Here is a 102,245-nt window from a genome sequence, read left to right as displayed (position 1 = left end):
GACTGTAGAAAAAAACTCCTCCTCTGTTCAGTACAGCAATATATATACGGATACAGACCTTAGATACGATCTAATAGGAGATAAGGTTAAGGAGAACATAGTAATAAACAAGCCCCAGCAAAACGTGTCCTACAGCTTTAATTTGAATGCTAAAAACCTTATACCACAGCTTCAGAAGGATAACAGCATAATTTTTTATGACGACAAGGACAGTAAAAAAGCAGTATTTCAGATGCAGGCACCTAATATGTATGATGCAAAAGAAAGCCAAAGCGATGCTGTGAAGGTAAGCCTAGATAAAACGAAAAATGGTTACAATCTTACAGTGACTCCAGACAGCGACTGGCTAAGCAGCAGTGACAGGGTATATCCTGTAACAATAGATCCTCCAGTAGAGACTAATATTGATAGAGCAAAAATACAGGATACCTTTGTAAGCTCTATAGACACTGAAAATAAAGCAAACAATATATTGCTATATGCAGGTTTTTATAATAATCTTGGAATACACCGCAGCTATGTTAAATTTGACTTGCCTCAGCTAAGTTCATCGGATATGGTAATTAATGCTCAATTATCTTTAAATTGTTATGAACTATTTAATGGTGGAGGACAAGTAAACGTACATAAGGTACTGAGCGATTGGAACACAACGAATATAACTTGGGCTAACCAACCTGGATATAACTCAAGGATAGAAGATTATAATACACCAGTTGCAGGCCAATGGAGTGATTTTGATATAACCTCTATAGCAAAAGAGTGGTACAATAGCGGAAACAATTTTGGACTAATGCTTAAGGCTGACAATGAAAACAGCGGAGATGCAGCTTTCAGGTCAGCAGATACCACTGATGCAAATGCAAGACCAAGAGCCTATATAGATTATGTAAGCAATACTGGACTTGAAAGCTATTGGACCTATCACAGCCAAGATGTAGGAAGAGCAGGGACAGGATATGTAAATGATTATAATGGAAACTTGGTTTTTACTGAAACGGATTTGGCACTATCCGGCAGCAGAGCTCCTGTAGGTATAAACCATGTCTATAGCAGCAATGACAAAGACTTTAATATAGGCTATGGAGATGGCTGGAGATTAAATTATAGCCAAAGATTTGAATATAGCACCATAGGAGGAGTTCCCTACTACGTATATACGGATGATGATGGAACTAGACATTACTTCAAATACGATGCATCCTCCAATGAAATTAAGGATGAGTTAAATTTAGGCTTAACTCTAATAAAGGAAGGCAACAGCACCTATACTATAAAGGATAAAAACAATAATGCAGTTAATTTCTGGGGAGTAGGAGATATAAGGTACATTGTAGATAAGGATGGAAATGCAGTAAACTTTTATTATGGGAATGCTTCCAATGGAACCAGGATACTTACCTCACTAGTAGATGGAGGAGGAAGAACCACAAGTCTTGATTATAACGCTGTGGGCGGTCTTTTGGGAATAACAGATCCTGCAGGCAGAAGAACCTCCTATCAATACACTAACGGAAAGCTTACCAGCATAAATTATCCTGATGGAAAGGCTACTACCTATCAATATGATGGCAATGGAAATCTAGTTAATGCTATAAATAACGATGGAATAAGAATGAGCTATGAATACTATGCTGCACCTGCCTATAGAGTAAAAAAGGTAATAGAAAGCAGTATTAGAGATGGTAAGCTAGGTGAAGAATTAAATTTATCCTATGGAAACAATAAAACCTCCTTTACAGATTCAAAGGGAAAAACAGAGGTTTATGAATTTGATGACAGCGGAAAAACCGTGGATATACAAGATTCTTCGGGAAATGCAGAATACTACAAATATGATGATAACAATAAAACTAAGCTTGGGGAAGAATCAAAGCTGCAAGGAAGTGTAAACAATCTATTATTAAATCAAGGAATAGAATATGATAGAAACTGGTTAAATTCCAGCGATGGGGGTCAAGGAAGCACTAGCTTAACCGCAGAAGATAAGTATGAAGGAGATAGAAGTATAAAAATAGCAAAAACAGATAATGTATTAAGACATTATGTGCAGCAAATAGTAACAATTCAGCCAGGAAAGACTTATACTGCTTCTGCCTATATTAAAACAGTGAATGTAAGCAATCAGAATATTGATGGGGGAGCTTATCTTGCAGCCTTCTGCCAAGATAAGAATGGAAGCTTCATTGGGGCAAAGACAGAAAGCATAACAGGAAGCAATGACTGGAAAAGAGTGGAGGTTACCTTTAACGTTCCGCAGGATACTGCCAGCAGACAAATAGTGATAAGAGCTGCGCTGCAATATGAAACAGGTACAGCATATTTTGATGATTTCCAGCTAGAGGAAGGAACTATAGCAAACAGGTTTAATATGGTAGAAAACGGTGACTTCTCTGGTACTTCAGGAATACCTTTTGGTTGGACAGCAGAAGGAAATTGTAATGCAGCAGATACTATAGTTGCTGAAGGCTCGCCCCTGCACCCTAAAAACTTTGATACCAGTGTATTTAGAATAGTTGGAGATGCAGTTACTTCAAAGAGAATAGCTCAAAGCATAGACATTAAAGGAAATGCAGGAGATTCATATGTGTTAAGCGGCTGGGCAAAGGGTGAATCTGTACCGTTAAGCAACGAAAAAAATAGATATTTTGCTGTACATATAGCCTTTTTGAATCAAGGTACTCCTGTTCAATTCGATGTAGTGCCCTTTAATGAGGATTGCTCCGATTGGCAGTATGCATCAAAGGCTGTAGTAGCAAAAGCAGCCTATACCAGCGTAAAGGTTTATGTTATATATTATAACAATGCTAATAGTGCATATTTTGATGGAATACAGCTATATAAAGAAAACTTTAGTCAAAGCTATCAGTATGACGCTAAAGGAAATGTAATATCTACGGTAGATTTAGCAAAGCAAAACTCAAAATTTGATTATGACACTAATAATAATCTTATAAAAGCTACAGATGCAAAAGGAAATGAATTTAAGTATACCTATGATGGAAATCATAATCTTATAACAGCAACTTCTGCGCAAAATGTAGTATACTCCTTTACCTATGACAAATATGGAAATCCTCTGACCTCAAAGGTAGGAGACAGCAGCTTATTTATACAAGCCTCTGCCAGCTATACTGCCAGCGGAAACTATATAAGCTCTATGACAGACAGCTTAGGAAATACTATAAATTATGGTTATGATGAAAACAAAGGCACACTGAATACCGAGACAGATCCAAAGGGGAAGACAACCACTTATACCTATGATGGAATGGATAGGTTAATAGGTACCTCTAAAACAGCAGATGGAGTAGCAGTTTCTAACCAATACAGCTACAAGGATGATAAGATAGACAGCATAGGACATAACGGCTTTTCCTATAATTTTGCCTATGACTCCTTAGGGAATAATACAGGAGTTTCCGTAGGAAATCAAAATCTTATAACAAACAGCTACGAGGACAGAACAGGAAAGCTATTAAGTTCCAGCTATGGAAATGGACAGAGCATTAATAACCAATATGATGATTTAGATAGAGTAATAGCAAGAGGCTATAACGGAGCTACACGATATACCTATAGCTATGACAGCGCAGGAAATCTAGGCTACAAGGAAGATTTGGCTAATGGAAAGAAGTATAGATATGTGTATGACAATGCAGATAGACTTACAGAAGTAAATGATGGAGAAGGAGATTCCCTAACCTATGGGTATGATAACAATAATAATACAAATAGTGTAATAGATAAGATTAAAAATATAAACTATGTTACAAAATATGCCTTTGATAAGGATAATAGATTAACAGAAGTTGATATGAATTCAGGGGCAAAGGTTTTAAAAACCTATGACAGCATAGGAAGAATCTCAAATAGCAGCATAAGCACAGGCCAAACAAGCTATAATGTGGGCTATGCATACAAAGCTGGAGCAGCAGGCTCTAGTTCCACAAAATTAAAGACTATAACCAATAATGGAAGCAGCCTAGACTATGACTATGATGCCAATGGAAATATAGTAAGCATAGTTCAAAACGGCAAAACCATAAGCTACAGCTACAACGAGCTAAACGAGCTTATAAGAGAAGACAATGGAGTGCTGAATAAGAGCATAACCTACAGCTACGATGCAGGTGGAAATATACAGACAAAGACCGAGTATGCTTATACCACAGGAAGCTTAGGAACAGCCACAGCCACTCACAGCTATACTTATGGAAACAGCAACTGGAAGGATGAGCTTACAGCCTATGATGGAAAGGCAATAACCTATGACGCTATCGGAAATCCGTTAACCTATGCAGGCTACAGCTACAGCTGGGAGCAGGGAAGACAACTATCAGGCATCACAGGCAATGGCTTAACTGCAAGCTATAAGTATGATGACAGTGGCATAAGAACTCAAAAGACAGTAAATGGAGTAACCACAAACTACCACTTAGTTGGCAGCGATGTAACTTATGAAGACAACGGTACGGATAAAATATATTATACTTATGACAGTGCAGGAAAGCTTGTATCCATGAACCTAAATGGTGTAGAATACTACTATATAAGAAATGGACAAAGTGACATAATTGGACTATTTGATAAGACAGGAGCACAGGTAGTAAGCTATACCTATGATACATGGGGAAAGCTAGTGTCCATAGATGGAAGTCTTAAGGATACAGTAGGAGTGAAGAATCCATATAGGTACAGGGGATATAGATATGATACAGAGACTGGTTTGTACTACTTGCAATCAAGATATTACAATCCTGATTGGGGAAGATTTATAAATGCGGATGCTATAGCAGGAAGCTTAGGAGAGTTACTAGGACATAATCTGTTTGCTTATTGTAAAAATAGTCCTGTGAATGGATATGATGCAGATGGATTCAGAATGGTTATGGACCCAGATAGTAGCGTTGGGGTATATAATTATAATAATTGGGCGGCTCAGCAGGCGAGGATAGCAGCGGCACAAAAAGATAATAATGGCGGATCAAAGGAAACTAAAATTGATGATAAACCTGTTTTTGTAGGTAGAAAGATAGTGACCAATTATGGTTATGGAGTTAGTAAGTCCGAAACAAAAATGTACTTTGATAGCAAGTCAGCTGCTGAATTATATCTTTATAAATTAAATGCTGGTGCTAGCTATGATAATGGCAAGGATGCTATTATAGGAGCTATCCTTGATAAGAGTAAGGGACTTATTACAAAAGAAATATCACATAGTAATTATATTTTTACACTTTTCGGTGCAGAGATGACGCTAGTTGACCAAGCTAACAAATCTATGTTCTTTAAAACTATTAACCAAATTAATAGTGCCAATTCACAACTAATTTGTTTAACAGAAACCCATATAGATAATGCTGGCGATAATGGTTTTGACTATACTGGGAATTACTATATAGTTGGTACTTATTAATAACTTGATTTTTACTTATAAAGTTGAAAATGAAAAAGTAATATTAAGGGAGTGGATGTATGAAAAAGATACAAATTAAATCCATATTAGGTATAAACATAATATTTTCCTTTGCTCTTTTAAGTTCATGTGCAGATTTTTTGTATAAATTTAATAGTGTTATTATTTTCGTTTCGAATTCTAGCGGAATAGAAGATATTAAAAATAATGTTTATTCTTTGATAATTGTAACGAAAGATGATACATACAATATTATAAATATACCACTTATTATGACAACATTTATATTATTATTTAATGTATGTGCCTATGTAACTAATTACTTTAAAAACAGAACTGATTCTTGAATATAAATATTTATTAAAGTCAAGAATATAAAAACAAAGCTTAAGGTTATAAAAATTACTGAAAAGTATATTGTAGCTAACTAAAAAATTAATAAAAAGTATTATTTAGAGAATTTAGTAATTTAAGTAATTACTAATAAAAGAAATTTACTGCATAATTAGAATTAGGTAGTAAAATAAAAAAATAGATTCCACCACGCTCAAAATATGGTGGAATTTTTTATTGTCATTAATTGAGGATATTATAGGAGAGATTATAATTACGGGAAATATAAAAATCAAAATGATTAAGGAATCAAGCATACTCTATAGAAACCGAAGGGTAAATTCACCTAATGATGCATATGAGCTTGTGAAGGAGTTTTTAGAAGGCACTGACAGGGAACAGCTTATAGTATGTTCCTTGGATACAAAGAATCAGCCAACCACAATTAATGTTGTCAGCATAGGCACTTTTAATAGTTCTTTAGTTCATCCAAGGGAGCTATTCAAGCCAGTAATCTTAAGCGATGCAGCTTCCATCATAGTAAGCCATTTCAATCCAAGCGGAGACCATTCCACTTCTTCAGAGGATATTAATATTACAAACAGAATAAAAGAATGCGGAAAGCTATTAGGCATTGATTTACTAGACCACATTATCATTGGTGATGATAGGTATATAAGCCTAAAAGAAAAAGGTGTTGTATAAAATAAATAAAAAAAATATGGGGTTTTCCCATACTTTGAAAGGTGGCTAATATTTATGTTTAAAGGTATTAAATATGTGACAAATGGTATTACGGAAGCAGTTCCAGAGTTCTTGCAAAATTTTCTGTGGTATACAATAGAAATTATGGAGGTGAAAGAAAAAGATTATTTACAAGTATTTGAGTTACCTGGGATTACTCAAGACGGAATTAAAAAGCAAAAGATTATACATTTTCAAGAAAAACAGCTATGATGCCAATGGAAATATAGTAAGCATAGTTCAAAACGGCAAAACCATAGGCTACAGTTACAACTAGCTTATAAGGGAAGACAATGGAGTGGTGAATAAGAGCATAACCTACAGTTATGATGCAGGTGGAAATATACAGACAAAGACCGAGTATGCTTATACCACAGGAAGCTTAGGAACAGCCACAGCCACTCACAGCTATACTTATGGAAACAGCAACTGGAAGGATGAGCTTACAGCCTATGATGGAAAGGCAATAACCTATGACGCTATCGGAAATCCGTTAACCTATGCAGGCTACAGCTACAGCTGGGAGCAGGGAAGACAACTATCAGGCATCACAGGCAATGGCTTAACTGCAAGCTATAAGTATGATGACAGTGGCATAAGAACTCAAAAGACAGTAAATGGAGTAACCACAAACTACCACTTAGTTGGCAGCGATGTAACTTATGAAGACAACGGTACGGATAAAATATATTATACTTATGACAGTCATGGAAGTCTTGTATCTATGAATCTAAATGGTGTAGAATACTACTATATAAGAAATGGACAAAGTGACATAATTGGACTATTTGATAAGACAGGAGCACAGGTAGTAAGCTACACTTACGATACTTGGGGAAAATTAGTATCCATAGATGGAAGCCTTAAGGATTCAGTAGGAGTGAAGAATCCATATAGGTACAGAGGCTATAGATATGATACAGAGACAGGCTTATACTATTTGCAGAGTAGATACTACAATCCTGATTGGGGAAGGTTTATAAATGCGGATGCTATAGCAGGAAGTGTTGGGGAGTTACTTGGACATAATCTGTTTGATTATTGTAAAAACAATCCTGCAAGTGGAAAAGATCCTGATGGCTTTAGAATGGTTGGTTCAGAACCAGATGAATGTGCTGGCAGTGGAAGTGGAATTGCTGTATCAGCAGCCGCAACAGGAGCTTATTCTGGACCTAGCCAAAATGATTATAAATCAGGTAGTGGAGATACTGTCGTAGGAAAAATAATACACACAAATGTTCCACTTACAACTACATGGACTCAGTGGAATGAAAAAGCAAAAAGCAATGGAGTTAGTCATTCTACAAGAAGACAAGTGCTGAGAAGCGAATTCAATAGTCAAAAGACAGTACCTGTGCCTATAAATGGAATGAGAGGACCACTAGCAAGTTATGGTAGCCGTATCGGAATAATAACAACAATAGTCTATCTTCAATCTTTACATAAAAATTATTCTGATTATAAAAATTCTGGTATGGTCACAGTATATACAGCAGATGGGATAGATACAATTTCAATCTTTGGAGGAGCAGCTGCAATTGCATTTATACCAGAAGAAACACCAATATTAATCGCTGGAGGACTTGCCATAGGGACATCATGGGCTGTAGGCTCAATAGCTGGCGAGATAAAAAAGCTAATATTTGGTAAATAAAATTAGGAGGCAAATATATGAGAGTTCATAAAAAAAATACAGTTATAACAGTATTATTTATTACTGGAGTTATTTTATACTCAATGTTTGGGAATATAATACCAGATATACTTAATTATATAGTTATTGGATTAGTGCCGCTAGCTTTTATATGGGTATTTAAAAGATATGGTGGATTGCCTAAAAAGGGATATAAACTTGCTTTATCAGGATTTTCATGTTTTGCATTAAGTATATATCTTACTATAATAGCTGGTATAATTGAAAGCAAATACCCATATATATATAATAAATATAGAGTTACCATGGGTATAATAATACTTATTCCGTTCGTAGGTACGGCTACATTATTAACAATTCATAGGATAATTTATTATGACAATAAAAATAATAGATTGTAGTAAATTTAATATAAAAAATTAACTAAAAATCCCATCATATGCTTTGTGATGGGATTTTTAGTTGTTATTAAATAAATATGTTGAAAATTTTAGTTATACAAGTATAAAAATCAAAACATGGAGGAATAGAAATGATTAAATATGATTATAGTACTAAAAAAGAAGGTAAAAACAGTGCTTCTAAGGAGCATAGAATCAATAATGTTTCTAAAAATCTAAGTAGTAAAAGAGTTGATATAGTATCCATAAAAATGATTAAGGAATCAAGCATATGCTATAGAAACCGAAGGGTAAATTCACCTAATGATGCATATGAGCTTGTTAAGGAGTTTTTAGAAGGCTCTGACAGGGAACAGCTTATAGTATGCTCCTTAGATACAAAGAATCAGCCAACAACAATTAACGTTGTTAGCGTAGGCACGCTTAACAGTTCTTTAGTGCATCCGAGGGAGCTATTCAAGCCAGTAATCCTAATGCAGCTTCCATCATAGTAAGCCATAATCATCCAAGCGGAGACCTTCTCCTTCCTCAGAGGATATTAATATTACAAACAGAATAAAAGAATGTGGAAAGCTATTGGGCATTGATTTACTAGACCATATTATTATTGGTGATGATAGGTATATCAGCCTAAAAGAAAAAGGTGTTGTATAAAATAAATAAAAAAAATATGGGGTTTTCCCATACTTTGAAAGGTGGATAATATTTATGTTTAAAGGTATTAAATATGTGACAAAGGGCATTACAGAAGCAGTTCCAGAGTTCCTACAAAATTTTCTATGGTATACAATAGAAATTATGGAGGTGAAAGAAAAAGACTATTTACAAGTATTTGAATTATCTGAGATTACTCAAGATGGAGTTAAAAAGCAAAAGATTATACATTTTCAAGAAAAACAGCTATGATGCCAATGGAAATATAGTAAGCATAGTTCAAAACGGCAAAACCATAGGCTACAGTTACAACTAGCTTATAAGGGAAGACAATGGAGTGGTGAATAAGAGCATAACCTACAGTTATGATGCAGGTGGAAATATACAGACAAAGACCGAGTATGCTTATACCACAGGAAGCTTAGGAACAGCCACAGCCACTCACAGCTATACTTATGGAAACAGCAACTGGAAGGATGAGCTTACAGCCTATGATGGAAAGGCAATAACCTATGACGCTATCGGAAATCCGTTAACCTATGCAGGCTACAGCTACAGCTGGGAGCAGGGAAGACAGCTTTCAGGCATCACAGGCAATGGCTTAACTGCAAGCTATAAGTATGATGACAGCGGCATAAGAACCCAGAAGACAGTAAATGGAGTAACCACAAACTACCACTTAGTAGGCAGTGATGTAACTTATGAAGACAACGGTACGGATAAAATATATCATACTTATGACAGTGCAGGTACTCTTGTATCCATGAATCTAAATGGTGTAGAATACTACTATATAAGAAATGGACAAGGAGACATCATAGGACTCTTTGACAAGGCAGGAGCTACAGTTGCTTCCTATACCTACGATACCTGGGGAAAGCTTATATCAATAAAAGATGGCAGTGGAGCTGATATAACAAACAATACAGCAAGTGTAGGCTATAAGAATCCATATAGATACAGAGGCTACAGATACGATACTGAAACAGGCTTATACTATTTGCAGAGTAGATACTACAATTCTGATTGGGGAAGATTTATAAATGCGGATGGAGATATAGGAGTTCAAGGAAATTTGCTATCTCATAACTTATTTGCATATTGCAAGAATAATCCTGCAAATGGTGTGGACTCAGAAGGATTTAGTGCGCTTAGTGTTTTTGGATGGATTATTGATGCTGGTGAAGCTGTTATAGGTGATATTAATCCTTTTTCACTTGGAATACAAATAGGTAATGAATTTTTTCCGATGGACAGCTACTCAACAGCAAGTGATGATACTTTAGGAAATGGAATTGTTGGAGGAGCTCAAATAGGCGGAGGCGTTGATATTGCAGCTAATATTTATTTTGCATCAGCAGGAAGGTCAGGTAGTAGTGGTGGTAATTCAGGTGGAAATTCCAATAATAGCAGTGGTAAATATCCTAAAGATAAGAAATCAAAGAAAGCTGTTATTAAAACTGCAAGGTTTAAAAATGAAGGAGAAGCCAGAGCTGTTGCAAGAACAAAAGTAGGCAAAAATCCTGTAAAGACTGAAGATTATAAGCTTAGAAGTATTAATGGAAAAAGTCAGTATCGAGCTAAGCCAAGTGACATTTTAGGAGAACATGGCGAGGGACCGCATATTCATTTAGAAAGATTAAATCCTGATACAGGTGAAGTAGAAGAAAACTGGCACTTTTATTGGGACAATGGAAGGTGATAATAATGAAAAGATATATTGAAACAAATGGGAGAATAAGGTTAACAGGTTTTGAATCCGATGATTGGGAAGTACTTATTAGAATTGAAAAAGAAGATTTGATTACATTTTTTATGGAGTTACAACTTCTAGAATTTAATCATGCAGAATGCTTTACGACAAAATCTTTAGTAACAGGTAAAAATATTAATTTTATGTTGGTGGATATGGATGAGGAAACAAGAGTAGAACTAATAAATGATAGAATAAAGGTTAAGCTGTCACATAATGATATAGGCTACATTTCTTCATTCTTACTTGAATATTATAGAGATTCTTATGCACCAGCAAGTCATATTCATATTGATGTGGATAATAATTCAAATATTGGTAAGTCTGGAACTATAACGATAGAAGTTTCAGAATATGCACCACCAATGTCAGGGGAAGAGGCTAAAAAGATATTAGGTATTGAATAAATGTAAGAAGCATCTGCTGCTATTTGTTGCAAGAGTATATCAATGCTTAACTGTCATTATGATGTTTTGAATTGATAAGCATTTTAGCCGTAGGTAGAATATAAGTATATAGAATTTAGACTGTCACTTGTTATAATATAAACATTAAAATTAAATAGCTTTTGTTTGAGAGAAAGCCTAATAAAACTTTTTATTAATAGCCAACGGGGAAACCTGTTGGCTAATTTTTTATGATAAAATCATAGATTAAGAATTCATAAATTATGGAGGAATCAAAATGATTAAATACGATTATAGAATCAAGAATACTTCTAAAAATTTAGGTAGCAAAAGAGTTGATATAGTATCTATAAAAATGATTAAGGAATCAAGCATGTTTTATCGAAACCGAAGCAATGCAGCTTCCATCATAGAAAGCCATATCATACAAGCGGAGACACTTCTCCTTCCATAGAGCGTGTATTCAATTCGAAAGCAAGCTTGTCAATTATAAAAAGTCTAAAAAGAATTTATTTTTTAGCATAAACAAGGATTTAAGTCCTGACTATAAAACTATAAAACTAGATAAGAATATAAATAGCTGTACTAAATTTAAATAGTAGCAGCAAGAAAAACAGCTATGATGCAGGTGGGAATATACAGACAAAGACCGAGTATGCTTATACCACAGGAAGCTTAGGAATAGCCACATCCACTCACAGCTATACTTATGGAAACAGCAACTGGAAGGATGAACTTACAGCCTATGATGGAAATGCAATAACCTATGACGCTATCGGAAATCCGTTAACCTATGCAGGCTACAGCTACAGCTGGGAGCAGGGAAGACAACTATCAGGCATCACAGGCAATGGCTTAACTGCAAGCTATAAGTATGATGACAGTGGCATAAGAACTCAAAAGACAGTAAATGGAGTAACCACAAACTACCACTTAGTTGGCAGCGATGTAACTTATGAAGACAACGGTACGGATAAAATATATTATACTTATGACAGTGCAGGAAAGCTTGTATCCATGAATCTAAATGGTGTAGAATACTACTATATAAGAAATGGACAAAGCGACATCATAGGACTCTTCGACAAGACAGGAGCACAGGTGGTAAGTTATACTTACGATACCTGGGGAAAATTAGTATCTATAGATGGAAGTCTTAAAGATACTGTAGGGATAAAGAATCCATATAGATACAGAGGATACAGATACGATACAGAGACAGGCTTATACTATTTACAATCAAGATACTATAATCCTGATTGGGGAAGATTTATAAATGCAGATGCTATAGCAGGAATAAAAGGAGAACTTCTTAGTCACAATGCATTTATATATTGTGAAAATAATCCTATAAGTTTCTACGATCATACCGGATATATGATGGAATGCTTGGATGATGGATATGGAATGGGTGGATTAGGTTCGGTTGGAGGAATAGAATTAGCAGAATCAATTGCTTCTGAAATAAGAACAACTTCAAGTATCAGCAAGTCAGAAGAAAATACAGCTGTGAAGATAAGCAAAAGTACAGAAGATATTAAACCAAATCAAATACATCATTTTTTAACTAACAAAAGCAAGGTGTATACTCCAAAGTTCAACAAAGTTATTAGCAAATATAGCTTAAAATTAAATGAAGCTTGGAATAAAGTATCATTACCACACCAAGGAAGGCATGCATATGATTACCATGAATATATGTTTGAAAAGGTAAAAGAATTTGATAGTATAGCTAATGGAGATAAAGACATTTTTATCGAATTATTTGGAGACTTAAAACAAGAAATAACAAATAATCCTGATATGCTGTATAAAAAGTATTGGAGGAAACCATAATGAAATACTACAAAATAATAGATTCTGATGAATATATAAATCCACAACAAATGATATGTTATACTGATGAAGATTTTGAAAGAAAGTTTAATTTAAAGCAATATGATGTAAATCAAGGAAGAATATTAGGAGGCTGTAGTAATAAAATTACATTTTACTATGATAAGATAAAAGGTGATATTCCAACAGATTATTTATCAAATGATTTGGGATGGATTATAGTATCATATAAATTTAAAATTATATTGGAAAACATTGGGGTGAACAATGTTCAATATATACCTATAGAAATAAGAGAAAAATCAACGCATGAGTTGATAGAAGGATATAGTATTATAAATATAATTGGTATTACTGATGGATTAAATTTAGAACAATCAAAATATAAAGTATTTAAGGTTAAGAATATGGAACGTATATCGATAATTAGACCGGTTCTAGATAATATTAAACTTAATGGACTTCACTTGGTAAGAGTAAAAAATTATCTATTTGTTACATTAATATCAGAAGTATTAAAAAAGTCATTAGAAAATAATAATATTACAGGATGTAGGTTCCAAGAAGTGGAAGTGATTTAAATCATTTTATTTGATGCTAAATGTAGAAATTTCTATTTGAAATGAGGAAATCCATAATAAAAAATATTATGATTTATAAAAAATGTTATTAATTTGGAGGCTAAAATGAGTATAACTAATGAATCATTAGATGATTTCAAATTATTATCTGTCTGGATCAATAGAGTCCTAGAACAAGAATTGCCTAAAGGTATTAAGGCATTTAATTTCAATATATATGAAGGGGAAGAAGAAACATATGATATACAACTAATTGGATCTGATAATTGGGATAAAGAGAGTTCAGATTGGGCGTGTACAGATTATTTTACAACAGGTGAAGATATTTGTTATATAGAAAAAAACAATGATATTGATGATTGGGAATTAGGATTAAATTATGTTATAGAAATGATAACTAGGTATCTAGAGGAAGGTAAAAATTCATATATACTTAAAAGTGTATATGCTATAGGGGTTGGATTTGTTGATGGGGATATTAATATAATTTATGAGAGGTATTAGTTTTAAAGTAAATTTATCAGAGAAAAATGTTTTAACTAATATTTTTAGAGATAGTAATGTTAAGAATCTATATTGGTATATTCTGTAAGACAAAATGTAGATAAATGAAATAAGAGTTTATTTCGAGAAAAATTTATCATTTCAGTTATCTGAGATTACTCAAGATGGAGTTAAAAAGCAAAAGATTATACATTTTCAAGAAAAGCTAGAGTTTAAAGAAGAATTTATAATAACAGCTAAAGACACTATTAATGCTAAAATATATATAATAGATTATGGTAACTATTCAATAATGCTACTAGCTAGTGAATATTGAATAGTTACTATTTTTTATCCCTAAATTTAAGGATTTGTTTTACCAAGTCATAAATGATTGTCTGCTCTTCCTCAGAGCGTGTATTCAATTGAAAAGTAAGCTTATCAATTACAGTAGACATCTCTCTTTTATCAATTCTATTTTCAAAATCAAACAGTTCTTGAAAGGTTATTTCCAAGGAATTAACTATTTTCTCTAAAGTGTCTATAGTAGGCTTTTTTATGTAAGCTTAAGGAAATTCTAAGTTTTCCTTAAGTTAGCTTTACAAAAGTTAGTCAAACTAAATTGAAAATAAAGTTAGTTATTACATTTTGACAAAAAGTATACTTGAGTAGAAAGCTTGTATAATGAAATTTTCGGCACATGAAAAAAGGATATAAAACTTTATAAAGACAATATATATTATACTTATGGCAGTGCAGGAAAGCTTGTGTCCATTAATCTAAATGGTGTAGAATACTACTATATAAGAAATGGACAAAGTGACATTATAGGACTCTTTGATAAGACAGGAGCACAGGTAGTAAGCTACACTTATGATACTTGGGGTAAGCTAGTATCTATAGATGGAAGCCTTAAAGATACTGTAGGAGTGAAGAATCCATATAGATACAGAGGATATAGATATGATACAGAGACAGGTTTATACTACTTGCAGAGTAGATACTACAATCCTGATTGGGGAAGATTTATAAATGCGGATGCTATAGCAGGAAGTGTTGGAGAGTTACTTGGACATAATTTATTTGCTTATTGTAAGAACAGTCCTGTTGCCTTAAGCGATAAAGACGGATATAGACCATTATACTGTGCGTCACCAGATGAGGAAACGTCACAAGAGAGAACAGAATCATATTCACAAATGAAAAAAACATTTTTAGAAAATTCTTCACGCATAATTGCAGCAGCTGCAATAACTAAACTTAAGAATGCTGGAAAAAATGCTGCTTTAACTGTTGGTGTATCATCTGTGGATCAAGGAACTAAACAGGTATATGATGCAATAGGTAAGGATACATATGTACAAATCAACAGGAATATGAGGCGAAGTGGTGGAGGAATATTTATTCCAGGTTCTAAAATAGTTCAAAAGGCAAAATATTTTGGGAAAACACTTGGTGTAGCATATAGTGCATATTCTATCATTGATGATGTAAGAGGTGATGGTAGCGTTGGGACAAAAGTACTGAAAGTAGGTTGGGATGCTGGTGCAACTTTTATTTCTGGAGTAGCGGAAGGTATTCCCGTAGCAGGACCAGTATTAAGTATTGTAGCCTCATCTGGATTTGATTTCCTTAAGGGTGAGCTGTTTGGATAATATTGTGTATAAGGAGAGGATAGTAATGAAAATAAAAAAAGAGGCTTCGTTGATGGAAGGCATAGTATTTGCACTAATAGTTTCAGCTATATTAAGAGCAACAGGAGGAATAAGAAGTCTATCGACATTTGGACAAATACTAGTGTTAATTATGATGCCAATAGTGGTATTTGTAATAGTTAAAGCGAATAAAAAAAAGTTTAGTAAATTTCAGCTACATTACTTATATATTTTTGATATCCTTTTTAGTATCGCAATGTTAATAGCGGTAAGTATTGTTATTATTCGTGAATCGTATGATTACATATGGATTGAGAATATAATTTTTTTTAAAATTTTAATTGTATTGGCTGCTTTCGTACCAACAACTTATTTAGCAGTGTGTTCAATTATAGATCCAGATATTAAAAGGACTTGGAGATAAGTTTTAGCAATAGATAATACATGTAATTTATTAATAAAATGAGTGAAAACAATTTTTCCCATCATCAAATTCTGGTGATGGGTTTTTTATATGATATTTATTTATGGTGTTAAAAGCATAGATTACAATTTACTAAAATATAGAAATGAAAACATGGAGGAATAGATATGCTTAAATACGATTATAGTACTAAAAAAGAGAGTAAAAACAATGCTTCTAAGGAACATAGAATCATTAATACTTCTAAAAATCTAAGAAGCAAAAGAGTTGATATAGTATCTATAAAAATGATTAAGGAGGCAAGCATGCTCTATAGAAACCGAATGGTAAACTCACCTAATGATGCATATAAGCTTGTTAAGAAGTTTTTAGAAGGCTCTGACAGGGAACAGCTTATAGTATGCTCTTTAGATACAAAGAATCAACCTACCACAATTAATGTTGTAAGCGTAGGTACTCTTAATAGTTCTTTAGTTCATCCAAAGGAGCTATTCAAGCCAGTAATCTTAAGCAATGCAGCTTCCATCATAGTAAGCCATTTCCATCCAAGCGGAGACCGTTCCCCTTCTTCAGAGGATATTAATATTACAAACAGAATAAAAGAATGTGGAACTTCCAAAGTATTTAGAAGAAAAACCAGAACTAAATGGCAGGTTAAATAAATGGATTGCAGAGCTTAGAATGAAGAAGATATTGGATGAGAGAAGTATGATTGAGGGTGCAAGAGAAGAAGGTAAAGAAGAGGCTACATTAAATTTCTTGAAATTAGGAATTGCCGAGGAAGTAATTGTAAAAGGTACAGAATTAAGCATTGAACGAATTAGAGAGATTAAAAATTTAATATAAGATTATAAAGCCAATGGGGAAATCTGTTGGTTTTCTTTTACCTTGATTTCTAATATATAGTTATTGTGAAGGAAATCGTCAAGGTGCTGTAGAATATTATCATATAAGAAAAGGACATGGATATATTATAAATAAATTTTTGATAATAAAGAAGTGTGAGTAGTTCAGAGGTGAAGTTATAGATTTCTAAGGCGCATCCATGACATATGGAAAAATCGCCATCTATACAATAAAGTATTTTTATTAAAATCTTTGCAATTAGAGTATATGGAGATGATAGTAATGAAAGCAAAAAAAGAGGCTTCATGGATGGACGGCATATTATTTGCACTTGCAGTTTCATCTATATTAAGAATAACAGGAGGAATAAGAAGCTTATCAACATGGGGGCAAATACTAGCTCTAATTATGATACCAATAGTTATGTTTGGACTAACAAAGAAGAATAAAGAAAAACTTACTAAATTTCAGCTACACTATATATATAATTTTGATATTCTTTTTAGTATCACATCGATAATAGCAATAATTGCTGTTATTATTCGTGAGTCATTTTATTACATATGGTATAAGTATACAATATATATTAAAGTAATACTTGCAATAGTTGCTTTCGTACCAGGAATTTATGTGCTTGTATGTACAATGATAGATCCAGATATAAAAAGAACTTGGTTTTAGCAATAGATAATACGTGTAATTTATTAATAAAATGATTGAAAACAATTTTTTTTCAATCATCGTATTCTGGTGATGTGTTTTTTATATGATATTTATTTATCATGTTAAAAACATATATTACAATCTCCTAAAATGAAAGATAAAATAGTAGGAAATTAAAGGGTGAGATATTTTATGAAAAAAGGCAAGAAAAACAACAATATGGAACAATCATCATCATTGTTTCGTACGCTGACGATGATAGCAATTGCTGATGCACTAGTAAGTATTATAGGTGTTAAAAAGTTTTCAGATGAAAAACAGGGAATATTCTGTATATCTATCTATATAATAGTGCTAGCTACTTATATTTTATATAGGGAAAAATTTGCAATATTTCACCGTAGATTATTCCTTTATATTCTATTGGTCTTCTCTATAATGGTAGCGGCGTTAGAAGTACAGATTGTTTTAAATTATATTTATCCACAATTATGGATAAATATAAAAGAAATATTTTCAGATATATTGCTATCTATTTTAGCAGTATCAACTATAGGGATATTAATCTATATAAAGAAAACAATGGTTAATATTAACAAGTAGAGTAAATTATTTAAAGCTGATAATTAGAAGAGAAAGTAGAAATGATACTACTCTCATGAATTTGTATTAATCTGAAGAGAGTTATAAGTTATCAATATACATGTCTTGGATATGATTTTTTAGTGCAATTGGTTTAGTGAAAGGGAGAGAAAAACGTGATTGGTTTAGATATTGAAGTAAGCAATGAATATAGCAATTATATAAATAAAATCTTAAGTGGTGTTAATTTATTTAGTTATGATTGGGAAATAAATACCGATGATTTTTTATACTATGAGAATGGTGAGATAAAGCAAGACTTTTTTGGTGCAGATGTTTTAGATGCAGAAAAATTCACTAGATGTATATCAAGAGATAGTTATTACATGATATTTGCTGATATAAAAGCATATCCCATCGGTAGTGAGCACATCGAAATAAAAGCATTCAAAGATTTTTTAGGAAGCAATTGCGAAATGGTCATATTATGCACAGATTCAGCATTTATAGAATTTTACTGCAAGAATAGAAAAATTTTGGACAAAGTGTATAGTAATTGTATAAATGGTTGCTTTGAAAAAGTAGAGTACAAGTCCGTTGCTGATGTATCAGAAAGAGGTTTGATTGCTTGGTAGAGTATAAAATATGATATGAGATTTTATGAAAGTGAATTCAAGATGATACGGTGAATCAGCTTACTATGCTTTTGAAACAGAATTTTTTTCGGATATGATTATTTAATATTACAAATATATTAAAGAGAAGTATATAGTTAAAATTAAATCAAAATATGGGACAATCCGAGGTTAATGGAAATATAAAAAATACATAATGAATAAGGATTATTATATTGAACGTACAATATGATTCATTAGATGAAGATTGAGGGCTTACAATTGAATCGGAGATAGTTAACATTATCGACTAGTATAGCAATTTTATAAACTATAGCTTCAATAAGCGGTGTAGCCCAAAATTCTAATAATAAAAATTGGTTATCAGATTTATCTCAAATAAAATTTAAAAAGAAGTTGGTATAAAAATATGAATAATAAAAATAAGAAGGATAAAAGAAATAATAATAAAAATACATATTTATCATTGTTTATGTTATTTTTATATACTGTTTTTAATGTTACTGGACTTGGTAAGAATGTTCCAAGTAATATTTTAATGATTTTTTATTTAGTATGTGCTTTACTATTAGTAGTTTCAATATTTACATATGATTATTTTAAAAGAGTCAATGTATATGTTACTTTATTTTTCGCATCAATAGCTGTAGAAATACTATTAGTTGTTATGGATTATACAATATACGGGAAAAACCCAAAATCTACTAATTTTACAAGAAACATATCACATTATATATGTGCTGTTTTATTCTTTGGTGGAATCATTTGTGGGGCTATTGGTGCAATAAAAGTTAACAGGCAAGATAAAAAAATAGTAAGATTAAGTAATAAATCTAAATATTTATGCAGTAAAATAGTAGCTATAATATTCATAAAAATAGATAGAGATTTGTTCAGAATTGGAAAGGAGTAAATAAATATATGAAAAGAGTATTTTTACTTCAACATGCTTATGAACTGAATGGAATTGATGAAGAAAAAATAATAGGAATATATTCAACGGAACAAAAGGCAAAAGCTGTTATTGAAGAACATAAAAAACTGACTGGCTTTAAAGATTACCCAAAAGGATTTTGTATTGATGAATATGAATTAGATAAAAATTTTTGGGAAGAGGGATTTATACATTGCGATGATGCATAACTTAAAAAAGAAGTAATTGCCCAAGATACAGTATTAAGTATTGAACAAATTAGAGAAATCAAAAATTTAATATAAGCTTATTTTAGTATTTTCAAGACATTGATAATAAGATTATCAATTCCAATCTTTCATAGAAATAGGCTGTAGAACAATACTATTATTAAAATTATCCAAAAGTGAAGCCATCCATGAGGTAACTATTCAATAATGCTGCTAGCCAGTAAATATTGAATAGTTACTATTTTTTTAAAGTTTTTATAATAGGTTTTTTGGAGAGAACTAATTTTTCATAGCTTTAATGAGATGTAACACATATTAGTTTCAGACTTAAACTAGAAAACTAGATATCGCGATAACTAGTTACCCAGTTATAAAAAAACTGATAAGTAAACCTAAATGCAACACAGCTTCTCCTTAATTCTTTTTCCAACGTTTTAAATTCGGAATAAATTCCATTAACAAGGATCTTGCTGTTTCCTCATCAGAGCATTCTCCATCTTTTATCATAAATGGAATGCAGCTTTCTACCATTTGTTCTATAGTTTCATCCTTTGAAAATTCTCCATTTGGATAGCAGTAACAGCAATAATCCTCATTCTTTGAACCATCTGCGTTTTTTCCAAAAAATTTTTCTTCTGATATTGACATACCACAGCTTTGACAAATTAATTTACTCATAATTCGCTCCTTTTCATATCTAGTGTATTGTTTTATACACTTATTTGTTTTTTTATTTTCTTTAATAGAATAATAGCATACATAACTTGCCAACTATATGTCAGGTTTAACAATAATTTTTTAAATTTATTTTTAACCTATTAATAATTTCAATTTTTAAAGATTCTGGAGATATTATTTTTGCATGGCTACCGTATGACAGAATCATACCATATAACCATTCATCTTCAGGGTAGCATAGTGCTACAGTAAAACTTCCATCTTCATTTCTAGTTATTTCATGTTCTTCGAATGAATCATATACCTGATAAGCCATACACTCGTCTATCCTCATTGAAAAAGAAAGCATTTTTCTAAAAGGTTGTTCATTATAGATAAATTTTTTTCTTCTTCTAAGTTAATATTTCTTATTTCAAAAAATTCATCTAGTGATTCAACTCTATACATTCTTTTTAGTTTAAAAATTCTTATAGCTTTCCTTTCCCTGCAGTATGCTCTCAGAAACCATGTGTATCCTTTAAACCAAAGCTGTATAGGTTCAACTACGCGTGTGGTTAGTTTACTATATCTGCTGTAATATTGAAAACTTATTACTTGTTTTTTTAATATAGCGTTTTTTACTGAAGTAAATAACTCTTGCCTCTGATTGCTCCAATCAGAAAAGTCAATAGAAACCCAATTTGGATTTTCAATTTTAAATATTCCACATAATTTTGATAAAACACTACTGACATTATCTTGCTCAACTTTTTTAACGCTTTGAATAGCTGATACTATTTGCAGTTGCTCTTCCTTAGAAATTAAGCCCTTATCTAGAACAAAATTGTCAAGTATAGCGATTCCTCCATTTTTACCTTGTTTGGCATAAATGGGTATGCCAGCCATGCTAAGAGTTTCTACATCTCTATATACGGTCCTAACAGATACACCTAAATGTTCAGAAAGTTCCTTAGATGTTATACATTTTTTCTCCAATAATATGTAGACTATTTCAAATAATCTATTCATTTAATCATTTTATACATTCCATAATAACATATTACTAAATTAAAAGATTTTATTAAAGTGATGAATACCCATGCTTTAATAAACAGAACCTAAAACATATTCTTTTCATATAATGAAGGAGAACTAATTATGGAGTGATGAAATTGTTGTATGCACTAATTCTTGCGGGAGGAAAAGGTACAAGACTCTTTCCTCTTTCTAGGTCGGATAAACCCAAGCAATTTTTAAAGCTTATTAATAATAAAAGCTTTTTGAGGAATACAGTGGATAGAATAAAACCGATGATAAATAAGGAAAATATATATGTGGTAACTAACGATGAATATCATGAAAAGGTGAAAGAAGAGCTTCCAGAAATAAATGAAGAAAACATATTTGTAGAACCTGCTAACAAAGAGACCCCTTATTATAGGATATTGGTCATTTCTCTAAAATCACTTAAAAAAATTGACTTGTTACTTAAAAATAAAGTATTATATAAGCAAATGTTAAGGTGGGTTACTTGTAATGTAATCGTATTAAAAGTCATTCAAATATAATTCTGTGCATAAGTATGTTTTAGAGTTATAACACTATGAGTAACCATTACTTGTAATGAATGGAGGAGAATAATGGGTATAAGTTTTAATGAAAAATCGAAATCCTTTAAGCTAGATGCAAAAGGTACAAGTTATATTATGGCAATTGTTGATGAAGAACAATTTTTAGGACACGTTTATTTTGGTGAAAAGCTTCCAGATGAGGATGTTAACTATCTAATGCGTTTAGAGGAGTCACCTTTTGTGCCTTCAAAAAATAATAGAGATAGAATGTCATTTTTAGATTGTTTTCCTACAGAATATTCTACCAGCGGATTAGGGGACTTTAGAGAATCCTGCCTTCAGGTTAGAACAAATGCTGGAATGACTGCTTGCGGAATCTCCTATGCTTCTCATAAAATATATGCAGGAAAACCTAAACTAAAAGGTTTGCCAGCTACCTTTGGGGATGAAAAAGAATGTACCACTTTAGAAGTGACTTGCATAGATAAGCATTTAAATCTAGAAATAGTTTTAATATATACTGTTTTTGAAAATTTGGATGTTATCACTAGAAGTGTGAGAGTAAAAAACTGTGCTGATGAATCTATAGAATTAACCAGAGTATTATCTGCTTGTGTAGATTTTGACAGAATAGATATGGATGTGATAACTCTTCATGGCTCTTGGGCAAGAGAGAGACATATAAATAGAAGAGGAGTAACTTTAGGAGTTCAGTCCATATCTTCAGCTAGAGGAGAATCCAGCCATCAGATGAATCCATTTTTAGCAGTGCTGGATAAGACAGCAACTGAAGACAGCGGTGAAGTGTACGGCTTTAATTTCGTATATTCAGGAAATTTCCTAGCTCAGACAGAGGGTTCACAGTTTGATTCCACAAGAGTTGTTATGGGAATCAATCCTTTTGATTTCGGATGGAAGCTAGAACCACAGGAAGAATTTGCTGCACCAGAAGTGGTTATGGTTTATTCCAATGAAGGTATAGGAAAGATGTCTAGAACCTTCCATGATTTATATAGAAATCACTTAATCAGAGGAGAATATAAAGATAAGAAGCGTCCTATATTAATAAATAACTGGGAAGCTACTTATTTTGATTTCAATACTGAAAAGCTCTTGAACATAGCAAAAGAAGCTTCAAAGCTAGGCATTGAAATGTTGGTTATGGATGATGGCTGGTTTGGCAATAGAAGCAGCGATAATTCTGCTTTAGGGGACTGGGTGGTAAATGAAGAAAAAATAAACGGCGGTCTGAAATATTTAGTAGATGAAGTAAACAAATTAGGAATGAAATTTGGAATATGGTTTGAACCTGAAATGATATCTCCAGATTCAGATCTTTTTAGAGCTCATCCAGATTGGTGCATACATATTGATGGAAGAGTAGGAACCCTTTGCAGAAATCAGTATGTATTGGATTTATCAAGGGAAGAGGTCAGAGAATATGTATATGAAAGCTTAAGAAAGATACTGACCAGTGCAAATATCGAGTATGTTAAATGGGATATGAATCGTCAGCTTAGTGATGTAGGCAACAGCATACTTCCAGCAGACAGACAAAGAGAGATATGGCATAGATATATGCTTGGAGTTTATGAATTAATGGATAGATTAACTTCAGAATTTCCTCATGTACTTCTTGAAAACTGCTCTGGCGGCGGTGCTAGATTAGATCCAGGAATGCTTTATTACAGTCCTCAGATATGGGCTTCAGATGATACGGATGCCATCGAAAGACTTAAGATTCAGCATGGCACCTCACTAGTATATCCTGTATCAGCTATGGGAGCACATGTAAGTGATTGCCCAAATCATACTGTGGGAAGAGTTACTCCTTTTGAAACAAGAGGCTTTGTAGCACTTTCAGGAACCTTTGGCTATGAGCTTGATGTTACAAGAATACCTCAGGAAGATAGGGATATGATACCACAGCAGGTAGCAATGTATCATAAGTATAATGAGCTAATCAGAACGGGCGATTTGTATCGTATAGCAAACCTTTTCCGAAATCCTGAGTTTGGCTGCGTTGAATATGTTTCAAAGGATAAGGGAGAAGTGTTGGTAACCTATGTTCAGGTGCTGAACCGCCCTAATTACCACAGCAGAAGAATCAGATTAAAAGGACTAGACAAGGCTGCCTTCTACAAAAACGAAGAAACTGGAGAAGTATATTCAGGAGCAGCGCTCATGAATGGCGGAGTTTTAATTAAAGGACTATGGGGAGATTTCAAAGGAAAGCTTCTGCATTTTATCCGTCAGTAATTTATTAACTTATGCTTTAAATCAGTAAAAAAATAAGCACTGGTTTAAAGCATATCTATTTATTAGGCTCTGTTTTAAATAAGATGATAAACTAGGAGATAAAATTATGAATATAAAAAAGCTTCATGATGGATGGTCCATGAGAATTGCAGGAGAAGCGGAATTTGTCCCAGCTAAAGTTCCAGGCTCCGTATATAATGATTTACTTTTAAATAATAAAATGGAGGATCCTTATTGGAGAGCTAACGAAAATGAGGCTCTGAAAATAATGGATAACGACTTTGAATATAAGACAAATTTTAGCGTACCAGAAGAAATTTTAAATTCTGACAAAGTACTGCTAAGGTTTGAAGGTCTTGATACCATAGGAAAGGTGCTGCTTAACGGTATCTGCCTAGGTGATGTTAATAATATGCACAGAACCTGGGAGTTTGATGTGAAAAAACTTGTGAATGATGAAAGCAATGAGCTTGCGGTAGAGTTTTTTTCTCCTAATAAATATATAAAAGAAGAAAATGAAAAAGTGTTTGCAGATGGCGTAAGTGACTGCATGGCTGGTTTTCCTCACATAAGAAAAGGCTATTCCATGATGGGCTGGGACTGGGGCCCAAGACTTCCCGATGCAGGTATTTGGCGAGAGGTATCACTGCTAGGCATAAATACTGCTAGAATTGACAGTGTTTATGTAACCCAAGTGCATGAGGAAAATCAGGTTAAATTAAATATTGAAGTTTCTGTAGATAAAGCTGTTTTAGACTATGAAGCTCAATATGTAGTAACTATAGTAAGTCCTCAGGGTGAAGTGAAGGTTTATGATAATTCTCCTAAAACCGTAAGCATAGAAAATCCAAAACTCTGGTGGCCTAATGGATACGGGGAGCAGAATTTATACGGCATAAAAGTAACCTTAGTAAAAAATGAGAAGGTTTTGGATGTATGGGATAAGAAGATAGGTCTTCGCACTCTCACCGTTAAGCGTGAGGAAGATGAGTATGGAGAAAGCTTTAAGCAGGTGGTTAACGGAGTTGCCTACTTTGCTATGGGAGCAGACTACATACCAGAGGATAATATATTATCAAGAATCAATAAAGATAGAACTCGTAAGCTCCTTAAGGACTGCATAGCAGTTAACTTTAATTCCATAAGAGTATGGGGCGGCGGATATTATCCTGAAGATTTCTTCTTTGAGCTTTGTGATGAATTAGGATTAGTGGTGTGGCAGGATTTCATGTATGCCTGTGCACAGTGTCCTCTTACTCCTGAGTTTATAGACACGATTAAAAAAGAAACTATAGACAATGTGAAGAGAATAAGGCATCATGCTTCCCTAGGATTATGGTGCGGAAACAATGAGATGGAGAGCTTTGCTAATGATGGTTTGTGGTATACAAAACCAATTCATAAAGCAGACTATATACGTCTATTTGAGTATATTATTCCAGAGATATTAAAGGAATACGATCCTAATACCTTCTATTGGCCTTCAAGTCCATCCTCTGGTGGAGCCTTTGATGAACCTAATTCCTCTAATAGAGGAGATACTCATTACTGGGATGTATGGCATGGAAATAAGCCTTTTACAGAATACAGAAAGTTTCATTTTAGATATTTATCAGAATTTGGCTTTCAATCCTTCCCCTGTTTAAAGACTGTGGAAAGCTTCACTCTTCTTGAGGATAGAAATATTTTCTCCTATGTGATGGAAAAGCATCAGAGGAATAATGTAGCAAACGGTAAGATAATAAATTATATGCAGCAGACCTACCTATATCCTACAGATTTTGATACTCTTTTGTATGCGTCTCAAATGCTTCAGGCTGAGGCTATAAAGTATGGAGTGGAGCATTTTAGAAGATATCGAGGAAGATGCATGGGAGCAATTTATTGGCAGCTTAATGACTGCTGGCCGGTAGCTTCCTGGGCATCCATAGATTATTTTGGCCGATGGAAGGCGCTTCACTATTTTGCTAAAAGATTTTTTGCACCGCTTATGCTATCCTGCTGTGAGGAAAGCACCTTGACTCAGAATACTAATGTGAATGCTGAATCCTTTGCCCTGGAAAAGAGCATTCAGCTATGCATTGCTAATGAGACTATGTCAGAGGAGCAGGTTACAGTCAGCTGGGCCCTTAGAAACAATGATGGAACAGTGGTAGAAACTAAATTCTATGAGGTAAGGGTAAAAGCTCTAAGCAGCGAATGGCTGGAAAAAGTCAGCTTTGATGATGCAGATCCCTACAGCCAATATGTAAGCTACGATATGTATAAAAATGGTGAACGCATCTCTGGAGGCACTGTATTGTTTGCAGCACCGAAGTATTTTAAATTTTTAGATCCTAAGCTTTCTGTAGAGGTTAAGGGTGATGAGGTAATAATAAAAGCAGAGAAATTTGCAAAGGGTATTGAAATTTACAGCCTGGATGCAGATATGCTTTTATCGGATAATTACTTTGATCTTAATTCTGGTGAAGCTAGAGTTAAGCTTCTGCAGGGAGAAGCTAAAAACCTAAAAGTAAGAAGTGTATATGATATAAAATAAAGTTAAATAAAAAATGCCTGCCAGTAAGTAAGCTGGTAGGCATTTTTTAATAATTTTTAATTATATCTTCTTTCAGCAGCTTTGTATGAGCCTCTACCTGTTTTGCGTGATTTACCTTGTGAGCTAAATTGTTATTATAATTTTTTTCAAATACGCAGGAAAAAATTATGTCTAATACGAATTGAATAGAGATTCCTGAAGAAAAGGTAGATATTTTTGAAACTATATTTTCTCTGGAGCATACATGGATTTTATATTGAGCATATTTTGAAAGCCTATTATCTCCACAAGAAGTAATGGCTACAATAGGAGTATTGTTATTTTTTAAGATGTGGGCAATATCGATTATATCCTGAGTTTCACCAGAATAGGATATGAGTATTGCGCAGGTATCTTCACTGCTGTTAAGAGCAAAAATATGCTGCTCTGTAGGAAGTGGCGCCATTTGCACCAAATAACCTATGCGCATCATCTTATATTGAAAATCAACGGCATAGGGGGAATTGCTGCCAACACCAAATATTTTTATTATTTTAGAGTTCAATAATAAATCTACAGCACTATTAAGAGTGTTAAAATTAAGTGATTTTAAGGTATCTTCTATGGACTCCTTATATAAATTGCCCAAATTGTAACTGATATCTTTAATAGAATCACCCTTCTTAAAAGGTAAATTAAAATCAATATTTTCATTTTGCATAGAGCTTGATTTCAGCTCTACAGAATATTTAAATTTAAAATCAGAATAGCCTTTAAAACCTAATTTTTTGCAAAAACGAATAACTGTTGCAGGTGAAGTGTAGGTAGCTGAGGCTAATTGATGAGAGGACATGGATAAGATATCTTCCCCATTATTTAATATATACTCCGCTAAAATTTTTTCAGAGGAAGACAAAGTTTTAAGATATTCGAGCTTGTGATTTATCCACATAAAAATACCCCCGTATTTTATAATTTAATCTGCCTTTGCTGATGTAAATTATAATAAAAATGAAACAAAATTTCAAATCTAATCTATATGTTCTGCAAATTATGAAATAACATTTTTAAATAGGCTATTCACATTTACACCTGCATAAATAATGTTGTACTATCTAATTATAGAGATATAACAGCAGAGAAGGGAGAATTTATATATGAAAATAGCTACTATAGGAACGGGAAGAATCGTAGAAGAATTTTTAAATGCAGTAAAGGAAGTTGAAGGAGTCCAATGCAGTGCTGTTTTTTCCAGAAAAGAAGAGACTGGGAGGATATTAGCAGATAAATATGGAGTAAAGCAGATATACACAAATTACAAAGAGATGCTAAAGGATAGCAATGTGGATTTTATCTATATAGCTTCACCTAACAGCTTTCATTATGAGTATGCTCTGGAGGCCCTGAATAATGGTAAGCATGTTATTTGTGAAAAACCTTTTACCTCTACGGTAGAAGAGGCAAAAACTTTAATAGCTTTAGCAAAAGAAAAAAATTTATTTCTATTTGAAGCTATCACCACATTGCATCTGCCAAATTATAATAAGCTTAAGCAGCTGCTTTCCTCTATAGGTGAGATAAGACTGGTTCAAAGCAACTATTCTCAATATTCCAGCAGATATGATAAATTTTTAGCAGGAGAAATAACCAATGCCTTTGACCCAAAGTTTTCAGGAGGAGCTATTCAGGATATAAATGTGTATAATCTACATTTTACAGTGGGGCTATTCGGAGCTCCAAGAGAAGTGAAGTATTCTGCCAATATTGCTGCTAATGGCATTGATACCTCAGGAGTGGTCACATTAAAGTATGATAATTTTGTATGTGAATGTGTTGGAGCAAAGGATTCTCAAAGTCCTAGCTTTGCCATTATACAAGGCACCAAGGGATATATAAAGGTAAATAGTCCAGTGAATCATTGCCTTTCCGTGGAGATAGAAAGCCAAGGAAATTTAGAGACTTACAATGAACAAAATATTTCTAATAGAATGGTGTATGAATTAATAGATTTTAATAATATTTATAAGCAAGAAGACTTAAAAAAATGCCAGGAGCTTTTAGAGCATTCTCTAAGGGTTGTGGAAACAGTGGTTTCAGCGAGAAAATCCGCTGGAATAGTATTTGAAGCAGATCAGAAATAATATAAGTATGCCCTCTTTAAGAGCAAATTGCCTTAGAGAGGGTTTTAGTTTTTAATTAAGGTTATGCTTTAAAGTCTTTATCAGCATTCTTTTAAAACCTAGACTTGCATCAAAAAATATAGAGATATATTACAAATACAATAACATATTTCATGTCCTTATTTTCTCCTTAGTAGTATAAATAAAACATGCTTATTAAGGAGAAGGGAGAGTGAATTTAAATGTTTGGTGAAAACTATATAGAAAATACCTATAATGATAAAAGCTTCAAATTAGTATATGCTTCAAAGGCGGCAGATATATATGTGAGCGCTGAAGAGTATAAGGGAGTTATAAGAGCGGTGAAAACCTTTGCGGAAGATATAAATAGAGTAACTGGCATAATGCCTAAAATCCAATATGCTTCTAAAGGTCTTTCAGAAAATGCTTTTATCCTGGGAACTATTGGTAAAAGTTCTATAATTGATAAGCTTGTTGAAGAAGGGAAAATAGATGCTAATGAAATTCAGGGAAAGTGGGAAGCCTTCATAATCCAGGTGGTGCCAAATCCAATAGAAGGTGTTGAGAAAGCCTTAGTAATAGCAGGAAGTGATAAGAGAGGTACCATCTTTGGAATATATGATGTATCAGAGAAGATAGGGGTATCACCTTGGTATTGGTGGGCAGATGTTCCTACTGTCCACCAGGATATGTTAATGGTTAAGAATGGAAGGTACAAGCAAGGAGAGCCTTCTGTAAAATATAGAGGAATATTTTTTAATGATGAGGGTCCCTCTCTCATGGCTTGGGTTAGAGCTAATTATAAGGATTTTACTCATGAATTCTATGAAAAGGTTTTTGAGCTTATATTGAGGCTTAAGGGAAATTATCTTTGGCCTGCTATGTGGGATAGTGCCTTTAATGAAGACGATGAACTAAATCCTTTTCTGGCAGATGAATATGGAATTGTTATGGGTACTTCCCATCACGAACCTATGATAAGGTCTCATGGAGAATGGAAAAAACACAGAAAAGGTGCCTGGGATTATTCAGTAAATGAAGCTTACTTATATAATTTTTGGGAGTATGGAATAGAGAGAAATAAGGAGTATGAAAGCATAGTAACCTTAGGCATGCGAGGAGACGGAGATGAGGAGCTTGTAGGTAAGCTTACCGTGCAGCAGAAGATTCAGCTTTTAGAAAAAATAGTGAGAGATCAGCGTAAAATCATAAGTGAAAAAATGAATAAGGATGTAACAAAGGTTCCTCAGCTTTGGGCCTTATACAAGGAAGTGCAGGATTATTATGAAGCTGGCATGAGGGTTCCTGAAGATATAACCCTTTTATGGTCCGATGATAATCATGGAAATTTAAGAAGAGTTCCAACAGAAGAGGAAAGAAAGAGAAGCGGTGGAGCAGGAATATATTATCATCTTGATTATGTGGGGGGACCAAGATCTTACAAGTGGATTAACACAGTGCCAATACAAAAGATTTGGGAACAGCTGTATAAAGCTTATGAATACGGGGCAGATAGGATATGGATATTAAATGTAGGAGATTTAAAGCCTATGGAATTCCCCACAGAATATTTTATGCGTCTTGCTTGGAACATTGAGGAATTTACTAGGGACAATATGTGGGAATTTACAGTTAAATGGGCTGAAGCACAATTTGGACAAAAATATGCTGAGGAAGCAGCCTACATAATAAATCAATATACTAAGTTTAATGGAAGGCTTAAACCAGAGCTTTTAAATAATGTGGAGCTGTACAGCCTTATAAATTACAGAGAAGCAGACAAGGTTATCGAGGATTTTTATGAAATAGTAGCTAAAGCAGAAAAAATATATGAGGAGATTAGTGAAGAGCTAAAGGATGCCTTCTTTCAGCTTGTACTATATCCCTCAAAGGCTTCACTGCAGGTTACTGAACTTTATTTAACTGCAGAAAAAAACAAATTATATGCTCTTCAGGGCAGAGCATTAACCAATTCGCTGGCGGATAGAGCGGAAGCTATTTTTAAGAGGGATAGTGAGTTAACCTTTTATTATAATAAGAAACTGGCCTCTGGAAAATGGGATCATATGATGGATCAGACTCATATTGGTTATACTTATTGGAATCAGCCGCCTGAAAATATAATGCCGGAAGTGAAAAGAATAGTATTAGAAAAAGGTTCAGAGATGGGGGTAGCTGTGGAAGGGTCTGAGAAAAGCTGGAGCTTTTCAGATAAAGACTGTGAGCTGCCCCAATTTGACAGCTTCAATAGAGAAAGCAGATACCTTGAAATATTTAATAAAAAATCAGAGCCCTTCAGCTTTAATATAGAAAAAAGTGACAGCTGGATAAAGCTAAATGTAACAGAAGGAACTGTTAAAAATCAACAGAGAATATGGGTGGATATTGACTGGGAAAAGGCACCTAAAGGGAATATAGTACAGGGGAATATCACAATAGTAAGCTCCTGTAAAAATGAAGTGAAAGTAGCTTTATCAGTGTTTAATCCAGAAAATTTAGATAGAGAATCTCTAAAGGGCTTCATAGAAACACAGGGATATATCGCAATAGAAGCAGAGCATTATTCAAAGAGGATTAATGTAAATGGAATAGGCTGGAGAAAGATAGCAGGCTACGGAAGAACCTTGTCTTCCATGGGAATTTTTCCTGTTACGGCCGCCGCCATAAATCCTTCAGAAAAGGCACCTTGCTTGGAGTATAAAATATATGTGGTTAATCCTGGAGAGATTAAGCTTACAGCTCTTTTAGCTCCTTCTTTGGATTTTGCAGAGGGAAAGGGCTTAAAGCTTGGAGTATCTATTGATGATGGACCTATAAAAGTCATTGATGGTATAAAGAAAAAAGAAGAGGGCAGCTTTTTTGAAAGAGACTGGGAGCAGAGCGTTATCTATAATATAAGAAAAGCCGAGACTACTTATGAGCTTAAGAGTCCAGGGTATCATACCTTAAAAATATGGATGGCAGATCCTATTGTAATTTTGCAGAAGCTTCTATTGGATATGGGAGGTCTAAGACCAAGCTATCTTGGAGCCCCCGAAAGCTATTATAAGGGGAGGCAAGGAAATTAAATGAAAAAGTTTATGGATGAAAATTTTATGCTTACTAATGATGTAGCAGTTAAGTTATATCATGATTTTGCAAAGGATATGCCTATTATAGATTACCACTGTCATTTGAACCCAAAGGAAATTTATGAGGACAAAGCTATGAAAAACCTGACGGAAATATGGCTTTACGGAGATCACTATAAATGGAGAGCCATGAGAGCCTATGGCATAGAGGAAAGATGCATTACCGGAGATGCCAGCGATTATGAGAAGTTTATGGCTTGGGCGAAAGTTGTACCTAGAACCATAGGAAATCCTTTGTATCATTGGACACATTTAGAGCTGCAAAGATATTTTGGAATCTATGAACCCTTAAATGAAAAAACTGCGGATGATATATGGAAAAAAGTCAATGAGCTGCTTCATGAAAAAGCCTATACTGTAAGAGGGCTTATTGAAAAATCCAATGTGGAGGTTATCTGTACTACTGATGATCCAGTGGATTCCCTGGAATATCATTTGAAGCTAAAGGAAGAGAAAGGCTTTAAGGTTAAGGTTCTTCCAACCTTCAGACCGGACAAAGCTTTAAATATAAATAACAGCAATTTTTATAGTTGGCTTAAGGCCCTTGAAAAAGCAGTAAAAAAGGACATAAATAATTATAAGGAGTTTTTAGCTGCATTGGAAGAAAGAGCATTGTTTTTCCACAGTGCAGGCTGCAGAATATCAGATCATGGATTGGAAAGCATTCCTTTTATGGCGGCTTCAGAAGGAGAAGTGAGCAGCATATTTACCAAGGCCTTAAATAGAGAAAATTTAACTCAGCAGGAAGAAGAGAAATACAAGACTTACACCTTAAAATTTTTAGGGAAGCTTTATGCTAAATTAGGCTGGGCAATGCAGCTTCATATGAATGTAACTAGGAATAACAACAGCAGGATGTATGAAAAGCTAGGCCCAGATACTGGATATGATGCTATAAATGATGCTGATACAGCTTTTAAGCTTACAATGCTGTTAGATGCTTTAGAACAGAAAAAGTCCCTGCCCAAAACTATATTATATACCTTGAATCCTAAGGATAGCTATGTTATGGCAACCTTAATGGGCTGTTTTCAAGAGGAAGGTATCAAAGGTAAAATGCAGCTGGGAGCAGCTTGGTGGTTTTTGGATAATAAAGAGGGTATGCAGGAGCAGATGAAAACCCTTGGGAATGTGGGCTTGCTAAGCTGCTTTGTAGGAATGCTTACGGATTCCAGAAGTTTTCTTTCCTATACTAGACATGAATATTTTAGGAGAATTCTTTGCAATCTTGTAGGAATCTGGGTAGAAGCTGGAGAATATCCAGAAGATATGGAAAACTTAGAAGAGCTTGTAAAAAATATAAGCTATTATAACTCTAAAAACTATTTTGGAATATAAAAATGCAGAATCTATGCTTGAGGAAAGTGAGGATATAGAATGAATAATAAAATTCTTTTTAATGAAGGCTGGGAATTTGCTAAAAGCGGCTTGGAAAAGGAAGACTGCAAAGGGCTTAAGTTTGAAGCCGTTGATTTGCCTCATGATTGGCTTATATATGATAGCTTAAAGCTTTATGGAGACAGCATTGGCTGGTATCGTAAGAAATTTATCTACAGTAAAAAAGAAAAGGAGCTTCTATTGTTCTTTGAGGGAGTATATATGGATTCCGCTCTATATGTGAATGGAAAGCCTATTGGACAGTGGAAATATGGGTACTCTTCCTTTGAACATGATATAACAGAGGCAGTGGCAGAGGGAGAAAATGAGATACTGCTGAAAGTGGTTCATCAAGGTCCAAACAGCAGATGGTATTCGGGAGCAGGTATATATAGAAATGTGTGGCTGAAGACAAGGGACAAAAATCATATAGTCACGGATGGAATATACGTATCCATAAAGCACCAAAAGGCCAACTGGAAGGTGGAGATTGATACGGAGGTTAAGCTTTATGAGGCAGCAGAAATTTCTCATAGCATAAGCTATAAGGGTGAAGTCATTGCTGCTTCAAGTGAGGCGGTAGAGGTTGGCGAAGGAAGTATCAACACTCAATGCCTTAGGGTTGAAAAGCCTTTATTATGGAGCACGGATGCTCCGAATCTCTATCAGCTTAAGACAGAATTATATCTAAAGGAAAGCAAAGAATTAATTGAGGTCATATATCAAAATATAGGCTTTAGAGAGATTGTTTTAGACTCTCAGGAAGGCTTTAAGCTAAACGGTACAAAAATGAAATTAAATGGAGTCTGCGAGCATCATGATTTAGGAGCCTTAGGAGCTGCCTTCAACAAAGCAGCCTTGAGAAGAAGATTTCTAATATTAAAGGACATGGGAGTTAATGCTGTAAGGACTTCTCATAATATGCCTGCTCCAGAGCTTATGGAATTGGCAGATGAGCTGGGAATGCTTATACTTTCTGAAGCCTTTGATATGTGGGAAAAGCCAAAGACTCCTTATGATTATGCAAGATTTTTTAAGGATTGGGCTCATAAGGACGTGAAAAGCTGGATAAGGAGGGACAGAAACCATCCTAGCCTTATTATGTGGAGCATTGGAAATGAGATATATGATACTCACGCAGGAGAGAGAGGGCAGGAAATCACAAAAATGCTTATGGATTATGTTAGAGAATATGATCCAAAAGAGAATGCTAAAATTACTATAGGTTCCAATTTTATGCCTTGGGAAAATGCTCAAAAATGCGCTGATATTGTTAAGGTAGCAGGCTACAATTATGCGGAAAGGTATTATGAAAAGCATCACCAAGCTCATGCTGATTGGGTTATTTACGGCAGTGAGACAGGCTCCGTGGTACAGAGCAGAGGAATATATCATTTTCCTTATGCAAAATCTGTTCTGGCAGATGATGACGAGCAGTGTTCTTCCCTTGGTAACAGCACCACCAGCTGGGGAGCCAAATCTCCAGAGGCTTGCATCTTAGCGGAGAGAGATACACCTTTTTCCTTAGGACAATTTATATGGACAGGTGTTGACTATATAGGTGAACCTACCCCCTATCACACTAAGAATTCCTATTTTGGACAAATAGATACAGCTACCTTTAAGAAGGATTCCTATTATATATATCAGGCAGAATGGACAGATTATAGGATTAAACCTATGGTGCACCTTTTTCCTTATTGGGATTTCAATGTAGGCCAGCTTATTGACGTGAGAATATGCTCTAATGCTCCTAAGGTTGAGCTTTTTATTAATGGAGCTTCCCTAGGCAGCTATAATATAAATCATGAGCAGGGAAGGCAGCTTCTAGCTTGGTACAAGGTGCCTTACGAACCTGGAGAAATAAAGGCCGTAGCTTACGACGAGAAGGGTAAAATTATTGCCACGGAGTTAAGAAGCTCCTTTGAAGATGCTGAGAAGGTTTGTCTAACTGCAGATAAGAAGCAGCTTACTGCAGATGGCAGAGATTTGATTTTTGTTGAAATAACCATGAAGGATAAGAAGGTAAATTTAGTTGAGAATGCTAATAACAGAGTTACAGTAAAGGTTACAGGAGCTGGACGCTTACTTGGACTTGATAATGGTGACAGCACAGATTATGACCAGTATAAGGGAACCAGCAGAAGACTCTTTAGCGGAAAGCTCATGGCCATAATTGGAGCTTCCTTAGAGGCGGGAGATATTCATGTGGAAGTAAGCTCTAAGGGAATGGAAAGTGAAAGCTTGGACTTTCAGGCTGTCCCTGCAGAAAAAGCTATAAATGGAATTTCTGCTATTATGAAAAACTCTGATTTACCTTGCGTTATGGGAAGCCTTGAAGAAATACCTCTTCGCAAGATAGAAATTATAAGTTCCTCAGGACAATTATTTAATGAGAATTTAAGAGAGCTTTATGTGGAGGCTAAATTATATCCTGAGAATACTTCCTATAAAGAAATAGAATGGAGTGCAGTAAATGCTTCAGGAATAGTCTCAAATATTGCTAAAGTGGAAGCACTTGGAGCTAAAGCAAAAATAACAGCTTTAGGTGATGGAGAGTTTAGAGTGCGCTGCACCAGCAAGAATGGCAGTGATAAAACAAAGCTTATATCTCAGCTGGAGTTCAAAGCAGAAGGACTTGGTACAGCCTTTAAAGATCCTTACACCTTCATATCTGCTGGCCTTTACGATTACAGCAATGGAGAAGTGGGAAATGGAAATGAAAGAGGAGTAGCCACCAGCAGAGAAGGAGAAACTCAGGTAGGCTTTCATGGAATAGACTTTGGAGCTTATGGTTCAGACACCATAACTCTTCCTATATTTGCATTATCTAATGCTAAATATTCTTTGCAGATTTGGGAAGGCATGCCTGGAGAAGAGAAAAGCAGCTTGCTGGCAGATGTGATTTATCAAAAAGAATCCATTTGGAATGTTTATCAGGAAGAAACCTATAAGCTTTCTAAAAAACTTAAAGGCATAACCTCTATTTGCTTTGTGCTTCACGATAAGGTTCATATTAAAGGCTTCTATTTTGAGAAAAAGAATAGAGCCTTTCAGCAGAATAGAGCGGTAGAATGTGATCATATTTATGGAGATACCTTCACTCTAAAAGAAGATATAGTTCAAGGAATAGGAAATAATGTTTCTCTGGAATTTGAAAGCTTGGATTTTACAGCCCAAGGGGCTTCTAAGCTTGTTATTTACGGAAATTCTCCTATTGATAAAAATACCATCCATATACAGCTTGACAGTGCTGAAGGCAGCATCAGGCAGATAGTTGAATTCACTCATTCCAATGGATATGAGGAAAGAATATTTGAATTAGAAAAAATAGAAGGAGCGCAAAAGGTTACCTTTGTGTTTCTTCCAGGAAGCAATTTTGATTTTGGCTGGTTCCGCTTTGAAAATTAAAACAGAAAATCCAACGGTTTAATAAGCTGTTGGATTTTCTGCGAATTGGGAGGGAGTTAAGCCCTCATATTTTTTAAAGGCTCTGCTGAAATAAAATATATCATTAAAGCCAACTTTTTTTGCAGTTTCAGAAACTGTGAGGCCATCAATTAAAAAATGCTTGGCTTTATTAATTCTTATATGAATCAAATAATCTATGACGGATTGGCCTGTAACTTCCTTAAATATATTACCCAAATAAGAAGGGCTGATATTAAGATAATCCCCTAGCTTTTTTAAGGTTATGTTTTCGGTGTAATTCTGAACCATGTAGTTAACAACCTTTTCCACCTTTTTTAGATTGGAATAGCTGTAATGGGTTCCGTTTTTGTATTTAATTAAAAGGGATAGTATTTCTGTAAATAGTGCCCTCTCCTTAACTGCAGCAGTACCCTTCATGGAAAGCTTCAAATCCGTAAACTCAGTAAACAAATCCATAAGTCTTCTGAATAAATATTCATCCTCAATCCTCTGACAGGTGCTAAAGGGCAAATCACAGTCCTGAAGCTGCCAATGGGAATCCTTTAGAATTGGGCAGGTATATAAAAATTCAACGGCAAAGCATTTCATAAGCTTTGAAGAAGAGGTATAAGCTTCCCGGATATCTCCAGGCTTAAAATATATTAGCTCTCCCTTGCTTACCGTAAACCTGTCTCCATCCTTATAAAAGGTACCTTCTCCATCATATATAAGCATCAGATTGTGAAAATTAAGAGTAGTCCTGTTTAGCTTCCAGGAAGGCTGGCAGTTTCTATGAACAGCGTAATAAGCATCCGGGAATATATTGCTTAATAAGTCTTTTGAGGATATATCCATAGTCCATTCATTCCCCCATGATTTATTCATTAGCTTAAAGCTTTAATAGGCTTTTTATAAAATTATATAGTTAAATAGTACAAATACAATTATATATTATATGGTTTAAAAGATAAATAAAATTTATAATTCAGACATAATTTAAGTGCATATTTTTGTAGCTAAGGGAGAGTGTTTTATGGATAATAGAGGCGGCGTTTATGAATGTTGGTTAAATTATAGCAATGGTGAAGCCTTAAGCTCAAAGGAAGAATACAGAAGGTTTTGCAGTACAATCTATATTGAAGAAACTAGTCCTATAATAGCTTCAGCAATAAAAGAGTTGAGCTTTGCTATCAATAGGATATTCGGTACAACTCCAAAGGTTGTATGTGAAATATCAGGGTCAGAGCAGTATTTATTTTTGAAGGCAGCAAAAGAAGAAAATTTGGCTAAGGAAGGCTTCAAAATACAGAGCTTTGATGAAGATAAAGCTATCAAAATCCTTGGGAAAGACGATAATGGTGTGCTTTATGGAGTTTTTAGCTTTATAAGAGCAATGGTCACAGGAAAAAGCTTAGAGGAAGCTTTGCTTGAGGATGCTCCTGCAAACGAATTAAGAATTATAGACCATTGGGATAACATAAGCGGTGATATAGAAAGAGGCTATGCAGGTAAATCTTTTTTCTATAAGGATAATGAAATAATTAAGGATTCTGCTAGAATCAAGGATTATGCAAGAATTTTAGCTTCCGTAGGCATAAATGGAGTAGTTATAAATAATGTTAATGTACATCAATATGAGACAAAATTTATAACAGAAGAATATCTTCCTTACATAGCTGCATTTTCAAAGGAGTTTAGAACTTATGGAATTAAAACTTATTTGAGCGTTAATTTTGCAGCTCCTATAGAAATTGGAGGGCTTGCCACCGCAGATCCGCTTGCTGAAGAAGTAAAAGCCTGGTGGAGAGAAACAGCAGATTTGATTTATGAATACATTCCTGATTTTGGAGGCTTTCTGGTAAAAGCAGATTCAGAATACAGACCAGGACCTTTTACCTATGGAAGGGATCATGCGGATGGGGCTAATATGCTGGCAGAAGCTTTGGAACCTTTTGGAGGCTTAGTGATTTGGAGATGCTTTGTATATAACTGTCAGCTCGACTGGAGAGATAGATCCAAGGATAGAGCTAAAGCAGCTTATGATAATTTTAAGCCTTTAGATGGCAAGTTTAAGGATAATGTGATATTACAGGTAAAGAATGGTCCTATGGACTTTCAAATAAGGGAGGCAGTTTCACCTTTATTTGGAGCTATGAAAGATACAAATATAATGCTGGAATTTCAGGCAGCTCAGGAATATACGGGCCAGCAAAAGCATTTGTGCTATCTTCTGCCTATGTGGAAGGAAGTTGTTAATTTTGATACTTATGCAAAAGGTGAAGGTTCCTATGTGAGAAAGGTGGCAGCTGGAAGTATTTTTCATAGAAAACATGGTGGCATAGCCGCTGTTTCAAATCTTGGGGACAGCCAGTGCTGGACAGGGCATCCGCTGGCACAGGCTAATTTATATGGCTTTGGAAGACTTGCCTGGAATCCAGAGCTTACTTCAGAGGCTATAGCAGAGGAATGGAGCAAGATTACTTTTGGCTGCGAGGAAGAAGTGGTAAAAAAAATAGTTTCTATGCTGCTAGAATCAAGGGAAGTCTATGAAAAATACACCAGCCCTTTAGGGATAGGCTGGATGGTCAATCCAAACCATCACTATGGGCCAAGCGTAGATGGATATGAGTATTCACTCTGGGGAACTTATCATTATGCGGATTTCAGAGGTATTGGAGTGGACAGAACTGCTGCAACTGGAACAGGGTATACTTGTCAGTATAATGAACCCATAGCTTCAAGGTATGAAAAAATAGATACTTGTCCTGAAGAACTTTTGTTATTCTTTCATCATGTCCCCTACAGCTATAAATTAAATAGCGGTAAAACTTTATTGCAGCATATATATGATACCCATTTTGAAGGAGTAGAAAAGGTAGAAGAGTTCATAGAAAAATGGACATCTTTAGAAGGAAAGATAAATGAAGAATTCTTTAAGCTTGTTATGGATAAATTCTCTGTGCAGCTTAAGGATTCTAAAGAGTGGAGAGATGTAGTTAATACTTATTTTTATAGGAGAACAGGCATTGGAGATGTAAAGGGAAGAAAGATATACGAATAAAGTAGTGATAAGGAGAGTGTATTTATGAGTAATAATTCCATTTTATCGTTATGTGAAGCTTACAGGGATTACTTTAAAATTGGAGCCGCTGTAAGAGTTGAGGATTTTCAGGGAATTCAGGGAGAGCTCCTTAAAAAGCATTTTAATAGCTTAACTGCTGAAAACGCAATGAAATTTGGGGAAATTCATCCTTATGAAGGAAGCTATGACTTTGAAAAAACAGACAGGATGAAGGAATTTGCAGTGAGTAATAACATGAAGATGAGAGGACATACTTTTGTATGGCACAATCAAAATCCTCATTGGCTTTTTGAAAAGAATAAGGAAGAACTGCTTGAAATATTGAAAGAGCATATAAAAACTCTTTGCAGCAGATATGGTGATGTTATATATGCTTGGGATGTTGTAAATGAAGCTATAGAAGATAAAACTGATCAGCAGTACAGAGATACTGGCTGGAGAAAAATTTTAGGGGAAGACTATATTAAAACTGTTTTTCAGCTTGCAAAAGAGTTTACTGGAGCTGCAAAGCTTATTTATAATGATTATAATAACGAATTTCCAGACAAATTTAAAAAATCCTATGATATGCTGAAAAAACTGAAGGCTCAGGGCACTCCCATAGATGGAGTAGGACTTCAGGGACATTGGAACATAATGGACAAACAGCTTATAGAAAATTTAAAAAGAGCTATAGAAGGCTATGCATCACTAGGTCTTCAGCTTCAAGTAACAGAATTAGATGTTTCCATGTTCAGCTTTGAAGACAAAAGAAAGAATGTGTTAGTGCCTACGGAGGAGATGCTTTATCTTCAGGAAGAGATGTATAATAATATTTTTGAAACCTTTAGAAGCTACAAGGAGGTAGTAGCTTCAGTAACCTTTTGGGGAATAAGTGACAGGTACACCTGGAAGGATAATTTTCCAGTGCCAGGAAGAAAAGACTGGCCAATGCTATTTGATATAAATGGAGAACCTAAGAACTCTCTTGCAAGAGTACTTAACTTCTAAAAAATAAAGCTGCCAGCTTATGTGGCAGCTTTATTTGCATTATTTTAAGTATTTTTCAAGAGTAGCTCTTACAGCACCATTTCCAGCAATCATCTCTGAAAAATAGCCTTCTATTTTTTCTCCTAAACCTAGGTCGTAAAGATTTACTCCAAATATTTCTTCCTTGGAAAGAATAGGCTTTAAATTATCCTTAAAGGAGGTTTTTTCACCAAGTTTTATGTGAGAAACATAAGCTGTGAGAAACTTAAGCAAAGGATCAGGACTCAACTCCATAGGTTCTCCTGAATCAGCTAGGCCCATAAGATATCTGCACCAGCCAGCTATAGCTAAGGGAATATATTTAAGCTTCCTAGCATCTAAGCTTTGGCTCTTTGCATATGCTTTTATGGTTTCACCGAATCTTATACCTACCTTTTGAGAAGTATCAGAGGCTATTCTCTGAGGAGTGTCCGGAATATAAGGATTAGGAAGTCTAACTTCTATCACTTCTCTAATGAACTCTTCTGGCTTTAGTATTTCGGGATTCACCACCACAGGCATTCCTTCAGTATAACCTATCTCCTCCACAAGCTTTTTAAGCATAGGATCTTTCATTTCCTCTGCAATGGACTTATAACCAAGCAGACATCCAAAAACTGCAAGAGCAGTATGAAGAGGATTAAGGCAGGTTGTAACCTTCATGGTTTCTACCTTTTGCACTGTAGCCCTATCAGTTAAAAATACTCCTGCTTCCTCTAAAGGCATTCGTCCGTTTGGAAAGCTGTCTTCTATTACAAGATACTGAGGACCTTCTGCATTTACAAAAGGTGCTATATAAGTATGTGCTTTGGTACAAACTATTTCAGTGCTTTCAAAACCAAGCTTCTCTATAGTTTCCTTTACGCTGTCTGATGGACGAGGAGTAATCTTATCTATCATGCTCCAAGGAAAAGATACTTTTTCTGGATTTTTTAGATAGGCTATAAATTCATTTTCCACAAAACTGGAAGCTGCCCAGCTTTCAGCTATGGAAAGCACTGAGTTCTGAAGCTTTTCTCCATTCTTAGAGCAGTTATCCATACTTACAAAAGCTATAGGAAGTTCTCCATTTTTATATCTTATGTAAGCAAGCGCTGCCACTTTAGCCATGATACCTTTAGGTTTATCAGGGCCTGCAGCCATATCTTCCTTCACGAAAGGAAAATATTCATCAGAAATATTTTTTAATGCATAGCCTTTTTCAGTTATGGTGAAGCTGGCTATTTGCAGGGAAGGCTTTTTGAAGATTTCTTTTAGTCTTTCCCATTCCCTTTCTCTTTGAAAATCTGCAGCCAGACTTTCTGCTATGCTGCCTACCACTGTTTTTTCTAGGCTTCCATCAGGCTTCATGATCACTAGTAAGCTTAGATTATCATATCGGGTATAAATTCTATCTATAATTTCATAATCATAGCCCTCTGCTGCGATGATGCCTGTAGCTGCCTTGCCATCATTTAAAAGTTTTTGCTGAAGCATAGCTATAAAACCTCTGAAGATGTTGCCAGAGCCAAAGTGTATCCAGGTTGGATTACTTGAAGTTTTCTCTGACATTTCTTCATAATCAAATTTTGGAAGCTCAATTCCGACTTCTTTCCATCCATAAGCTTCTTTTATACTTTCCTTGCTTAATTTTAAAGCTGACATTTATTTTTCACTTCCTTTTTCGAGAGAATCCCATATTCCCCAAAGGTACATAATTCCGAGGGCTCTATCATAAAGTCCATAGCCAGGTCTGCACTTTTCTCCCCAAAGATGTCTGCCGTGATCAGGTCTAACATAGCCTGCAAAGCCAGCACTGTGGAGAGCCTTAACCATTCCTACCACATCTAGAGAGCCTTCAGAGGCCTTATGAGCGGTTTCTATAAAATCTCCATTTTCGAAGTGCTTTATATTTCTTATGTGAGCAAAATGAATTCTTGGGGCAAATTCCTTAATCATTGCTACAAGATCGTTGTTAGGATTTGAACCTAAGGAACCGCTGCAGAAGGTTAAGCCATTATACGGGCTGTCCACTAACTTCAGAAATCTCCTTATATTTTCTTTATTTATTATAAGTCTTGGAAGTCCGAATATTGGCCATGCAGGATCATCAGGATGTATAGCCATCTTCACATTATTGGCTTCACACACAGGTATTATTGCTTCAAGAAAATATTTTAAATTATTCCACAAATCTTCTTCCGTCACATTTTCATAGGCTTTAAATAGTTCCTTTAGCTTGGATAATCTTTCAGGTTCCCAGCCAGGCATGGTATAATCCTTAACTCCTACTGCGATTTTTTCTACCAGCTCCATAGGATTTGCATTTTCAATTTTAGCCTTCTCATAAAAAAGAGCTGTTGAGCCATCTGGAAGCTTTTTATTCAAATCAGTTCTGGTCCAGTCAAATACGGGCATGAAGTTATAGCAGATTACTTTAACTCCAGCCTTTCCAAGCTTTTCTATAGTTCTTTTATAGTTTTCAATATATTTTTCTCTGCTAGGCAGTCCTAGTTTAATATCTTCGTGAACATTGACGCTTTCAACTACATCTATATTGAAGCCTTTTGCTTCTATAAGTTCTTTTTCCTTAAGAATTCTATCCATAGACCATTCTTCACCAGCTGCCACATCATGAAGAGACCATACAATCCCAGTAACACCTGGTATTTGCTTAATTTGCTCTAAAGTAACAGAATCATTACCTTCGCCGTACCATCTAAAGGTCATTTCCATATATTTCACTCCAATTCCTATTAATTTAGTTCTGTATTTATTATAAAACTATCATAGCATAGCAAAGCTTAATATTAACATGAAATATATAAGTGAATTTGTAATATTCCACTATGAAATTAAAAAAACTTTAAAATATGAGGAGGTAGCAGCAAATTAAATAGAAGCTTCTTAATAGACTATTGAATATCGAATTAACAATATCCTTCCATGCTGCATATACTAATATGAGTATCAATATTCTGGAGTTTTTTATGCAAAAAAAAGAACCATTAGTAATTTTTTATAATGGTGAAGATAGCTTTGAGAAGCTTATGGAGAAACTCATATATAGGAAACTGGATAAAAATAAAAGAGAAGCGTACAAAAGCAGCTGCAATGAGAATTTACCAGATGAAAGCTCAGGCGTATGACATGGAGAAGCTTTGGAAGGTAGCTATATATGCCAGGGTATCTACAGATAAGAAGGAGCAGCAGGAATCAATTCCAGCTCAGGTGCAAAGCCTGAAAAAATGGCTTCTTGACAAAAGCGAAGCCAAAGATAATCACAGCTATGAGCTGGTTGAAGTTTATGAGGACGCAGGCTTTTCAGGATCGAATTTTCAGAGAGACGGTTTTATAAGAATGAAAGAGGATATTGAAGCTGGAAAGATAAATATGGTCTTAACCAGAGATCTATCCAGGTTTTCAAGAAACTATATCACCGCAGGATATTATTTAGAGGATTATTTTAAAGTAAATGGAATAAGATTTGTTTCAGTTCTTGATAATGTGGATACTGAGCAGGAATTTAATGATATAATACCTTTTAAAAATATACTGAATGAAATGTATATAAAAGACTGCTCAAAAAAAGTGAGGGATGCTTTAAAGCAAAGAATGCTAAGAGGATCCTCCATAGCAAGTAAACCTCCTTATGGCTATAGGTTTGTAGAATATTACGAAGGCAATACCAAAACAATAAAGCTGATTGCAGCGGAGGATGAAACCACAGAGGTTGTGAAAGAAATATATTTTTTATACTTAAATGGCTGGGGAGTTGGTAAGATAGCTGGCTATTTAGATAAGAAAGGCATAGAGCCGCCTTCTTGCCATATTAATGGATTTTCTAAGTCTAAGCTTGGACTTTGGACAAGTAACTCTATACGCTATATATTAACCAATCCAAAATATGCAGGCAAAATGGTGCAGCAAAGATGGAGAAAAATAAGCTATAAAGTAAAAAAAGTGATTCCTACAAATGAAGAAGAATGGATTTATGGTGAGGATTTTCAAGGTATAATTTCCCAAGAAATATTTAATGAAGTTCAGCAGGCAATGAAAAATAGAAGAAAAAGCTATAGATATAAAGGAGAAAACATGCACCCCTTTACAACTGTGCTTAGATGTAATGAATGCGGTGGCTCCCTGTGCTATAGGGAAAAATATGAGGGATACAAATGCACTAACAGTCAAAGGGGCGGGGGAAGATGCAGCTCACATTCAGTGAAGGAAGAATTTCTAAAGAGAACTATCATTAAGGATCTTAAAAATTATGTATATAGATACGTGAGCAAGGAAACTTTGTATAATGCGGCCATTTCTATTCTAGATAGCGCAGATGATCATAAAAAGCAGCTGATTTCTATTGAAAAAGAATTAAATAAACTTGATGTTCAGTTTCAAAAGGTTTATCAAGACAAGTTGAATCATATCATAAATGAAAGAAATGCAGAAATGCTGATTGCAGGAATTGAAAAAAAGCAGCAGTTGTTACAGAAAAAATATGAAATTATAAATATAGCATCAAAAGAGAATAATAAAGCTGAGCTTCAGGACAAATACAGACTGACTGTAGACAAAATACTTGCTTTTGAAGAATTTGATAGGAGCACAGTAGAGCTTCTAATTGATAAAATAATTATTTCTGAGGATAAGGAGACTATGGAAAAAAAGGTGGAAATATTCTATAAGTTTAGGGCTTAACATATCTTAAAAGACCAATAGCCACTAGAAAGAGACTGCTACCTGCATAGGTCTTTCTGCAGTTAAGCTATTAAAGAAGGATAAGGATGCAGTAATAATGGTATTTCCATCGGATCATCATATTGATGATGAAAAAACCTTTTTAGATACCATAGATTCAGCGGTAGAGATTGCGGAGAGAAGAAGAGGCTTAGTCACCATAGGCATTGAGCCAACTAGGCCGGAAACTGGTTATGGATATATAGAAAAGGGCAATAGAGCCAATACTAATGTTTTGGCTTACAGAGTGGAAAGATTTACTGAAAAACCTAACCTAGAGGTGGCTAAGGACTTTTTGCTAAAAGGCACATATCTTTGGAATAGCGGTATATTTATTTGGAGAGCAGATGTGTTCCTTAGGGAAGTAGAGAAATATCTTCCCAAGCTTTACAAAAATCTTATGGAAATATATGCCCATGTAGGCATGGAAGATGAAGCTGAGGTAATCAAAGAGCAGTATGAAGTTATAGATGGTATATCTGTAGATTTTGGAGTGCTGCAGAAAACAAGAAAAGCATATGTGATAAAGAGCGAATTTCCTTGGGATGACATCGGAACCTTCCAAGCGCTAAGCAGATTCCTAAATACTTCTGAGGGGAACAATATAAAAGGTAATGTTAAGCTTGAGGACAGTGAAAACTGCATAGCTTTTTCCAAAGATAAGCTGCTAATAGGCTTTGGAGTAAAAGATCTTATAATTGTCGAAGCAGATAATGTAATTTTAGTAATGGACAGGAACAGGGATCAAGAAGTAAAGCATCTTGTGGAGAAATTAAAAGAGGATGTAGACATATCCAAGTTAATCTAAATTGGTATTGCATAAATTATAAATAATAGCTATAATCAAATTGAATTATTAATTTTGCAGGGTGATGGAGTTCACCTTAAATCGCGTTAGTGCTAATGACTCCTACAAGAGCTTTACGGCTTTTTGTAGGGGTCTTTTTGATTGGCTAAGTTTTAAAACACCTCACATCATTGAAAGGAGAAACTTTTATGAAAAAATATATTTATGTGGCCATTGGAGGAGCCTTAGGAGCCCTTTTACGGTATGCTATAAAAATTATAGACTTTTCTAATTTATTTTCAGCCTTTCCTATAAACACCTTTATTATTAATATAAGCGGAAGTTTTCTTATAGCATTAATACTCACCTTTGCCAGTAAAAAGCGATGTCTTAACGAAAATATAAAGGTTTTTTTAACTACAGGCTTTCTCGGTGCTTTTACCACTTTTTCAACTTTTTGTAGGGATACAGTAGGACTTATGGAAAAAGGAATATATATCACAGCCCTTGTTTATATAGCTTTTTCTATAGTATTAGGAATGCTGGCAGCATATCTTGGGTATAAATTATCCCTAAGTATAATGTCAAGAAGAGAAAAAGAAATAGAAGAAGAACAGGCAGGTTAGGAAAGGTTAAAGGAGGAATTTATAATGGGATACATAATGATAGCTTTTGGAGGAAGCTGCGGAAGTTTAACAAGATTTTGGCTTGGGAAACAGATAAAAAGTAAAACCTGGTTTCCTTTGGCTACTTTTATAATAAATATAACAGGAGCTTTTCTCTTAGGGATAGTCAGCTCTTCAAATATAAGCCATAATCTTATGCTGCTTTTGGCAGATGGTTTTTTAGGAGCCTACACCACCTTTTCCACATTCATGTTTGAAGGCTTCACATTATTTAAGGGAAGCAAGCTCAAAAATGCTTTAATATATATATTTTCCACAGTGATTATTGGAATAATTGGCTTTTATATGGGAAGCATTATATAGAAAAAGTTTATGCTAATAGAGTCTATATAGGCTCTATTTTTTCAAGTAAATAATATTTTTATATAAAAACGCAATAAACCTATAAAAGAATATTGCATAAAATATTAAAAGTTATAAAATAACGTATTAAGGAGAAAAATATATGATTTAATGTGATTGGAAGTTAAAATATCATAAAAAGAGAATGCCAAAGTCTAAAAGAACCTAAAACAGCCTTCAGTGACATTATTAAAATTAACAAACCTCTGATATAATTATTTCATAAATTCAATATATTGGTTATAGAGTATTATATTAATATTTACAATATATTGTTTTAATTAATTCAGGGGGTATTAAAATGGAGACATGGCAACTAATACTAATTTATGTGGTTGGGGGTATTGCTTTACTAGGCATAATCCTATGGTTAGCAGGATTAAAGATAATTCCCAATGACAAAGTAGCTATTCTAGAGAAATGGTGGTCAAACAAAGGATCACTAAAAGAACAAATCATAGCTTTAAATGGAGAGGCAGGTTATCAACCAGAGGTAGTAAGAGGAGGTATTCACTTTTTAACTCCACTTGTTTACAAGGTTCATACTGTACCCTTAGTTACAATTCCTCAAGGTAAAATAGCCTATGTATTTGCAAGGGATGGACATCCTTTGGATGCCACTCAGACCTTAGGTAAAATAATAGCTGAAAGTAACAATTTTCAAGATGTAACGGGCTTTATTAAAGGCGGTGGACAAAAGGGACCGCAGAGAGGAATAATCCGTGAAGGTACCTATGCGTTTAACCTTGCTCAATTTATAATAATCACGGAAAATAAAACCTATTATCTTCCTATGGGAGACAAGGGTGAGCAGCAAACTATAATGGATATGACTAGAAAAATTTCTGAAAGAAGAGGCTTTGAACCAGTAGTTATACAGGGTGAAAGCGATATGGTAGGTATAGTTACAGTGCATGACGGTCCATCTTTAGGAAGGGATACTATCATATGTCCAGCAGTGGGAGATGAAGCCGATTCAGAAAATTATCACAATAACTTCCAGGATCCTGAAAGATTTTTGAAGGCTGGCGGTTACAGAGGAAGACAATATCAAGTATTAGCTGACGGTACTTATTTCATAAATAGACTTTTTGCAACTGTAGAATACATCAAGAAAACAGTTATACCTGTTGGTTTTGTAGGAGTTGTTGTATCTTACACAGGAGCTAAAGGTAAAGATTTTTCAGGAGAAGATTACAGGCATGGTGAATTAGTAGAGCAAGGCTATAGAGGTGTGTGGAAGGAACCTTTGATGCCAGGAAAATATGCCTTTAATGTTTATGCAGGTAATATTCTTCAAGTGCCTACTACCAATGTAATATTAAAGTGGATAAGCAACCAGATAGGAGCTCATAAATATGATGAAAATCTTAAGGAGGTTAATCTTATCACCAAAGATGCTTTTGAACCTTCACTTCCTCTTTCAGTGGTTTTTCACATTGATTATAAAAAAGCTCCAATGGTAATACAGAGATTTGGTGATATAAAGATGCTGGTAGATCAAACTCTTGATCCTATGGTATCAGCTTACTTTAAAAATGTAGGCCAGACTAAGACCTTGATAGAACTTATTCAGCAGAGAAATGAAATTCAAAATCAAGCTTCAACTGAGATGAAAACTAAATTTGAGCACTATAGCTTGGAATTAGAGGAAGTTCTTATAGGAACTCCAACCAGCTCAAAGAACGATACTAATATAGAGCAGATATTGATGCAGCTTAGAAGCAGACAGCTGGCTAAAGAGCAGCTTGAGACCTATGCTACTCAGCAGACCGCCGCAGAGAAGGAAAAGGAGCTTAAGGAAGCAGAAGCTATAGCCAAGCAGCAGACTTCCCTTACTGAATCAGATATCAACATTAGAATTCAGGAAAACCAAGGTAAAGCTGATCTTATGAAATCTAGACAGGATGCAGAAAAAATCCAGAGACTTTCAGAAGCAGATGCCTATAAAATCAAGCAGCAGGCAGAGGCAGAAGCCTTCAGAATCAAGGCTCAGGCAGAAGCTGAAGCTTTGAAGGAAGCTAAAGTAGGTATTTCCAAGGCAATAGCTGCAAGGGAACAGGTAAATGCCTTCGGTGGACCTCAATTCAAAATACTTGAAGACGTCATGAAGAACTTTGCAGATGCTATCAGAGATGGAAAGATTGACATAGTTCCAAAAACTCTTATAAATGCAGGAAGCACAGAGGGAGAAGGAAACAAGCTGCCTAATATATTCGAGAGCATGGTTATGCTTATGATGAGCGAAAAGCTTACAGCAAGAACTCAAGAAGAGAAACCAATGGATTTGTTCTCAAAGGAAGCAGAAAAAATAAGAGAAGACATATTAAGAGACATAAGTAAAGAAGAGAAGTAGAAACAGGGGACGGTTCACAAAAATTCATAGCATGAAAGTGCTAATAATTGTGAACCGTCCCTTAGCTTTTTAATTTCCACAATTGATGAGAGTATTGTATAATATAGGTGATGACATGTTGTAAATTGTTATATAAAACTAAAAGGAGGAAAGGCTGTTTAAAATATATGGCTGGCTTAAGCGTCAATTATTTATTTTAGCAGCAATGACATATTATGAAGTTTACTGTAGGACAATTTAATGATTCTTATGAGCCTGTTATGGATGGAGTGGCTAATGTAACCAAGAATTATGCCTATTGGCTTAGCAGAAAGGGCTGTGATAGTTATGTAGTTACACCAAGCTGTCCTGGCTATGAAGATATTAATGATTTTAAGGTGTTAAGATATTTTTCTGTTCCGCTTCCCAAGAGAAGGCCCTATAGGTATGGAATACCTCAGTTAGATTATAATTTTAATAAGGATGTAAACACTATTCCTTTTGACTTAGTGCATTGTCATTGTCCATTTACCTCTGGTAAATTAGCTCTTAAAATAGCAAGAAAAAGAGGAATACCAGTGATAACAACTTTTCACTCTAAATACTACGACGATTTTAAGGAAGCTACAAAATCTGATAGTATCGCTAAGTTAATGACCCAAAGGATAATAAGCTTTTACAATGAAGTGGATGCTGTTTGGACAGTAAATGACTCTACTGCTGAAACCTTGAGAAGATATGGCTATAATGGAATTATAAATATAATGCATAATGGTGCGGATTTTGATACCATAGGAAACCTGAAGGAATACATAAGAAAAGGTGCAGACTACCTAAAAGTAGATGAAGAAGATAGGGTGCTGCTATTTGTAGGACAGCATATATGGCAGAAGAATACCAGGCTAATAATTGAAGCTCTTAGACTTTTAAGAGATAAGGGTGAAAATTTCAAAATGTTTTTTGTAGGTGAGGGAATTGTGAAAAAAGACATGGAGGAACTGGTGGAGAAATATAAGCTAGATGATCGTGTAAAGTTCCTTGGAGTCATTCACGATAGAGAGCTTTTGAAGACCATATTTGCAAGAGCTGATTTATTCTTATTTCCGTCAGTTTATGACACCTCTGGTATAGTAGTGAGGGAAGCTGCTGCAGTAAGAACTCCTTCCTTAGTAGTGAGAGATTCAAACGCTTCAGAAGGCATAGAAGATGGCTTCAATGGTTTTATTGCGGAGGAAGAAGAAAATTCTTATTGTAATAAAATAATTGATATCATTAACCAAAAAGAGCTCCGTTATAAGGTTGGAGAAAATGCTCAAAATACAGTGTTTGAAAGCTGGGAAACCATATCTTCCAGAGTGCTAAAAAAATACGAAGAAATCATAGAAAAGAATAACTGGAACAAGGAAAGAAGAATGAAAGTACCAACAATGAAAATATGACGGAGGAAAATATGACGGGTTATTTGGAATCTTTGAAAAAAAACTATAAAGGCATAATATTCATGCTGATTGCATCTTTACTTACCTCTATTGGTCAATTGTTTTGGAAGCTGTCCCACAATTACATATTCTTAGGACTAGGCTTTATATGTTATGGCGCAGGAGCTGTTCTTATGATAATTGCCTTCAAATTTGGAAGCTTTTCAGTACTTCATCCCATGATGTGCTTAAGCTATGTATTTGCTCTTTTATTTGGCTCTTTCTTTTTGCAGGAGAGCGTGGGAGCCTTTAAAGTAATAGGGGTGCTATTTATAATAACTGGAGTGGTTTTCATAGGAGGTGGCGATCATTAGCGCATATCTTATAATTTTAGTCATGACCATTATGGGAGCTTTTGGAGGATACACTTTAAAGCTGGCTACCTCATCTACGGATAAAATATACAGTGTAATGTTCAGCAAATGGTTCTATATAGGGGGAATGCTCTATGTTACCAGCGCTTTACTTAATATATATGTGCTGAAGCTTCTGCCTTATACAGTAGTATTGCCGCTGACCTCCATAACTTACATATGGACACTGACAATATCCTATTTTCTTTTAAATGAAAAAATAACAAAATATAAAATAATAGGAATCATATTCATAATGCTGGGAGCATTATTTATATCAATATAAATTTATTTCTTATATAATTTTAAATCTCGTTTTTTGAGAGGCTATGTCTTAAGATGTTGATATTATTTTTAGCACTATCAACATCTTAAAGCATAGCCTTTTATTATTGAGAATATGTCAAAACTAAAGAGACAATATATGTTTATGTTTTACTTGCATAGTAAATGTAGGCAAATATATAATATTTATGAAGGCAAATCGTTACTCAATACATTAGGTTGGTGATTTTTGTTGGATAAGCTTAGTTCAAGACAAATGGACATTGTAAAAAAAATACTTAATAACGAGAACGTTACCGTAAAAAAAATAGCTCAAGTAAATGATGTAAGCACTAGAACAATTTACAGAGAGATAGACAGTATCAATAAAGCAATTTCTCAATACAAAGTAAAAATTATTAATACTATTGATGGAATGTATTTAAATGGGAAGGAAGATGATATTTTAGAGTTTAAATTTAAAATTCAAGATTCTACTTCAATAGCAGAGGCTAAAAATAGAAACAATTTTATAATAGCAGAGTTATTACAATGTAAAGAACCAATAAAAATTCAATATTTTGCTAGAAAATTTAATGTGTCTAGTTCTACCATAAGTCACGATATAAAAGAAGTAAAAGAATGGCTTGACAGAAAAAACTTAAGCTTAATCAGCAAACAAGGAGTAGGAGTATACATAGAAGGAGATGAAAAGAACATTAGGCATGCGCTGGTTGATTTACTGTATGAAAATTACAATATAGAACAGCTGATTGATTTTATACAAAATGGTAGCCAAGAAAGCATTACAATTCAAAACAGTAAAATGGAAGAGATAAACCATCGTCTTCTAAACATCATAGATTATAAGACAATTCATATGATAGAAAAATCTTTATATAATATAGAATCAACCATGGAATATAAGTTTGATGACAGATTGTATATAGAATTATCAATTCATCTTTCTTTAGCAATAGAACGGCTTAGAAACAATGAAAAAATCAGTTTTGATGGACCTACCTTAGAGAATTTAAAAAAATCCAAAGAGTATCAGGTGGCAAAAGCTATAGCCCAAAACATAGAAAAAGCTATAGATATAAAAATTCCTCAGGAGGAACTTGGGTATATAACTGTTCACCTTCAAGGATTAAAATTTGGAGAAAATGCCTTAGGAATAAGCGAGAAATATTTATATTCCATAACAGAAGAAGTGGTAAATGAGGCTTCGAGAATTTTTAATACAAATTTTGAAAACGATTCTATGCTTAAAAATGATTTAAACATGCATCTTCTATATTCCATAGACAGACTAAAGTCAGGATATAAAATAAGAAATCCCTTAATAAGTGAGATAAAACGCCAGTATGGGGAGATATTTGATAAATGCGATAAAGTTTTGAACTTGCTTAGACAAAAGTTAAATGCGCAAATAAGTGAGGATGAAGTGGGTTATATAAGTATGCATTTTGCAGCAGCTATGGAAAGAATGAAAGAAGAAAGAGAAGCATACAATGTGCTGCTAGTTTGTGCCAGTGGAATAGGAACCTCGAGAATGCTGGCAGCTAGAATGAAAAAAATTAGAGAAATAAATATAGTTGGAGTGTCATCGGTACTTAAAATTGATGAAATAATTCATAAAACTCCTGTGGACTTTATTATATCAACGGTACCTATTAAAAGAAATGACAAAAAGGTAATTATTATAAATCCATTACTAGAGGAAAGTGATATTTCGAAACTGGAAAAAGAACTTAACATAAAAATATCTATGGATAAAGAAGAAAGAGGCATTCCTATAGAAAAAAAATTAGAAAATGCAGAAAAGATAAAAGCTTACAGCTATGAAATAAATGTAATTATAAAAAATACGCTTCTAGCAGAAGTTGAAGCAGGTAGTGCTGGAAAAATAATCGAAGCACTATTAGAGGAACAAGTAAGTAAGCAGATAATATCCTATGTGGCAGCTAAAAATATTGAAGGGATACTTAAAAATAGAGAAGGTATGGGGACAATAATAATTCCAGATAAAAAATTTGTTATATATCACTGCGTAAGCAAGGATATTCAAGAACCTATCATTACTGTTGGAAAATTAAGAAAATCAATAATGATGATAAATTTGATTGGTAAAAATGAGTTAGTATGTACAGCATTCCTTATGGTAGCTCCAGAAAATAATAAGGAAAGCCTGGAGGTTATCGGTGATTTATCCTCATCAATTATTGAACAAGCTGATTTTGTAGGCAGGCTTAGTGAAAGTAAAAGCACCAAACAATGCAGACAGGTAATAGAGAAGACTCTAATAAAAAGTCTTTACTCACAGATAGTAAGAACCTTCAAATAAATTTATAAATGAAACTATTAAAGGAGGTGAAAAATTGGAAAGTAAAAATAATTTATATAATCGCAAGGCTCCATTCTTATTATTTTTTATTCTTCTAAGCGTTCCTTGGGTTATACAAATAAAAGGTCTAATTTTATCAGGTAAATTAAAGTCTGCCGTTGAATTATCAATATTTACAATTGTATTTTTGACAGCTCTGTTCTTTTTGCAAAGATGGTTTAAAAGTATGTTAATTCAATATCAATATAATTTAAACTTGTCGGTAAGAAAAATGAAAAATAAAAAAATGAGGAGGGATTCAAAATGAAAGCAATAATTTTATGCAGCTGGGGAGCAACTTCCAGTTCACTCGCCAAAGCAGTAACAGATGAGGCAAAAAAAAGAAACTTAGATATAGTGGTAGATGCTGGAGGTACCGGGGAATTCAAAAAGAAAGCAGAGAACTATTCAGTAGCTTTATTGGAGCCTCAGGTAAGGCATCTTAAAAAAGAGGTTCAAACTGCAGCAGAGAAGTTTAATATACCCGTAGAAATAGTTGATATGCAGGCCTTTGCGTTAATGAATGGAGGAAAAGTGCTAGATCAGATAATAAAACTAGCAAAAGAAGCTGGCAAACTGTAATTGGGATAGGGGACATAATCCCTTATCTTAAAATAAAATTATATAGGGGGAAAATAATATATGAATGAAAACAAATTTATGAAATGGATGGAAGAAAAGCTTATGCCCATCCTAGGAAAATTGGCACAAAATATTTACCTTCAATCAATACGTGATGCGTTTTGCGTTTTTGCTTTGCCGCTCATAATAAGTGGATCAGTATTTTTAATCGTAGCAAATCCGCCAACATCATTGGGTTGGGGGATAATAAATGCTTGGAGTAATGCGATAACGCCAATTCAGGCAAACATTGAAATAGCCTTCAATCTAAGCTTTGGAATCATGGCAGTGGCAGTGGCATTTGGTACAGCCTACAGCTTAGCCTCAAGGTGGGACATGGATGAATCTCTTTGCGGAATGCTCTCACTAGTATGTTTTTTAATAGCTTGTTTTCCTGCTTCTGATGTGACTAAAGTAAAATTTGGAGATGTTTTAACTTATCTTGGTGGAGAAGGCTTGTTTGTAGCAATAATACTAGGTATTTTAACTACAGTGGTTGTGAGATTCTTTACAAAGAAGGGCTTGATAATAAAAATGCCTGCGGGTGTTCCACCTTATGTAGTAAGAACATTTAGCGCCTTGATACCATTCTTCATAATGATAACTTTCACTTGGGCAGTAGAATGGATTGTTTGGGCTAATTATCATATAACTTTACCTGAGTTGGTTCTAGAAATATTTATGCCTTTAGTTGCTGTTTCTAACAGTTATCCAGCAGCTGTATTAGAAGTAGTTTTGATGATGCTTCTTTGGTCATTAGGAATACATGGAATGAATGTCGTATCTTCGGTTGCATATCCTTTCTGGACAGCGCAATTAGCAGCGAATACTGCAGCACGTAATGCAGGAACTGCAATGCATGGAATTGTTACTGAACCTTTCTTCCATATGTTTACCCATATAGGTGGATCAGGATTAACTTGGCCATTGGTTATAATGTTCTTAATGTCTAGATCTAAGCAGCTTAAGAGTATTGGAAAAATTGAACTCATACCAGCGATATTCAATATAAATGAGCCAATAATGTTTGGCGCTCCATTAGTTTTGAATCCAATAATGTTTATACCATTTATATTGGCTCCAGTAGCAGGTGTAACCATTAATTATATTGCTTTTTACAGCGGCATAGTTCCTAAAATAGTGATGCAGCCACCGTTCACAGTTCCTGTATTCTTTGGAGGAATAATAGCAACTGGAGGATATTGGCAAGGAGCAGCACTACAGCTTGTAAATTTAATAGTAGCAGCAATCATATACTGGCCTTTCTTTAAGATGTTTGAAAACCAGCTGGTAACAAATGAAAAAAATGCAGAACTTGAATTAAATGCCGAAAATGGAGCAACAGTTTAATATTTAGAATATGAATGGAGGTTTAAAGGTGAGCGAAGAAACAAAATTAGATTTAGAGAAAATAATTTTTAATTTAGTACTTCATGGAGGAAACGCAAGAGGAAAAGCCTATGAAGCGTTAGATGCAGCAGAGGAAGGAAAGTTTGAATTAGCAGAAAAATGTCTTGAAGAGGCAGATGAAGAATTTTATGATGGTCATGAATATCAAAACATGCTGATACAAGGTCAAATGGATAAAGAGACTCCTAACTTTTTAGTTATACATGCACAAGACCAGCTTATGACAGCACTCTCAGAAAAGAATCTTATAAAGAGAGAAATAGAATTATATAAAAAAGTATATAAATTAGAAAAAGCCATAGAAGAACTAATAAAAAAATAGAAATATCTTAAAATAAACATTTTTTAAGATATTTCTATAAAGTATATATTCTCAAGCTAATTTTAACTCTAAATATACAGATATACAAGTTCATAATTTAAATGATAAGCAGGTTTAAGATAAGTGTTGCTTTTAAGCACCTAAATATTTATCTGAACCTGCTTTATTTGGTAGGTTATGTTTTAAAATGTTGATATTATCTTTAGTGATTTGAGTAGCTGTTTATGAAAGAATTCATGGCAGATAACTAAAGATTTTATAAAGATATTTTAAGATATAGCCATTTTTATTGACAAAAAATTTTCCTGTGCATATAATGAATATATGAACAAGTATTCATATGAACATGGAGGAAAATAATATGGAGAAGAATAAAGAAGAGATAGAATTTTGTAACTGCAGCATTATTCATGAAGACGTAGTACAGGAAGTTAAGAAAAAATTGCCAGAGGAAGATTTACTCTTCGATTTAGCAGAACTTTTTAAAGTCTTCGGGGATAGCAGCAGAATTAAAATAATATGTACCTTATTTGAAGCAGAGATGTGTGTTTGCGATATATCAGCATTATTGCAGATGTCTCAATCTGCAGTATCGCATCAGCTGAGAGTTCTTAAACAGGCCAAGCTTGTAAAATATAGAAAAGAAGGCAAGGTAGTTTACTATTCTCTTGATGATGAGCATGTAAAAAAAATATTTGATTTAGGACTTACACATTTAAAAGAGAGCTATAATTTAAAATAATGTTTTGATTTTTATCCTATAGGATGTAAGCAATCTAAATCAACTGCCTGAAATATTTAATTTTTATTGTAGGGAGGATTAGAAAATGAGTGCTGTAAAGAATGAATTTATCCTAGAAAATCTTTGCTGTGCAAATTGTGCAGCTAAAATAGAAAGCAGAGTAGGGAAGCTTAGCGGAGTTGAAACTTCCGTAATTGATTTTGTATCCAAAAAACTTTTTGTGGAGGTCAGCGGAGAAAAAGATTTTAAAACTCTGGTTTCTGAAATAGAAGGTATAGTCAGTGTAGTTGAACCTGATGTAAAAGTGAGATATGAAAATAAAAATGTTAAAAAATTTCCGGGAAAAGCTAATGTTAAAGGCTGCAGCTGTGAATATGATGATTCCTCAAAGCAGGAAGAGGAGCATCATCATGGACATTCACATGATTATAGTCACAGCCATGATGAAGGTGAAGAGCTTGAATTTAAGCAGATAATGCAGTTCGCTCTAGGAGTTTTATGCTTTATAGCCGCTCGTTTTATTAAATTGAATTCAATAGAAGAATTTGCTCTCTACTTTGTAAGCTATCTTATGATAGGAGGATCAGTACTTTTTAGAGCTATCAGAAACATCATAAAAGGCGAAATCTTTGATGAAAACTTTCTTATGGCACTAGCTACAGTAGGAGCCTTTGCAGTGGGCGAGTATGCTGAGGGTGTAGCGGTAATGCTGTTTTACCAAGTTGGAGAATTTTTTCAGGACATGGCGGTAGACAAGTCTAGAAAATCTATTCAAGCCATGATGGATATAAGACCTGATTATGCTAATGTAAAGGTCGATGGTGATATTATCAAGGTTTTTCCTGAGAAAGTTAATGTGGGAGATCTAATCTTAGTTAAAGCCGGCGAGAAGGTGCCTTTGGATGGAATTGTTATAGAAGGCTCAGCAGCTATAGACACTAGTGCATTAACCGGTGAGTCTATGCCGAGAGAAGTTGAAAGCGGCCATGAGGTATTATCAGGTTCTGTGAATAAAAATGGAGTGTTAACTTTAAAGGTAACTAAAAGTTACGGAGAATCTACTGTTTCGAAAATATTGGAACTGGTTCAGAATTCCGGAAGCAAGAAAGCACAAACTGAAAAATTTATCACTAAATTTGCTAGATATTACACTCCTGTAGTAGTTATAGCAGCAGCACTTCTAGCCTTTATACCACCAATTTTCGTAGGTAACCTATATGGATGGATAAACAGGGCTTTGGTATTCTTAGTTGTTTCTTGCCCTTGTGCTTTAGTCATATCCATACCCCTTGGCTTCTTTGGAGGAATAGGCGCTGCTTCTAAGCTAGGCATATTGATAAAGGGAGGAAATTATCTTGAAGCCCTAAAAAATGCAGAGATTGTAGTGTTTGATAAGACTGGTACTTTAACCAAAGGGGCTTTTGATGTGAAAGAAATAGTGAGCATGGAAGGCTTTACTCAAGAAGAAGTGCTTGAAGCAGCAGCAAAGGTAGAAAGCTATTCAAATCATCCTATCGCTCTTTCAATTGTAAAAGCTTACGGAAAAGCAATAGATAAGGAAGCCATCGATAAATATCAGGAAATTGCAGGTAAAGGATTATCTGCACAGGTAGAAGGAAAAGAAATACTTGCTGGAAATGTGAAGCTTCTAGAAGCTAAAGGAATAGTAGAAAAACCTATAGAAGCTGAAGGAACTTTGATTCATGTAGCCATAGATAACAAGTATGCAGGTACAGTAATTATAGCAGATACTATTAAAAAAGATTCTCCCAAAGCCATTGGAGAACTTAAGAAAATAGGAATAACAACAACTGTAATGCTTACAGGCGATAACAAGAAAACTGCAGATTCAGTGGCTAAAGAGTTGAAAGTGGATAAGGTATATTCTGAACTGCTTCCTCAGGACAAGGTTCAGAAGTTAGAAGAACTCTATGGAAGCAAAAGCGAAAAAGGAAAGCTTATATTTGTTGGAGATGGAATAAATGATGCACCAGTATTAGCAAGAGCTGATGTGGGAATAGCCATGGGAGGCATAGGATCAGATGCTGCGATTGAAGCCGCCGACGTAGTTATAATGACGGACGAACCTTCAAAGATAGCAGCAGCTGTGAAAATAGCTAGAAGAACCAGCACTATAGTAATGCAAAATATAGTTTTTGCATTAGCAGTTAAGGCAGTAATACTCATAATGGGAGCTTTGGGAATAGCTACCATGTGGGAAGCAGTTTTTGGAGATGTGGGAGTTGCTCTAATAGCGGTATTGAATTCCATGCGAGCTTTATCAACAAAATAAATCTAGGGGACGGTTCACAAAAATTCGCAGTAATAGCTGCAAAAATTTGTGAACCGTCCCCTATTTCAAAAAAAGTTTTTAAAATACTTTTAAAAAGACGTTGAAAAAGTATTGCTATTGTAGTATTATAAATATATAGAAATGAAAATGATTTCAAGGAGGGTTATCATGACTGAATATTTTAAGGGTATAGAAAAAATAAAATTTGAAGGCAAGGATTCTAAAAATCCATTAGCCTATAAGTACTACAATCCAGATGAAATAGTTAATGGAAAACCATTGAAGGATCATTTAAGATTTACAATGTCCTTTTGGCACACTTTAACAGCAGAAGGTTCGGATCCATTTGGTGTAGGAACTTATCAGAAGCCTTGGGATGGAGAAAAAGATCCAGTAAAACTTGCAAAAATCAGAATGGAAGCTGCTTTTGAATTTATGGATAAGACTGGCATAGAATATTTTGCATTCCATGACAGAGATATAGCTCCAGAAGGAAAGGATTTAGAAGAAACTAATGCCATACTTGATGAAATAGTTGATTATTGCAAAGAATTAATGGGCAAGTACAACAAGAAACTTCTATGGGGCACTGCTAATATGTTCGGAAACCCAAGATTTGTACATGGTGCAGCTACAACTTGTAACGCAGATGTTTATGCATATGCAGCAGCTCAGGTTAAAAAGGCTATGGAAGTTACTAAAAAGCTGGGCGGAGAAAACTATGTATTCTGGGGTGGAAGAGAAGGCTATGAAACACTTCTTAACACTGACATGCAATTAGAGCAGGATAACTTAGCAAGATTCTTCCACATGGCTGTAGATTATGCTAAAAAGATAGGCTTTACTGGACAGTTCCTAATAGAGCCAAAACCAAAGGAACCTACAAAGCATCAGTATGATTTTGATGTAGCTACAGTTTTAGCTTTCCTTAGAAAATACGACTTAGATAAATATTTCAAAATCAACATAGAGGCTAACCATGCAACTCTTGCAACCCATACCTTCCAGCATGAAATTGCTGTTGCAAGAACAAATGGTGTACTTGGAAGTCTTGATGTAAACCAGGGAGATCCAAACTTAGGATGGGATACAGATCAGTTCCCAACAAACATATACGATGCAACTCTTGCTATGTATGAAGTTATAAAGAATGGAGGAATTGCACCAGGAGGACTTAATTTCGATGCAAAGGTTAGAAGAGCTTCCTTTGAATATCAGGATTTATTCCTTGCTTATATAGCAGGAATGGATACAATAGCTAAGGGCTATAAGGTAGCTCAGAAGCTTTTAGAGACTGGAGAGCTTGAAGAATTTGTTAAAGGAAGATATGTTAGCTTCAGCGAAGGAATAGGTAAGGACATAGTTGATGGTAAAGTAGACTTTGAAGCCTTAGAAAAATATGCTTTAGCTCATAGCCATATAACAAATAAGTCAGGAAGACAAGAAATGCTTGAGGCTATAGTAAACCAGTATATATATGGTGATAAATAATAGTATAACGGTTTAAAAACCAAGCTTTATGCAGGAAAAAATCAATAATAAAAACTTGCATAAAAAATATTTATGAATTAAAATTTTGGTACTGGAAATCCCATAAAGGTATTTACAGAGCTTGCATGGAGATTATGTCTTCATGCAGCTTTTATATGAAGTGGTGAAATTATGTTAGCAATAGATCAGACAAATATAAAAATAAATAATCGCAAGAGAATAATAAAACTTCTTTTAGCAGAAAGAGAATTAACTAAACTAGATATAGCAAGAAAGCTCAATATCAGCGTGCCTACCGTGACTACAATAGTTGGAGAATTGATAGAGGAAGGAATTGTTGAGGAAGCTGGGGTGGCAGGATCTACAGGCGGAAGAAAACCAGTGATAATAAGATTTCTGCCAGATTCCAGATTCAGCATAGGACTATCTCTTCAAAAGGATTTTGTAAGAGCAATTTTAACTAATTTAGACAGTAATATAATAGACGATATATCAGAAGAATTAGAATCCCTTGAGGGTGAGGCTGTAATAAGCTGCATGGAAAAGCTTGTTCAGCAATTGATGAGCAGTAATGGTGTGACCTCAAATATATTGATGGGTATAGGAATATCTCTTCCAGGTATAGTAGATCGAAATAAGCTTAGACTTCAAGTGGCTACTAATTTCAATCTTAAGGACGTATTTTTTCAGGAGCTGAAGGAAAAGATAAATGTGCCAGTATATCTTGAAAATGAAGCCAATGCTGGAGCTCTAGCAGAATGGAATCTTGGCACCGCTAAAGAAAAAGAAAGTGTGATTTATATATCCATCACAGAAGGTGTTGGAGGCGGCATGATAATAGATCAGAAGATGTTTAAGGGCTCCAGCATGAGGGCTGGTGAAATTGGACATATGAGCATAAATAAAGATGGAAGATTATGCAGCTGCGGCAAAAGAGGCTGTTTTGAAACTTATGCTTCAAATAGAGCTTTGCTAAAGGATTATAACAATGCTGCCGGTTTGAAGCTCCATAGCATCTCTGAGTTTGTAGAAAAATTTAGATCTGGAGAAGCGACGGCCGAAAAAGTTCTTGATAATTATATTTCTGATTTATCCGACGGAATTGAAAATTTAATATTTATATTCAATCCTCACTACGTAGTAATTGGAGGAGAAATAAGTCTATATAAAGATGTATTTTTTGATAGGCTTAAAAATAAAATATTTGAGAACAACAGACTTTACTCAAGGGAGGATATAAATATATTATTTTCTCTTTTAGGCAAGGATGCTGACATAATGGGAGCTTCTCTAATACCCATTATGGAGGGTTTTGAATTTTATACAATATAATATAAAAAAATAAATTTAAAATAAAATGGAGGGACGTATATGAAATTATTTATAGATACAGCTAATGTAGAGGAAATAAAGGCTGCTAATGATATGGGAGTAATCTGCGGGGTGACTACAAATCCATCTTTAATAGCTAAAGAAGGAAGAGATTTCATACAAACTATTAAAGAGATAGCTTCAATAGTAGATGGACCTATCAGCGGTGAAGTTATAAGTGAAGATGCTGAGGGTATGATCAAAGAAGGAAGAGAAATTGCAGCAATTCACAAAAACATGGTAGTAAAGATACCAATGACAATAGAAGGATTAAAAGCTGTTAAGGTTTTAGCTAAAGAAGGAATAAAAACAAATGTAACTTTAATCTTCTCAGCAAATCAGGCATTGCTGGCTGCTAGAGCAGGTGCTACTTATGTGAGCCCATTCCTAGGAAGACTTGATGATATATCTTTCAACGGTATTGAACTTATAGAAACTATAGCAGATATATTTGCAATTCATGATATAAATACAGAAATAATAGCAGCAAGCATAAGACATCCTGTTCATATAATAGATGCTGCAAGAGCTGGAGCTCATATAGCTACAGTACCATATAAAGTTATACTTCAGATGGTTAAGCATCCCTTGACAGATGCAGGAATAGAGAAGTTTAAGAAAGATTGGAACGAGGCCTTTAATAAATAGTGGATGGTGAAAGTTATGAATTTTGTAGGAATTGATTTAGGAACTTCCTCAGTAAAGTTAGTTATTATGAATGATGAAGGTAAGGTAGTAGAAGCTTTGTCAAAGGACTATGATGTAAGCTATCCTAAGCCTGGCTTTGCAGAACAGAACCCAGAAGATTGGTGGGAAGCAGTTAGAGACGGACTTAAAGAATTATTGGCAAAATCTAAATTAAGCAGCGAAGCTGTAAAGGGAATAGGCTTTAGCGGGCAAATGCATGGTTTAGTTATGCTTGATGAGCATTATTCCGTGCTTCGTCCAGCCATTCTTTGGTGTGATCAAAGAACAGAAGAAGAATGTGTGTATTTAAATGAAGTTATAGGACAAGATAAATTATCAAAGTATACAGGAAATAAAGCATTGACAGGCTTCACAGCACCAAAAATATTATGGGTTAAAAAGCATGAGCCTGAAATATTTGCAAAAGCTAAGTATATAATGCTTCCAAAGGATTACATCAGATTGAAGCTTACTGGAGAATTTGCCACAGATGTTTCAGATGCATCAGGAATGCTGCTTTTAGACGTGGAAGGAAGAAAGTGGTCTAAGGAGATGCTTGAGATAACAGGAATAACTGAAGCAATGCTTCCAAGAGTAGTAGAATCCTGGGAGCCAACTGGAACTCTTACAGAAGAAGTGGCTGAATATACAGGACTTGCTACAGCTACTATTGTTGTAGGTGGAGCAGGAGACCAGGCAGCTGGAGCAGTTGGAACTGGTACAGTATCAGAGGGAATATTATCAGCGGCTCTTGGAACCTCTGGAGTAATATTTGCAAGCTCTGAAAAATATGAAGTAGATGATGACAACAGACTTCACTCCTTCTGCCATGCTAATGGAAAATACCATCAGATGGGAGTTATGCTTTCTGCGGCTTCTTGCCTTAAATGGTGGGTAGAGCAGATAAATAAAGGCTTATGCGGGGAAGATTCGGCTAAAACTTTTGATTTCCTTCTTGAAGAAGCAGCTAAAAGCAAGGTTGGAGCTAATGGAGTGGTTTATCTTCCATATCTTATGGGAGAGAGGACACCTCATTCAGATCCTCACGCAAAAGGAACCTTCGTAGGCATGACCATGACCACTGAAAGAGGAGACATGACCAGAGCAATTCTTGAAGGTGTATGTTTTGGACTTAGAGATTCTTTAGAAATATTAAGGTCTCTCAAGGTTCCAATAGAAGAAGTGAGAGTAAGCGGCGGCGGCTCCAAGAGCGTTTTGTGGAGACAGATACTTGCAGATGTTTTAAATACTAAGGTAGCTCTCATAAATTCAAAAGAAGGACCAGCCTACGGTGCTGCTATCCTTGCAGCTGTTGGCTGTGGATTATTCAAAACCGTAGATGAAGCCTGTGAAAAGCTAATAAAGGTTACAAATGAAGTATCTCCAATACCTGAAAATGTAGAAAAATACAATAAGGTATATGAAGTTTTCACAAAGCTTTATCCGAGCTTAAAGGATTCCTTCAAGTTGTTAAGTTTCTAAAAAGTAGGAAAAAGTAGGGGACGGTTCACAAGCTTTTGCACCTGAAGTTAAATTTTTAGGGGACGGTTCACAAGAAAATTGGCGCCTTCAATGCTAATTTTTGTGAACCGTCCCCTTATAATTGCAATGTTTATCGTTTAAAATTGCAAAATAAATACTTTTTGCTTAGATTTTATGCTAAATTCATGGTTTTTTTATATTTAATCGCAAATTGTTGTGTAGAAATATTCATAAATGGTAGAATAATATTGATAAGTATAGTAATTTAAAATTAGTTTTATATATAGGACTTCAAAGTAAGCTGTACATTTATTCACGTGGTGAAATATTTTTGAATATAATATTTTGCAATATATAAATGAAAATAAACTATAGAAATCCTATAATAAGCGAGGAGGATAAAAGAATCATGAAACCTGTTAAAAATAAAGTTGTAGTCATTGGAGCCGGCATGGTTGGAAGCTCGGTTTTAAATGCATTGTTGTCATTATCGCTTATATCTGAAATTGTAATTGTAGATATGAATAAGGATAAGGCTAAAGGAGAGGCATTAGATGCAAGCCATACCACCTCCTTTGCATATAGCCCTAATGTTTCTATCAGAGTAGGAGACTATGAAGACTGCAAGGATGCACAAGTAATAGTAATGACTGCTGGACCAAGTATTAAGCCAGGAGAAAAGCTTGATAGATTGATATTGGCAGATAGAAATGTAAAAGTAATGTCCAGTGTGATGGAAAGCATATGTAAATACACCAAGGATGCAGTTATAATAACTGTAAGCAATCCGGTGGATATACTAACATATTTAGCTCAAAATCATTTTGGATACGACGAAAAGAAGATAATCGGAACAGGAACATCCTTAGATACAGCAAGATTCAGAAGAATAATAGCTGAAAAGTATTCAGTGGATGCTAAAAACGTACATGGATATATAATGGGAGAGCACGGAAGCAGCGCTTTTGCCACTTGGAGCACTGTAAATATTGCAGGAGTTCCTTTTGATAAGCTATCAGAGGTTTATGGAAAAGACGTAGCATTAAATAAAGAAGAAATATTAAATGAAGTAAGAGAAGTAGGGCTTGATATCGTTCAATATAAGGGATATACAAGTTCAGGAATTGCTATGACCGTAAATAGACTGGTGAAGGCTGTACTGCTAAATGAACAGAGTATACTTCCAGTGTCAACTACATTAAGAGGAGAATACGGCATTAAAAATGTGGCTTTAAGCATTCCTTGCATATTATCCAGTGAAGGAATAGATAGAAAAGTAGAAGTTCCTCTTGCCAGCGAAGAAATAGCACTTTTGAAAAAGAGCGCAGAAAACATGTCCGAAGTTTTAAAAAGCTTAAATATATAGTTTAAAAGGTCTGCATACAAAATTTATGGTATGTGGGCCTTTTTTCATTTAAAATAAGACTTATTACATTATGATATGTAAATTTTTATAAATATAATTTAAAACGATTTCATAAAATTATAAAAATATTAAATAAAAAAGTATTATAAAGATAGATTTATTAATGTGAAAAATGATAAAATATAGTTATATTAATGTTAAAAAATAATTTATTTTTTAACTTAAGGCTCTATTTTAAACCAGTGTTGATTTTTACACTGCTTTAATACTACATTTAGATGAATTTAAAAATAAAGAACGAGAAGGTGTGTTAATAATATATTGGTAAAATAACAATCCATATGCGTTCTTGTATTATGGGGAGGATTATAAATGAAGATTCCTATTATTAAATGTCATGGTACGGGCAATGATTTTATACTTATTGACGAGATATCACATGTTTTTAATTTTAATGAAGAGCAAAGAAGAAATTTGGCTATAACTTTATGTGACAGGAAAAAATCCATTGGGGCTGATGGAATACTTTTTGTGCAGAAAAGCAGTAGCTGCCATGGAAAGATGAGAATTTTTAATGCAGATGGTACTGAGCCAGAAATGTGTGGGAATGGCTTGAGATGCGTAGGAAGATATGTATTGGAAGCCTTTAATATGAACGAGGTAACTATTGAAACTATGAAAGCTCAATACTTAGTTAAGAAGATGGATGATTTATATGAAGGAGTAAAGACTGTTAAGATAACAATTGATTCCATTACCTTCAATGCAGCTGATCTTCCACTTGAGAATAGTAAGAGCACAGTATTTTTTGAAAATATAAAGGAATTATCAGAAAACCTCACTTTTTCTGCGGTAAGCGTTACAAATCCTCATTTAGTTTCAATAATGGATGAAATATGCGAAGAGGAGCTTGTGAAGGTGGGCAAGACAGCTAACAGCGGCATAAATATATTGCCTAAAGGAGTTAATGTTAACTTTGTAAAAGTTATATCTCCTAATAATATATATGTAAAAACTTACGAAAGAGGCGTTGGACTTACAAAGGCTTGCGGAACAGGAATGACAGCATCTGTAGTAGTATGTACTATAGCAGGTAAGTGTCCATTAGGAGAAGAGATAAATGTGTTCAATGATGGCGGAATGATAAAATGCATAGTCAATAAAATAGGAGATAAATATTCTGTAGAATTTATAGGTAATGCCACTTATGTATTCAGAGGAACCTTGGACTCAAATAAGCTTCCTTATGCTAATGAACTTGAATCAAGAGAAGAGATCCTAAAAAGATTTGACTATAAAGCTTATGATTATGAAACTATTCAATATGAAAAAATGTACCAGCATACAAGGGATATATTAAAAAAATCAGCTTCAGCGTAAAGCTGATTTTTTTATGGGGACGGTTCACAATTATTTAGCAGCTTTCGTAGCTTGCAACTTAAAGTTTGCAACTTAAATTGGGCAAGTATAAATCGCAAATTTTTGTGAACCGTCCCTTTAAATTATTTTAAATAATCTCTAATATTATCAAATACTATGTCAGCTCTTCTCAATATAGCTTCTTCAGCAGCAAAAGCTATGTGAGGAGTAAAAACTGCATTTGGAGCCTTAAGCAGAGGATAGTCTTCAGGTATAGGAGGTTCCATGTCAAAAACATCTACACCTGCACCAGCTATCTTTCCTTCTGAAAGAGCTTTTGCTAAAGCTTCATTGTCTACAACTCCGCCTCTAGCAGTATTTATAAGTACAGCAGAAGGCTTCATTTTAGCGATGTTTTTTCCGTTAATAAGCTGCTTGGTTTCAGCAGTGAAAGGTACATGAAGACTTACAATATCACTATTTTCCAATAATTCATTGAGCTCCACATATTTTATACCTTTATTTATTACTTCAGACTTTTTAGTCTTGCTGTAAGCAATTATATTCATTCCGAAAGCAGAAGCTATTTCCGCAGTTTTAATACCTATAGCACCAGTTCCCACAATGCCGAGAGTTTTTCCAAAAAGCTCTCTTTGAGAATAGCCAGCCTTTGTACCGCCTTCTCTTGTAAGCTTATCGAGAGGTACAATATTTCTCATTACATCTATCATAAGTCCAATAGCAACTTCTGCTACAGAGTTTGTGCTGTATCCAGCAGCATTCTTTATAATTATGTTCTTTTCTTTACAAACTTCTAAATCTATATGATCTATACCAGTAAAGGCTACGGAAATAAACTTCAAATTTTCAGCAGCTCTTATAACCTCGCCTTTAAGAGGCATGTTTGCAATTATTAAGACATCCGCATCTTTAACTCTGGATTTAAGAACATCTACATCGTCATTTCTTTCAAAATAGGGAATAAATTTATGACCTTTTTCTGTCAAAAAAGCAGTAAGATGATCTAGAACTTTACCTGCAACTCCAATAGGTTCAAGCATAACTATATTCATTAAATCTACACTTCCTTCTTCAAGTACTAACAATAATATTATAGCTTTTTATGTATGTTTTAAACAAGTACCTCCACCAATTAATATGTAAGAAAAAGAAGATAACATGTATTTTTAGGGACTTTTTTTCGAATAAAAACTATAATTATTAAAGAACTAACTATAATTTATTACATTGTGTACAAAAAAACTCCATGATATACTATCATGGACACGCGTTAAATGCATAAATTTATAATTAAATTAAGAAAAATAGTATTATATGAAGCTTTAATAACAGTACGGGCTTTTATAGAATAAGCGAGGAGGCGCTAATATGGAATTTAAATTTCCGAAAGATTTTGTTTGGGGAACAGCTACGGCATCCTATCAAATAGAAGGAGCAGTTAAAGAAGATGGCAGAGGAGAATCCATTTGGGACAGATTTTCGCATATACCGGGGAATGTATTAAATGGAGATACAGGAGATATAGCCTGTGATCATTACCACAGATTTGAAGAAGATATAGATTTAATGAAGAGCTTAGGAATGAAATCTTACAGATTTTCAATAGCATGGCCAAGAATATTCCCTAATGGCTTTGGCAAACCGAATCCTAAAGGAATAGCATTCTATAAAAAAATAGTAGCTTTACTTATAGAAAGAGGTATAAAACCAGCTATAACATTATATCACTGGGATTTGCCTCAAAAGCTTCAGGACATAGGAGGGTGGACTAATCCTCAGGTTGGAGATTATTTTGTAGAATATTGTAAATATATATTTACTGAACTGGGGGATAAGGTATCAACTTGGATAACTATGAATGAACCTTGGGTATTCACTATATTAAGCTATGAAAGAGGAGAGCATGCTCCTGGCTATAAAGACACAAAAGCAGCACTTACCGCAGCACATAATGCTTTAGTAGCTCATGGAAAGGTAGTTAAAGCCTTCAGAGAAATGAGCTGCCGGGGAGAAATCGGGATAGTTTTAAATATGGGATACAAATATCCTTACAATGCTAGTGAGGAAGCTTTAAAAGCAGCCGAGACTGCTCACGAGTTAGAAAACAGCTGGTTCTCAGAGCCAATATTTAAGGGAGAATATCCAAAAGCTCCTATGGCAAAATATAAAGAGCTAGATTTATTTCCAGACATAGATGTTGAAGAACTTAAAATCGCCAGTGAGCCAATAGATTTTTTGGGAATAAATTATTATTCATCAGCGTATATTGCAAAAAATAATGAAGATCCATATGGAATATGCTATAAGGATGGGGTGCAGCCAAAAACTGAGATGGGGTGGATGATAATACCGGAAGGACTTACAGATCTTTTGGTGAAATTAAGCAATGATTATAACCATGTAAAAATATATATCACAGAAAACGGAGCTGCCTTCAATGACATTGTAAGCTTGGACGGAACAGTAAAAGATACGAATAGAATAGATTATCTTCAAAGACATTTTATGGCTATGCATGAAGCTATAAATAAGGGAGTGAATTTAGCAGGCTATTATTTATGGTCCTTCATGGACAACTTTGAATGGGCCTTTGGCTATGAAAAGAGATTTGGAATAGTGCATGTGGATTACGCTACCCAGAAAAGAACTCCTAAAGACAGCGCAAAATGGTACAGTGAAGTTATAAGAAACAATGGATTTTAAAAGGAAGAATTCTAAAAAGGCTTAGAACTCTATTTATAAATAGAGTCCAATAATTAAAAAAACTGCTGCCCAACCAACTAATTAGTTAGCTGTGCAGCAGGTTTCATTTTTTGCTATGCCATCGTGAGCTTCATCTAATTTCATGAAAACCATTGGTATCACTACAACTAGATAACTAGATATATAGCAATATAGTTTCTATTTATATAGGGGATACCAGCATCAATTATTAGCGTAATGGAGTAAATGTACTGCAATCTGTTTCGTGAGGAGTATGAGCATCTCTTGGTGCTATCTCTATTCCAGAAGCACTGCAATGGTTATTTCCGTTGTGATAATAACAGCTGCTAACTACACATTTAACTCCCTGTAAAGGTGAATCTTTCTTTTCAACTTTTCCTTGCATTATAAATTCCTCCTTAAATTAACAATATTGTTTTTATTATGGTCATGGCATTATTAAGCAGCCTGACACAAAATAAATTAAGAATAGATTTGGAATTTTAAGCTTTTCCATCACATAAAATTAATAGTAATCTGCTGCACAGTATATAATTTTAGGGGAAAATAACATAAAATATTGGATGTAAAAGTTTTGAAATTCCTGTTCAATAAATTACTTTCAGAAAATAAGTTTTCTTAAGCAATTCCCTAATAGTTTAACCTATAAAAAATTAAAATATTCAAAGCATAAATTATTCTTCTTTGAAGTAATTTACATATATATGGTATAATTAAACTAAGATTTATTATTTTATCGTTGCTAGTGTTTAAGGCTTACAACTATAGGCATAATTAAGAATAGGCTATTCATATAGAATTAGTTTTTTTATGATTATGTATTATCAGCAGGCAAAAGAATTTTGTAATGGAATCATAAAACATAGAAGGTGTAAAGTGAGAGGTGTAAAATGAGTAAGGCAAAAGAGTTTTATGTAGAGGAAAAAAATAAAAATGAGGAATTATCAAAAAAAATTCAAAAAGAAATATCTTCCATAGGTTATTTAAGGCTGCTGGATTTTGTTGTTGGGTTATTAGTGTCCATTTACATATATTATATTAATATGAAGGTTTTAAGCATGGGAATAACTGTAATTTGGATAGGTGCCTTTGTGTATCTTGTTAAAGCTCATCAAAAGGCAATAGATAAGAAGAGGAGAATAGACACTGTAATTGAAATAAATAATAAAGGTATAGCAAGGCTAGAAGGAAAGTGGAAGGAATTTCAGGATGATGGAAAAGAATTTTCTGATGCTGAGCATCCATTTTGTGACGATCTGGATTTGTTTGGAAAATCATCCTTGTTTCAATGGATAAATTCCTGTGCTACATATATGGGAAGATTAAGCTTTGTACAGTATTTAAAGAAGCCTGTTAATGACATAAATTTAATAAAAAACAGACAGCAGGCAGTGAAAGAGCTTGCTGCTAATGTTAGATGGAGACAAAAAATTAATGCCGAAGCCTTGATGATTTCTGATAAATCCAAGGATCCTACAGAGCTTATAAAATGGGCAGAAAATCAAGAAAAAATTTCTGAGGGCATTCTTACCAAGCTAATAGTTGTGATATGCCCATTGATTACTATAGCCGCTTCATTTTTGCTGGCTTTTAACAGTAAATTTTCTTATAAGTATTTCTTAGTAATAATACTTTTGGATGCCATAATATTGAAGATTGATTCAAAGAATAGAAACGCAATTTTGGATACAGTAATGCAGTACAAAAAGGATCTTAAACTATATTTCAACATGATAAAATACGTTGAAGATGAAGAGTTTAAGAATGATTATTTGGGTAAGCTTAAAAAAGGAATATACATAAATGATGTTAAGGCTTCAAAAATTATAGGAGAGCTTAGCGGTATAGTTGACTATGTATCCGACAGATACAATATGGGTTATATTATTATAAATATAATTTTTATGTGGGATTATAGAGTTATTTCCATGCTTGAAAACTGGAAGGCAAATTACGGAAAAGAATTAGCCAGATGGTTCGATATAATAGGAGAATTTGAAGCTATAAGCAGCTTGTCCAATATTGCCTTTGAAAATGAAGATTGGTGTTTCCCAGAAGTCAAGGATAAAGGCGCCATATTTAAAGCAGCTAACTTAGGTCATCCTCTGCTTGGAGATAAGAGGGTGCGCAATAACTTTGACATGGAGAGCGAAGGCAGTGTAGTGCTTATAACTGGATCTAATATGTCAGGAAAGACTACCTTTTTAAGAACCATAGGAATAAATTTAGTTTTGAGCTATACTGGAGCTCCTGCATGTGCAGAAAATATGTCCACAATATTCATGGATTTATATACCTGCATGAGAATAAGTGACAATTTAGAGAAGAGCATATCCTCCTTTTATGCTGAAATACTCAGAATAAAGGACATAGTCAGCGCGGCTAAAAAGGAAAACGGAAACACCATATTCTTTTTACTGGACGAAATTTTTAAAGGTACTAATTCCATAGACAGACATCAGGGAGCCACAGTGCTTATAAAGCAATTAAGCGGCTTAAAGGCTAATGGGCTTGTATCCACTCATGATTTAGAATTGGCAGACTTAGAAAATACTATGGGCAAGCTCAAAAATTATCATTTCCAGGAGTATTACGATAAAGATGAATTAAAATTTGACTACAAGCTAAGAAAAGGTGTTTCCACCACAAGAAATGCAATGCATATAATAAAGCTGGCAGGAATAGAGATATAAAACATAGCTTTGTCCATAGAAGGAAGTTTTAAATAAGTGTAAAAATCAAGACTTATTTAAAATAGGACCAATAAAATTTATAAAGCGAAGATAATACATTGTTTTATTTACTTAAAAACTTTAATATATAATTCTGTGATTTATTGTGCGTGGATTCTTACTAGGATATTTATTTATATTTAGATAAAAAGCTTGATGATTTTACTGAACCTGAATGTGTTGATTAAGTTTTTAAGTAAGAATATGTTACGAAATGCTCATGATTTAAAGTCATGAGCATTATTTTGCGATTAAATTATGTTATTTTTTCATAGTTCCAAGTATTTAAAATGATGATAGTATATTTAACTAATGAGGGGGCGATGCACATGCGAAGACTTTTGAATGCATACAGGGGATTACCTAAAGGAATGTATGTAATATTTTTTGCTCAGATAATCAATAGATTCGGTGACTTTGTAAGACCGTTTCTTACACTTTATCTCACTGAAAAGGTTGGAATGTCCACTGCAGTAACAGGAATGCTTGTTACCATTTCTTCTCTCATAGGCATTCCTTCTTCACTCATAGGCGGAAAGATTGCTGATAAATTTGGAAGAAAGAAAGCTTATATGTACTCTCAGTTTATTTCAGCTGCAGCTTTGATTCCTTGCGCTCTTACAAAGAATGCTTCCTTGACTGTAACTTGTCTTATAATCAGTACCTTCTTCAATGGATTTATAAGACCTGCTTTTAATTCAATAATGACGGATATGCTTTCCCCAGAGCAAAGACAGGTGGGCTTTTCTCTTCAATATTTGGGTATAAATGTGGGAGTATCAGTAGGTCCTATAGTTGCAGGCTTCCTATTTAATAATTTTCTGCCACTTCTATTTTTAGGGGATGCATTTACATCCTTTGTAGCATTATTTTTGATATGGAAAAATATTGAGGAAACCCATCCTAAATATAAAACTGGAGAAAAAACAAATAAGGTTCATGAAAAATACGCAGCAGAGAAGGCCGAGGGAGGTAATATATTCACTGTTCTCTATAAAAGGCCTCACATATGCTTCTTTATTTTAATATCCTCAGTATACAGCTTTGCGTATGCTCAGGCCGGATTTGCATTACCAATGACCTTGCGAAGCATTTATGGCAGTCAGGGTGCTCACCTTTTTGGATATCTTATGAGCATAAATGCAGTAACCGTGTTGGCGTTAACAGTATTTTTGACAGTGCTCACAAGAAAAAATCATCCGCTTACTAATACAGCTCTTTCTGGTGTAATGTATGCCCTAGGCTTCGGGATGCTTGCTTATATAAATCATTTTACTCTATTTATAATATCCACAATAATTTGGACCTCAGGGGAAATACTTGGAAGCATAAGCTCAGGAGTTTATGTGGCTAATAATAGTCCAAGCAATTACAGAGCTAGACTAAGTGCGGTTTCCTCCATAGGCGGTGCTATAGGTTCCGCATTGAGTGCATCTATATCAGGTGCCTATATGCAGGCTCACGGGAGCAATTCTATCTGGAAACTAACTTTCTTGGTAACCCTAATAGCAGCCATGCTAATGTTTGTGTTAAAAATCTTCTCTAAAAGAATGGATAAGAAGCTTAGAAACCAGGAGTCGGCAATATAGGGGACGGTTCACAAACATTTATGAGTTAGGAATATTTTGCTAAGGCATTGAGAAAAAAGTATGGGGGACGGTTCACAAATTTTTGCAAATTAAAAGTTATAGCCAAGTTATGATGAAAATAATAATAGCTGCGAGAAAAACAAGCAAAACAATGATTAAGATTTATTTATAGAAACTATTGACAGGATAGTGGACTAACCATTATACTGGAAATAGTTGATTTTATGAAAGATTGGAGGCGTTAATAAATGTTAAGAGCAGGAAAAAATTCAAATTTATCTTACAATATTGATATTGTTAACGTCCTTGGAATAGAGCTATAGTACATAAATTTAAATTGTAATATTGTTCCACAGGTACGTAAGCCTGTGGTTTTTTATATTAAAGATGAGAAGCCATGCGCGTTTTGTGTATGGCTTTTATTTACGTAAAGATTTAGGAGGACATATGAAGAATTTTACAAGAGCATTTAAAAGCATGTTCAACCCCTTCAGAGGGTTGTCCAAGGAAATATGGGTAATATTTTTGGCAAGAGTTATTAATGCCATGGGATCATTTATATTTCCATTACTTACACTCATACTTACAACTAAGTTAAATGTGAATGAGTCAACAGCAGGATATATCATGTCCATATCAGGAATTGTATATATGGGAGGAGGAATCATAGGCGGAAAATTAGCAGATACCTTTGGAAGAAAAAAGATACTTATAACGCTTAATATGCTTGGAGCTGTATGCTATTTTATAGCTGCTCTTATGCCTGTTTCACCTTCAATGATACCTATGATGGTAATAGCAGGATTTTTTATAGTAATGTCTGGACCAGTAAGCGGGGCTTTAGTGGCTGATTTAACTACTCCACAAAATAGGTCGGGCGCATATTCTCTGTTTTATATGGGAATGAATCTTGGCTTTGCAATATCTCCAGTGGTAGGTGGATATCTTCTTCAAAAGCATTTAAATTTATTGTTCTTCTTAGATGGTTTTACTTCAGTAATAGCCATGCTTTTATTCGTATTTTTTATACCAGAAACAATAGGCATGGTGAAAAATACGAAAAAGATGGACAACAAATTGGAATCTGCAGTGGAAGGGTCGGTATTTAAAGTATTATTAGAAAGGCCGATACTCATATTTTTCGCTCTGGTTATGTTTGGCTATAATTTTGTGTACTCTCAATGGAGCTATTTATATCCGATGAATATTTCAAAGATATTTTCAAACGGGTCAGCAGTGTACGGAAAAATGGTAAGCTTCAATGCCATATTAGTAATAACTATGACACCACTTATAACTAAGCTTCTTCATTCTCAAAAAATAATAAGAAAAATATTCTATGGTGGAGTATTTTACGTGATAGGTTTTGGACTTCCTGGCTATGCAAACAGCATCACAGCGTTCTACATATCATGCTTTACAATAACTATGGGAGAAATAATAGTAACTACCAGTGCATCACCATTTATTGCAAATCACACTCCATCTTCCCACAGAGGAAGGATAAACTCAATACTGCCAGTAATCACTGACATGGGAAATACGCTTGGACCAGGAATTATGGGGTTAGTGTTAGGCCTCGTGAACATTCAAGGCGCATGGAGAGTGGTAGGAACAGTTATGATTATATTTGCAGTTTTAACCGTAATGCTGGAAAGATATGATGATAGGACTAAATGCAAAAGCGAATAGAATAAAATGAAAAACGATGGAATAAACTTAAATAGGATTCCATCGCTTTTTATTTTGGGTACTATTTTAATAAATTTTATTTATACAAAATCCATTTTTACATAATTCATTAATTATATTATTTACATGTTCATGGCCATTTGTTTCTACAGTTACTTCAAGCTGTACCTGCATAAAACTATTTATAGTTTTATATTTGTTATGATCTAATTGGATTATGTTAGCTCCGGTCTTTGCTAATATATCGCATACTCTCATAAGCTGACCAGGACGATCGGTTAACTCCATAGTAAAACAGAAAATTCTGCCTCTGGAAACCAAGCCTTTATTAATTAAAGAAGATATAGTAAGAACGTCTATATTGCCACCGCTTACAACGCAGGCAACTTTTTTTCCTGTTACATTAAGCTTTTTTATGCCTGCCAATGGTAAAACACCAGCATTTTCAGCAATTAATTTATGTTTTTCTAGAAGTACTAGAAAAGCTTCCATTATTTCGAAGTCAGACACAGTTATTATATCATCCACATATTTTTGAGCTACTTCGAAGGTTATATTTCCTGGTTGTGCAACTGCTGCACCATCAGCTATAGTTTTTACAGCTCCCAAGTTCACTATTTTATTTTCTACTAATGAACTTTTCATGCAGCTGGCACCTTCAGGTTCTACACCTATTACTTTTATATTAGGATTAACAGATTTTGCAGCTACAGCTAATCCACTAATTAATCCGCCGCCGCCAACAGCAGCTAAAATATAATCTACGTCTTTAAGCTCTTCAATTATTTCCAAGGCAATAGTACCTTGTCCTAAAATTACATCTACATCATCAAAAGGGTGTATAAAGGTGTAGCCTTTTTCTTTTTCTAGTTCTTTTGCATGGCTATAGGCTTCGTCATAAACATTGCCATGTAATACAACTTCAGCACCATATTTTCTTGTGGCGTCAACTTTTATAAGAGGTGTAGTTTTAGGCATGACGATAGTAGCTTGTACACCAAGTTTTTCAGCTGCGAAAGCAACACCTTGAGCATGGTTGCCTGCAGATGAAGCTATAAGTCCATGGCTCTTTTCTTCAGCACTTAATTTAGAAATTTTATTGTAGGCACCTCTTATTTTAAAAGATCCAGTATTTTGCAGATTTTCAGGCTTTATATAGATTTCATTGCCAGACTCACTGCTAAAGGTGTTGCTATATATTAATGAAGTCTTTTTTAATACTCCGTTAAGCCTTTCAGCAGCTTTTTTGAATTCATCTAGTTTAAGGCTTTCTGTATAGTTTGAGTTTGATTGCATTTAATGTCCTCCTACTTATTATTGAGTTATTTATATAATCTTTATGTTTATACTTAATTTGTTTTGATATAAAAATTTTCTAATAAAAATATAGTATAAAAAATTTAAGTGATATATAATTTAAATTCTGAAATAAATCACAAATACAATTTTAACTCAGTTTTAGTAAATTGCAAGAAAAGAATGCATACATAAATAATTAGTAATAAATAATATGTAATTAATTTATTAAATTTTCTCTTAATGAAGCAGCGTAACTTGTATTATAATTATTTAGATTTTATGTTATAATTTTATAGTATTATTGAGTATTAAAGAATGCATCATGTAGTTTAATGTTAAAAAGATTTATGAACTTCGAAAGGATAAGATATATGATAAAAAAGTTAGTTTCAATAGTAGTTCCCATGTACTACGAGGAACTTGTAGTAGAAGAATGTTATAAACGATTAAAAAAGGTAATGACTGACAATGACATTAATTATGAATTTGTTTTTGTTAATGATGGAAGCACTGATAAAACACTTCCATTGCTAGAAAATATAGCAGCACAAGATGAAAATGTTAGAGTTATAAGCTTCTCGAGAAACTTTGGACATCAAATTGCTGTAACCGCAGGTATAAATAAAGCTAAAGGTGATGCAGTGGTTGTAATTGATGCAGATTTACAGGATCCACCAGAAGTTATACCTAAAATGATAGAGCTTTGGAAGCAAGGATATGATGTGGTTTATGCTAAGAGAAAAAAGCGAAAAGGTGAATCGTTTTTCAAATTAGTTACAGCGAAATGTTTTTATAGATTTTTACATAACATGTCCGATATTGATATTCCATTAGACACTGGTGATTTTAGGCTTATGGATCGTAAGGTGGTTAATGTATTTAATTCAATGAAGGAAAACAACAGATTTGTTAGAGGAATGGTCAGTTGGGCTGGATTTAAACAAATTCCAATAGAATATGAGAGAGATGAGAGATTCGCAGGGGAAACTAAATATCCATTGAAAAAAATGTTGAAATTTGCATCTGATGGAATTGTATCATTTTCAGCCAAGCCTTTAAAATTAGTTGGGTCCATTGGCTTAATATGTGTAGTATTATCATTCTTGATATTTTTATATGCTATAATTGTTAAAATTGCAGGAAGTCATAATGTTATTTCTGGATGGACTTCGATTATGGTTGTAGTAACATTTTTGGGAGGAGTTCAACTTTTATCGGTTGCAGTCTTAGGAGAATATATAGGAAGAATATATGATGAAAGCAAGGGCAGACCTCTTTACATAATTGAAAAAGAAATAAATATAGATAAAAACGACTGATATGTTCATTAATATGATAGTAATCAGTTAATAATTATTTTGGAAGCCAATTATAGTGATAAAAATCGGCATCTAATATTATTAATTGATTTTTTTTATAAAATAAATTAAAATTTAATTAATAATAGGCGAAAAATGTTTTGGAGGATAGCATGAGAAAAAGAATATTTAATTTTATAATAATTGTAATTTTTATTTCCATATTAGCGGGATGTAGTTCCAAGAAGGCTAGTTCGTCAAGTTCATCAAGCTCTTCAAAGTCCAGCAGTAGTACAAGCAGTCAGAACGGCTCTACGACCTCCTCAAGCCAAATTGCAGATGCTTCAAGTAACACTCAAACGGTTAGTACTGTAGCAACAACACAGGAATTTAAGGATTTCAGCCAGCAAGACAAAGATTCAGCAGTAAAATTGGCAGTAGATTTAACTAATGCTGGAATAAAGGGCGACTTTAATATGATTTCTCAGAACTCAGACATGGATTTAGCAAAAACATATCCTAAAAATAGTGATTTGATTACCGAATATACAAGGCAGTTTAAGATTTCTAATGCTAAAAGCTATACAATGGAGGTTGGAACTAACAACAATGCAAGTGAGCTTTGGGGCGTATATGCTCAAGATAAACCTCAAGGAGCTTTCAATGTTTCAGTCAGCATAATATTTCATGTAGTAGCCAATGATGGAACTCAAGTAGATTCAAATAATATAATAAATTATTTTATGGTGAAAGAAGATAATAAATTTGTTGTTTATGCAGTAACTAATTATTATAATGCAAATCCAAATGCAGTATTTTTTACATCTCACTCCATAGTCTATAATATGTTTGATCATGAAAAATAGGGGACGGTTCACAAAAATATAGCGGGATTTTTGTGAACCGTCCCTCAACTTAAATATCAAACCAACCTTTTTTCTTAAACCAAAAAAACATGAATGCCATAAGAGCTAACATGATAGACAATACAAGAAAATAACTATATTTCCAGTTAAGTTCTGGCATGTTTTGGAAATTCATTCCGTACACTCCAGCAATGAATGTTACTGGAACAAAAATGGTGGTTATTGCTGTAAAGAGCATCATTATTCTATTCATCTTATCGGAAGTTATAGACATATAGCTATCTCTTAAGTCAGATGTTATAAGCAAACTGGATTCGATAATATCCGATAACCTTAAAAGATGATCATAAATATCTGCAAAATAAGCATGGTTAGACGTGTCTCTCAAAAGACTTTCTGAATTTATCATTCTATAAAGCAAGTCTCTCATTTGATTTATTATTCTTCTCATTCTTAAAAGCTTGCTTCTGACTTCAAAGATTTTATCAATCATATACTTAGAGGATTTATTTTTATTAACCTCAACAAAAGCATCAAAATCATCCAAATAATCTTCTATTTCATAAACTAATGGGAAATAATTATCAACTAACTTGTCCAAAATAAGGTATTTAACTATTAGAGGCCCGCCAGCCCAATATTTATTTGAAAAATTTAGTTTCTCAATGACTTCATCTATCTCTTTTAAGTGCATCTTGTGGAAAGAGACAATGAATCTATCATTTATAAATAAGTCTACTTCATTTGCTGAAAGGGTATCCTTATTCATACCATGTACTACATAAAAGTTGTATGTATCATATTTATCAACTTTGGCTCTTTGTAGATAATGAAGACAGTCCTCAATGGCTAATTGATGAAAGTTAAAAAAACTTTTTAATAGTGATACTTCATCTTCAGTTGGATCATCCATATCCATCCAATACCATTTGATTTTTTCAGAGTTAAGCTCTGAAAGGTCATCAATATCTATCAATTGATAATCTTTAGAAATTGCAAATACATTAATCATATTTTAATCCTCCAAGAAAAAGCAAATAAGTTAATAATAGATTACAATATAAATTGTAAAAAAGGAAGGGGACGGTTCACAAAAATTTGTATGCAAATTTTTGTGAACCGTTCCGCTTTAATTTTTTTTAAATAATTGATATACTATAATTATGATTTTATTAACACAAAATAATTTAAAAAGCTTTGTTATAGGCAGTTGAAAAGTTATTTGAAAGGAAAGGTGACTATGGATAAAATCAATTATAGTAAGCTTGACATACAGGCTGTCAGTGCAGAGCTTAGTGATGACTTTTTAAAAGATTTAAAGACACCTGTTATGCAAAGAAAAGGCTTCAAATATAATTCTTATGTCATCACAGTTCCAAGATATTTTTACAGATTTATTGGAATAAAAAATGGAGAAGAAGAATATTACGATAGTTTATATAAAATAGATAGAGACCTAAGAAGCTATACTAAAAAATTTATTAGAATAGATAAAGGACTAGATAAAAATATATCAATAGATATTCAAAATAAATTAAATAACGTCTGGTCAAAAGTAGACTATGGAGTTGAACTGGATAGCTCCAGCTTAATAAGTGAAATAGATAATTTAGGCTTGTTCAATACAGTAGGTAATGCAAACTTTTCGTTGCAAATAAAAAATTATTTTAAGATTGCTATTGATTTTATAAAAAATACAACGAAAATTACTAAAGATGAATATAAAATTTTAGTAAGTTATGGCGTTTATTGGATAAATATCTATTCTAAAATTTTATTTCAGAATTATAATTATGAAGAAATAAATCCTAAAGTATTATACTATGGAAAGATAAGCAAAGAAGAGTCAGCATTTCTAATATTTATATCAATGCTTGGCTGCGATATTTTATATTACAATCCAGAAAAAGCTGGAGAAATTGCTGATATTGATAAATTTAATGCTTTTTCAAAAGAAATTGCGTATATTAGTAGAAGCAAAGCTAAAGAATTTCCAATAGAATTATCAGAAAGAATCAAAACTTCTGCCTATGCTGCAAAAGAAGAATTAGACAAAACTTTATATGGAGAAGAAGGCAGCTTTTATAGGCCCTGGCAGTTTGCTGATTATGATTTAAAAGCAGTTACGTTAAAAACAACCTATGAAGAAATAAATTTATGGGCAAAGGAAAAATCATTGATCCGTGATGGATGGAAAATAGAAAATAGGACAGTGTATGTTCCAAATATATTTGCTAAGGTTTGTGGGACACATGAAAATGTTGATAAATACTGGCGTGAACTTCATGCAATAAAAGATTTAAAGAAAACAGTATTTATTGGTAAGCTACCCATAATAGGAGTCGTTCCACTGGAATACGGGAAGTTTGAACAAGTTTATCCTCAATATGGAGGAAGCGGCTTAAATGTTGAAAAGATGATGTCGGCAAGCTGGTGGAAATACACTGATATTAGAACTGGGCTTCAATTAAGTATAGCCAACAAAATAAAAGAGCTTTGCGAAAATCCTGTCATATATAATGTTGATAATCAAGGCTTTAGAGATTTTCAAGTAGATATATTTTCGGTGCTGATAAATCTTAACAAGCCGCTCTTAAATATACTCCAGGACTTTGATTACCCAGAAGAAGTTCCTAAAATAATTATCTACAATAATGAAAAAAATGGAAATTTATCTTATGAAGATTGCATAATGCTTTCCTTTATGAATGCTATGGGGGTAGACATAATTATATATAATCCATCAGGCTACAATGATATAGAAAAGTATATTTATAATGATTTATACGATGTACACAGATTGGAAAGAATGACATTTAACTTAGATTTCAAGAAGTATGTAGAGCCTGAGAAAAAAGGATTTTTCAAGAATCTATTTGGAAAATGATTTATTATATGAATGAGGAGTGGAGAATATGGCCAATAATGAAATATTAGAGGTTAAAGAAGAAAATATTGAGGTGAGAGCTAATGACTACAAACAGCAGCTAGCTAAATCACCGGAAGTTTTACAGATTGCTTCTACTATAGATGCTAGAAATGCTACAGCAATTCTTGAGTATGGAAATCAACCAGCTCAGGAGATATCTAAATTTGCTGATCAAATACTAAGAACAATAAAATCAAGCACTTTAGAAGATTCAAGCGTTATGATAAAAGAACTTACTTCCATAATGAAGAAGTTTGATAAGCAGGATTTCGAAGACAAACCACAGGGCTTTTTTGGTAAGGTGTTTAATAAACCGGCAAAAGCAGTGGAAAAAATAATGGGAAAATATAAGACTGTGGGCAGCGAAATTGATAGGATATATACTCAATTAGGGAAATATAAAGGTGATATAAATAATGCAAATGTGATGCTTGATAATATGTATGATCAGAATTTTAATTATTATCAGGAGCTAGAAAAATATATCACAGCAGGCAATTTAGCAGCTCAGAAACTAGAAAATGATGATATTCCAGCATTGCAGGCTAAGGCTGAAAATTCAGGAGATCAAATGGACTATGTTAATGTTGAAAATGCTAAGACTGCTCTTGAAATGTTCAAACAGAGATTATATGACTTAGAAACTGCTAAAATGGTAGCATTGCAGACAGCACCTCAGATAAAAATGATTCAACGAGGAAACTATAAGCTAATAGCTAAAATTCATTCTGCCTTCATAATAACAATACCAGTGTTTAAAAGCGGCATAGTTCAGGCAGTAGCACTAAAAAGACAGCAGGTGGTTTCGGATTCTCTCACAGAGCTTGACAGAACTACAAATGAACTTCTTCTTAAAAATGCTCAAAATATAAAGAATCAGAGCATAGATATAGCTAAGCTTACAGGAGGCCCAAGTGTAAAAATCGAAACGTTGGAGAAAACTTGGAGCACAATAATGGAAGGAATAGAGGAAACAAGAAGAATAGAAGAAGAAAATAAGCAGCTTAGAGAGCAGGGGTTAATAAAGCTAGACGACATGACCCAAAAACTTAAAAAGAAATCTTTAAATCCGTAGGGACGGTTCACAAAAATAAATATTAACTTAATTCCGAGCGAAATAAAATAATTATCTTTATGAGATTATTTTATTGCTTGGAATTTTTGCTTTTATCATGCACTTGAGTTCATATTTATAGCTAAAATAAAGGCTTGTCCAACAACATGCGATATTTATTGTAAATGATATATTGTGTTTTTTATGCAATTGAGAGGTTATTCAATCTAATGAAGTCTTGAATTACATTCTTATAATTATCGTCTGAAGAAATGAGCTTGTAGCCAACGTTGAATAATCTATGTACATTTGAGTTAGTTGTATTGCCTAATTGAGAACATATATCTTTTAGTGATAAATTGGAAAAGCATCTAAGAAGTATTATGAATAAGGAACGTGAAGAGGTGCTGTTATGATCATACTTTAATTGAGGATTGAAGTTTGAATGAGTGAAAGCAGAAACATAATTTATGACACATTCGATGTCAGCATCTCTTAAAATTATATTTCTACCGCTTATATATTGACTTGGCTCATCTGACATTTCAAGGGATTTTAAAAGTTCTAAATCATTTTTCCACATGGACCAATAATTTACATAATCAAAATAATTGGCAGCAGTGTTAAGCACATCTTGATTAAAAAGATTCAAAATGAATTTGCAATTCACTATTTCATATTTATCCTGAAATTTGTTAGAATATATTCCGAAACTTGAAAAAGGATATAGTGAAACATCATTTTTATATTTTTTTATATCCTTAGGATTATTGTGTATGTAGGCAGTGAGATTGCATAAATATTTTACATTGTTAACTAATTTGCTTTTAAATCTATCTTGAAAGACGTGACCGTGCCTTTGATATTTATGGTTATAATAATACGCGTAGCTTTGATTTATTGATTTCATTATCTTGCTTATATCGGCTGCACAGCTATTTATAACAATATGCCCATGGGTGGTCATTAAACAATAACAATAAACATCAAATAAGTAAATTGATTTATATTTTTTTATTAATTGAAGGTATTTTTCTTTATCTTCATGGTCTTTAAAGAGATTTAATTCGCTTATGCTTCTTACCATTATATGATAAATAGCAGATGGATCTTTTTTTCGCGCAGTTCTTGGCATAAATATATTCTCCTACTATAATCTTAAAAGTTTTTATTAAGATTATAGACAAAAAATAAATTTTAAATCAAAAAATAGAAAAAAGTTGGGGACGGTTCACAAAAATCAGTAGCTACTGATTTTTGTGAACCGTCCCTCGGTCTGGATAATTTGTTATAATTCCATCTACTCCCCAAGAAATCAATCTTTCAATATCAGAAATTTCATTTACGGTATAAACATTAACTAAGATATTCTTTTTATGAGCTTCACTTATTATTTTTTTATCGATATGCTTAAAATACGGATGAATTGCATCAGCACATACATATCTGCAATACTCAGATGGCTTGTATAAAGTATCAGAATATAAAAGAGCAGTTCTTATATTTTTGCATATTTTTTTGCAATAAACCATTGAATAATGATCGAAGCCCGATAAAATAACATTATGTTCCATAGCATGTTTTTTAATCAAATTAATAAGTTTTTCTTCAATACCTGGATATTTAACATCATTATTTTTTATCTCAAAATTTATCAATATATTATTCTTCTTAGCAAGAATAATAAGCTCTTCTGCGGTAGGGATTCTCTCAGAGTGAAAAGCTGAATTAAACCAAGATCCTGCATCTAGTTTAGACAAAGAAGAAAAGTCATAATCTTTTACATAACCAGTCCCATTAGTGGTTCTATTCACCGTTTCATCGTGGATAAGCACTAACTCACCATCTGATGTCATCTGGACATCAGTTTCAATGGCATCACATCCAAGCTCTATAGCTTTTATAAATGCGGACATAGTATTTTCAGGACAATAGCCGCTTGCCCCTCTATGGGCATAGTTTAAAGTCATATTATCACCTCGTAAAAACATTTGCTGTATACAAAATAACAGCATTGAATATTATATGCAAATTTTTGTGAACCGTCCCCTAACCACGTAAATTATAGCATTTTTCGCAAATGGAATAAATATAATTCCAAGGAAGAACATCTCCGCATAATCTACAACGCTTTTTATGGGTTTTTATTCTATCTTTTAGATACTTGTCAATAAGCATAGCTACACGAGAACGCTCTGAAGATATCCAAAGTTCATCCATTTCAAAATTAAAAGTTTTTGAAAATGAATAGTAAAGATTTATTTTACGATAATAAATTTCAAGGCTGAGCAAATCCTCATTTGGCAATGTAGGTGTAGGCAGAGCTAAACATTCATTATCAGTGAGAAAATTTAAATAATACTGCCAAAGATAAAGAGTTGAATCCTCATTTTCATCAAAGGGGATATTAATGGCTCTAAATACATCTTCCTGAGAAAGCTTTTTATACAAACCTAAATTTTTTATAATATCTATCAAATTAATCAGTCTATCCACATCAATTTTTATGAAAAAATCTTCAGCTGGGCTGATAGAAGTCCAAACTTTAAGCTTATTTTCAAGTTCTCCATCTACCTTTAATATATCATCTGTAGGTGACAGCAATGCCTTAGTAATAGAGTCATCCAAAGAAGTTAAAGATTTTTTTATTATATCCTTATTTTCTTTATAGGTGGAATTAATATAACCTTGTTCATAAATACCTTTTCGTCCCGCACGTCCTGCTATTTGTTTTATTTCAGAAGACACTAAAGGACGTATTTTAATTCCGTCAAATTTTTGATTTTCAAGAAATACGATTCTTTTAATGGGAAGATTTACACCCATTCCTATAGCGTCTGTGGATACCAAAACTTTATTTTCTTTAGATAAAAATTTTTCAAACTGAAGCCTTCTTGTTTCAGGAGGCAAATTACCATAGATAACGCTAGAAGAAATGTTCATTTCCTGAAGCGCAGCAGCAACGGTTAATGCGGATTTTCTTGAAAATACTATTAATGCATCTCCATCATTTACTGATGCAGGGAAATCGAAAGCTGAGTCTTCAACTATAAGCTCCGTATCTCTATGGTGAGGTATTACTTCAAAGGTATCATCGCAATTTTCAATTAAGGTTTTTAGTATTTCAGTAGCGTTAAGTGCGCAACAAACATGAACCTCTTTAGCGCATACACCCAAAATTGCACGAGTCCAAGCGGCACCACGCTGAGCATCACCAAGCATTTGGCATTCATCTATAACCACAACTTCATATTCATTATTAAGATCGACCTTTTCCACAGTGGAAGAGGTGTGCCTTGCGGAACCCACTAAAATTTCTTCTTCACCTGTTTTAAGGTTGCAGGGCACATTTGAAGAATTTAACCTATCGTAAATTTCTAAAGCAAGTAGTCTAAGCGGCGCAAGATATAAACCGCAAGAAGCTTCGGAAAGCCTCTTTATAGATAAAAATGTCTTACCGGAATTAGTAGGACCTTCATGAATAAAAAAGTGGCGTTTTATGCTTCTTGCTTTGATAAATTCATCCTTAGGATGATCGGGAAAGGCTCTTTTTATATCAAAGCTAAGAATTTTTGGAACAAACCTCATTTTGTAAGTGTTAATAATTCCGTTATTATAGTAATATTTTAAATTCTTTTCATTTGAAAGTATTTCATCAAAACCATGAGATATCTTATTCTTTATTTTGTAGCTATCCCAAACCATTTTTGAGGAAGTAAGCATGAGCTTTTTTACAAACTCGGAATCTTTATTGAGAAAATCTAAATTATCCTCTACAACTGAAATGGAAGTCTCCAGCAGCTTTTTTCTTTTTATTTCTTTAGCTTTTAACTTTTTTGTATTGCTGCTGTTTATTTCTTCTAAAAGTTTTTTATTGTGAAAATGCTCAGAACGCAAGGAGTTAATCCAACTTAAATGTCGGATAAAAATATGCTCTGAATCTGCTATATATTTTGTATCATTTGAATTACTTTTTGATTGAAACAATAGATATTCGTCTTTTATGCTAGTTAATAAATTCATATCGAGTACAACTCCTTTAGTTTAATGCTAAATAATTTCATTAAATAAAATATAGGATTTACTAAATTAATATTATTATAAGATAAAAAAAAGAATGATTAAAGTTAGGCTAGGGGACGGTTCACAAAAATTTATAAATATTTTTATAAATTTTTGTGAACCGTCCCCTAAAAAATCATAGAATATAGTGAGGTGATAAAAATGTATGAAGAAGACTATAATGTGGGCAATAATCAAGAAAATGTTATTGAACTTGGCAATAGCGGATTTATAGGCGGATATGCAGAATTGTTTGAAACCGTTGATGGAAAACCAATAGATGTAGGTTACTTTGTTACCTTGGATGGAAGAAAAGTAAAGATAGCCGGTTCCAATGCTAGATATATATTGGGAATAACTACAGAATCGCCAGCAGTGCTCGGAAATAATGGAGACATACGATGGAAAAACAAGTATGTAACCGATGAATGGGGAAAAATAATCTACGAAAATGTAAGGGTACCAAGTCAGCTGGATAATGAAGGAAATCAGATAGTGGCAGAACATATAGAAAAAAGACCTATAGTAAACCCAAATTGGGATAAAGACAAGCAATACATCCCAAGATCACTGAGACCAGAATGGGTATCGGTGGGGCTTCTTGGACAAATGCTTGTAAGAGATGATGGGAGCTGCACTGTTAATGGTTATTGCGTGCCAAATGAAAATGGAGTCGCAACTTCTGCGGCTAGAGGCTACAGGGTACTTGAGAGAACTGGTTCAAATCAAGTATTAATAATGCTGAGATCCACTACATTCAACATTCAATCCACAAAAAGAGAATAATATACGTGTTTTTCCTAAATTTAGAGCTGCAAAGCAATAACAGTTATACGAATTCTATGAAAAGATAGATATTATATTTATAATTAGCCATATACTCTCAAAAAAATAAAATTTATGATTTGAAAATTCACATATATAATAAAATATGCTTTGCAGCGCTATGCTATTGTGGAATAATATATATTTTTATTGAGAAAATTGGAAAATAAAATTAAAAAAAGTATATTTGTTGAGTGAGAAATATAAATATGTTAAAATTTTTTGCAAAAAGTTGTATGACCTTGTAAAATGCTATAAAATAATAATTGAAGAAAAAGTTAACAGGAAAGGAGGAAACCTAATTATGCTATCAAGAATTTATATAAGCAGCAAAAGAGGGGATGAAGGATGAAAAAAACCATATATAAAAATCTAACTAAAATTATTAAAGCAAGCGCTTTAATGGCAATTATAATTTTAATGACTTGTGGCAAGCTCCCTGCAGTTACAACTTTAGCTGATACTGCCAATGTTGCAAACTGTTTAGGAAATGAATTGAAGGCAGGTCAAATATTACAATTTAATCAGTACCTTAAATCTGATGACGGTGATTATACGGCTTCGTTACAACAAAATGGAAATTTAACTGTTTATAATAAGGATAAGACTGTCAAGTTCAATATAGAAACAGGAAATAATCCTAATTTAGATAGTTATAAAATTATCATGCAAAATGGAAATTTAGCTATTTCTAATAATAGTAATGTAACTATATGGAATACACAGTTAAATCAAACTACAAGTAATCAAGCATCATTAAAGTTAGATAACCAAGGAAATCTGCAGATAGTTAACAATAACATTGTAGTTTGGCAAAATAATCAGGTTGTACCACAATCAATCGGAAGCAAGCTCAATATGGGACAAAGTATAAATACAAACCAGTATTTAGCATCAGATAATGGTAATTATACAGCACGTATACAGCAGGATGGTAATTTTGTTGTGTATGATAATTATAAAGCCATATGGGCTACATATAAGTTTTCAAGTAAGGCTTCAAACAGCAATATTCTAATAATGCAAAGTGATGGAAATTTAGTTGCATATGATGGTGAGAGTAAAGCTTTATGGTCATCAGAAACTACTAAAGCAAAAGGAAATAACTTTTCGCTTCAATTAGACAATGATGGGTATTTAAGCGTATTAGCAGATGGAAATACAATTTGGAATAACAAGATTGGTAAATTTGGATCTATCGGAAATACATTATTAATGGGACAAACAATGTGGACTCAGCAATATCTTACTTCAGAAGATGGAAAATATAATGCTGCAATAACGGGAAATGGCAATTTAGTTGTAAGTGATAAGGATGGCAATACAAAATGGTCTACTAATAATAGTAATGCCAATGGCTTTACTGATAATAGACTAGCTATGCAAGTAGATGGAAATGTAGTTATTTATGGTAGTGGATGGAATTCGTTATGGAATTCACAAACAGATACTAATCAAGGCGCAAAATTCTATCTTAAACTTGATAATTGCGGAGTTTTAAGAATTTTTTCTAATGATAAGATGATTTGGAGTAACGATTCAGGAAAGGCTGGATCTATAGGAAGTGTATTAAAATCTGGTGAGACTATGTGGACAGAACAATATTTAACATCTGACAATGGTGAATATACGTTTCATATAGAACCAAGTGGAAAGTTAGTTATATATGATAAAAATAGAAAAGAAGTTTGGACTAGTAATAATAATTCCACTACTGATTTTGTAGACAATAGACTGTCGATGCAAAAAGATGGAAATTTAGTGTTATACGGTAGAAATTGGGATGCTTTGTGGCAGTCTCAGACAAATGGAACACAAAATGCGTTGCTTTCAATGAAGTTAAGTAATGAAGGATATCTATGCATAATTGCAGATGACAAAATAATTTGGGACAGCATAGGATATAAGTTTGAAAATATAGGCAGTAAACTGAGCATGGGACAAACCATTTGGTTAAACCAGTACTTAAGTTCTGAAAATGGCAATTATACTGCTCATCTAGAAAAGGATGGAACTTTCAACATTTACGATAAGGGCAACAACAAGATATGGACAAGCAACAAATTAGGGGATTCTAATTTTATAAGTAATAGACTGAGTTTGCAAAACGATGGAAATTTAGTGGTTTATGGTGAAGGATGGAATATTATATGGAATTCTGGAACTGATAAAGCACAGGGATCACTATTTTCACTTACATTAGATGATGATGGAGAGCTTAGATTATTGTCTGATAATACTATTATATGGGATAGCAGCAGAGGAAAAGTAGGATCGATAGGCGATAGACTTGAAGTGGGGCAAACAATGTATACTACTCAGTATTTAACATCTTACAATGGCGAATATACATTACGAATTCAACAAGATGGTAATCTAGTGATATACGATAAAAATAATAATCCAGTATGGGCCACATATAGTTATTCGGATAAAAATTTTACTGATAATAAACTAGTGCTAAGCGAAAATGGAAATTTGACTGTTACTGGGCAGAACTCCCAAGTGCTTTGGCAATCAGCCACAGGCAAAGTTACCAACAATTCATTTTATTTAAAATTGGACAATAATGGTGACTTACGCTTGTTTGAAAATAACAACATGATATGGAATAGTAATGGTGGAAAAATCCAATCGATAGGCAACAGTTTAAAATCCGGGCAAACTATTTGGACAACTCAATACTTAATGTCCGAAAATGAGAAATATAGATTAATTATTCAAGATGATGGCAATTTGGTTATCTATGATAATAACAATAAGCCTATTTGGGCAGCATATTCATTTGGAAGCTCTGATTTTACTGATAATAGACTTAGTCTTCAAAGCGATGGAAATTTAGTTGTTTATGGGGATAAGTGGAATTCTTTATGGTACACAAAAACTGATCACACAAACAATAATTCATTATTGCTTAGGTTAGATGATGATGGTGACTTGAGATTATTTGCTGATAGTAAATTAATATGGGATAGTAATAGAGGAAAAGTAGGTTCTATCGGTAGCGAGTTAAATATGGGTCAGGTTATGTGGACTACTCAGTATTTAGTTTCTGATGATGGTAAGTATACTCTTAACCTTCAAGGAGACGGGAATTTAGTAATTTATGATCAAAAACATAATGCTGTATGGGCTAGTTATAGGTTAAACAATACTGGATTCACTGATAATAGATTGAGTATTCAAAATGATGGTAACTTGGTTGTATATGGTAACGATTGGAACTGTTTATGGAATTCAAGTACAAATCAAGGTGGAGGTCACAAATTTTCGCTAAAACTTGGAGATAATGGATGTCTGTATATTGTTAAAGATGGATATTGGATATGGGCTAGCGATACAGTTATCAACAGAAGGGTTCAGGTTGATGTATATGCTACAAAGTATCTGGGATGTCCGTACTTATGGGGCGGAACTGGTTCTCCATTAACTCAAGCTGACATTAACATGAATAGGGGAACTGATCATGATCTAACAGGAATGGAAAAGTATATTGGAATGCAGGCATTTGATTGCTCAGGTTTTGTACAGTATGTTTATAAAAATTTTGGGTATAACCTAGGAAGAACTACTTATGATCAAATCTATAATGGAGTAGACGTTCACAAAAATGCTTTACAACCAGGAGATATACTTTTCTTCGGGGATTATTCTGCACCTCATCATGAAGCTATATATTTAGGTAATGGATTGCTTATTGAGGCACCAGAAAGCAGAGCTTTTGTTCAAATAGTTCAATTAAGCTCAAAAGATGACTTTTGTAGAGCTAGAAGGATTATATAGAATTCATAAAAAAATTATGTTTGCAAAATAAAGTGTAAAAGGTTTGTAGATTGTTTAATATACCAATAGTCTACAAGCCTTTTATATTAGCAACAAAAGGGATATTGTAGCACAAGAGAACTATTTATACTAAAGTTTATAGGTTTAAGTACGGAAAAAGCATGCTTAAAAAGAGCAATGTTTAAGTGTAAGGTCTGAATCAATTGGTGAATTATTGAAAATTGATAAAATAATAATTCTAGTGTATAATCTTATAATATGATTTTATATTTTTAAATACAGCATTATAATTAAACTAGGAGGAAACTAAATTATATGTTTCTATTAATTGAGAAAGCTATAACGAAATTATATCTAATATTAGAAAAATATTATTATATTTTTTTAGCGTTAGCAATGTTAGTACTGGGTATTGGACTATTTTATAAGCTGGGCATAGCTAATATTAAAGATTGGGATGAAGCTAGACATGGTGTTAATGCTTATGAAATGTTACGAAATCATAATTATGTTGTAAATACGTACATGGGAAGTAATGATTATTGGAACCTAAAGCCTCCTGTAAGCTATTGGTTTATAATATTTGGCTATAAAATATTTGGCTATAATCCTTTAGGATTACGTTTTTTTTCTGCCTTGGCAATATTACTTACTTCGACAATAATAGTGTTTTTTGCTAAATATAGACACGGAAGGATAGCATCATTAATAACCATGTTGGCATTTATGACTTTTCAGCCAATAATCACAGATCATTGGGGAAGAACAGGTGATGCTGATGCGATTTACATATTGTTTTTTACTATTTCTATAATTTCTATGTTATTAATAGAGAAAAATATTAAATTTTTATATATTTCAGGACTAGCTTTTTCTATAGCATTTCTGACTAAGAGTTTTCATGCTATAGTAATCGCAGTGATAATTGGTCTTTACTTGATTTTATCTAAAAGGCTGTTTAAATTAAAGCTTAAAGAGTTTTTTATATTCTTAATGGCATCATTTTTGCCAATATTAATATGGGGAGTCTTTAGATATTTCAATGACGGATTTACATTCTTTAAGCAAATGATAGATTATGATTTACTAAATAGAAGTTCTAATGCAATAGAAGGACATGTCGGTGATAAGTGGTTCTATGTCAATGTGTTTACAAGTAATTATCTGTATTGGACTTTTTTGTTATTTTCTGGCTTGGTAGCATATTTAGTTTTAAACGATAATGAAAAAATAAAAGAAAGATTTAAGTATATTATAGGTGTAATTTTATGGATAGTAGTTCCATTTGCATTATTTTCAAAAGCGAAAACTAAATTAGGGTGGTATGTATATTGCATTGTTCCACCGTTAGCTATCTGTATAGGAGCGTTTACAGGTAAATTAGCTAAAGAGAAGAAAAAAAATGTTTTTTTGCAGGGACTATTAATATTTATGGTGATTTTCTCATCAGCCTTATATGAATCTAAAATTGTGCATTATATAAAAACACAAAATGAAGATAGTTTGCAGGTTACTTTAAGAGAACTAGGTCATAAAAATGAATATAAGGGAGCTAATATATACATAGGCGACAAAGGATCTGATTGGAGTCAAAGCGAATATTTATCAGCACTGCTGTATTCTGATTTATATGCAAAGAAAACTGGAATAGATGGTTTTGAAAATGACAGCACAAAAAATAGTTTGATGCTTATAAGAAAAACTGATGAAAGTAATAAAATAATAGATTCTAATAATTTCAAAATCGTAATAGATGAAAATGGTTATTGTATAGTGAAGAAATAAATAGAATAAAAATAATTCATTATATGTGCAAGAGAGCACATTACATTAAAATTATTTTCATAAAAAAGTGACAAAACTAAATCGTTAAAAACAATTGACTTTACATTTATCACATATATAAATATAATTATATATGTGATTTTTTTTAATAGCGAACTTTTTGGAATATATGTAAGTATATATCTATATGCCCATTAGAGGTCAACATAAATTAATTTATATTGGAAAAATCAATAGGCATTTGTTATACAAAAGGAATATTATCAAGTAGAATTAAAGTATACTGGAGGATTATATGAAAAAAAATGACTTTATAATGACAACTCTTATAAGTATTTATGTATTATTTTTAGCAATAGTTCCTAATGGAAAAATAGAATGGATATTAAATTTGGTTTTATTGCTTATGGGAATGATATATTTATTAGAGCTTGTGATTGATAAAGAAATAAGAAAAAATTTCTTAGATAATTACAAGTCTATTATGTGCGAATTCTTTACTATTTTATTTACTATTTTTATTATTCTAATGATATTGACCTCGTTTCTTTCTACGGACAGGATAGTTTCATTTAAAGAAACATCGAGATATATTATATACTATTTTACTTATTTTATAATAAGGTTCAGAATAAATAAAAGTTATATGCATGAGACTATAATAAAAGTTTATTACATAAGTGTTACATTAGTTTGTTTAATAGGAATGTATAAATTTTTCGACCAAAGTAATCTTTTGCAATCTATAAAATACGCATTAAGCAATTCCAACTCACTCAATACATCAAGAGTTTCATCTACCTTGCAATATCCAAATACATTTGCAGCGTATCTTATATTAGCAATTTTTCCAGTAATATTAGAAGCCGCTTATTCAAAAGGTAAGTACAAGATTATATTTATGCTATTAACATTGTTAATAACAGTAAATTTAGCACTTACTTTTTCTAGAAATGGGTTGTTGGCTTTTGCAATTGGAATTTTAATAATATCAATGGTTTATAACTGGAAATTTGTTTTCTTATATACAATTCCGATTGTATATATATCAATAAGTCCAACATTAATGTCAAGAATAAAGCAAATAATAAATATTGGTTACAATCAGGGAAGAATGAATTTATGGAGATTAGCAGAAAAAATGATAAATGAACATTTTTTCTGGGGAGTAGGAAGTGGTAATTTTATTAAAATGTACTCCCAATACATAAAAAAATATCCACAATTTAAGTGGTATGATACACAGCCATTACCGCCTCATAATTCATATATAAGAGCTTTTGTTGAAATGGGAATTTTTACAGCAGTAGTTTTTTTAATAATGTGCTTTGATATGCTAAAAGCGGTCTATTATGCAAAAGACAAGGCTACTGGAATCACTAAGAATTTTTTTAATGGATTCCTAATATCAACTACATGCTTTCTTATGATGAATTGCTTTGATGATTTGTTTTATGTTCCTAAAGTAACTATGACATTCTTCATATTTGTTTTTGTTGCATATTCCATGGGAGTAGGAAAATCAAAAAATAAAATTACTAACATGAATAATTAGAAATATTAAGTACAAAAGTATAAAAGTGTTAATTCTGATCACAAGTTGATAGTTATGAATTTGTGTGGTAACATAGTGAATTGTAATGATTAGAGAGTAATACTATATTGAAATTTATTACAACGGGAGGATAATAAAGTGGATGAAGAAAACAATATAGATAAAATTAGCTACAGTGATTGTAAGAAACCAAGGTTTTATTACGGATTTGTAAAAAGATTTTTGGATATATTCGGATCTTTGGTTGGCATAGTTATTTTAGTGCCCACTTATATAATATTTGGAATAATTATAAAATTAGATTCTCCTGGTCCTATAATATTTAGACATAAACGAATAGGACAAGGAGGAAAGGAAATAAAAGTATTTAAATTTAGGACTATGGTACAAAATGCTGATCAGGTTTTAAATAATTTATCTAAAGAACAAAAGGAAGAATACAAGGAGAATTTTAAATTAGATAATGATCCTAGAATAACTAAAGTTGGAAAATTCTTGAGAGAAACAAGTATTGATGAATTACCTCAATTTATTAATATTTTAGTTGGTCAAATGTCTTTAGTTGGACCAAGACCTATAGTTAAAAGAGAGGTTGAGAAATACGGAATTTATGCAGAAAAGTTATTTAGTGTAAGACCAGGATTAACAGGTAACTGGCAAGCAAATGGAAGAAGTGAAACTACATATCAAGAAAGAATTATGTTAGATATGGACTACATAAACAATAGAAGTTTATGGAAGGACTTTATTATTTTGCTGAAAACAGTAATAGTGGTCTTTAATAAGGACGGAGCAAAGTAAATATAAGAGGTGAAATTAATGGATTTAGCAATCGTACATGAATGGCTTACTAATATGGGAGGTTCGGAAAGACTTATTGTAAATTTTAAGGAACTTTATCCTGACGCACCTATTTATACAACAATATATAATCCTGAGAAATTGGATAAAGAGTTAAGAGATATAGATGTAAGGACATCTTTTTTGCAAAATAAAAGAGGAGCTAAAAATCATCATCAAAGATATTTCCCCTTTATGCCAATGGCTTTTGAAAGTTTTGATCTCACGCAGTATGATGTTGTATTAAGCAGTAGCACATCTTGTGCTAAAGGGGTTATAACTAGGCCTGATACTATGCATATATGCTATTGCAATAGTCCTATGCGATACGGATGGGAATTTTATTATCAGTATATAGAACATGATGTGAATAGCAAAATAAAAAAGCATTTGCTCAAGTATTTAATGAACTATATGAGGCTTTGGGATAGGTTAAGTTCAGATAGAGTAGACTACTTTATTGCTAACTCTGAAAATGTTGCAAGAAGAATTTGGAAACACTATAGACGTGAATCCGTAGTAATTCATCCTGCCGTTAGAACTAAATTATTTAATATAAGTGAAACAGATGAAGATTACTATTTAATTGTATCAAGGTTAGTCCCATATAAAAAAGTAGATTTAGCAGTTAAGGTTTTTAATGAATTAAAACTTCCTTTAGTAATAATAGGGGATGGAAGTGAAAGAAAAAAAATGGAAGCTTACGCCAATGATAATATTAAGTTTTTAGGAAGACAGCCGGATTCAGTTATAGAAGAGTATTATTCAAAATGCAGAGCGTTTTTGTTTCCTGGTGAAGAGGACTTTGGTATAACACCTTTAGAAGCGCAAGCTAGTGGAAGACCGGTAATAGCTTATGGCAAAGGTGGAGCACTTGAAACGGTATTAGATGGAGTTACTGGTGTATTCTTTAAAGAACAAACAGAATCAGATTTAAAGGATGCTATAAAAAGATTTGAAAAAATGAGCTTTGATAAAAATATAATTCGTGAGCATTCTCAAAAGTTTGATGAAGAAATATTTAAAGAAAAAATCAATAATTATGTAAATGAATGCTATGAAGAATTTAAAAATACAAAAAAATGGAGAGTTATTAAATAAAATTATCTAAAATAGTTTTATTCAAAACAGGAGGAATGTTTGAATGAAAGGAATCATATTAGCTGGTGGATCAGGTACGAGACTGTATCCTCTAACCAAGGCAGTTTCTAAACAAATACTACCTATATATGACAAACCTATGATATATTATCCTTTATCTGTGCTAATGCTTGCAGGAATAAGAGAGATTCTTATAATTTCTACACCTAGAGATTTACCTCTATTCAAGGAATTACTAGGTGATGGAAAACATATTGGATTAAGTATTCAGTATGCTGTTCAAGATGAACCAAGAGGACTAGCAGATGCTTTCATAGTTGGAGAAAAATTTATAGGTAATGATAAAGTAGCATTAGTACTGGGAGATAATATATTTTATGGCTATGGTTTTACTGAAAGACTTAAAAATGCAGTAGAGAGAGAAGAAGGGGCAACTATATTTGGTTATCATGTCAGCAGCCCACAGGAATTTGGGGTGGTTGAATTTGATGAAAACAATAATGTGGTATCTTTAGAAGAAAAACCTAAAAACCCGAAGTCAAATTTTGCAGTGCCAGGTTTGTATTTTTATGATGAAAAAGTAGTGGATATAGCTAAAAATGTAAGACCTTCTTCACGTGGAGAAATAGAGATAACTTCAGTTAATCAAGAGTATCTAAATGATGGCAAATTAAAAGTTGAATTATTTGGTCGTGGTATGGCATGGTTAGATACAGGAACTCATCGTGGGCTGTTAAATGCTTCAAATTTTGTAGAAGCAATACAAACAAGGCAGGGGTTATATGTAGCGTGCATTGAGGAAATAGCATATAGAAATGGATTTATTGATGAGATTCAATTGCTAAAATTAGCTGAACCATTAAAAAAGACCGAATATGGTAAATATTTAGAAGCAATTGCTTTGCATAAAAATATATGAAAGATTTATATGGGTGGAGTGTTAAAATGAAAAAAGATAAACTTCTGATGACTAGTATTATTTTATCCTTAGTACTGACAATTGTTTTAGGAAATAGCGCTACTTTTGATATCTCTGGTGGTCTTTATAAGGGGATGCCTATAAAAATTACTGAATTGTTAATGGGAATTAATTTAGTAATATTATTGATTAAGAAAAGAAACAATATTACTCTTATAAAGTCCTTTAATATTTTATTTATATGGATTGCATATGGACTGTTGATGATTTTAGTTAATTCCTATAATTTCGGATATACTTTTAAACAAATGGCTTATGGGGCACTATATGCATTTAGATTAGCATTTTATATGATATATGTTTATTATGTTATAAATTATTTTAAGGATTTAAAGTTTAAATTTGGAAAGCTAACAGATATTTATGTTTATTCTTATTCGGCTGTGGCATTTATAGGTATACTTCAATTAATTTTTTATCCTAAAGCTGTAGATTTTTATGCACTATTGAAAAATTTTCATATATATTTATTAAATCCCGATCCTCACGAGAATAGACTTATATCTACTTATTTAGATCCTAATTTCCTTGGAACAATAAGCTCTATTCCTATAATTGTATGTTTGGCAAAGCTAATAACTCACGATTTTTCAAAGCATCTTAAAAAAGGTTTGATGTATATAGTTTTCTTAATATTGCTTACTTTTATGGTAGCTTTAACAGTTTCTAGATCAGGTATAGGTACACTAATGGTATCTTTATTTATTTTTGTGTTAGCATCCGTAAGAATAGAGAACAGAAAATTGTATATTGAGAACTTTAAAAGATTTTTCATAGCAATTTTGGGCATGGTGGCTATAATATTCACTTCCTATTATTTGAGTCATTCTCATGTCGTAAAAAGAATTGTAGAGATAAAAACTGATCCCTCTGCTCAAGCTAGAGTTGTTAGCTGGACTCAAGCTACAAAAGTAATTCAAAAAAATAATCCTATTTTTGGTGTAGGCTATAATATGTATGGATTTGTAAAAGGAGCTACTGATAGAGTTACATCTTTTGGTGTAGATTCAAGTATAATGCTTATACTTGCAACTACAGGTGCAATTGGAATTATAATATTTGCATTGTATGTGTTAAGTACATTAAAGAACATATTTGTAATTAGAAATACTAAAAACTTTTATGTCGGAAATGCTGTAATGGCAGTGTTCATAGGATCTATAGCGGGGTCAAACTTTAATAATTTATTATTCTATCCGCTTTGGCTGTTACCATTTTTCGTATTATCAAATTATTATATTTTAGTTAATAAAGATTAAAATATTCTTATATTTTGGAGGGAAAAATGAAAAAATACTTAGTAACTGGAGGAGCTGGATTTATAGGCTCAAACTTTGTACATTATATGCTTAATAAGTATGAAGATATAAAAATTATAAATCTTGACAAGCTTACTTATGCTGGAAATTTGGAGAATCTAAAGAAAGTAGAGAATAATAAAAAGTATACTTTTATTCATGGGGATATATGCGATAAAGAATTAGTGGAAAAGATTTTTAAGGATTATGATATAGATTATGTAGTTAACTTTGCAGCAGAATCTCATGTTGACAGAAGTATAAGAAATCCAGAGGTTTTCGCAAATACTAATGTATTAGGAACTGTTAATCTTTTAAATGCTGCTAAAAATGCTTGGGATGAAGGAACAAGCTTTGCGGAAGGTAAGAAATATCTACAGGTATCTACGGATGAGGTATACGGATCCTTAGGAGAAGAGGGATATTTTACAGAGGTTACACCGCTAGATTCTCACAGCCCCTATTCTTCTAGTAAGGCTGGTGCAGATTTAATGGTAAAAGCCTACTGGGATACTTATAAAATGCCTGTAAATATAACAAGATGCTCCAATAATTATGGACCATACCAATTTCCAGAAAAATTAATTCCCTTGATAATAAACAATTGCTTAAATCATAAAAACCTTCCTATATATGGGGACGGAATGAATATAAGGGATTGGCTTTTTGTAGAAGATCATTGTAAGGCCATAGATATGGTTATAAATGGTGGAAAGCTTGGAGAAGTTTACAATGTAGGTGGTCATAATGAAAGAACTAACCTTCATATAGTAAAAACCATAATAGCTTACCTAAGCGAAAAAGTTGATAGTTCAATATCAGAAGAACTTATTGTTCATGTAGAAGATAGAAAAGGGCATGACAGAAGATATGGAATTGACCCAGCAAAGATTAAGAATGAACTAGGATGGTATCCAGAAACTAAATTTGAAGATGGGATAAAAAAAACTATACAATGGTATTTAGATAATAAAAATTGGATGGAAAACATAACCTCTGGTGAATATCAGAGCTATTATGAAAAAATGTATAGTAATAAATAGGGGGATGTTCAAGGTGAGTAAATTTAACTTTATAAAGACACCTATAGAAGGAGTTTTTGTAATAGAACCTACAGTTTTTGGGGATAACAGAGGCTATTTTATGGAGACTTACAATTATGGTGAGTTTAGCGAAAACGGATTAGGTATGACCTTTGTTCAAGATAATCAGTCAAAATCAAAAAAGGGAGTGCTTAGGGGACTTCACTTTCAAACCCAATATTCCCAAGGAAAACTAGTCAGAGTAATTAAAGGCGAAGTATTTGATGTGGCTGTGGATCTTAGAAAAAATTCAGCTACTTATGGAAAATGGTACGGAGTTTGCTTAAGTGATGAAAATAAGAAACAGTTCTATGTGCCGGAAGGCTTTGCTCATGGATTCTTGGTATTATCAGATCAAGCTGAATTTGTATATAAATGTACCCAGCTATATCATCCTGAATTTGAGGGCGGGATTGCATGGAATGACCCGAATATAAATATTGAATGGCCATTAGAAGGAATAGATGAAATTCTCCTTTCAGAAAAAGATAAAAAAGCACCGATTTTGAAAGATGCCAAGATTGAATTTTCCATTAATAAGTAGGAGAGTAATACTATGAAAAATTTAAAAGATATAATCATTGATGCTAGAATGGTTACTCATCAGCTTCATGGTATAGGTAGGTATACTTATGAACTTATTAAGAGAGTATCTAGTACCTCTGAACTGAATTTGAAGCTTTTGGTTAATGATGTGAACTTAGGAAAAGAAATATTTGGTGAATTCAAAAATGTTGAGTTTATTGTAATGAAAAGTAAATTTATTTCACTGCAGGAGCAGATTGAACTTCCAAGAGTGATAAACAGATATAAGGGAAAAGCTATATTTCACTCACCTTCCTTTGTAGGAAGTCCATTTATAAAAATTA

Annotated in this window: 85 protein-coding genes, 3 pseudogenes and 1 riboswitch (1 of these 89 cut by a window edge); of the genes and pseudogenes, 74 read left to right on the top strand and 14 right to left on the bottom strand. The window is 33.4% G+C overall.

The annotated features are described in order from the left end of the window. The 24 genes and pseudogenes from IAI10_RS06240 to IAI10_RS06125 all read left to right on the top strand — a co-directional run. Nucleotides 1–5,419, top strand: a 5,419-nt coding sequence (locus IAI10_RS06240; protein WP_315672426.1) for a DNRLRE domain-containing protein, incomplete at its 5' end; no start/stop codon positions are given. Between the two features lie 59 nt (nt 5,420–5,478). Beyond that, on the top strand, nt 5,479–5,766 hold the full coding sequence (locus IAI10_RS06235; protein ID WP_315672425.1) for a hypothetical protein: 288 nt from the start codon (nt 5,479–5,481) through the stop codon (nt 5,764–5,766). Between the two features lie 223 nt (nt 5,767–5,989). After that, entirely contained in the window at nt 5,990–6,457 is a 468-nt protein-coding gene (locus IAI10_RS06230) for a JAB domain-containing protein (protein ID WP_315672424.1), read from the top strand. A gap of 54 nt (nt 6,458–6,511) precedes the next feature. Further along, on the top strand, nt 6,512–6,709 hold the full coding sequence (locus tag IAI10_RS06225) for a DUF960 family protein (protein WP_315672423.1): 198 nt from the start codon (nt 6,512–6,514) through the stop codon (nt 6,707–6,709). Between the two features lie 85 nt (nt 6,710–6,794). Beyond that, nucleotides 6,795–8,150 carry an RHS repeat-associated core domain-containing protein gene (locus IAI10_RS06220; protein WP_315672422.1) on the top strand — a complete coding sequence of 452 codons (1,356 nt, stop codon included), beginning with the start codon at nt 6,795–6,797 and terminating at the stop codon, nt 8,148–8,150. Nucleotides 8,151–8,167: 17 nt separating this feature from the next. After that, a complete protein-coding gene (locus tag IAI10_RS06215; RefSeq protein ID WP_315672421.1) occupies nt 8,168–8,551 on the top strand; it encodes a hypothetical protein in 384 nt (127 codons plus the stop codon). Between the two features lie 131 nt (nt 8,552–8,682). Continuing rightward, a pseudogene (locus tag IAI10_RS06210) lies at nt 8,683–9,205 on the top strand (RadC family protein). Between the two features lie 54 nt (nt 9,206–9,259). Next, nucleotides 9,260–9,457, top strand: coding sequence for a DUF960 family protein (locus IAI10_RS06200; protein ID WP_315672419.1), 198 nt, complete (start codon nt 9,260–9,262; stop codon nt 9,455–9,457). Nucleotides 9,458–9,542: 85 nt separating this feature from the next. After that, nucleotides 9,543–10,907 carry an RHS repeat-associated core domain-containing protein gene (locus tag IAI10_RS06195; RefSeq protein WP_315672418.1) on the top strand — a complete coding sequence of 455 codons (1,365 nt, stop codon included), beginning with the start codon at nt 9,543–9,545 and terminating at the stop codon, nt 10,905–10,907. A gap of 5 nt (nt 10,908–10,912) precedes the next feature. Then, a complete protein-coding gene (locus IAI10_RS06190) occupies nt 10,913–11,365 on the top strand; it encodes a hypothetical protein (protein WP_315672417.1) in 453 nt (150 codons plus the stop codon). 277 nt (nt 11,366–11,642) lie between these two features. Further along, complete coding sequence (locus tag IAI10_RS06185) at nt 11,643–11,819, top strand: hypothetical protein (RefSeq protein ID WP_315672416.1); 177 nt, start codon at nt 11,643–11,645, stop codon at nt 11,817–11,819. 563 nt (nt 11,820–12,382) lie between these two features. Then, nucleotides 12,383–13,201 carry an RHS repeat-associated core domain-containing protein gene (locus IAI10_RS06180; protein WP_315672415.1) on the top strand — a complete coding sequence of 273 codons (819 nt, stop codon included), beginning with the start codon at nt 12,383–12,385 and terminating at the stop codon, nt 13,199–13,201. Continuing rightward, on the top strand, nt 13,201–13,782 hold the full coding sequence (locus IAI10_RS06175; RefSeq protein WP_315672414.1) for an imm11 family protein: 582 nt from the start codon (nt 13,201–13,203) through the stop codon (nt 13,780–13,782). The genes IAI10_RS06180 and IAI10_RS06175 overlap by 1 nt, the downstream gene beginning before the upstream one ends. Before the next feature lie 105 nt (nt 13,783–13,887). Then, the gene (locus IAI10_RS06170; RefSeq protein ID WP_315672413.1) at nt 13,888–14,286 is read left to right on the top strand and encodes a hypothetical protein; all 399 of its coding nucleotides are present in this window, start codon (nt 13,888–13,890) and stop codon (nt 14,284–14,286) included. Between the two features lie 100 nt (nt 14,287–14,386). Continuing rightward, a complete protein-coding gene (locus IAI10_RS24650) occupies nt 14,387–14,602 on the top strand; it encodes a DUF960 family protein (RefSeq protein WP_396334350.1) in 216 nt (71 codons plus the stop codon). A gap of 430 nt (nt 14,603–15,032) precedes the next feature. Continuing rightward, nucleotides 15,033–15,920 (top strand): RHS repeat-associated core domain-containing protein, encoded by an 888-nt coding sequence (locus IAI10_RS06165; protein WP_315672412.1) that lies wholly within the window; start codon nt 15,033–15,035, stop codon nt 15,918–15,920. A gap of 25 nt (nt 15,921–15,945) precedes the next feature. Continuing rightward, nucleotides 15,946–16,344: a hypothetical protein gene (locus IAI10_RS06160; RefSeq protein ID WP_315672411.1), complete on the top strand. Its 399-nt coding sequence runs from the start codon at nt 15,946–15,948 to the stop codon at nt 16,342–16,344. 167 nt (nt 16,345–16,511) lie between these two features. After that, a complete protein-coding gene (locus IAI10_RS06155; protein WP_315672410.1) occupies nt 16,512–17,006 on the top strand; it encodes a JAB domain-containing protein in 495 nt (164 codons plus the stop codon). 19 nt (nt 17,007–17,025) lie between these two features. Further along, nucleotides 17,026–17,190, top strand: a complete 165-nt coding sequence (locus tag IAI10_RS06150) for a hypothetical protein (protein WP_315672409.1) — start codon at nt 17,026–17,028, stop codon at nt 17,188–17,190. Nucleotides 17,191–17,472: 282 nt separating this feature from the next. Beyond that, nucleotides 17,473–17,871 carry a hypothetical protein gene (locus IAI10_RS06145; RefSeq protein WP_315672408.1) on the top strand — a complete coding sequence of 133 codons (399 nt, stop codon included), beginning with the start codon at nt 17,473–17,475 and terminating at the stop codon, nt 17,869–17,871. Nucleotides 17,872–18,045: 174 nt separating this feature from the next. Further along, nucleotides 18,046–18,456: a hypothetical protein gene (locus tag IAI10_RS06140; protein WP_315672407.1), complete on the top strand. Its 411-nt coding sequence runs from the start codon at nt 18,046–18,048 to the stop codon at nt 18,454–18,456. Nucleotides 18,457–18,611: 155 nt separating this feature from the next. After that, nucleotides 18,612–19,070 (top strand): DUF2691 family protein, encoded by a 459-nt coding sequence (locus IAI10_RS06135; protein WP_315672406.1) that lies wholly within the window; start codon nt 18,612–18,614, stop codon nt 19,068–19,070. Between the two features lie 409 nt (nt 19,071–19,479). Next, nucleotides 19,480–19,983 carry a hypothetical protein gene (locus IAI10_RS06130; RefSeq protein WP_315672405.1) on the top strand — a complete coding sequence of 168 codons (504 nt, stop codon included), beginning with the start codon at nt 19,480–19,482 and terminating at the stop codon, nt 19,981–19,983. A gap of 8 nt (nt 19,984–19,991) precedes the next feature. Continuing rightward, nucleotides 19,992–20,213, top strand: coding sequence for a hypothetical protein (locus tag IAI10_RS06125; protein ID WP_315672404.1), 222 nt, complete (start codon nt 19,992–19,994; stop codon nt 20,211–20,213). 414 nt (nt 20,214–20,627) lie between these two features. Here the strand turns inward: IAI10_RS06125 and IAI10_RS06120 are convergent, their stop codons facing one another. The 3 genes from IAI10_RS06120 to IAI10_RS06110 form a co-directional block, all read right to left on the bottom strand. After that, complete coding sequence (locus IAI10_RS06120; RefSeq protein WP_315672403.1) at nt 20,628–20,891, bottom strand: zinc ribbon domain-containing protein; 264 nt, start codon at nt 20,889–20,891, stop codon at nt 20,628–20,630. A 106-nt stretch (nt 20,892–20,997) separates the two neighbouring features. Continuing rightward, nucleotides 20,998–21,207 (bottom strand): WYL domain-containing protein, encoded by a 210-nt coding sequence (locus tag IAI10_RS06115; RefSeq protein WP_315672402.1) that lies wholly within the window; start codon nt 21,205–21,207, stop codon nt 20,998–21,000. Nucleotides 21,208–21,221: 14 nt separating this feature from the next. Continuing rightward, the gene (locus IAI10_RS06110) at nt 21,222–21,899 is read right to left on the bottom strand and encodes a YafY family protein (protein WP_315672401.1); all 678 of its coding nucleotides are present in this window, start codon (nt 21,897–21,899) and stop codon (nt 21,222–21,224) included. A 143-nt stretch (nt 21,900–22,042) separates the two neighbouring features. Between IAI10_RS06110 and IAI10_RS06105 the strand changes: the two are divergent. The 3 genes and pseudogenes from IAI10_RS06105 to IAI10_RS06095 form a co-directional block, all read left to right on the top strand. Then, a pseudogene (locus IAI10_RS06105) lies at nt 22,043–22,300 on the top strand (sugar phosphate nucleotidyltransferase); the annotation flags it as partial. Between the two features lie 210 nt (nt 22,301–22,510). Beyond that, the gene (locus IAI10_RS06100; RefSeq protein ID WP_315672400.1) at nt 22,511–24,700 is read left to right on the top strand and encodes an alpha-galactosidase; all 2,190 of its coding nucleotides are present in this window, start codon (nt 22,511–22,513) and stop codon (nt 24,698–24,700) included. Nucleotides 24,701–24,806: 106 nt separating this feature from the next. Beyond that, complete coding sequence (locus IAI10_RS06095; protein WP_315672399.1) at nt 24,807–27,239, top strand: glycosyl hydrolase 2 galactose-binding domain-containing protein; 2,433 nt, start codon at nt 24,807–24,809, stop codon at nt 27,237–27,239. A gap of 46 nt (nt 27,240–27,285) precedes the next feature. On the opposite strand, the gene IAI10_RS06090 is transcribed toward IAI10_RS06095, so the two are convergent. Continuing rightward, nucleotides 27,286–28,170, bottom strand: coding sequence for a MurR/RpiR family transcriptional regulator (locus tag IAI10_RS06090; protein WP_315672398.1), 885 nt, complete (start codon nt 28,168–28,170; stop codon nt 27,286–27,288). A gap of 205 nt (nt 28,171–28,375) precedes the next feature. Between IAI10_RS06090 and IAI10_RS06085 the strand changes: the two genes are divergently transcribed. The 4 genes from IAI10_RS06085 to IAI10_RS06070 all read left to right on the top strand — a co-directional run bounded on the left by IAI10_RS06085 (nt 28,376) and on the right by IAI10_RS06070 (nt 37,278). Further along, nucleotides 28,376–29,359: a Gfo/Idh/MocA family oxidoreductase gene (locus tag IAI10_RS06085; RefSeq protein ID WP_315672397.1), complete on the top strand. Its 984-nt coding sequence runs from the start codon at nt 28,376–28,378 to the stop codon at nt 29,357–29,359. Between the two features lie 221 nt (nt 29,360–29,580). Next, nucleotides 29,581–32,427 carry a glycosyl hydrolase 115 family protein gene (locus IAI10_RS06080; protein WP_315672396.1) on the top strand — a complete coding sequence of 949 codons (2,847 nt, stop codon included), beginning with the start codon at nt 29,581–29,583 and terminating at the stop codon, nt 32,425–32,427. Next, a complete protein-coding gene (gene uxaC / locus IAI10_RS06075; protein WP_315672395.1) occupies nt 32,428–33,828 on the top strand; it encodes a glucuronate isomerase in 1,401 nt (466 codons plus the stop codon). A 39-nt stretch (nt 33,829–33,867) separates the two neighbouring features. Next, nucleotides 33,868–37,278 (top strand): glycoside hydrolase family 2 TIM barrel-domain containing protein, encoded by a 3,411-nt coding sequence (locus IAI10_RS06070; protein WP_315672394.1) that lies wholly within the window; start codon nt 33,868–33,870, stop codon nt 37,276–37,278. Between the two features lie 18 nt (nt 37,279–37,296). On the opposite strand, the gene IAI10_RS06065 is transcribed toward IAI10_RS06070, so the two are convergent. Then, nucleotides 37,297–38,133, bottom strand: coding sequence for an AraC family transcriptional regulator (locus IAI10_RS06065; protein WP_315672393.1), 837 nt, complete (start codon nt 38,131–38,133; stop codon nt 37,297–37,299). Nucleotides 38,134–38,311: 178 nt separating this feature from the next. On the opposite strand from IAI10_RS06065, the gene IAI10_RS06060 reads away from it, so the two are divergent. After that, nucleotides 38,312–40,339: an alpha-glucuronidase family glycosyl hydrolase gene (locus IAI10_RS06060; protein WP_315672392.1), complete on the top strand. Its 2,028-nt coding sequence runs from the start codon at nt 38,312–38,314 to the stop codon at nt 40,337–40,339. Nucleotides 40,340–40,363: 24 nt separating this feature from the next. Then, nucleotides 40,364–41,350 (top strand): endo-1,4-beta-xylanase, encoded by a 987-nt coding sequence (locus tag IAI10_RS06055; RefSeq protein WP_315672391.1) that lies wholly within the window; start codon nt 40,364–40,366, stop codon nt 41,348–41,350. Between the two features lie 39 nt (nt 41,351–41,389). On the opposite strand, the gene IAI10_RS06050 is transcribed toward IAI10_RS06055, so the two are convergent. Together IAI10_RS06050 and uxuA are read right to left on the bottom strand one after the other, a co-directional pair. Beyond that, on the bottom strand, nt 41,390–43,012 hold the full coding sequence (locus IAI10_RS06050) for a mannitol dehydrogenase family protein (protein ID WP_315672390.1): 1,623 nt from the start codon (nt 43,010–43,012) through the stop codon (nt 41,390–41,392). After that, nucleotides 43,013–44,083: a mannonate dehydratase gene (gene uxuA / locus IAI10_RS06045; protein WP_315672389.1), complete on the bottom strand. Its 1,071-nt coding sequence runs from the start codon at nt 44,081–44,083 to the stop codon at nt 43,013–43,015. Nucleotides 44,084–44,337: 254 nt separating this feature from the next. On the opposite strand from uxuA, the gene IAI10_RS06040 reads away from it, so the two are divergent. The 22 genes and pseudogenes from IAI10_RS06040 (at nt 44,338) to dapF (ending at nt 67,883) form a co-directional block, all read left to right on the top strand. Next, a complete protein-coding gene (locus IAI10_RS06040; RefSeq protein ID WP_315672388.1) occupies nt 44,338–44,496 on the top strand; it encodes a hypothetical protein in 159 nt (52 codons plus the stop codon). Continuing rightward, nucleotides 44,477–46,048: a recombinase family protein gene (locus tag IAI10_RS06035; RefSeq protein ID WP_315672387.1), complete on the top strand. Its 1,572-nt coding sequence runs from the start codon at nt 44,477–44,479 to the stop codon at nt 46,046–46,048. The genes IAI10_RS06040 and IAI10_RS06035 overlap by 20 nt, the downstream gene beginning before the upstream one ends. Before the next feature lie 28 nt (nt 46,049–46,076). Next, nucleotides 46,077–46,895 (top strand): annotated as a pseudogene (locus tag IAI10_RS06030) (mannose-1-phosphate guanylyltransferase); the annotation flags it as partial. Between the two features lie 51 nt (nt 46,896–46,946). Beyond that, a riboswitch (Fluoride riboswitch) is annotated at nt 46,947–47,007 on the top strand. Between the two features lie 76 nt (nt 47,008–47,083). After that, complete coding sequence (gene crcB, locus IAI10_RS06025) at nt 47,084–47,500, top strand: fluoride efflux transporter CrcB (RefSeq protein WP_315672386.1); 417 nt, start codon at nt 47,084–47,086, stop codon at nt 47,498–47,500. 24 nt (nt 47,501–47,524) lie between these two features. After that, a complete protein-coding gene (gene crcB / locus IAI10_RS06020) occupies nt 47,525–47,863 on the top strand; it encodes a fluoride efflux transporter CrcB (RefSeq protein ID WP_315672385.1) in 339 nt (112 codons plus the stop codon). 340 nt (nt 47,864–48,203) lie between these two features. Next, nucleotides 48,204–50,258: an SPFH domain-containing protein gene (locus tag IAI10_RS06015; RefSeq protein ID WP_315672384.1), complete on the top strand. Its 2,055-nt coding sequence runs from the start codon at nt 48,204–48,206 to the stop codon at nt 50,256–50,258. Nucleotides 50,259–50,473: 215 nt separating this feature from the next. Further along, the gene (locus IAI10_RS06010; RefSeq protein ID WP_315672383.1) at nt 50,474–51,676 is read left to right on the top strand and encodes a glycosyltransferase; all 1,203 of its coding nucleotides are present in this window, start codon (nt 50,474–50,476) and stop codon (nt 51,674–51,676) included. 11 nt (nt 51,677–51,687) lie between these two features. Continuing rightward, nucleotides 51,688–52,029, top strand: coding sequence for an EamA family transporter (locus IAI10_RS06005; RefSeq protein ID WP_315672382.1), 342 nt, complete (start codon nt 51,688–51,690; stop codon nt 52,027–52,029). Next, nucleotides 52,022–52,354, top strand: a complete 333-nt coding sequence (locus IAI10_RS06000; protein WP_315672430.1) for an EamA family transporter — start codon at nt 52,022–52,024, stop codon at nt 52,352–52,354. The genes IAI10_RS06005 and IAI10_RS06000 overlap by 8 nt, the downstream gene beginning before the upstream one ends. A gap of 231 nt (nt 52,355–52,585) precedes the next feature. Then, complete coding sequence (locus tag IAI10_RS05995; RefSeq protein WP_315672381.1) at nt 52,586–54,679, top strand: BglG family transcription antiterminator; 2,094 nt, start codon at nt 52,586–52,588, stop codon at nt 54,677–54,679. A 34-nt stretch (nt 54,680–54,713) separates the two neighbouring features. Then, complete coding sequence (locus tag IAI10_RS05990; RefSeq protein WP_315672380.1) at nt 54,714–54,986, top strand: hypothetical protein; 273 nt, start codon at nt 54,714–54,716, stop codon at nt 54,984–54,986. Next, nucleotides 54,983–55,300 carry a PTS sugar transporter subunit IIB gene (locus tag IAI10_RS05985; protein WP_315672379.1) on the top strand — a complete coding sequence of 106 codons (318 nt, stop codon included), beginning with the start codon at nt 54,983–54,985 and terminating at the stop codon, nt 55,298–55,300. The genes IAI10_RS05990 and IAI10_RS05985 overlap by 4 nt, the downstream gene beginning before the upstream one ends. A 60-nt stretch (nt 55,301–55,360) precedes the next feature. Further along, entirely contained in the window at nt 55,361–56,689 is a 1,329-nt protein-coding gene (locus tag IAI10_RS05980; protein ID WP_315672378.1) for a PTS transporter subunit EIIC, read from the top strand. Nucleotides 56,690–56,717: 28 nt separating this feature from the next. After that, nucleotides 56,718–57,071, top strand: a complete 354-nt coding sequence (locus tag IAI10_RS05975) for a PTS lactose/cellobiose transporter subunit IIA (RefSeq protein WP_315672377.1) — start codon at nt 56,718–56,720, stop codon at nt 57,069–57,071. A 361-nt stretch (nt 57,072–57,432) separates the two neighbouring features. Continuing rightward, on the top strand, nt 57,433–57,813 hold the full coding sequence (locus IAI10_RS05970) for a metalloregulator ArsR/SmtB family transcription factor (RefSeq protein WP_315672376.1): 381 nt from the start codon (nt 57,433–57,435) through the stop codon (nt 57,811–57,813). 85 nt (nt 57,814–57,898) lie between these two features. Next, the gene (locus IAI10_RS05965) at nt 57,899–60,106 is read left to right on the top strand and encodes a heavy metal translocating P-type ATPase (RefSeq protein ID WP_315672375.1); all 2,208 of its coding nucleotides are present in this window, start codon (nt 57,899–57,901) and stop codon (nt 60,104–60,106) included. Between the two features lie 168 nt (nt 60,107–60,274). Then, nucleotides 60,275–61,597 carry a xylose isomerase gene (gene xylA / locus IAI10_RS05960; protein WP_315672374.1) on the top strand — a complete coding sequence of 441 codons (1,323 nt, stop codon included), beginning with the start codon at nt 60,275–60,277 and terminating at the stop codon, nt 61,595–61,597. A 171-nt stretch (nt 61,598–61,768) separates the two neighbouring features. Continuing rightward, nucleotides 61,769–62,929, top strand: coding sequence for an ROK family transcriptional regulator (locus IAI10_RS05955; RefSeq protein WP_315672373.1), 1,161 nt, complete (start codon nt 61,769–61,771; stop codon nt 62,927–62,929). A 39-nt stretch (nt 62,930–62,968) separates the two neighbouring features. After that, nucleotides 62,969–63,616, top strand: coding sequence for a fructose-6-phosphate aldolase (gene fsa / locus IAI10_RS05950; RefSeq protein WP_315672372.1), 648 nt, complete (start codon nt 62,969–62,971; stop codon nt 63,614–63,616). A gap of 15 nt (nt 63,617–63,631) precedes the next feature. Next, a complete protein-coding gene (gene xylB, locus IAI10_RS05945; RefSeq protein ID WP_315672371.1) occupies nt 63,632–65,137 on the top strand; it encodes a xylulokinase in 1,506 nt (501 codons plus the stop codon). A gap of 409 nt (nt 65,138–65,546) precedes the next feature. After that, nucleotides 65,547–66,503 (top strand): L-lactate dehydrogenase, encoded by a 957-nt coding sequence (locus IAI10_RS05940; RefSeq protein ID WP_315672370.1) that lies wholly within the window; start codon nt 65,547–65,549, stop codon nt 66,501–66,503. A gap of 372 nt (nt 66,504–66,875) precedes the next feature. Continuing rightward, complete coding sequence (gene dapF / locus IAI10_RS05935) at nt 66,876–67,883, top strand: diaminopimelate epimerase (RefSeq protein ID WP_315672369.1); 1,008 nt, start codon at nt 66,876–66,878, stop codon at nt 67,881–67,883. Nucleotides 67,884–68,005: 122 nt separating this feature from the next. Here dapF and IAI10_RS05930 read toward each other — a convergent pair whose 3' ends face one another. Continuing rightward, nucleotides 68,006–68,935, bottom strand: coding sequence for an NAD(P)-dependent oxidoreductase (locus IAI10_RS05930; protein WP_315672368.1), 930 nt, complete (start codon nt 68,933–68,935; stop codon nt 68,006–68,008). A gap of 316 nt (nt 68,936–69,251) precedes the next feature. Between IAI10_RS05930 and IAI10_RS05925 the strand changes: the two genes are divergently transcribed. Continuing rightward, nucleotides 69,252–70,586 (top strand): GH1 family beta-glucosidase, encoded by a 1,335-nt coding sequence (locus tag IAI10_RS05925; protein WP_315672367.1) that lies wholly within the window; start codon nt 69,252–69,254, stop codon nt 70,584–70,586. A 229-nt stretch (nt 70,587–70,815) separates the two neighbouring features. Here IAI10_RS05925 and IAI10_RS05920 read toward each other — a convergent pair whose 3' ends face one another. Beyond that, nucleotides 70,816–70,992, bottom strand: a complete 177-nt coding sequence (locus IAI10_RS05920) for a DUF1540 domain-containing protein (protein WP_315672366.1) — start codon at nt 70,990–70,992, stop codon at nt 70,816–70,818. A gap of 505 nt (nt 70,993–71,497) precedes the next feature. Between IAI10_RS05920 and IAI10_RS05915 the strand changes: the two genes are divergently transcribed. From IAI10_RS05915 to IAI10_RS05905, 3 genes are all read left to right on the top strand, one after another. After that, nucleotides 71,498–73,300 (top strand): MutS-related protein, encoded by a 1,803-nt coding sequence (locus IAI10_RS05915; RefSeq protein WP_315672365.1) that lies wholly within the window; start codon nt 71,498–71,500, stop codon nt 73,298–73,300. A 368-nt stretch (nt 73,301–73,668) separates the two neighbouring features. Beyond that, a complete protein-coding gene (locus IAI10_RS05910) occupies nt 73,669–74,928 on the top strand; it encodes an MFS transporter (protein WP_315672364.1) in 1,260 nt (419 codons plus the stop codon). Between the two features lie 447 nt (nt 74,929–75,375). Beyond that, nucleotides 75,376–76,620, top strand: coding sequence for an MFS transporter (locus IAI10_RS05905; protein ID WP_315672363.1), 1,245 nt, complete (start codon nt 75,376–75,378; stop codon nt 76,618–76,620). 66 nt (nt 76,621–76,686) lie between these two features. On the opposite strand, the gene ilvA is transcribed toward IAI10_RS05905, so the two are convergent. Beyond that, nucleotides 76,687–77,916, bottom strand: coding sequence for a threonine ammonia-lyase (gene ilvA, locus IAI10_RS05900; protein ID WP_315672362.1), 1,230 nt, complete (start codon nt 77,914–77,916; stop codon nt 76,687–76,689). A gap of 374 nt (nt 77,917–78,290) precedes the next feature. Here ilvA and IAI10_RS05895 point away from each other — a divergent pair, with 374 nt between their 5' ends. Both IAI10_RS05895 and IAI10_RS05890 read left to right on the top strand, forming a co-directional pair. After that, nucleotides 78,291–79,238: a glycosyltransferase family 2 protein gene (locus tag IAI10_RS05895; RefSeq protein WP_315672361.1), complete on the top strand. Its 948-nt coding sequence runs from the start codon at nt 78,291–78,293 to the stop codon at nt 79,236–79,238. Between the two features lie 152 nt (nt 79,239–79,390). Continuing rightward, nucleotides 79,391–80,083 carry a hypothetical protein gene (locus IAI10_RS05890; RefSeq protein ID WP_315672360.1) on the top strand — a complete coding sequence of 231 codons (693 nt, stop codon included), beginning with the start codon at nt 79,391–79,393 and terminating at the stop codon, nt 80,081–80,083. Between the two features lie 49 nt (nt 80,084–80,132). Here the strand turns inward: IAI10_RS05890 and corA are convergent, their stop codons facing one another. Next, the gene (gene corA, locus IAI10_RS05885; RefSeq protein WP_315672359.1) at nt 80,133–81,095 is read right to left on the bottom strand and encodes a magnesium/cobalt transporter CorA; all 963 of its coding nucleotides are present in this window, start codon (nt 81,093–81,095) and stop codon (nt 80,133–80,135) included. 228 nt (nt 81,096–81,323) lie between these two features. Here corA and IAI10_RS05880 point away from each other — a divergent pair, with 228 nt between their 5' ends. After that, entirely contained in the window at nt 81,324–82,970 is a 1,647-nt protein-coding gene (locus tag IAI10_RS05880) for a YceG family protein (RefSeq protein ID WP_315672358.1), read from the top strand. A gap of 28 nt (nt 82,971–82,998) precedes the next feature. Further along, on the top strand, nt 82,999–84,087 hold the full coding sequence (locus tag IAI10_RS05875) for a toxic anion resistance protein (protein ID WP_315672357.1): 1,089 nt from the start codon (nt 82,999–83,001) through the stop codon (nt 84,085–84,087). 181 nt (nt 84,088–84,268) lie between these two features. Here the strand turns inward: IAI10_RS05875 and IAI10_RS05870 are convergent, their stop codons facing one another. From IAI10_RS05870 to IAI10_RS05860, 3 genes are all read right to left on the bottom strand, one after another. Next, complete coding sequence (locus IAI10_RS05870; protein ID WP_315672356.1) at nt 84,269–85,201, bottom strand: transposase; 933 nt, start codon at nt 85,199–85,201, stop codon at nt 84,269–84,271. A 112-nt stretch (nt 85,202–85,313) separates the two neighbouring features. Beyond that, nucleotides 85,314–86,036 (bottom strand): glycerophosphodiester phosphodiesterase, encoded by a 723-nt coding sequence (locus tag IAI10_RS05865; RefSeq protein WP_315672355.1) that lies wholly within the window; start codon nt 86,034–86,036, stop codon nt 85,314–85,316. Nucleotides 86,037–86,115: 79 nt separating this feature from the next. Continuing rightward, nucleotides 86,116–88,089 (bottom strand): DEAD/DEAH box helicase, encoded by a 1,974-nt coding sequence (locus IAI10_RS05860; protein WP_315672354.1) that lies wholly within the window; start codon nt 88,087–88,089, stop codon nt 86,116–86,118. Nucleotides 88,090–88,290: 201 nt separating this feature from the next. Between IAI10_RS05860 and IAI10_RS05855 the strand changes: the two genes are divergently transcribed. The 11 genes from IAI10_RS05855 to IAI10_RS05805 all read left to right on the top strand — a co-directional run. Continuing rightward, on the top strand, nt 88,291–88,914 hold the full coding sequence (locus IAI10_RS05855; RefSeq protein WP_315672353.1) for a peptidase G2 autoproteolytic cleavage domain-containing protein: 624 nt from the start codon (nt 88,291–88,293) through the stop codon (nt 88,912–88,914). A 387-nt stretch (nt 88,915–89,301) separates the two neighbouring features. Continuing rightward, nucleotides 89,302–92,736 (top strand): bulb-type lectin domain-containing protein, encoded by a 3,435-nt coding sequence (locus IAI10_RS05850; protein WP_315672352.1) that lies wholly within the window; start codon nt 89,302–89,304, stop codon nt 92,734–92,736. Nucleotides 92,737–93,051: 315 nt separating this feature from the next. Then, nucleotides 93,052–94,521, top strand: a complete 1,470-nt coding sequence (locus tag IAI10_RS05845) for a glycosyltransferase family 39 protein (protein WP_315672351.1) — start codon at nt 93,052–93,054, stop codon at nt 94,519–94,521. Between the two features lie 295 nt (nt 94,522–94,816). Further along, nucleotides 94,817–96,076 (top strand): O-antigen ligase family protein, encoded by a 1,260-nt coding sequence (locus IAI10_RS05840; protein ID WP_315672350.1) that lies wholly within the window; start codon nt 94,817–94,819, stop codon nt 96,074–96,076. 138 nt (nt 96,077–96,214) lie between these two features. Further along, on the top strand, nt 96,215–96,877 hold the full coding sequence (locus IAI10_RS05835; RefSeq protein ID WP_315672349.1) for a sugar transferase: 663 nt from the start codon (nt 96,215–96,217) through the stop codon (nt 96,875–96,877). A gap of 18 nt (nt 96,878–96,895) precedes the next feature. After that, entirely contained in the window at nt 96,896–98,017 is a 1,122-nt protein-coding gene (locus IAI10_RS05830) for a glycosyltransferase (protein WP_315672348.1), read from the top strand. 43 nt (nt 98,018–98,060) lie between these two features. Further along, nucleotides 98,061–98,936 carry a glucose-1-phosphate thymidylyltransferase RfbA gene (gene rfbA, locus IAI10_RS05825; RefSeq protein WP_315672347.1) on the top strand — a complete coding sequence of 292 codons (876 nt, stop codon included), beginning with the start codon at nt 98,061–98,063 and terminating at the stop codon, nt 98,934–98,936. A gap of 26 nt (nt 98,937–98,962) precedes the next feature. Beyond that, the gene (locus IAI10_RS05820) at nt 98,963–100,255 is read left to right on the top strand and encodes an O-antigen ligase family protein (RefSeq protein WP_315672346.1); all 1,293 of its coding nucleotides are present in this window, start codon (nt 98,963–98,965) and stop codon (nt 100,253–100,255) included. Nucleotides 100,256–100,281: 26 nt separating this feature from the next. Next, on the top strand, nt 100,282–101,337 hold the full coding sequence (gene rfbB, locus IAI10_RS05815) for a dTDP-glucose 4,6-dehydratase (RefSeq protein WP_315672345.1): 1,056 nt from the start codon (nt 100,282–100,284) through the stop codon (nt 101,335–101,337). A 13-nt stretch (nt 101,338–101,350) separates the two neighbouring features. Next, nucleotides 101,351–101,920 (top strand): dTDP-4-dehydrorhamnose 3,5-epimerase, encoded by a 570-nt coding sequence (rfbC, locus tag IAI10_RS05810; protein WP_315672344.1) that lies wholly within the window; start codon nt 101,351–101,353, stop codon nt 101,918–101,920. Between the two features lie 12 nt (nt 101,921–101,932). Next, nucleotides 101,933–102,245, top strand: the 5' end (the start) of a protein-coding gene (locus IAI10_RS05805; RefSeq protein WP_315672343.1) for a glycosyltransferase family 1 protein. It continues 791 nt past the right edge of the window; 313 of the gene's 1,104 nt are visible here — the first part of the coding sequence; its start codon is at nt 101,933–101,935; its stop codon lies off the right edge, out of view.

The sequence above is a fragment of the Clostridium sp. 19966 genome (assembly GCF_032335695.1).
Lineage (GTDB): Bacteria > Bacillota > Clostridia > Clostridiales > Clostridiaceae > JACTOJ01.
This window is presented reverse-complemented; position numbering and strand designations above follow the sequence as displayed.

Bases quoted from the DNA above. Each gene is read 5' to 3' on its own strand.
- IAI10_RS06235 (WP_315672425.1), top strand. From the start codon at position 5,479: ATGAAAAAGATACAAATTAAATCCATATTAGGTATAAACATAATATTT.
- IAI10_RS06225 (WP_315672423.1), top strand. From the start codon at position 6,512: ATGTTTAAAGGTATTAAATATGTGACAAATGGTATTACGGAAGCAGTT.
- IAI10_RS06215 (WP_315672421.1), top strand. From the start codon at position 8,168: ATGAGAGTTCATAAAAAAAATACAGTTATAACAGTATTATTTATTACT.
- IAI10_RS06200 (WP_315672419.1), top strand. From the start codon at position 9,260: ATGTTTAAAGGTATTAAATATGTGACAAAGGGCATTACAGAAGCAGTT.
- IAI10_RS06190 (WP_315672417.1), top strand. From the start codon at position 10,913: ATGAAAAGATATATTGAAACAAATGGGAGAATAAGGTTAACAGGTTTT.
- IAI10_RS06185 (WP_315672416.1), top strand. From the start codon at position 11,643: ATGATTAAATACGATTATAGAATCAAGAATACTTCTAAAAATTTAGGT.
- IAI10_RS06180 (WP_315672415.1), top strand. From the start codon at position 12,383: ATGAATCTAAATGGTGTAGAATACTACTATATAAGAAATGGACAAAGC.
- IAI10_RS06175 (WP_315672414.1), top strand. From the start codon at position 13,201: ATGAAATACTACAAAATAATAGATTCTGATGAATATATAAATCCACAA.
- IAI10_RS06170 (WP_315672413.1), top strand. From the start codon at position 13,888: ATGAGTATAACTAATGAATCATTAGATGATTTCAAATTATTATCTGTC.
- IAI10_RS06160 (WP_315672411.1), top strand. From the start codon at position 15,946: ATGAAAATAAAAAAAGAGGCTTCGTTGATGGAAGGCATAGTATTTGCA.
- IAI10_RS06155 (WP_315672410.1), top strand. From the start codon at position 16,512: ATGCTTAAATACGATTATAGTACTAAAAAAGAGAGTAAAAACAATGCT.
- IAI10_RS06150 (WP_315672409.1), top strand. From the start codon at position 17,026: ATGAAGAAGATATTGGATGAGAGAAGTATGATTGAGGGTGCAAGAGAA.
- IAI10_RS06145 (WP_315672408.1), top strand. From the start codon at position 17,473: ATGAAAGCAAAAAAAGAGGCTTCATGGATGGACGGCATATTATTTGCA.
- IAI10_RS06140 (WP_315672407.1), top strand. From the start codon at position 18,046: ATGAAAAAAGGCAAGAAAAACAACAATATGGAACAATCATCATCATTG.
- IAI10_RS06130 (WP_315672405.1), top strand. From the start codon at position 19,480: ATGAATAATAAAAATAAGAAGGATAAAAGAAATAATAATAAAAATACA.
- IAI10_RS06125 (WP_315672404.1), top strand. From the start codon at position 19,992: ATGAAAAGAGTATTTTTACTTCAACATGCTTATGAACTGAATGGAATT.
- IAI10_RS06120 (WP_315672403.1), bottom strand. From the start codon at position 20,891: ATGAGTAAATTAATTTGTCAAAGCTGTGGTATGTCAATATCAGAAGAA.
- IAI10_RS06115 (WP_315672402.1), bottom strand. From the start codon at position 21,207: ATGGCTTATCAGGTATATGATTCATTCGAAGAACATGAAATAACTAGA.
- IAI10_RS06110 (WP_315672401.1), bottom strand. From the start codon at position 21,899: ATGAATAGATTATTTGAAATAGTCTACATATTATTGGAGAAAAAATGT.
- IAI10_RS06100 (WP_315672400.1), top strand. From the start codon at position 22,511: ATGGGTATAAGTTTTAATGAAAAATCGAAATCCTTTAAGCTAGATGCA.
- IAI10_RS06095 (WP_315672399.1), top strand. From the start codon at position 24,807: ATGAATATAAAAAAGCTTCATGATGGATGGTCCATGAGAATTGCAGGA.
- IAI10_RS06090 (WP_315672398.1), bottom strand. From the start codon at position 28,170: ATGTGGATAAATCACAAGCTCGAATATCTTAAAACTTTGTCTTCCTCT.
- IAI10_RS06085 (WP_315672397.1), top strand. From the start codon at position 28,376: ATGAAAATAGCTACTATAGGAACGGGAAGAATCGTAGAAGAATTTTTA.
- IAI10_RS06080 (WP_315672396.1), top strand. From the start codon at position 29,581: ATGTTTGGTGAAAACTATATAGAAAATACCTATAATGATAAAAGCTTC.
- uxaC (WP_315672395.1), top strand. From the start codon at position 32,428: ATGAAAAAGTTTATGGATGAAAATTTTATGCTTACTAATGATGTAGCA.
- IAI10_RS06070 (WP_315672394.1), top strand. From the start codon at position 33,868: ATGAATAATAAAATTCTTTTTAATGAAGGCTGGGAATTTGCTAAAAGC.
- IAI10_RS06065 (WP_315672393.1), bottom strand. From the start codon at position 38,133: ATGGATATATCCTCAAAAGACTTATTAAGCAATATATTCCCGGATGCT.
- IAI10_RS06060 (WP_315672392.1), top strand. From the start codon at position 38,312: ATGGATAATAGAGGCGGCGTTTATGAATGTTGGTTAAATTATAGCAAT.
- IAI10_RS06055 (WP_315672391.1), top strand. From the start codon at position 40,364: ATGAGTAATAATTCCATTTTATCGTTATGTGAAGCTTACAGGGATTAC.
- IAI10_RS06050 (WP_315672390.1), bottom strand. From the start codon at position 43,012: ATGTCAGCTTTAAAATTAAGCAAGGAAAGTATAAAAGAAGCTTATGGA.
- uxuA (WP_315672389.1), bottom strand. From the start codon at position 44,083: ATGGAAATGACCTTTAGATGGTACGGCGAAGGTAATGATTCTGTTACT.
- IAI10_RS06040 (WP_315672388.1), top strand. From the start codon at position 44,338: ATGCAAAAAAAAGAACCATTAGTAATTTTTTATAATGGTGAAGATAGC.
- IAI10_RS06035 (WP_315672387.1), top strand. From the start codon at position 44,477: ATGAAAGCTCAGGCGTATGACATGGAGAAGCTTTGGAAGGTAGCTATA.
- crcB (WP_315672386.1), top strand. From the start codon at position 47,084: ATGAAAAAATATATTTATGTGGCCATTGGAGGAGCCTTAGGAGCCCTT.
- crcB (WP_315672385.1), top strand. From the start codon at position 47,525: ATGGGATACATAATGATAGCTTTTGGAGGAAGCTGCGGAAGTTTAACA.
- IAI10_RS06015 (WP_315672384.1), top strand. From the start codon at position 48,204: ATGGAGACATGGCAACTAATACTAATTTATGTGGTTGGGGGTATTGCT.
- IAI10_RS06010 (WP_315672383.1), top strand. From the start codon at position 50,474: ATGAAGTTTACTGTAGGACAATTTAATGATTCTTATGAGCCTGTTATG.
- IAI10_RS06005 (WP_315672382.1), top strand. From the start codon at position 51,688: ATGACGGGTTATTTGGAATCTTTGAAAAAAAACTATAAAGGCATAATA.
- IAI10_RS05985 (WP_315672379.1), top strand. From the start codon at position 54,983: ATGAAAGCAATAATTTTATGCAGCTGGGGAGCAACTTCCAGTTCACTC.
- IAI10_RS05980 (WP_315672378.1), top strand. From the start codon at position 55,361: ATGAATGAAAACAAATTTATGAAATGGATGGAAGAAAAGCTTATGCCC.
- IAI10_RS05970 (WP_315672376.1), top strand. From the start codon at position 57,433: ATGGAGAAGAATAAAGAAGAGATAGAATTTTGTAACTGCAGCATTATT.
- IAI10_RS05965 (WP_315672375.1), top strand. From the start codon at position 57,899: ATGAGTGCTGTAAAGAATGAATTTATCCTAGAAAATCTTTGCTGTGCA.
- xylA (WP_315672374.1), top strand. From the start codon at position 60,275: ATGACTGAATATTTTAAGGGTATAGAAAAAATAAAATTTGAAGGCAAG.
- IAI10_RS05955 (WP_315672373.1), top strand. From the start codon at position 61,769: ATGTTAGCAATAGATCAGACAAATATAAAAATAAATAATCGCAAGAGA.
- fsa (WP_315672372.1), top strand. From the start codon at position 62,969: ATGAAATTATTTATAGATACAGCTAATGTAGAGGAAATAAAGGCTGCT.
- xylB (WP_315672371.1), top strand. From the start codon at position 63,632: ATGAATTTTGTAGGAATTGATTTAGGAACTTCCTCAGTAAAGTTAGTT.
- IAI10_RS05940 (WP_315672370.1), top strand. From the start codon at position 65,547: ATGAAACCTGTTAAAAATAAAGTTGTAGTCATTGGAGCCGGCATGGTT.
- dapF (WP_315672369.1), top strand. From the start codon at position 66,876: ATGAAGATTCCTATTATTAAATGTCATGGTACGGGCAATGATTTTATA.
- IAI10_RS05930 (WP_315672368.1), bottom strand. From the start codon at position 68,935: ATGAATATAGTTATGCTTGAACCTATTGGAGTTGCAGGTAAAGTTCTA.
- IAI10_RS05925 (WP_315672367.1), top strand. From the start codon at position 69,252: ATGGAATTTAAATTTCCGAAAGATTTTGTTTGGGGAACAGCTACGGCA.
- IAI10_RS05920 (WP_315672366.1), bottom strand. From the start codon at position 70,992: ATGCAAGGAAAAGTTGAAAAGAAAGATTCACCTTTACAGGGAGTTAAA.
- IAI10_RS05915 (WP_315672365.1), top strand. From the start codon at position 71,498: ATGAGTAAGGCAAAAGAGTTTTATGTAGAGGAAAAAAATAAAAATGAG.
- IAI10_RS05910 (WP_315672364.1), top strand. From the start codon at position 73,669: ATGCGAAGACTTTTGAATGCATACAGGGGATTACCTAAAGGAATGTAT.
- IAI10_RS05905 (WP_315672363.1), top strand. From the start codon at position 75,376: ATGAAGAATTTTACAAGAGCATTTAAAAGCATGTTCAACCCCTTCAGA.
- ilvA (WP_315672362.1), bottom strand. From the start codon at position 77,916: ATGCAATCAAACTCAAACTATACAGAAAGCCTTAAACTAGATGAATTC.
- IAI10_RS05895 (WP_315672361.1), top strand. From the start codon at position 78,291: ATGATAAAAAAGTTAGTTTCAATAGTAGTTCCCATGTACTACGAGGAA.
- IAI10_RS05890 (WP_315672360.1), top strand. From the start codon at position 79,391: ATGAGAAAAAGAATATTTAATTTTATAATAATTGTAATTTTTATTTCC.
- corA (WP_315672359.1), bottom strand. From the start codon at position 81,095: ATGATTAATGTATTTGCAATTTCTAAAGATTATCAATTGATAGATATT.
- IAI10_RS05880 (WP_315672358.1), top strand. From the start codon at position 81,324: ATGGATAAAATCAATTATAGTAAGCTTGACATACAGGCTGTCAGTGCA.
- IAI10_RS05875 (WP_315672357.1), top strand. From the start codon at position 82,999: ATGGCCAATAATGAAATATTAGAGGTTAAAGAAGAAAATATTGAGGTG.
- IAI10_RS05870 (WP_315672356.1), bottom strand. From the start codon at position 85,201: ATGCCAAGAACTGCGCGAAAAAAAGATCCATCTGCTATTTATCATATA.
- IAI10_RS05865 (WP_315672355.1), bottom strand. From the start codon at position 86,036: ATGACTTTAAACTATGCCCATAGAGGGGCAAGCGGCTATTGTCCTGAA.
- IAI10_RS05860 (WP_315672354.1), bottom strand. From the start codon at position 88,089: ATGAATTTATTAACTAGCATAAAAGACGAATATCTATTGTTTCAATCA.
- IAI10_RS05855 (WP_315672353.1), top strand. From the start codon at position 88,291: ATGTATGAAGAAGACTATAATGTGGGCAATAATCAAGAAAATGTTATT.
- IAI10_RS05850 (WP_315672352.1), top strand. From the start codon at position 89,302: ATGAAAAAAACCATATATAAAAATCTAACTAAAATTATTAAAGCAAGC.
- IAI10_RS05845 (WP_315672351.1), top strand. From the start codon at position 93,052: ATGTTTCTATTAATTGAGAAAGCTATAACGAAATTATATCTAATATTA.
- IAI10_RS05840 (WP_315672350.1), top strand. From the start codon at position 94,817: ATGAAAAAAAATGACTTTATAATGACAACTCTTATAAGTATTTATGTA.
- IAI10_RS05830 (WP_315672348.1), top strand. From the start codon at position 96,896: ATGGATTTAGCAATCGTACATGAATGGCTTACTAATATGGGAGGTTCG.
- rfbA (WP_315672347.1), top strand. From the start codon at position 98,061: ATGAAAGGAATCATATTAGCTGGTGGATCAGGTACGAGACTGTATCCT.
- IAI10_RS05820 (WP_315672346.1), top strand. From the start codon at position 98,963: ATGAAAAAAGATAAACTTCTGATGACTAGTATTATTTTATCCTTAGTA.
- rfbB (WP_315672345.1), top strand. From the start codon at position 100,282: ATGAAAAAATACTTAGTAACTGGAGGAGCTGGATTTATAGGCTCAAAC.